At 61.7% G+C, this 115343-nt stretch carries 102 protein-coding genes, 2 tRNA genes, 1 pseudogene and 1 riboswitch (1 of these 106 only partly in view); of the genes and pseudogenes, 38 read left to right on the forward strand and 67 right to left on the reverse strand.

The genetic code is table 11. The features are described 5' to 3' along the window. From U9R80_RS20310 to mtnA, 16 genes are all read right to left on the reverse strand, one after another. Nucleotides 1-261 carry the 5' portion of an undecaprenyl-phosphate glucose phosphotransferase gene (locus tag U9R80_RS20310; protein ID WP_301839384.1) on the reverse strand. Its footprint begins 1125 nt before the window's first position, so the window shows 261 of its 1386 coding nt (coding positions 1-261); its start codon is at nucleotides 259-261; the stop codon falls past the left edge of the window. Between the two features lie 110 nt (nucleotides 262-371). Then, nucleotides 372-1484 carry a DUF1972 domain-containing protein gene (locus tag U9R80_RS20315; RefSeq protein ID WP_301839383.1) on the reverse strand — a complete coding sequence of 371 codons (1113 nt, stop codon included), beginning with the start codon at nucleotides 1482-1484 and terminating at the stop codon, nucleotides 372-374. Next, nucleotides 1484-2596 (reverse strand): glycosyltransferase family 4 protein, encoded by a 1113-nt coding sequence (locus U9R80_RS20320; protein WP_301839382.1) that lies wholly within the window; start codon nucleotides 2594-2596, stop codon nucleotides 1484-1486. Before U9R80_RS20320 ends, U9R80_RS20315 begins: the two co-directional genes overlap by 1 nt. 10 nt (nucleotides 2597-2606) lie before the next feature. Further along, nucleotides 2607-3734, reverse strand: coding sequence for a hypothetical protein (locus U9R80_RS20325; RefSeq protein WP_301839381.1), 1128 nt, complete (start codon nucleotides 3732-3734; stop codon nucleotides 2607-2609). After that, nucleotides 3731-4990, reverse strand: coding sequence for an oligosaccharide flippase family protein (locus tag U9R80_RS20330; RefSeq protein ID WP_301839380.1), 1260 nt, complete (start codon nucleotides 4988-4990; stop codon nucleotides 3731-3733). Before U9R80_RS20330 ends, U9R80_RS20325 begins: the two co-directional genes overlap by 4 nt. After that, complete coding sequence (gene wecB / locus U9R80_RS20335) at nucleotides 4977-6065, reverse strand: non-hydrolyzing UDP-N-acetylglucosamine 2-epimerase (protein WP_324805252.1); 1089 nt, start codon at nucleotides 6063-6065, stop codon at nucleotides 4977-4979. Before wecB ends, U9R80_RS20330 begins: the two co-directional genes overlap by 14 nt. Before the next feature lie 663 nt (nucleotides 6066-6728). Beyond that, complete coding sequence (locus U9R80_RS20340; protein ID WP_301839376.1) at nucleotides 6729-7784, reverse strand: LPS O-antigen chain length determinant protein WzzB; 1056 nt, start codon at nucleotides 7782-7784, stop codon at nucleotides 6729-6731. Between the two features lie 324 nt (nucleotides 7785-8108). Continuing rightward, entirely contained in the window at nucleotides 8109-8342 is a 234-nt protein-coding gene (locus U9R80_RS20345; RefSeq protein ID WP_301839374.1) for a lipopolysaccharide assembly protein LapA domain-containing protein, read from the reverse strand. A gap of 23 nt (nucleotides 8343-8365) precedes the next feature. Next, nucleotides 8366-8662, reverse strand: coding sequence for an integration host factor subunit beta (gene ihfB, locus U9R80_RS20350; RefSeq protein ID WP_105641724.1), 297 nt, complete (start codon nucleotides 8660-8662; stop codon nucleotides 8366-8368). Between the two features lie 258 nt (nucleotides 8663-8920). Continuing rightward, complete coding sequence (rpsA, locus tag U9R80_RS20355; RefSeq protein ID WP_028943677.1) at nucleotides 8921-10600, reverse strand: 30S ribosomal protein S1; 1680 nt, start codon at nucleotides 10598-10600, stop codon at nucleotides 8921-8923. A 126-nt stretch (nucleotides 10601-10726) separates the two neighbouring features. Beyond that, a complete protein-coding gene (gene cmk / locus U9R80_RS20360) occupies nucleotides 10727-11413 on the reverse strand; it encodes a (d)CMP kinase (protein WP_028943676.1) in 687 nt (228 codons plus the stop codon). Then, on the reverse strand, nucleotides 11410-13617 hold the full coding sequence (locus tag U9R80_RS20365; RefSeq protein WP_301839554.1) for a bifunctional prephenate dehydrogenase/3-phosphoshikimate 1-carboxyvinyltransferase: 2208 nt from the start codon (nucleotides 13615-13617) through the stop codon (nucleotides 11410-11412). Before U9R80_RS20365 ends, cmk begins: the two co-directional genes overlap by 4 nt. 77 nt (nucleotides 13618-13694) lie before the next feature. Beyond that, nucleotides 13695-14789 carry a prephenate dehydratase gene (gene pheA / locus U9R80_RS20370; protein WP_301839370.1) on the reverse strand — a complete coding sequence of 365 codons (1095 nt, stop codon included), beginning with the start codon at nucleotides 14787-14789 and terminating at the stop codon, nucleotides 13695-13697. After that, complete coding sequence (gene serC / locus U9R80_RS20375) at nucleotides 14789-15874, reverse strand: 3-phosphoserine/phosphohydroxythreonine transaminase (RefSeq protein ID WP_301839369.1); 1086 nt, start codon at nucleotides 15872-15874, stop codon at nucleotides 14789-14791. Before serC ends, pheA begins: the two co-directional genes overlap by 1 nt. A gap of 99 nt (nucleotides 15875-15973) precedes the next feature. After that, nucleotides 15974-18601: a DNA gyrase subunit A gene (gene gyrA, locus U9R80_RS20380; protein WP_301839368.1), complete on the reverse strand. Its 2628-nt coding sequence runs from the start codon at nucleotides 18599-18601 to the stop codon at nucleotides 15974-15976. Between the two features lie 278 nt (nucleotides 18602-18879). Next, nucleotides 18880-19956 carry an S-methyl-5-thioribose-1-phosphate isomerase gene (gene mtnA, locus U9R80_RS20385; protein WP_301839367.1) on the reverse strand — a complete coding sequence of 359 codons (1077 nt, stop codon included), beginning with the start codon at nucleotides 19954-19956 and terminating at the stop codon, nucleotides 18880-18882. 109 nt (nucleotides 19957-20065) lie between these two features. On the opposite strand from mtnA, the gene U9R80_RS20390 reads away from it, so the two are divergent. The 4 genes from U9R80_RS20390 (at nucleotide 20066) to U9R80_RS20405 (ending at nucleotide 23667) form a co-directional block, all read left to right on the forward strand. Beyond that, entirely contained in the window at nucleotides 20066-21397 is a 1332-nt protein-coding gene (locus U9R80_RS20390; protein ID WP_301839366.1) for a TRZ/ATZ family hydrolase, read from the forward strand. Nucleotides 21398-21459: 62 nt separating this feature from the next. Further along, a complete protein-coding gene (gene ubiG / locus U9R80_RS20395) occupies nucleotides 21460-22158 on the forward strand; it encodes a bifunctional 2-polyprenyl-6-hydroxyphenol methylase/3-demethylubiquinol 3-O-methyltransferase UbiG (RefSeq protein WP_301839365.1) in 699 nt (232 codons plus the stop codon). A 2-nt stretch (nucleotides 22159-22160) separates the two neighbouring features. Then, entirely contained in the window at nucleotides 22161-22832 is a 672-nt protein-coding gene (gene mupP, locus U9R80_RS20400; RefSeq protein WP_301839363.1) for an N-acetylmuramic acid 6-phosphate phosphatase MupP, read from the forward strand. A gap of 94 nt (nucleotides 22833-22926) precedes the next feature. Beyond that, nucleotides 22927-23667: a YciK family oxidoreductase gene (locus U9R80_RS20405; RefSeq protein ID WP_301839362.1), complete on the forward strand. Its 741-nt coding sequence runs from the start codon at nucleotides 22927-22929 to the stop codon at nucleotides 23665-23667. 2 nt (nucleotides 23668-23669) lie between these two features. Here the strand turns inward: U9R80_RS20405 and U9R80_RS20410 are convergent, their stop codons facing one another. The 7 genes from U9R80_RS20410 to U9R80_RS20440 form a co-directional block, all read right to left on the reverse strand. Then, nucleotides 23670-24422, reverse strand: a complete 753-nt coding sequence (locus U9R80_RS20410; RefSeq protein WP_442964986.1) for a TenA family transcriptional regulator — start codon at nucleotides 24420-24422, stop codon at nucleotides 23670-23672. 73 nt (nucleotides 24423-24495) lie between these two features. Beyond that, nucleotides 24496-26952, reverse strand: a complete 2457-nt coding sequence (locus tag U9R80_RS20415; protein ID WP_301839360.1) for an EAL domain-containing protein — start codon at nucleotides 26950-26952, stop codon at nucleotides 24496-24498. A gap of 107 nt (nucleotides 26953-27059) precedes the next feature. After that, a complete protein-coding gene (locus tag U9R80_RS20420) occupies nucleotides 27060-28892 on the reverse strand; it encodes an ABC transporter ATP-binding protein (protein WP_301839359.1) in 1833 nt (610 codons plus the stop codon). Continuing rightward, complete coding sequence (locus U9R80_RS20425; RefSeq protein WP_301839358.1) at nucleotides 28885-29517, reverse strand: DsbA family protein; 633 nt, start codon at nucleotides 29515-29517, stop codon at nucleotides 28885-28887. Before U9R80_RS20425 ends, U9R80_RS20420 begins: the two co-directional genes overlap by 8 nt. 3 nt (nucleotides 29518-29520) lie before the next feature. Then, nucleotides 29521-30459 (reverse strand): oxygen-dependent tRNA uridine(34) hydroxylase TrhO, encoded by a 939-nt coding sequence (gene trhO / locus U9R80_RS20430; protein WP_301839357.1) that lies wholly within the window; start codon nucleotides 30457-30459, stop codon nucleotides 29521-29523. Nucleotides 30460-30566: 107 nt separating this feature from the next. After that, on the reverse strand, nucleotides 30567-30866 hold the full coding sequence (locus tag U9R80_RS20435) for a BolA family protein (RefSeq protein ID WP_038608283.1): 300 nt from the start codon (nucleotides 30864-30866) through the stop codon (nucleotides 30567-30569). 15 nt (nucleotides 30867-30881) lie between these two features. Then, complete coding sequence (locus U9R80_RS20440; RefSeq protein ID WP_274112644.1) at nucleotides 30882-31406, reverse strand: DUF2059 domain-containing protein; 525 nt, start codon at nucleotides 31404-31406, stop codon at nucleotides 30882-30884. Between the two features lie 156 nt (nucleotides 31407-31562). Between U9R80_RS20440 and U9R80_RS20445 the strand changes: the two genes are divergently transcribed. Then, a complete protein-coding gene (locus U9R80_RS20445; RefSeq protein ID WP_301839355.1) occupies nucleotides 31563-32957 on the forward strand; it encodes a class II fumarate hydratase in 1395 nt (464 codons plus the stop codon). Nucleotide 32958: 1 nt separating this feature from the next. Here U9R80_RS20445 and U9R80_RS20450 read toward each other — a convergent pair whose 3' ends face one another. Together U9R80_RS20450 and pap are read right to left on the reverse strand one after the other, a co-directional pair. Continuing rightward, nucleotides 32959-33915, reverse strand: a complete 957-nt coding sequence (locus tag U9R80_RS20450; protein ID WP_301839354.1) for a DMT family transporter — start codon at nucleotides 33913-33915, stop codon at nucleotides 32959-32961. A 261-nt stretch (nucleotides 33916-34176) separates the two neighbouring features. Beyond that, complete coding sequence (gene pap, locus U9R80_RS20455; protein ID WP_301839353.1) at nucleotides 34177-35670, reverse strand: polyphosphate:AMP phosphotransferase; 1494 nt, start codon at nucleotides 35668-35670, stop codon at nucleotides 34177-34179. A 138-nt stretch (nucleotides 35671-35808) separates the two neighbouring features. Between pap and mnmC the strand changes: the two genes are divergently transcribed. From mnmC to U9R80_RS20480, 5 genes are all read left to right on the forward strand, one after another. Next, complete coding sequence (mnmC, locus tag U9R80_RS20460; RefSeq protein WP_301839351.1) at nucleotides 35809-37809, forward strand: bifunctional tRNA (5-methylaminomethyl-2-thiouridine)(34)-methyltransferase MnmD/FAD-dependent 5-carboxymethylaminomethyl-2-thiouridine(34) oxidoreductase MnmC; 2001 nt, start codon at nucleotides 35809-35811, stop codon at nucleotides 37807-37809. A 161-nt stretch (nucleotides 37810-37970) separates the two neighbouring features. Next, nucleotides 37971-39758, forward strand: coding sequence for an N-acetylglutaminylglutamine amidotransferase (locus tag U9R80_RS20465; RefSeq protein WP_301839350.1), 1788 nt, complete (start codon nucleotides 37971-37973; stop codon nucleotides 39756-39758). A 3-nt stretch (nucleotides 39759-39761) separates the two neighbouring features. Continuing rightward, nucleotides 39762-41507, forward strand: a complete 1746-nt coding sequence (gene ngg / locus U9R80_RS20470) for an N-acetylglutaminylglutamine synthetase (RefSeq protein WP_301839349.1) — start codon at nucleotides 39762-39764, stop codon at nucleotides 41505-41507. A 14-nt stretch (nucleotides 41508-41521) separates the two neighbouring features. Beyond that, nucleotides 41522-42706 carry an osmoprotectant NAGGN system M42 family peptidase gene (locus U9R80_RS20475; RefSeq protein ID WP_301839348.1) on the forward strand — a complete coding sequence of 395 codons (1185 nt, stop codon included), beginning with the start codon at nucleotides 41522-41524 and terminating at the stop codon, nucleotides 42704-42706. 65 nt (nucleotides 42707-42771) lie between these two features. Then, nucleotides 42772-42999, forward strand: coding sequence for a YheU family protein (locus U9R80_RS20480; RefSeq protein WP_028943652.1), 228 nt, complete (start codon nucleotides 42772-42774; stop codon nucleotides 42997-42999). Here the strand turns inward: U9R80_RS20480 and csrA are convergent, their stop codons facing one another. From csrA to U9R80_RS20495, 3 genes are all read right to left on the reverse strand, one after another. Then, nucleotides 43000-43182, reverse strand: a complete 183-nt coding sequence (gene csrA, locus U9R80_RS20485) for a carbon storage regulator CsrA (protein WP_301839347.1) — start codon at nucleotides 43180-43182, stop codon at nucleotides 43000-43002. 135 nt (nucleotides 43183-43317) lie between these two features. Continuing rightward, entirely contained in the window at nucleotides 43318-43650 is a 333-nt protein-coding gene (locus U9R80_RS20490) for a YnfA family protein (RefSeq protein ID WP_301839346.1), read from the reverse strand. Nucleotides 43651-44382: 732 nt separating this feature from the next. Next, complete coding sequence (locus U9R80_RS20495) at nucleotides 44383-45198, reverse strand: SDR family oxidoreductase (protein WP_301839345.1); 816 nt, start codon at nucleotides 45196-45198, stop codon at nucleotides 44383-44385. A 232-nt stretch (nucleotides 45199-45430) separates the two neighbouring features. Between U9R80_RS20495 and U9R80_RS20500 the strand changes: the two genes are divergently transcribed. Then, nucleotides 45431-45583, forward strand: a complete 153-nt coding sequence (locus U9R80_RS20500) for a DUF3309 family protein (RefSeq protein ID WP_010224169.1) — start codon at nucleotides 45431-45433, stop codon at nucleotides 45581-45583. Between the two features lie 51 nt (nucleotides 45584-45634). Here the strand turns inward: U9R80_RS20500 and U9R80_RS20505 are convergent, their stop codons facing one another. The 3 genes from U9R80_RS20505 to U9R80_RS20515 form a co-directional block, all read right to left on the reverse strand. Next, nucleotides 45635-47293, reverse strand: coding sequence for a cation acetate symporter (locus U9R80_RS20505; protein WP_301839344.1), 1659 nt, complete (start codon nucleotides 47291-47293; stop codon nucleotides 45635-45637). Further along, entirely contained in the window at nucleotides 47290-47601 is a 312-nt protein-coding gene (locus U9R80_RS20510) for a DUF485 domain-containing protein (RefSeq protein ID WP_301839343.1), read from the reverse strand. Before U9R80_RS20510 ends, U9R80_RS20505 begins: the two co-directional genes overlap by 4 nt. A gap of 192 nt (nucleotides 47602-47793) precedes the next feature. Continuing rightward, complete coding sequence (locus tag U9R80_RS20515; RefSeq protein WP_301839342.1) at nucleotides 47794-48642, reverse strand: glycine betaine ABC transporter substrate-binding protein; 849 nt, start codon at nucleotides 48640-48642, stop codon at nucleotides 47794-47796. A 222-nt stretch (nucleotides 48643-48864) separates the two neighbouring features. Between U9R80_RS20515 and U9R80_RS20520 the strand changes: the two genes are divergently transcribed. Further along, complete coding sequence (locus tag U9R80_RS20520) at nucleotides 48865-50436, forward strand: glycoside hydrolase family 17 protein (protein ID WP_301839341.1); 1572 nt, start codon at nucleotides 48865-48867, stop codon at nucleotides 50434-50436. A 27-nt stretch (nucleotides 50437-50463) separates the two neighbouring features. Here the strand turns inward: U9R80_RS20520 and U9R80_RS20525 are convergent, their stop codons facing one another. Next, nucleotides 50464-50820 carry a hypothetical protein gene (locus U9R80_RS20525; protein ID WP_301839340.1) on the reverse strand — a complete coding sequence of 119 codons (357 nt, stop codon included), beginning with the start codon at nucleotides 50818-50820 and terminating at the stop codon, nucleotides 50464-50466. Nucleotides 50821-51062: 242 nt separating this feature from the next. Between U9R80_RS20525 and U9R80_RS20530 the strand changes: the two genes are divergently transcribed. Both U9R80_RS20530 and U9R80_RS20535 read left to right on the forward strand, forming a co-directional pair. Next, nucleotides 51063-52361, forward strand: a complete 1299-nt coding sequence (locus U9R80_RS20530; RefSeq protein WP_324803772.1) for a serine/threonine protein kinase — start codon at nucleotides 51063-51065, stop codon at nucleotides 52359-52361. Further along, nucleotides 52354-53139 (forward strand): MlaA family lipoprotein, encoded by a 786-nt coding sequence (locus U9R80_RS20535; RefSeq protein ID WP_301839338.1) that lies wholly within the window; start codon nucleotides 52354-52356, stop codon nucleotides 53137-53139. Before U9R80_RS20530 ends, U9R80_RS20535 begins: the two co-directional genes overlap by 8 nt. Nucleotides 53140-53197: 58 nt before the next feature. Here U9R80_RS20535 and U9R80_RS20540 read toward each other — a convergent pair whose 3' ends face one another. Continuing rightward, nucleotides 53198-54343, reverse strand: coding sequence for a patatin-like phospholipase family protein (locus U9R80_RS20540; RefSeq protein WP_301839337.1), 1146 nt, complete (start codon nucleotides 54341-54343; stop codon nucleotides 53198-53200). A 37-nt stretch (nucleotides 54344-54380) separates the two neighbouring features. Continuing rightward, nucleotides 54381-55313 carry a lipid A biosynthesis lauroyl acyltransferase gene (locus U9R80_RS20545; RefSeq protein ID WP_301839336.1) on the reverse strand — a complete coding sequence of 311 codons (933 nt, stop codon included), beginning with the start codon at nucleotides 55311-55313 and terminating at the stop codon, nucleotides 54381-54383. A gap of 111 nt (nucleotides 55314-55424) precedes the next feature. Here U9R80_RS20545 and minC point away from each other — a divergent pair, with 111 nt between their 5' ends. From minC to U9R80_RS20580, 7 genes are all read left to right on the forward strand, one after another. Continuing rightward, entirely contained in the window at nucleotides 55425-56192 is a 768-nt protein-coding gene (gene minC / locus U9R80_RS20550) for a septum site-determining protein MinC (protein WP_301839335.1), read from the forward strand. 95 nt (nucleotides 56193-56287) lie between these two features. Beyond that, the gene (gene minD / locus U9R80_RS20555) at nucleotides 56288-57100 is read left to right on the forward strand and encodes a septum site-determining protein MinD (RefSeq protein WP_028943638.1); all 813 of its coding nucleotides are present in this window, start codon (nucleotides 56288-56290) and stop codon (nucleotides 57098-57100) included. 3 nt (nucleotides 57101-57103) lie between these two features. Then, nucleotides 57104-57358: a cell division topological specificity factor MinE gene (gene minE / locus U9R80_RS20560; protein ID WP_010224188.1), complete on the forward strand. Its 255-nt coding sequence runs from the start codon at nucleotides 57104-57106 to the stop codon at nucleotides 57356-57358. Nucleotides 57359-57488: 130 nt separating this feature from the next. After that, on the forward strand, nucleotides 57489-58124 hold the full coding sequence (locus U9R80_RS20565; RefSeq protein WP_301839334.1) for an RluA family pseudouridine synthase: 636 nt from the start codon (nucleotides 57489-57491) through the stop codon (nucleotides 58122-58124). Between the two features lie 112 nt (nucleotides 58125-58236). After that, nucleotides 58237-59526: a M18 family aminopeptidase gene (locus tag U9R80_RS20570; protein WP_301839333.1), complete on the forward strand. Its 1290-nt coding sequence runs from the start codon at nucleotides 58237-58239 to the stop codon at nucleotides 59524-59526. Between the two features lie 131 nt (nucleotides 59527-59657). Continuing rightward, a complete protein-coding gene (locus U9R80_RS20575) occupies nucleotides 59658-59822 on the forward strand; it encodes a hypothetical protein (RefSeq protein WP_167332108.1) in 165 nt (54 codons plus the stop codon). A 48-nt stretch (nucleotides 59823-59870) separates the two neighbouring features. Next, nucleotides 59871-62027: a mechanosensitive ion channel family protein gene (locus U9R80_RS20580; protein WP_442964917.1), complete on the forward strand. Its 2157-nt coding sequence runs from the start codon at nucleotides 59871-59873 to the stop codon at nucleotides 62025-62027. On the opposite strand, the gene phnR is transcribed toward U9R80_RS20580, so the two are convergent. Further along, nucleotides 62024-62737: a phosphonate utilization transcriptional regulator PhnR gene (gene phnR, locus U9R80_RS20585; protein ID WP_301839332.1), complete on the reverse strand. Its 714-nt coding sequence runs from the start codon at nucleotides 62735-62737 to the stop codon at nucleotides 62024-62026. The two genes, U9R80_RS20580 and phnR, sit on opposite strands and share 4 nt — an antisense overlap. Nucleotides 62738-63029: 292 nt before the next feature. Between phnR and U9R80_RS20590 the strand changes: the two genes are divergently transcribed. The 6 genes from U9R80_RS20590 to U9R80_RS20615 all read left to right on the forward strand — a co-directional run bounded on the left by U9R80_RS20590 (nucleotide 63030) and on the right by U9R80_RS20615 (nucleotide 68272). Beyond that, entirely contained in the window at nucleotides 63030-64094 is a 1065-nt protein-coding gene (locus U9R80_RS20590; protein WP_301839331.1) for an ABC transporter substrate-binding protein, read from the forward strand. A 78-nt stretch (nucleotides 64095-64172) separates the two neighbouring features. Then, on the forward strand, nucleotides 64173-64979 hold the full coding sequence (locus U9R80_RS20595; protein WP_301839330.1) for an alkaline phosphatase family protein: 807 nt from the start codon (nucleotides 64173-64175) through the stop codon (nucleotides 64977-64979). Beyond that, on the forward strand, nucleotides 64958-65818 hold the full coding sequence (locus U9R80_RS20600) for an ABC transporter permease (RefSeq protein ID WP_442964918.1): 861 nt from the start codon (nucleotides 64958-64960) through the stop codon (nucleotides 65816-65818). The genes U9R80_RS20595 and U9R80_RS20600 overlap by 22 nt, the downstream gene beginning before the upstream one ends. Beyond that, nucleotides 65805-66602 (forward strand): ABC transporter permease, encoded by a 798-nt coding sequence (locus U9R80_RS20605; RefSeq protein WP_301839327.1) that lies wholly within the window; start codon nucleotides 65805-65807, stop codon nucleotides 66600-66602. The genes U9R80_RS20600 and U9R80_RS20605 overlap by 14 nt, the downstream gene beginning before the upstream one ends. 1 nt (nucleotide 66603) lies before the next feature. Then, a complete protein-coding gene (locus U9R80_RS20610) occupies nucleotides 66604-67593 on the forward strand; it encodes an ABC transporter ATP-binding protein (protein WP_301839326.1) in 990 nt (329 codons plus the stop codon). A 25-nt stretch (nucleotides 67594-67618) separates the two neighbouring features. Then, a complete protein-coding gene (locus U9R80_RS20615) occupies nucleotides 67619-68272 on the forward strand; it encodes an HAD family hydrolase (protein ID WP_301839325.1) in 654 nt (217 codons plus the stop codon). A 67-nt stretch (nucleotides 68273-68339) separates the two neighbouring features. On the opposite strand, the gene U9R80_RS20620 is transcribed toward U9R80_RS20615, so the two are convergent. Next, nucleotides 68340-69302, reverse strand: coding sequence for an NAD(P)H-quinone oxidoreductase (locus U9R80_RS20620; protein WP_301839324.1), 963 nt, complete (start codon nucleotides 69300-69302; stop codon nucleotides 68340-68342). Nucleotides 69303-69442: 140 nt separating this feature from the next. Here U9R80_RS20620 and U9R80_RS20625 point away from each other — a divergent pair, with 140 nt between their 5' ends. Next, the gene (locus tag U9R80_RS20625) at nucleotides 69443-71530 is read left to right on the forward strand and encodes a carboxy terminal-processing peptidase (protein WP_301839323.1); all 2088 of its coding nucleotides are present in this window, start codon (nucleotides 69443-69445) and stop codon (nucleotides 71528-71530) included. Nucleotides 71531-71654: 124 nt separating this feature from the next. Then, on the forward strand, nucleotides 71655-73427 hold the full coding sequence (locus tag U9R80_RS20630) for a bifunctional diguanylate cyclase/phosphodiesterase (RefSeq protein WP_301839321.1): 1773 nt from the start codon (nucleotides 71655-71657) through the stop codon (nucleotides 73425-73427). On the opposite strand, the gene U9R80_RS20635 is transcribed toward U9R80_RS20630, so the two are convergent. The 10 genes from U9R80_RS20635 to U9R80_RS20680 all read right to left on the reverse strand — a co-directional run bounded on the left by U9R80_RS20635 (nucleotide 73409) and on the right by U9R80_RS20680 (nucleotide 84523). Next, nucleotides 73409-73777 (reverse strand): hypothetical protein, encoded by a 369-nt coding sequence (locus tag U9R80_RS20635; RefSeq protein WP_324803788.1) that lies wholly within the window; start codon nucleotides 73775-73777, stop codon nucleotides 73409-73411. The two genes, U9R80_RS20630 and U9R80_RS20635, sit on opposite strands and share 19 nt — an antisense overlap. Beyond that, nucleotides 73774-74112, reverse strand: a complete 339-nt coding sequence (locus tag U9R80_RS20640; protein ID WP_028943623.1) for a helix-turn-helix domain-containing protein — start codon at nucleotides 74110-74112, stop codon at nucleotides 73774-73776. Before U9R80_RS20640 ends, U9R80_RS20635 begins: the two co-directional genes overlap by 4 nt. A gap of 99 nt (nucleotides 74113-74211) precedes the next feature. Beyond that, nucleotides 74212-74652, reverse strand: coding sequence for a YkvA family protein (locus U9R80_RS20645; RefSeq protein WP_301839319.1), 441 nt, complete (start codon nucleotides 74650-74652; stop codon nucleotides 74212-74214). Between the two features lie 282 nt (nucleotides 74653-74934). Continuing rightward, entirely contained in the window at nucleotides 74935-75657 is a 723-nt protein-coding gene (locus U9R80_RS20650; RefSeq protein ID WP_301839318.1) for an FKBP-type peptidyl-prolyl cis-trans isomerase, read from the reverse strand. 226 nt (nucleotides 75658-75883) lie between these two features. Continuing rightward, nucleotides 75884-76816: a pca operon transcription factor PcaQ gene (gene pcaQ, locus U9R80_RS20655; protein ID WP_301839317.1), complete on the reverse strand. Its 933-nt coding sequence runs from the start codon at nucleotides 76814-76816 to the stop codon at nucleotides 75884-75886. Nucleotides 76817-77025: 209 nt separating this feature from the next. Beyond that, nucleotides 77026-77391, reverse strand: a complete 366-nt coding sequence (gene nirD / locus U9R80_RS20660) for a nitrite reductase small subunit NirD (RefSeq protein ID WP_301839316.1) — start codon at nucleotides 77389-77391, stop codon at nucleotides 77026-77028. After that, entirely contained in the window at nucleotides 77391-79949 is a 2559-nt protein-coding gene (gene nirB / locus U9R80_RS20665) for a nitrite reductase large subunit NirB (protein ID WP_301839315.1), read from the reverse strand. Before nirB ends, nirD begins: the two co-directional genes overlap by 1 nt. A 275-nt stretch (nucleotides 79950-80224) precedes the next feature. Beyond that, the gene (locus U9R80_RS20670; protein ID WP_301839314.1) at nucleotides 80225-84016 is read right to left on the reverse strand and encodes a bifunctional nitrate reductase/sulfite reductase flavoprotein subunit alpha; all 3792 of its coding nucleotides are present in this window, start codon (nucleotides 84014-84016) and stop codon (nucleotides 80225-80227) included. 335 nt (nucleotides 84017-84351) lie between these two features. Then, nucleotides 84352-84428 (reverse strand) — tRNA-Asp (locus U9R80_RS20675). A gap of 19 nt (nucleotides 84429-84447) precedes the next feature. Next, nucleotides 84448-84523: transfer RNA gene (locus U9R80_RS20680), tRNA-Val, on the reverse strand. Nucleotides 84524-84682: 159 nt separating this feature from the next. Here U9R80_RS20680 and rdgC point away from each other — a divergent pair. Together rdgC and sugE are read left to right on the forward strand one after the other, a co-directional pair. Further along, a complete protein-coding gene (gene rdgC / locus U9R80_RS20685) occupies nucleotides 84683-85603 on the forward strand; it encodes a recombination-associated protein RdgC (RefSeq protein ID WP_028943616.1) in 921 nt (306 codons plus the stop codon). 90 nt (nucleotides 85604-85693) lie between these two features. Then, nucleotides 85694-86011, forward strand: a complete 318-nt coding sequence (gene sugE / locus U9R80_RS20690) for a quaternary ammonium compound efflux SMR transporter SugE (protein WP_301839313.1) — start codon at nucleotides 85694-85696, stop codon at nucleotides 86009-86011. Nucleotides 86012-86026: 15 nt separating this feature from the next. On the opposite strand, the gene U9R80_RS20695 is transcribed toward sugE, so the two are convergent. Both U9R80_RS20695 and U9R80_RS20700 read right to left on the reverse strand, forming a co-directional pair. Continuing rightward, complete coding sequence (locus U9R80_RS20695) at nucleotides 86027-87901, reverse strand: MFS transporter (RefSeq protein ID WP_301839312.1); 1875 nt, start codon at nucleotides 87899-87901, stop codon at nucleotides 86027-86029. 79 nt (nucleotides 87902-87980) lie between these two features. Next, nucleotides 87981-89130 (reverse strand): annotated as a pseudogene (locus tag U9R80_RS20700) (TDT family transporter). A 182-nt stretch (nucleotides 89131-89312) separates the two neighbouring features. Here U9R80_RS20700 and U9R80_RS20705 point away from each other — a divergent pair. Continuing rightward, complete coding sequence (locus U9R80_RS20705; RefSeq protein ID WP_301839311.1) at nucleotides 89313-90524, forward strand: MFS transporter; 1212 nt, start codon at nucleotides 89313-89315, stop codon at nucleotides 90522-90524. Between the two features lie 242 nt (nucleotides 90525-90766). Continuing rightward, the gene (locus tag U9R80_RS20710) at nucleotides 90767-94243 is read left to right on the forward strand and encodes a hybrid sensor histidine kinase/response regulator (RefSeq protein WP_301839310.1); all 3477 of its coding nucleotides are present in this window, start codon (nucleotides 90767-90769) and stop codon (nucleotides 94241-94243) included. On the opposite strand, the gene rmuC is transcribed toward U9R80_RS20710, so the two are convergent. Further along, nucleotides 94215-95603: a DNA recombination protein RmuC gene (gene rmuC / locus U9R80_RS20715; RefSeq protein ID WP_301839551.1), complete on the reverse strand. Its 1389-nt coding sequence runs from the start codon at nucleotides 95601-95603 to the stop codon at nucleotides 94215-94217. The genes U9R80_RS20710 and rmuC overlap by 29 nt on opposite strands. A 178-nt stretch (nucleotides 95604-95781) precedes the next feature. Further along, nucleotides 95782-96210 (reverse strand): tetratricopeptide repeat protein, encoded by a 429-nt coding sequence (locus tag U9R80_RS20720; RefSeq protein WP_301839309.1) that lies wholly within the window; start codon nucleotides 96208-96210, stop codon nucleotides 95782-95784. Nucleotides 96211-97167: 957 nt separating this feature from the next. Here U9R80_RS20720 and U9R80_RS20725 point away from each other — a divergent pair. From U9R80_RS20725 to U9R80_RS20735, 3 genes are all read left to right on the forward strand, one after another. Beyond that, nucleotides 97168-97392: a hypothetical protein gene (locus U9R80_RS20725; RefSeq protein WP_301839308.1), complete on the forward strand. Its 225-nt coding sequence runs from the start codon at nucleotides 97168-97170 to the stop codon at nucleotides 97390-97392. Between the two features lie 325 nt (nucleotides 97393-97717). After that, nucleotides 97718-98200 (forward strand): hypothetical protein, encoded by a 483-nt coding sequence (locus U9R80_RS20730; protein ID WP_301839306.1) that lies wholly within the window; start codon nucleotides 97718-97720, stop codon nucleotides 98198-98200. A gap of 146 nt (nucleotides 98201-98346) precedes the next feature. Continuing rightward, the gene (locus tag U9R80_RS20735; protein ID WP_301839304.1) at nucleotides 98347-99606 is read left to right on the forward strand and encodes an OmpP1/FadL family transporter; all 1260 of its coding nucleotides are present in this window, start codon (nucleotides 98347-98349) and stop codon (nucleotides 99604-99606) included. Between the two features lie 45 nt (nucleotides 99607-99651). On the opposite strand, the gene U9R80_RS20740 is transcribed toward U9R80_RS20735, so the two are convergent. Beyond that, complete coding sequence (locus tag U9R80_RS20740) at nucleotides 99652-100584, reverse strand: LysR family transcriptional regulator (RefSeq protein WP_301839302.1); 933 nt, start codon at nucleotides 100582-100584, stop codon at nucleotides 99652-99654. A gap of 117 nt (nucleotides 100585-100701) precedes the next feature. Here U9R80_RS20740 and U9R80_RS20745 point away from each other — a divergent pair, with 117 nt between their 5' ends. Beyond that, entirely contained in the window at nucleotides 100702-100959 is a 258-nt protein-coding gene (locus U9R80_RS20745; protein WP_301839300.1) for a DUF2798 domain-containing protein, read from the forward strand. Nucleotides 100960-100968: 9 nt separating this feature from the next. On the opposite strand, the gene U9R80_RS20750 is transcribed toward U9R80_RS20745, so the two are convergent. The 14 genes from U9R80_RS20750 to cobO all read right to left on the reverse strand — a co-directional run bounded on the left by U9R80_RS20750 (nucleotide 100969) and on the right by cobO (nucleotide 112168). Beyond that, nucleotides 100969-101520 carry a glutathione peroxidase gene (locus tag U9R80_RS20750; protein ID WP_301839299.1) on the reverse strand — a complete coding sequence of 184 codons (552 nt, stop codon included), beginning with the start codon at nucleotides 101518-101520 and terminating at the stop codon, nucleotides 100969-100971. Between the two features lie 43 nt (nucleotides 101521-101563). Next, entirely contained in the window at nucleotides 101564-101686 is a 123-nt protein-coding gene (locus tag U9R80_RS20755; RefSeq protein WP_301839297.1) for a hypothetical protein, read from the reverse strand. Continuing rightward, on the reverse strand, nucleotides 101683-102885 hold the full coding sequence (locus U9R80_RS20760) for an MFS transporter (RefSeq protein ID WP_301839295.1): 1203 nt from the start codon (nucleotides 102883-102885) through the stop codon (nucleotides 101683-101685). The genes U9R80_RS20755 and U9R80_RS20760 overlap by 4 nt, the downstream gene beginning before the upstream one ends. Before the next feature lie 65 nt (nucleotides 102886-102950). Further along, a complete protein-coding gene (locus U9R80_RS20765) occupies nucleotides 102951-103355 on the reverse strand; it encodes a MarR family winged helix-turn-helix transcriptional regulator (RefSeq protein WP_301839293.1) in 405 nt (134 codons plus the stop codon). Between the two features lie 50 nt (nucleotides 103356-103405). After that, on the reverse strand, nucleotides 103406-104134 hold the full coding sequence (locus tag U9R80_RS20770) for an adenosylcobinamide-GDP ribazoletransferase (protein ID WP_301839291.1): 729 nt from the start codon (nucleotides 104132-104134) through the stop codon (nucleotides 103406-103408). A 1-nt stretch (nucleotide 104135) separates the two neighbouring features. Next, entirely contained in the window at nucleotides 104136-104705 is a 570-nt protein-coding gene (gene cobC / locus U9R80_RS20775; RefSeq protein WP_301839290.1) for an alpha-ribazole phosphatase family protein, read from the reverse strand. Then, the gene (gene cobT, locus U9R80_RS20780) at nucleotides 104702-105757 is read right to left on the reverse strand and encodes a nicotinate-nucleotide--dimethylbenzimidazole phosphoribosyltransferase (protein ID WP_301839289.1); all 1056 of its coding nucleotides are present in this window, start codon (nucleotides 105755-105757) and stop codon (nucleotides 104702-104704) included. The genes cobC and cobT overlap by 4 nt, the downstream gene beginning before the upstream one ends. Continuing rightward, nucleotides 105754-106275, reverse strand: coding sequence for a bifunctional adenosylcobinamide kinase/adenosylcobinamide-phosphate guanylyltransferase (gene cobU, locus U9R80_RS20785; protein WP_301839287.1), 522 nt, complete (start codon nucleotides 106273-106275; stop codon nucleotides 105754-105756). The genes cobT and cobU overlap by 4 nt, the downstream gene beginning before the upstream one ends. A 1-nt stretch (nucleotide 106276) precedes the next feature. Beyond that, nucleotides 106277-107731, reverse strand: coding sequence for a cobyric acid synthase (locus U9R80_RS20790; RefSeq protein WP_301839285.1), 1455 nt, complete (start codon nucleotides 107729-107731; stop codon nucleotides 106277-106279). After that, nucleotides 107728-108720, reverse strand: coding sequence for a threonine-phosphate decarboxylase CobD (cobD, locus tag U9R80_RS20795; protein WP_301839284.1), 993 nt, complete (start codon nucleotides 108718-108720; stop codon nucleotides 107728-107730). The genes U9R80_RS20790 and cobD overlap by 4 nt, the downstream gene beginning before the upstream one ends. Further along, on the reverse strand, nucleotides 108713-109621 hold the full coding sequence (cbiB, locus tag U9R80_RS20800) for an adenosylcobinamide-phosphate synthase CbiB (RefSeq protein WP_301839283.1): 909 nt from the start codon (nucleotides 109619-109621) through the stop codon (nucleotides 108713-108715). The genes cobD and cbiB overlap by 8 nt, the downstream gene beginning before the upstream one ends. After that, nucleotides 109621-110268, reverse strand: coding sequence for a 5,6-dimethylbenzimidazole synthase (bluB, locus tag U9R80_RS20805; RefSeq protein WP_301839282.1), 648 nt, complete (start codon nucleotides 110266-110268; stop codon nucleotides 109621-109623). Before bluB ends, cbiB begins: the two co-directional genes overlap by 1 nt. Next, nucleotides 110265-111560 carry a cobyrinate a,c-diamide synthase gene (locus U9R80_RS20810; protein WP_301839281.1) on the reverse strand — a complete coding sequence of 432 codons (1296 nt, stop codon included), beginning with the start codon at nucleotides 111558-111560 and terminating at the stop codon, nucleotides 110265-110267. The genes bluB and U9R80_RS20810 overlap by 4 nt, the downstream gene beginning before the upstream one ends. After that, nucleotides 111557-112168, reverse strand: coding sequence for a cob(I)yrinic acid a,c-diamide adenosyltransferase (gene cobO / locus U9R80_RS20815; RefSeq protein WP_301839280.1), 612 nt, complete (start codon nucleotides 112166-112168; stop codon nucleotides 111557-111559). Before cobO ends, U9R80_RS20810 begins: the two co-directional genes overlap by 4 nt. Before the next feature lie 163 nt (nucleotides 112169-112331). Beyond that, a riboswitch (cobalamin riboswitch) is annotated at nucleotides 112332-112556 on the reverse strand. A 101-nt stretch (nucleotides 112557-112657) separates the two neighbouring features. On the opposite strand from cobO, the gene U9R80_RS20820 reads away from it, so the two are divergent. Further along, nucleotides 112658-113974: a PQQ-dependent sugar dehydrogenase gene (locus U9R80_RS20820; protein ID WP_301839279.1), complete on the forward strand. Its 1317-nt coding sequence runs from the start codon at nucleotides 112658-112660 to the stop codon at nucleotides 113972-113974. 39 nt (nucleotides 113975-114013) lie between these two features. On the opposite strand, the gene U9R80_RS20825 is transcribed toward U9R80_RS20820, so the two are convergent. Next, on the reverse strand, nucleotides 114014-114544 hold the full coding sequence (locus U9R80_RS20825) for a C40 family peptidase (protein WP_301839278.1): 531 nt from the start codon (nucleotides 114542-114544) through the stop codon (nucleotides 114014-114016). Nucleotides 114545-114678: 134 nt separating this feature from the next. Further along, entirely contained in the window at nucleotides 114679-115311 is a 633-nt protein-coding gene (locus tag U9R80_RS20830) for a C40 family peptidase (RefSeq protein WP_301839549.1), read from the reverse strand. Nucleotides 115312-115343: the final 32 nt, after the last annotated feature.

The raw sequence follows: 115343 nt of genomic DNA on the forward strand, positions 1-115343 counted from the left end.
GTACATCCTGCCCAGTTGGCTGCCAATCGACTTACCACGCCAAGACCCGTACAAGCCACTGCCCCACAGGCTGATCATCACCACCAATGCGCTGATCATAACGGCAAATGGGTAACTGCTGGAGAGCTGCCAGACGTCGAATCGCCACCAGTGCGCCAGATGAGCTGCACTGACTACCAGTAGAAAATCTGCAATCGCGGCAACCATTGCCACTGGATAGCGTTCGGCAAAGGTAGGCTGGTAACGCGTTGTGTTAAGCATGACTTAGTCACGGTTCCCTGTAATGTGAAGTCTTATGATACTGCGGTTCTGCAGACCGCTTTATGCCCCTGGAAGCCAGTGGGTATTTACGATGCTCGTGGCACAAACCGCTATTTGCTTGGATGCCAGTCGATTAACAAGCTCTCATACTCTTGCAGAATACGCCCCCAGGTGAACCGCTCAAGGAAGCGGTTGCGACTTGCGGACTTCATCGCCGCTACGGCCTCTTCATCGACCAGCAATCGATCAAATAGCGCCTCGCAGGCACCTTCATTGGCAAAATATGCGGCTTCAGGTCCTGCCACCCAACGATTGAAATGGTTGTCGTGCGCGATCACTGCGCAACCTGCCCCCAACCCTTCGACCAACGAAGGGTTCGTGCCGCCAACACGGTGACCATGCAAATAAAAACGACTGAAATAACGCAACGCCTGGACGACCGGCGCTTCGTAGATCGCGCCTGGAAATAACACCTCGCTACTAGCTGCGTCCATCACCTGGCGGTGGTAGGCATTTAACTGGGGGTTGAAGTTGCCCAACACCACCAGACGGTGATTACGGGTCTTGGCACTGAACGCTCGAACCATTTCCAAGAAAGAGTTCTCGGGCTCTGGCCGTGCAATGATGACGGAGAACTGACCGGGTTGTAGAACAAAACGATCCAGCAGACCGGCATCTGCTGCAAGCACTTCATCACCACCATAGGGAATCATGGTGATTTTCTCGGCCGATACACGGGTAGCAAGGTGATCCTTGATCTTGGGATGATCGGCGACCAGATGGTTACCAATCCAGCACCCTGCTCGCTCATTCAGCCAAAACCAGGTTTTGGCGACTATTCCCCACTTCTCTCGGCGCCACTCAATGCCATCCATGTTGATAACGTTGACTTGACCTTTGAGCCGTTGTAGCAAGTTAAAAATTGCAGTATTGTAACCCAATGTCAAAAATAGTCCACGCTGGGAAAGCGCATGACATGTAGCCTTCCAGTCAAATACGATAGTGCCTGTGGCACCCGCTTGACGAACAGGAATGTGAATGCGCCGCACCCCCTCCCAGTAACTTTCCCAAATGGCGCCCTCGCCATCTTCCTGGCAATAGACAGTAACTTGCCACCCCTGAGCGACAAGGTAGGGGGCTAGTTTTTCAGCAAAAGTTTCAAAACCGCCATGCTGGGCGGGCACACCCCTGATCCCCAGGACAGTGAGGCTACGAGTACTCATCAATTCGATCCGTTCAAAACTGAATGGTAGGCATGCAATGTCTGCTTTGCTGCATATTCCCAACTATATTCCGAGCTTATAAGTTCACGTATTTGCGGATTATAGTCATTGCTCAGCGCCAGGTTAACGGCCGAACGCATTGATACTTCATCAGCAGGGTCGCAATAGTATGCATAACCCCTGAAATAATCTTTAACCGAGCCCTTGGCCGAGACGACAATATTACAACCGGCGTAGGCTGCTTCCAAGCTGACCAAGCCAGGGGTCTCAATCCAGCTGGTCAACACATTTGCCTTGGCTTCGAGCATATGCCGGAAGACTTCTTCCTGTGACAGGTGAGAGAAAAACTCGACATTGCCTCGACGTTTAGCCAAGGCCTTGAGTTTCTCGAAATACCCTTCGCTGTTCGGCCCAGGATTACCAATAAAGCGAATGGTAAACGTTTCGTTCATCACCGAACGCAGGAATCCCAATTGGTTCTTTCGAGCGTCAATGCGCGCAACGAACGTGACTAGGTCATTGCGTCGGTTAATTTTTGCAGCAGCAACTGCGTCGAAAACATTTGTGTCTACTGCGTTATTGATAACTCTGTAACTCGGCTTCTTGACGTTCAACCTCGATGCAAGCGCCTCGAACTCTAACTCGGAGTTAGGCAACAACATGTCCACCGACTGGACAATCTTGCGCTGTGTATCAATGTAGTTATTAAAAACACCCTTCAGGTAAATTTTTTCCCGCCGCAGCAAAAATTTTGCAGCTGCCTTGGCACGTTCAAAACCACCAACACCGAAGAGGCGATAGACCAATGATTGAAGGGGGGGCGCGCCGTTGGCCGCATAGTCGTCAAAAGGCCAATAGATGGTAGATAGCACCCTTTTGGTTGAGCACCCGCTCCGCTGAATCTCTTGAAGGTATTCGAGGATATCGTAGATCCAAGTCAAATCAGTCAAGTGCAAAATGTCATAGGCTGCATAGTCAACACCATAGGGTGTTGTAGTCAAATCGCAGTGAACACCAAGCTTCTCCAAGCCCGCTTTGGTTTTCAATATCTGTATCTGTGCCCCGCCTGGCGAACTGTGAAAATTATGACGAACACAAAAAAGCACTTTCATCCCTACACCTCTAATTAGCCATGTCCGTCTTAGCCCGCCGACTCCGCAGATGCCGAACAATCAATATCGATACAATCCAATACAACCAGAACGAAATAGACAAAAACTCGTGCGTCGCCACCTGAACAAAAAGGAGGTAATAGGCCGAGAAGAAAAATAAAAATCTCGAATGCGGTAGCAGATAAAAAAGCCACGCAACGAAAAAGCCATAGACAACCAGCAACCCGACCAAACCAAAATTTAGCGCAACAAAGAAAGGTCCGGACTCTACATAATAAAAATCAGTCCCATGCAGTTGAAAGTAAACCCCCTCATAAAATGGGTCTCCGAACAGCATAGCGATTGTATTCTGCCGATCGAAAAAATCTATTAACAGCTCCATCATTTCAAATCGTGAAGAAATCGTTCCTGAAAATACCAGCACATCAGAAAACGCAATGACAAACAGGGCTACTGCAACCACAGCCAGCGGAAAAGTCACCACGTTCCTGATAACTCGCCCCCCTACCAGCAAGGTCAAGAACAACATCCAGACCCTATTGAGCGACGTAAAGATCGCCAGCGTATTAGCCAGTCCAATCAGTAGCTTCATCCCTCCACGAATTGTCGAGCCGAAATACAGCAGCATGATAAGTGCAAGGGACGACAGGGTCGAGTAGGTTTGAGGAGTCGTCGCAAAACCTTTAGCGGCGTATACATCCGGCATTCCCTTACCCCACAGCGGCTCCACCCATTCATTCAATCCCAGAGTATAGGAAGCACCCAGTAAGGCCACACCAGCGAGTGCGTGAGTCGTTAGCGGATAGATAAAACACACCGACAAGTCTGAACGCTGATTGGGGATAAACAAAACCACCAGTGAGGTAACTGCGAAGAAAAATAGAACTAGGTAAAAATCAGATTTCGTCGACAACTTTCCGGCAGACATCAAAAACACCAGAAACCAAAGCGCAGAAAACAGCGCGATTACTAGAAACCGTCTGCTGTAGAAACTGGCAGTGCGGAATCCTCCCAGCGCAACGACCAGGCCGAACAGCAGAAAACTCAGCTTGTCCCCACCAAACGGAACAAAGGTGTTTCCCAATGAGAAAAAAACCAAAAGAGATAGTAGAAAAACTTCTGCACTTCGCCGCTTCATCTAAAGCCTTCTCGCCTGAAAACCATGACACTCGATAGCAGCAAGAGCATCGACAATACGGCTTCTGCGACCAGAAGCGAATAGACCGCACCCAACCCGGCATAGGCACCAATCATCACGTAGGCCGCTGCGACAAAAACCAGCGCCGTTACATAAAAGCATTTTGCGTAGACACGAGGATGACCACCCGCAGTCAACAACTGAGTGCCCAACACGTTGTTGATAACCCCCATCACAATCCAAGCTGAAAACAGCTTGAAATATGTAAAGCTTTGCTCAGGATAATTAAAAAAATCCAAGAAGAACGAGTATGACAGCAGAAAAGCAAGCGCAACAAAAACGCCCACTGTCGTAAAGGCACCTCCCGTGAGCAGCACCGAGCGAAGCCCGACCTTGACCCCTGCTCCGAACGCACGGCTATTGATTGGATAAATTGCCTGACTCAATGGAACAAACAGACTGCTGACGGCCTTGACGATACGCTCGACGCTGGCGTACACCCCAACTACCGAGCTGGGATAGTTTGCCCCCAACCACAACGTACCCCCATTGGTAATCACCATCGATGACAGTGTTGCCGAGAAAATATGCCAGCCCTCTCGCAACTGCCGCCCGACATTCAAGTCCGCCAGCGGCAACTTGAGCACAAGCCCAGCCTGAAAAGTATGAAAATATACTACCAGCATCACAAGAAACGCAAAAAACGCTTGCGAATAAAATACAACATACAAATCTCCCGGCCCCTTCACCAACAGCACAACCGGAATACAAGAAAGCACTTTACCCGTCACATTGAAAAATGTGACTCCACGAAACGACTCAAGTCCCTGAAAGAACCAAACTGGAGTTAACGACACAAAAACGGCGGATAAAACTGCTGGCAGGAAGATATTCTGATCCAATCCAATCAACCAGAAACATAACACGCAGACCAATAAGACCAGACTGGCAACCAGGAGCTTGGAAAGCAAAACCTCCCAAAATACGCCCGAGACAAAGCGCAGGTCTCCTTTATTCTGCGCCACCGCCCGGCATCCGGTTAGAGAAAAACCATAATCAATAATCACTTGAACATAGGCGGCAACAGCAGCACAAATTGCGTAGACACCAAAAGACTCGACCCCCAGAATCTTGACGAGATAAAAGAGGACTACCAAGGGAACAACGTAATTTCCGCCATGCACACATAGCAAATAGGAAGAGTTACGCACAACCCTTCCCAAATCACTTTCCAGCCAGCGGCTAACGAGCGGCATTTTTAAAACCGTATAGTGCCTCGGCGATACGTGCACACGCCTTGCCGTCACCGTAGGGATTATGCGCATAACTCATTTCGTTGTAGTACGCTGAATCAGTCAGTAGATGATCGAGCTCGCGAACGATATTTTCCGAATCCGTGCCTACTAGTTTCACCGTACCCGCAGCAACCGCCTCAGGACGCTCAGTGGTGTCGCGCATAACCAACACCGGTTTCCCGAGAGACGGAGCCTCCTCCTGAATACCACCAGAGTCAGTCAAAATAATGTGGGAACGACTCATCAAATAAACAAAGGGTAAGTAATCCAACGGTGCTATCAAGTGGATATTGTCGATACCGGAAAGCAGCCGATTGACCGGCTCTCGTACATTCGGATTCAGGTGTACTGGATAAACAATATCAACATCCGGGTGTTGACACGCTACTGCCCTAAGAGCCTCGCAAATTCTTTCAAAACCACCACCAAAACTCTCACGACGGTGCCCAGTGACCAAAATCACCTTTCGCTCAGCTTCAACGAACGCAGAAGGTGCAGCCGCCTCGACCCGCAGCTCTACATCCTCTTCCAAACGTTCGACCACATCCAGCAGCGCATCGATGACTGTATTACCGGTAACCAAAATACTTTGCGGATCAATGCCTTCACGCAACAGATTAGCCCGAGAGGTCTCGGTAGGCGCGAAATGCAAGTTGGCCAAGGCACCGGTCAGTTTGCGATTTGCTTCTTCTGGCCATGGAGAATAAATATTTCCTGTACGTAGACCTGCTTCCACATGAGCGACAGGGATCTGCTCGTAGTAAGCCGCTAAACTTGCTGCAAACGTAGTGGCCGTATCACCATGTACCAGCACCACATCAGGTTTGAACTGGCTAAATACCGTCTTCATACCCTGCAAAATTGCCGCGGTCACGTCGGTGAGATCTTGACCTGGCTTCATGATGCTCAAGTCGAAATCTGGCTCGATGGAAAATAAGTCCAGAACCTGATCGAGCATTTCCCTGTGCTGCCCTGTGACGCAAACCTTTGCCTCGAAACGCTTATCGCTCGCGAGCGCAAGAACCAAAGGCGCCATCTTTATTGCTTCAGGTCGAGTGCCAAATACACACAGGGTCTTCACGTAAAATGCTCCTTGAGTCGGCTTCTGACTCAACAATAAATTCTATTTTACTATCGTAATTCGGTGATCATGCTCGATAACTGTAAGCGTTGCTCGCATATGATCTGCTTGAGCAGAACGCAGTAGACGAGACTGTTAGGGCTGCTGACGCAGTCAAAGCCAAATTTTCAGGTAGCTCATCGGCGGATTCGACACAGGAATAGGGTTCCGAGTGCCCTCCCAGGATCGCGAAGCGGCCAGCCGCCAAGGCGCAGCGGAGCACATCAACTGAAGAAGGCACATACCCAACACAAGCATCGGCTTGATCTTGATTTGCACATTTTTCGTCGAGGCATGCACGCGCCATCGCGGGCCATTGCTGCCCCCACAAATTCGCCACCACTGAGAAAAAGTCGACTTTAGAGAGATCAAAACCGAAATACTTAATGCTCACCACAACGAAGCCCGATCGTATGAGTTTGAGCGGCTCAATCAGCAGCAATGATGATGCACTGACTCATCGCCACTGACTAGCGCCCACCATTCCGGGCAGATACCGAGGAAAGGATTGTGACATTTTCAGCACCACGAAGCCACCCTGAAGGTGAAGCCGCATTCTTTCAACCTGCCACGAAATCGTTACGACGAACGCAGAGAAACAGGCGTCTTGAGCAACAAGTTGCGAACAAAACCCAGCACCAACCCCAGCATGCTCCCTATCACCAGCGCCAACACCACTACCAACAACTTCTTAGGCTTAACAGGCTGATCCGACAGCTCTACGACACCATCCTGCCGGTAAACTTCGATCACTTTCGGGTCAACACTCAAGCCACGGTAGAAGGCCAAGGCAGCCTCTTTTGGTCTGATTTTTTCGATGAAAGGGTCATCAGACTTCCGGCTTTTCAGGTTATTGATTTCCGCTTCCAGCGCCTTGCTGCCCCGCATATAAGCCATCGAGCCCTCGGTCATAGCAGGTGAGCTCGTGGAAAAACTACTGGAAATAATCAACGGCCTTTCTAAACCAATCGACCTGGCCACGACCAGCGCTTCCTGCAACTGCACAACCTCATCCTCACGCTGTTTACGCATACTTTCCTGGGCGATCGTGACTTGCTGTTGCAGGTTATTAGCCTTGACCGTCGCGTCACTCTTGACATTAGTAAGCACTTCTTTTTTAGCCAAGTCTCCGGCTTTTCTAGCGTAATCCACGACCCACTCAGCTGCACGCTGCGGAAGTTCAGCATTAGCGCTCACAACGAAGCGGTCAGGAGTGTCCTTGGCCGCAACAGCCACAGTCAGCACCTTGTTAAAATCGTTATACAGCTTATCCTGCGACCCCTTTCGCTTCTCTTCAGGCAGCGAAGGCAAGTAGACTTTCTGAAAAAAACTACGACGCAAAGACTCAGACTGCAGGCGCCTCAGATAAACGTCGTAGACATTCTTGATCGTAATAACCTCAAGCCCAGTATCCGCGCCGCGCCCACTATTTAAGTGCGCGATATCGTTTTGCGTGGGCGGCTCGATAAACACCTTTGACTCGTAAACAGGTGTAGCCAACAACACATACACAACTGCAGAAAGAGTAATAACAGCAGCCACAGTAAAAATAACAATCCTTTGCTGCCACAAACCTTTGAGCAACTCGACCAAATCATTTTCGTCTTCAATCAAACGTTCTTTAGCGTTTGTCATTTATTTAACTTTCCCTTCCGTTTCATCGACTATTCACGACCTATACAGCAATGCGCCCAACAAAAACCAATCTTTCAAATAGAGAAACAAAAATCAGCTATACCGACAGATATTACCTTGCTTATTTTTGCACCCTGAAAATTAATCATTATTAATGATCGTCACCAGCCTAACTGACTCGACCAGCCAAAGATGCAGGTGATTTTGACTTTCCTTCGATCTTCAAGGTTCCCCCTGCCCGCCGCCAACCATCGGAAAACTGCAGTAGAAATTGAATGATTGACCAATGGTGGACACCAGCAATTCAGCTTGTGTAGCTGAGGCTCACGCGCCGACGCGACGCCTTTTTCGCAAAGCGAGAAACGCACCTATCAGTGGACCTATCAGCAAACCAACCAACAACACCAGCACAACCAGCACCGCCACTGGCATTTCAGGTGCAGTCCAACCGAACAGCGTCAAAGCAACAGTTTGCTGATTTTCAAGCACAAACAATAAAATGACGGTAGCCACTACAACCACGAACAAAACCGACAGCAAACGCTTAAGGTTGTGCATAATAATTCCTATTTCAGACAGCCTTAAACCTGCGACCCTTCATCTTCATTCACCCGATCCCGCAACTCTTTCCCCGGCTTGAAGTGCGGTACAAATTTACCGTCCAGGCTCACCGATTGACCAGTCTTCGGGTTACGCCCCACTCGCGGCGCGCGGTAATGCAGGGAAAAGCTACCGAAGCCCCGGATCTCGATCCGATCACCAGTAGCCAAGCACTGCGACATTTGCTCAAGCATGGTCTTGATGGCCAGCTCCACATCCTTGGATGAGAGCAGCCCTTGATGGGTGACAATACGTTCGATCAGCTCCGACTTCGTCATATTTTTCCCTTCTTTATCAAGCAGCTAGATCATTGCTTCATTGTTTTTAGCATGGCCTGATGGATTTGAACAGGCCGGCTGTTGACTTAATCGAGGATTCTTGCATCGACCTCCAAGCAGTACATTTTGCCCACACCGCAGCGTCAACCGCCAAACCCAGCCAGCACACGGGTTACAGCCATGAACGCGGGCAGAACGAGCAAACGCCAGACACAAAAAAGGGCGACCGAAGTCGCCCTTTTTTTATCCAAGCAGAACTTAGTTCTGTTTGGCCATTGCCTGACGCAGCAGCGCAGCCATGGTGGTGTCAGCAGCAGCTTCCGGAGCAGTTTCTTTCAGGCTCTGGATAGCTTCACGCTCTTCAGCATCGTCTTTCGACTTGATGGAGAGGCTGATCACGCGGCTCTTACGATCAACGCTGATGATCTTGGCTTCGATCTCTTCGCCTTCCTTCAGGACGTTACGCGCGTCTTCAACGCGGTCACGGCTGATTTCGGAAGCTTTCAGAGTGGCTTCGATGTCGTCGGCCAGGGTGATGATGGCGCCTTTGGCGTCAACTTCTTTTACAACACCCTTAACGATTGCACCCTTGTCGTTCGCTTGAACGTACTCGGAGAACGGATCGCTTTCCAGCTGCTTGATGCCCAGCGAGATGCGCTCACGCTCTGGATCAACAGACAGGATGACGGTGTCCAGCTCGTCGCCCTTCTTGAAGCGACGTACGGCTTCTTCGCCGACTTCGTTCCAGGAAATGTCCGACAGGTGAACCAGGCCGTCGATGCCACCGTCCAGACCAATGAAGATACCGAAATCGGTGATCGACTTGATCGTGCCGGAGATCTTGTCGCCCTTGTTGAACTGGCCAGAGAAGTCTTCCCATGGGTTCGACTTGCACTGCTTGATGCCCAGGGAGATACGACGACGCTCTTCGTCGATGTCTAGAACCATGACTTCCACTTCGTCGCCGACTTGTACGACTTTCGAAGGGTGGATGTTCTTGTTGGTCCAGTCCATTTCGGAAACGTGCACCAGACCTTCCACGCCTTCTTCCAGCTCTGCGAAGCAGCCGTAGTCGGTCAGGTTGGTTACACGCGCCATTACGCGAGTGCTTTCTGGGTAACGAGCTTTGATAGCAACCCATGGATCTTCACCCAGTTGCTTCAGGCCCAGGGATACACGGTTACGCTCGCGATCGTACTTCAGAACCTTGACATCGATCTCATCGCCAACGTTGACGATTTCCGATGGGTGCTTGATACGCTTCCAAGCCATGTCGGTGATGTGCAGCAGGCCATCGACGCCGCCCAGGTCCACGAATGCGCCGTAGTCGGTGAGGTTCTTGACGATACCCTTGACCTGTTGGCCTTCCTGCAGCGATTCCAGCAGAGCTTCGCGCTCGGCGCTGTTTTCGGCTTCCAGGACACTGCGACGGGAAACGACAACGTTGTTGCGCTTCTGGTCCAGCTTGATGACCTTGAATTCCAGCTCTTTGCCTTCCAGGTGGGTGGTGTCGCGCACTGGGCGGACATCAACCAGGGAGCCCGGCAGGAACGCACGGATACCGTTAACGTCGACAGTGAAGCCGCCCTTAACCTTACCGTTGATAACGCCCTTGACCACTTCTTCGGCGGCGAAAGCTGCTTCCAGAACAATCCAGCACTCGGCGCGCTTGGCTTTTTCACGGGACAGTTTGGTTTCGCCAAAGCCGTCTTCGACCGCGTCCAGCGCAACGTGAACTTCGTCACCGACCTTGATGGTCAGCTCGCCAGCTTCGTTGTAGAACTGCTCGAGCGGGATGACGCCCTCGGACTTCAGGCCAGCGTGTACGGTAACCCAGTCGCCGTCGATGTCGACAACGATACCGGTGATGATCGCACCCGGCTGAAGATTGAGGGTTTTCAGGCTTTCTTCAAAGAGTTCTGCAAAGCTTTCGCTCATTTTAATTCCTGTAGATTAGGGCGAGACATACGCCCATCAGCCACATTCCAGACAATGTGGGTTTCGTTCATATAAAAGGAAAGCCAGCAGGACGTTGACTGGTGCCCCTGCTTGCCTCCCTGGTTATCAGGCGATATCGCGCAGGGCGATCTCGCTCTTGATACGTTCCAGCACCTGCTCGATGGACAACTCCGTGGAATCCAACTGGATCGCATCGGCCGCCGGCTTGAGCGGGGCCACTGCGCGCTGGGTGTCGCGCTCATCACGCGCACGAATCTCATCTAGCAGACTCGACAGACTAACATCTTCACCCTTGGCCTTCAACTGCAAGTAACGTCGACGAGCACGCTCTTCGGCACTGGCAGTCAGAAAAACCTTCAGCGGCGCATCAGGAAACACTACGGTCCCCATGTCACGACCGTCGGCAATCAGCCCTGGCGCTTCCTGAAATGCCCGCTGGCGCTGGAGCAAGGCATCCCGTACCGCTGGCAACGAAGCCACCATCGACGCGCCGGCACCAACGGTTTCGGTACGAATGACATTACTGACATCCTCACCCTCGAGGATGATCTGCTGCAATTTGCCAGGCTCTGCGGCGATGAACTGCACATCCAGGTGCGCAGCCAGCGTCACCAGCAGTTCTTCGTTGGTCAGGTCAACGCCATGATTGCTCGCGGCAAAGGCCAGCAAGCGATACAGAGCCCCCGAATCAAGCAAACGCCAGTCCAGCTCACGCGCCAAAAGGCCAGCAACGGTACCTTTACCCGAACCACTTGGACCGTCGATGGTAATGACTGGCGCTTTCAGGTTCACGACTTGCCCTCTTCTGCAACACGAATCCCGACTTCGGCGCACAAGGCCAGGAAGTTCGGGAAGGAAGTAGCGACGTTGGCGCAATCGTGGATGCGAATCGGTGCAGTGGCGCGCAGCGATGCCACGCTGAAAGCCATGGCAATACGATGGTCGCCATGGCCGTGCACTTCGCCGCCACCAATCGGGCCGCCGTCAATGATAATACCGTCCGGAGTCGGCTCGCATTTTACACCCAGGGTCAACAGGCCATCGGCCATCACCTGAATCCGGTCAGACTCTTTGACCCGCAGCTCTTCAGCGCCACGCAGCACGGTACGGCCTTCAGCGCAGGCAGCAGCAACGAACAATACCGGGAACTCGTCGATGGCCAGTGGCACCAGGTGCTCCGGAATCTCGATCCCTTTGAGCTGGGCGCCCCGCACCCGCAGGTCAGCAACCGGCTCGCCGCCGACTTCGCGCTGGTTCTCCAGGGTGATATCGCCCCCCATCAGACGCAGGATATCAATCACCCCCGTACGCGTCGGGTTGATACCCACATGCTCAAGGACCAGTTCCGACCCCTGGGCAATCGACGCTGCAACAAGGAAAAACGCCGCAGAGGAGATATCTGCCGGCACTTCAATGTGAGTTGCAGTCAACGTGCCGCCCGACTCGAGAGAAGCAGTAGGACCATCAACCTTCACGCTGTAACCGAAGCCACGCAGCATGCGCTCGGTGTGATCGCGGGTCGGGGCCGGCTCGGTGACGGTGGTCTTGCCTTCAGCGTACAGGCCTGCCAACAGCAGGCAGGATTTCACCTGGGCACTGGCCATTGGCAGCGTATAAGTCAGCGCCTTGAGCGTGTGACCGCCACGAATGGTCATCGGCGGACGCCCTTCCGCTGCAGTCTCGATCACCGCACCCATTTCCCTCAGAGGGTTGGCGACACGGTTCATGGGACGCTTGGAGAGCGAGGCATCGCCGGTCAGCACGGTATCGAACGGCTGAGCGGCCAGCAAACCGGACAGCAGGCGCATCGAAGTACCGGAGTTACCCAGATAAATCGGGCCTGGTGGCGGCTTGAGGCCATTGAGGCCCACACCATGGATCGTCACACGACCATGGTGCGGACCCTCGATGACCACACCCATGTCGCGGAACGCTTGCAGGGTCGCCAGGGCGTCTTCACCTTCAAGGAAACCTTCGACTTCGGTGGTGCCTTCAGCCAGAGAGCCCAGCATGATCGAGCGATGGGAAATCGATTTGTCGCCTGGTACGCGAATACGGCCAGACAATTGGCCACCAGGATTTGCCAGGAAAATCAGGTCGTTGGAGTTCATAGCGTCCACATAGGCCCGACGGGCCAGGATTTTGCTGAAATGCTCGCGGGCAACCCGGGCGCGCGTGAAAACGCCCAGCAATTGGTGCCCATCCCCTGCATCGACCGCGTCGCGCAAGGCGTCGAGGTCGCTGCGAAATGTATCCAATGTGCGCAGGACAGCTTCGCGGTTGGCGAGAAAGATGTCGTGCCACATGACCGGGTCGCTTCCAGCGATTCTTGTAAAATCGCGGAACCCCCCGGCAGCGTAACGGAAGATATCCAGGTTTTCATTGCGCTTGGCCAGGGAGTCAACCAGGCCAAAAGCCAGCAGATGCGGCAGGTGACTGGTCGCCGCCAGCACTTCGTCGTGGCGCTCGACCTGCATGTGCTCGACATCCGCATCCAGTGCACGCCACAGACGATCGACCAGGCCCAGTGCGGCCGGGTCGGTTTCTGCCAACGGGGTAAGAATGACCTTATGGCGACGGAACAGCGCGGCATTGGAGGCCTCCACCCCGCTCTGTTCGGAGCCGGCAATCGGATGGCCGGGCACGAAGTATGCCAGCCGCTCGGCAAAGGCCTCGCGAGCCGCTCGCACTACATTGCCCTTGGCGCTTCCGACATCGGTCAGCACCGCACGCCCGAGATCAAGCTGGGCCAGGCGAGCCAGGAGTTTCTCCATGGCCAGGATCGGCACCGCCAACTGAATGACATCGGCTCCGATGCAGGCAGAGGCAAGGTCCTCTTCGCAGCGATCGACCACCCCCAGTTCCACAGCCGCCTTGCGCGACTGCGGATCCAGGTCGACACCGACCACTTCGCGGCACAAGCCGCTTTCTCGCAGCCCCTTGGCAAAGGAACCACCGATGAGCCCCAGCCCGACCACAACCAGCCTGCCAATGATCGGCTCGACCTTGCTTACCACATGTTCAACCACGGAGCTGGACCCTGTTCAATACTGCTTGCTCGCCATTCATTACCTCAAAGCACCGCTTTGGGATACGAACCCAACACCTTGAGGGCCACGGCTTCCTGGCTGATTTGCTCCAGCACGGCCTTGATCAGCGGATCACGGTGATGCCCCATGAAGTCGATGAAGAACACATAGGTCCATTTGCCGCTGCGCGATGGGCGGGTTTCGATACGCGTCAGGTCGATACCGTTCTGGTGAAACGGCACCAGCAATTCGTGCAGCGCACCCGGCTTGTTGCTCATCGAAACGATGATCGACGTTTTGTCGTCACCGGTCGGCGGCACTTCCTGGTTACCGATCATCAGGAAGCGCGTGGAGTTGTCCGGGCGGTCTTCGATCTTCTCGGCAAGACGCGTCAAACCATACAGGCCTGCGGCCATGTCGCCGGCGATCGCTGCCGAGTTCCACTCACCCTTGACGCGCTTGGCCGCCTCGGCATTGCTTGAAACAGCAACACGCTCGACGTTCGGGTAATGTGCGTCCAGCCACTTGCGGCACTGGGCCAGCGATTGGGCGTGAGAGTAGATGCGGCTGATGCTGTCGGTCTTGGTGTTTTCGCCCACCAGCAAGTGGTGGTGAATACGCAGCTCGACTTCGCCACAAATGACCATGTCATGCTCAAGGAAACTGTCCAGGGTGTGGTTGACCGCACCTTCAGTAGAGTTCTCTACCGGGACCACGCCGAAGTTGACGGCACCGGCCGCCACTTCACGGAACACTTCGTCGATAGCGGCCATCGGCTTGCTGATCACTGCGTGACCGAAGTGCTTCATGGCCGCAGCCTGGGTGAAGGTGCCTTCAGGCCCGAGGTAGGCGACCTTGAGCGGCTGCTCAAGGGCCAGGCACGAGGACATGATTTCACGGAACAACCGCGCCATCTCTTCGTTGCCCAGCGGCCCCTGGTTGCGCTGCATGACACGCTTGAGCACCTGAGCTTCACGCTCGGGACGATAGAAAATCGGCTCTTCACCGGCCGGCAACTCAGCCATCTTGACCCGCGCGACTTCCTGGGCGCAGCGAGCACGGTCACTGATCAGCTCGAGAATCTTCTCGTCGAGGCTGTCAATGCGCACCCGCAGCGCCTTGAGTTCCTGCTCCGACATCAGCCGTGCTCCTTCTCGAATTCAGCCATGTAGGCGACCAGCGCTTCCACGGCATCCAGGCCCAGGGCGTTGTAGATCGAAGCACGCATGCCGCCCACCGAGCGATGGCCCTTGAGGTTCAGCAGACCACGCGCATCCGCACCGGCAAGGAAGGCCTTGTCCAGGCGCTCATCGACCAGGCGGAAAGGTACGTTCATCCACGAACGGGCGTTGACGCTGATCGGGTTGCTGTAGAAATCGCTGCTGTCGATGAAACCGTACAGGCGGTCTTTCTTGGCGCGGTTGCGCTGCTCCATCGCCTCGACGCCGCCCTGCTCCTTCAGCCACTCGAACACGAGGCCCGAGAGGTACCAGGAATAAGTGGCAGGCGTGTTGTACATCGAAGCGTTGTCGGCAGCGACCTTGTAGTCGAGCATGGTCGGGCAACTGCTGCGGGCGCGACCCAGAAGGTCTTCGCGAACAATGACCACCACCAGGCCGCTCGGGCCGATGTTCTTCTGCGCACCGGCATAGATCAGACCGAAATCGGAGACATCGATCGGACGCGAGAGGATGTCCGAAGACATGTCGACCACCAGCGGTACGTCACCGGTCTGCGGCACCCAGTCGAACTCCAGGCCACCGATGGTTTCGTTCGAGGCGTAGTGAACGTAGGCGGCGTTGGGCGTGAGGTTCCACTCGTTCTGACCCGGAATGGCCAGGTAGTCGTAAGGCTTGGCACTGGCGGCGACGTTGATGTTGCCGAAACGACGAGCTTCCTCGATGGCTTTTTTCGACCAGATACCGGTTTCGATATAGTCGGCAGTGCCATTCTCAGGCAGCAGGTTCAAAGGGATTTCAGCGAACTGCTGGCTCGCACCGCCCTGCAGGAACAGTACTTTGTAATTGGCGGGAACGGACAGCAGGTCACGCAGGTCCTGCTCGGCCTTCTCGGCGATCGCCACGTAGTCGTCGCTACGGTGGCTCATCTCCATCACGGACAAGCCCTTGCCACGCCAGTCCAGCATTTCGGCCTGGGCGCGCTGCAGTACAGCGTCAGGGAGCGCAGCAGGGCCTGCGCAGAAGTTAAAGGCTCGTTTGCTCACATCCACTCTCGCTCTGCTCTTGATGTCCGTGGAGCAGGCCGGACGGCGCAGGGGCTGCACCATCACGACCACCCCACCAGGGTTGCGCTACTGCGTTGTTTATTCCTGCGGCGCCTCTTCGTCGCCAGCGGCCTGGGCCTCTGGTGCCTCGACGGTGTCGGTATCGCCTTCGTAATCTTCGTCACCTTCCTCTTCGGACGGCTCCTGGACACGCTCCAGACCCACCAGGGTCTCGTCGCTGGCCAGCTTGATCAGGGTCACGCCCTGGGTGTTACGACCCAGGCTGGAGACCTCGCCGACACGGGTACGGACCAGAGTGCCCTGGTCGGAAATCAGCATGATCTCCTCACCTTCCTGCACCTGTACCGCACCTACCAGACGACCGTTACGCTCGTTGCTGACCATGGCGATAACGCCCTGGCCGCCACGCTTGTACTCGGGGAACTCGCCGATTTCGGTACGTTTGCCGTAGCCACGCTCGGAGGCGGTGAGGATCTGGCTGCCCTCCTCCGGAATGATCATGGAGATCAGCTTCTGGCCTTCGCCCAGGCGCATGCCGCGCACACCGCGTGCGGTACGGCCCATGGCACGAACGTCGGACTCCTTGAAGCGGGTGACCTTGCCAGCATCGGAGAACAGCATGACCTCACGCTCGCCATCGGTGATGGCAGCGGAAATCAGCACGTCGCCTTCATCCAACTCCAGCGCGATCAGACCGACGCTACGCTGGCGGCTGAAGGACTCCAGCGGAGTCTTCTTCACGGTACCGTTGGCGGTGGCCATAAAGATGAAGTGACCTTCGGTGTATTCCTCGACCGGCAACATGGTCGAGATGTACTCGCCTTCGTCCAGCGGTAACAGGTTGACCAGCGGTCGACCACGCGCGGCACGGGAGGCTTCGGGAATTTCGTAGGTCTTGAGCCAGTACACCTTGCCCTTGCTGGAGAACAGCAGCAGCGTGGTGTGGCTGTTGGCGACCAGCAGGTGCGAGATGTAGTCCTCGTCCTTGACGCCAGTGGCCGACTTGCCTTTGCCACCGCGACGCTGGGCCTGGTAGGCGGCGAGCGGCTGGGTCTTGGCATAACCGCCATGGGAGATGGTCACAACCCGGTCTTCTTCCGGAATCATGTCACCCAGGGTCAGGTCCAGGCGGGCATCGAGAATCTCGGTGCGGCGCACATCGCCATACTCGGCGCGAATCAGTTCCAGCTCTTCGCGGATCACTTCCATCAGGCGCTCGGCGCTGCTCAGGATGCGGATCAGCTCGCCAATCTGATTGAGGATCTCCTGGTACTCGGCCAGCAGCTTCTCGTGCTCCAGGCCGGTCAGGCGGTGCAAGCGCAGGTCAAGGATGGCCTGAGCCTGTTCCGGGGAGAGGAAGTACTTGCCGTCGCGCAGACCATACTGCTCGTCAAGGTTCTCCGGACGGCAGGAGTCGGCACCGGCGCGCTCGACCATCACTTGCACGGCGCTGGATTCCCAAGGCGTGCTGATCAACGCTTCCTTGGCCTCGGACGGCGTCGGCGAAGCCTTGATCAGGGCGATGACCGGATCGATGTTGGACAGGGCAACGGCCTGGCCTTCAAGGATATGGCCGCGCTCGCGGGCCTTGCGCAGCTCGAACACGGTACGGCGGGTGACCACTTCACGACGGTGACGGACGAACGCCTCGAGCAGGTCCTTGAGGTTCAGTACCCGTGGGCGACCATCGATCAGGGCAACGATGTTGATGCCGAAGACGCTCTGCAGCTGGGTCTGGGCGTAGAGGTTGTTGAGGATGACCTCTGGAACCTCGCCGCGACGCAGCTCGATGACGATGCGCATACCGTCCTTGTCGGACTCGTCGCGCAGCTCGGTGATACCTTCGAGTTTCTTTTCCTTGACCAGCTCGGCGATCTTCTCGATCAAGCGCGCCTTATTCAGTTGGTAAGGCAGCTCGGTAACGACGATCTGCTGGCGGCCACCGACCTTGTCGATGTCTTCGACAGTGGAGCGGGCACGCATGTAGATACGGCCGCGACCGGTGCGGTAGGCCTCGATAATGCCCTGGCGACCGTTGATGATGGCGGCGGTCGGGAAGTCCGGCCCCGGGATGAACTGCATCAGTTCATCGACCGTGATGTCGGCGTTGTCGATCAGCGCCAGGCAGCCATCAATGACTTCACCGAGGTTGTGCGGCGGAATGTTGGTCGCCATGCCCACGGCAATACCGCTGGAGCCGTTGACCAGCAGGTTGGGGATCTTGGTCGGCATGACCGCCGGAATCTGCTCGGTGCCATCGTAGTTGGGCACCCAGTCGACGGTTTCCTTGTGCAGATCGGCCAGCAGTTCATGAGCCAGCTTGGTCATGCGCACTTCGGTGTATCGCATGGCCGCGGCGTTATCGCCGTCCACCGAACCGAAGTTGCCCTGGCCGTCGACCAGCAAATAGCGCAGCGAAAACGGCTGCGCCATACGGACGATTGTGTCGTAGACCGCGGTATCACCGTGCGGGTGGTACTTACCGATCACATCACCGACCACACGGGCGGATTTCTTGTACGGTTTGTTCCAGTCGTTACCCAGTTCACTCATCGCATACAGAACGCGGCGATGCACGGGCTTCAAGCCATCACGCGCATCGGGCAGTGCACGCCCGACAATGACGCTCATCGCGTAGTCGAGGTAGGACTGTCTCAGTTCGTCTTCGATATTGACCGGGAGGATTTCTTTGGCCAGTTCGCCCATGAGAAGCCTGATTCCTTTTTCTGGTGAAACCTCGTCACATCCATATGGGACGAACGAAGCTCGCCGCTGCAAAGTGTCTCCTTGCAACGACTTACGACAAATCAACGAGTTAAGCCATGGATCTGCGCAGTAAAGACGGCCCCACGGGGCCACCTTGGAAACCGTCGGATGTTACCACAATCGCCCAGGCGGTGGGAGTGGGGTGCGGCACTACTACCCTACTGCTCGTCAGTAACGCCCGCTAGCCGCCGCAGCAGGCCGCAAGCGGGGGAAAAGACTCAATGCAATCGCTTGCGGCACATCAGTTGCGCCATTTTTACCGTGTCCGGGCGCTCGACAATGCCCTTCTCGGTCACGATTACATCAATCAGGTCTGCCGGCGTCACATCAAATACTGGATTGAACGCCTCTACATCGGCGCCTACCCGCTTGCCAGCGAACTCCAGCAGCTCACTGGCGCTACGCTCTTCGAGCAGGATGTCTTCGCCACTTTCCAGATTCATGTCGATGCTCGAACTCGACGCGACGACCATGAAGCGCACACCGTGGTGCATGGCATTGACCGCCAGTTGATAAGTCCCGATCTTGTTGGCCACATCGCCATTGGCGGCGATGCGATCGGCACCGACAACGACCCAGGTGATGCCCTTGGTCTTCATCAGGTGAGCAGCAGCGGAGTCGGCATTGACCGTCAGCGCAATGCCTTCCTCGGCCAGCTCCCAGGCGGTCAGGCGCGAGCCTTGCAACCAGGGCCGGGTTTCGTTGACGTAGACCCGCTCCACCATGCCCTCCATAGAGGCGGCACGAATCACGCCGAGCGCGGTACCAAAGCCACCGGTTGCCAGCGCCCCGGTATTGCAATGGGTCATCAAGGCCTGCTCATTACCCTGGTGCTTGCGAATCAGATCGACGCCCATTTGCGCCATGGTCAGGTTGGCCTCGCGATCGCTGTCATGGATAGCAACGGCTTCAGCGGCCATGATCGCCGCCACGTCCTCACCCGCCTTGACGCGCAACAGGCGCTCGCGCATGCGATTGAGGGCCCAGAACAGGTTGGCGCCGGTGGGCCGCGCGTGAACAAGCAGCTCGAAATCTTCTTCCAGGGCCATTTCCCAGTCATCGCCTTCAGCCAGGCGCTGGCGCACGGCCATGGCAAGCCCATAGGCCGCGCTGATGCCAATGGCTGGGGCTCCGCGCACCGTCATCGAGCGGATGGCCTGGGCCACCTCGGCGGCATTCGAGCAGGCCTGCCAGGTCTGCTCGAAAGGCAACACGCGCTGATCAAGCAAGTACAGGACGCCATCACGCCAATCGATGGCGCTCACCTTCTCTGCTGCCAGTAGTCGATCGCGCATGCCTCACCCCGTCATTCGGACATCAAAAGCCGGCGATTATAGCGAGCCCCAGGCGCGGACGCTCGGGTATACTTCGCCTCCAGCCCAAGTACCCCAGGGAAATCCTGCCATGCCCAAACCCGCTACGCCGCTCGACCTGCTGCTCCTGCCTACCTGGCTGGTGCCTGTCGAACCTGCCGGGGTGGTATTGAAGGATCATGGCCTGGGGATTCGCGACGGACAGATCGTGTTCATCGGCCCCAGGGCCGAGGCTGAACGCCTGATTGCCAGCGAAACACGCGAACTGCCCGGCTGCCTGCTGAGCCCGGGCCTGATCAACGCTCACGGCCATGCGGCCATGACCCTGTTCCGCGGCCTGGCCGATGACCTGCCATTGATGACCTGGCTCGAAGAGCACATCTGGCCGGCCGAAGGTCGCTGGGTCGACGAGGCGTTCGTTCGTGACGGCACCGACCTGGCCATCGCCGAGCAGATCAAAGGCGGCATCACCTGTTTCTCCGACATGTATTTCTTCCCCAAGATCGCCAGCGAGTGCGCGCATAAAAGCGGCATCCGTGCGCAGATTGCCGTGCCGTTGCTGGATTTTCCGATACCTGGCGCGCGCAGTACCGAAGAAGCCCTGCACCTGGGTGTAGAACTGTTCGGCGACCTGCGCCACCACCCACGCATCACCGTCGCCCTTGGCCCGCATGCACCTTATACGGTGAGTGACGAGAACCTGGAGAAGATCCGGGTGATCGCCGAAGAGCTGGACGCGCCGATCCACATGCACATTCATGAAACCGCCTTTGAAGTGGAGCAATCCCTGACCACCCGCGGCGAGCGTCCACTGGCGCGCCTCGCCCGCCTGGGCCTGCTGGGGCCGCGCCTGCAGGCCGTGCACATGACCCAGGTCAGCGACGAAGACCTGGCCCTGCTGGTAGAAAGCAACACCAGCGTGGTGCATTGCCCGGAATCCAATCTCAAGCTGGCCAGCGGTTTTTGCCCGGTCGAGCGCCTGTGGCAAGCTGGGGTGAATGTCGCGGTGGGCACCGATGGCGCCGCCAGCAACAATGACCTCGACCTGCTTGGCGAAACGCGCACCGCAGCCTTGCTGGCCAAGGCAGTGGCCGGCTCGGCGAGCGCCCTGGACGCCCACAGGGCGTTGCGCATGGCCACCCTCAACGGCGCCCGCGCACTGGGCCTGGAAGAAGTCACCGGGTCACTGGAAACCGGCAAGGCCGCCGACCTGGTTGCCTTCGACCTGTCGGGCCTGGCCCAACAGCCGATCTATGATCCGGTTTCACAACTGATTTATGCCAGTGGCCGCGACTGCGTGAAGCATGTCTGGGTCGCTGGCAAGCAACTGCTTGACGAGCGCCGCCTGACCCGCCTGGACGAACAGGCCCTGCATGCCACAGCGTGCGCCTGGGGCCAGCGGATCGGCGAACGCACCGAATAACCGGCTGGCAGCGAAGACTGCCGGCCCGTAGCACCTTTATCAGAGTTTCAGAGGACTGTTCCATGAGCAACGTCGACCACGCCGAAATCGCCAAGTTCGAGGCCCTTGCCCACCGCTGGTGGGACCGCGAGAGCGAGTTCAAGCCGCTGCACGACATTAACCCGCTGCGGGTCAACTGGATCGACGAGCGGGTCAAGCTGGCCGGCAAGAAGGTTCTCGACGTCGGTTGCGGCGGCGGCATCCTCAGTGAAGCCATGGCCCTGCGCGGCGCCACCGTCACCGGTATCGACATGGGTGAAGCGCCCCTGGCCGTGGCCCAACTGCACCAGCTCGAATCCGGGGTGCAGGTCGAGTACCGCCAGACCACCGCCGAAGCCCTGGCCGAAGAAATGCCCGAGCAGTTCGATGTGGTCACCTGCCTTGAGATGCTTGAGCACGTACCGGACCCGTCCTCGGTCATCCGCGCCTGCTACCGCATGGTCAAACCCGGCGGCCAGGTATTCTTCTCGACCATCAACCGCAACCCCAAGGCCTACCTGTTCGCGATCATCGGCGCCGAATACATCATGAAGCTGCTGCCGCGCGGCACCCACGACTTCAAGAAGTTCATCCGTCCTTCGGAGCTGGGTGCCTGGAGCCGCGAGGCCGGCCTGAACGTCAAAGACATCATCGGCCTGACCTACAACCCGCTGACCAAGCACTACAAGCTGGCCAACGACGTTGACGTCAACTACATGATCCAGACCCTGCGCGAGGAATAAACATGCGTTTGCGAGCAGTACTTTTCGACATGGACGGCACCCTGCTCGACACGGCGCCGGACTTCATCGCCATTTGCCAGGCCATGCTTGCCGATCGCGGCCTGCCTGCCATTGACGACCAACGGATCCGCGACGTGATTTCCGGCGGCGCCCGGGCCATGGTCGAAGTCACCTTCGGCATCAAGCCTGAAGCTGCAGAATTTGAAGCCTTGCGCCTTGAATTCCTTGAGCGTTACCAGCGCGACTGCGCAGTCCACAGCAAACTGTTCGACGGCATGGCCGAGCTGCTGGCCGACATCGAGAAAGGCAACCTGCTATGGGGCGTGGTCACCAACAAGCCGGTGCGTTTCGCCGAACCCATCATGCAGCGCCTGGGCCTGGCTGAGCGCTCGGCCCTGCTGATCTGCCCGGATCACGTGAAGAACAGCAAGCCGGACCCCGAGCCGCTGATCCTTGCCTGCAAGACCCTGAACCTGGACCCGGCCAGCGTCCTGTTCGTCGGCGACGACCTGCGCGATATCGAGTCGGGCCGCGATGCCGGCACCCGCACCGCAGCGGTGCGCTACGGCTATATTCATCCAGAAGACAACCCCAACAACTGGGGCGCGGATGTGGTGGTCGATCATCCGCTGGAGCTGCGCAAGGTGCTCGATGGCGCGCTTTGCGGCTGCTGACGCTTAAATGCATCGCGGGGCAAGCCCGCTCCTACAAGGATGTGTAGGAGCGGGCTTGCCCCGCGATGGGCATCACAATTGAAGAGGTAACCCCATGTTCGATTACTCCGCCCGCCCCGACCTGCTCAAGGGCCGGACCATTCTGGTCACCGGCGCAGGTCGCGGAATCGGCGCAGCTGCTGCCAAGACCTATGCCGCACATGGCGCCACCGTCCTGCTGCTGGGCAAGACCGAAGGCAACCTGACCGAGGTCTACGACCAGATCGAAGCCGCCGGACACCCGAAGCCTGCCGTCATTCCCTTCAACCTGGAGACGGCGCTGCCGCACCAGTACGACGAACTGGCGGCCATGATCGAAAGCGAGTTCGGCCATATTGACGGCCTGCTGCACAATGCCTCGATCATCGGTCCGCGCACGCCGCTGGAGCAGCTCTCGGGCGACAACTTCATGCGCGTCATGCAGATCAACGTCAATGCCATGTTCATGCTGACCAGCACCCTGCTACCGCTGCTGAAGCTGTCCCAGGATGCCTCGGTGATCTTCACCTCCAGCAGCGTCGGGCGCAAAGGCCGAGCCTACTGGGGTGCCTATGGGGTGTCGAAGTTCGCCACCGAAGGCCTGATGCAGACCCTCGCCGACGAACTTGAAGGTGTAGCGCCCGTGCGGGCCAACAGCGTGAACCCGGGCGCCACCCGTACCAGCATGCGCGCCCAGGCCTATCCTGGCGAAAATCCGGAGAACAATCCGCTGCCAGAGCAGATCATGCCGGTCTACCTGTACCTGATGGGCCCGGATAGCACGGGCATCAACGGCCAGGCATTCAACGCCCAGTAAGCTCAGCCCTCCGCCAGTTCCGCCTGAAGCCGGGCGGGCTGGCGCTGTTCCTGCTGCATGCAGCGCTCAAGGAACAGGAACATATAGTCGTAGCTCTTGCAGATCGCCCGACGCAGCTCGACCTGCAAGGCCCGTGACGGGTTGTTGCCCGCCAGGGTGCAGACGATTTCCAGCGCTTCCCACGGGTGCGAATCATCGTACTGGGCATGCATCTTCAGCCATTTCATTGCGCGCTTGCGCCCCTCTTCCGGGAAGCCCTGGGCATAGACGCCGGTCGAACAGACCACCGCCGACCACTCGCCGGTCGCGCCTTCGATTGCATAGTTGGTCGCCGCAATGGCGACAACCAATGAATCGGCAGCACAGGTGTGCCAACACCAATCGCTCAAGGCATTGAGTTCGGCAGGCACTTCCTGGGCTTGCAGATCCTCAAGGCTGACACCATGGGCCTGGCTCCAGTAAACCCAGTAATCGGCATGATTGAGCTCGACGCGAATGTTGCGCATCAGCCAACGCCGCGCCATGTCTTCCCCTGGATGACGGGCGTAGCGGGTCTTGGTCAGGTTCTTGGCCATGTACAGGGAAAACTGCTCGACCACGGGCCAGCCACCGATCAGGTACTGGCGCATGGTCCGGCCACTGAGCCGACCGTCCCGCATGCGTTGATAAAGCTCGTGCTCCACTACCCGACGCTTGCTCTCATGACAGTCCTTGATCAACTGCTGAGCCCAGAGCGGATAACTGCTGGCGTCCATCAATGGACCGGTCCGAATAAACGTATCAATCACTGTCAGCTCCTTGTTCCTTGTGATTATTTGCAGGCTTTTTTCAACGAAAGACCCCAGGCGCTTGTGACAGAAGCGGCCGCGCAGCAATGCGCTGGCGTCGCAGGCTGTCACAGGTGAACACCTGTGGCCGCTCGATCAGGTATCCCTGGGCGTAATCAACGCCTACTTCCCGCAGGGCCTGTTCGATCAACGGTGTTTCGACAAACTCGGCGATAGTGCGCTTGCCCATGACATGACCGATATGATTGATCACCTCAACCATTGCCCGGTTGACCGGGTCATCCAGCATGTCCTTGACGAAACTTCCGTCGATCTTCAGGAAGTCTACAGGCAAGTGCTTCAAATACGCGAACGACGACATCCCTGCGCAAAAGTCATCCAGCGAGAAGCGACATCCCAATCCCTTGAGTTCATTGATAAAGCGAATGGCGCTGCCCAAGTTGGCAATTGCGCTGGTTTCGGTGATCTCAAAGCAGATCAGATGAGGCGGAATGGCGAATTCGCCGAACAGACGCTGCAGGTACTCCAGGAACTTGTCATCCCCAATACTGCTGCCCGACAAGTTGATTGCACACATCGCCACCGGGCCTCCCGGGTGCTCGTCCAGGCACTGACGAATGACCTGGAAGACGCTGCGCACCACCCAGCGATCCAGCGCGGTCATCAACCCATAGCGTTCGGCAGCGGGAATGAAACTGTCTGGCAGAACGATCCGTCCACTTTCATCGTGCAGACGCAAGAGGATTTCCAGATGACCTGCATCGTCATGAGGGCCTAATGCAGCAATTTCCTGGGCGTACAGGCAAAAACGGTTTTCCTCCAGGGCCACATGCAGGCGCTGGATCCAGGCCATTTCACCGAAACGCATGGACAGCTCGCTGTCATCGGGATGATAGACCTGCACCCGATTGCGGCCTTTCTCCTTGGCCATATAGCAGGCCATGTCGGCCGCCCGCAGGGAAGCCTCCAAGGTTGTCGGCGCCTGGGAGATATGCACCAGCCCCAGGCTCACGGTGGTCATGAACGGGCGCCCCTTCCAGACGAAATGCAGACTCTGGACAGCCAGGCGCAGGCTTTCGGCGATGCGTTCGGCCTGCTCTTGCGGGCAGTTTTCAAGGAGGATGCCAAACTCGTCGCCACCCAGCCTGGCCAAGGTATCGCCCACTCGTAACCCGGCCTGCAGCACCGCGCAGATGTGACGCAGCAACTCGTCACCTGCCGCGTGCCCACAGGTATCGTTCACCAGCTTGAACTGATCCAGATCGAGGAATATCAGTGCATGGTGCCCGGGCTTGCGGGCCAAGGCATTAAGCGCCTGCTCCAGGCGATACTCGAACTCCCGGCGGTTTGCCAGACCGGTCAACGCGTCATGGGTCGCCTGCCAGGAAAGATTGGCAATGTATTCACGCTCCTGGGTCATGTCATGCAACACCAGTACAACGCCGCTGACCTTGCCTTCGGCCATGATGGGCGCACCTACCAAGGTCACCGATACCGTGCTGCCATCAAGCCGCTGGATCAGTTTGACGTGCTCGCTGCCGCCTTTGAGTCCACCACTGAGGATGTTTTCAACCAGGGTCTGGCCCTCTGCTTCAGCATTTTCATCCAGCAGGCTGAACAGCGCAGACAGGGGTAACCCCTGGGCCTGGGCGGCGTGCCAGTGAGTCAGTTGCTCGGCCGCAGGGTTCATGTAGTCGATACAGCCCTCGACATCCGTGGTGATCACACCGTCGCCGATCGACTCCAGGGTAATCTGCGCCCGCTCCTTCTCCACTTCCAGGGCGCGGGCGAAGGCCTGCCGCTGGGCCAGCAGCTTGCTCGATCGCATCCAGGCCAGGACTATCAGCCCCAGCGCGGTTGCAAAATTGGTCATTATCAGAACCCGCGAGAGCATTCGCGAACCCTCGCCCAGCGCGTCGCTGAACGCTCGGGCAGCCGGTGTCACACCCTCGTTGATCTCGGCGATGCGCGCCTTGCAGGCAGCCACCGCGCGGGCATCTACCCGGCCTGAACGGAAGCCTTCATGCAGTTGCCGGGCGACGTCGTCCAGCTGATTGAGAAAGCCGTCCCCCACCGACCACAGCTCGCTGGCCTTTTTCAGGTAACTGATCTGACCAAAGTTCAGATACAGCCAGATCAGGCTGGAAACATCGTCGGGGTGGTTGCCCCCTTGCAGAATGCCGCGGCGTGCGGCTTCCAGATCGGGTGTCGGCAATTCCAGGGCAACGCGCAACTCATGCCCACCTTGGGGTATGGCAATCGCTCTGCGGTATTTGCGAAAGTCAGATTCCTCACCGCTGTCGGCATACAGCATGAGGTAATAGATGGCGTCCTTCTGGCCCTTGGACCAGAGGCTCTCCCCCGCCACATAGCCACGCACCGCCGACAAGGCGTAGAGGCTGATGCTCCCCAGCAAAGCCTGAAACAGCACCACGGCAACAAATGGCCAGATAATGCCCAACAACCGCGGCGCTTCGAGAGTCCGTTTTCGCTTCATGAGGTCCCTTGCACATAGAGCTGAATGAATCTCTACCTACAACCTCACAGCCTAGGCTATTTGCCATTGAATCTGGAGAGCTTTTCTCATTTACCTACCGGGCACGCTCAACTCTGTTGCAAATGCCCATACAGCTTGGCGTATAAGCCACCACCGGCGATCAACTGCTGGTGATCGCCATCCTCGGCCACGTGTCCACCATCGAACACCAGCACGCGGTCGGCCTGTTTCACCGCCGACAATCGGTGGGCAATGATCAGCGTGGTGCGCGCACTGAGGAAACGCGTCAGTGCCAGGTGCAGGTTGTACTCGGTGGCGGCATCCAGGGCCGACGTCGCCTCGTCGAGAATCACCACCTTGGGCTCGGCCAGCACCATCCGCGCAATGGCCAGGCGCTGGCGCTGGCCACCGGACAGGCGTACGCCCGAGCGTCCGACCACGGTATCCAGCCCGTGGGGCAAGGCGGCGATAGTGGTGTCGAGCTGGGCGATATTGAGTGCCTGCCAGCAGGCCTCGTCGCTGCTGTCTCGCCCCATGGTGAGGTTGGCGCGAACGGTGTCGTTGAACAGCGACGGATGCTGCAGCACCACGGCCACATGCTCACGCAGGGTTTCCAGGCCAATGTCCTGCAAGGTCGAGCCACCAAAGCGAATGGTGCCCGCCTGGGCGCTGTAGAGCCCGAGCAGCAACTGCACCAGGGTGCTCTTGCCGCCACCACTGGCGCCGACAATCGCCACCTTCTCGCCGGGAGCGATCGACAGATTCAACTGGTCAAGTACCGGCTCATCGGCGTAGGCAAAGCGCAAGCCCTGAACCTCGATACCCACCGTGTCGCGCCCCTTGAACGGGTCGACACCCCCTGGATACTGTGGCTCGTCGGCACGCGCCAGCAGCTCGTTGAGACGGCTCAAGGCACCGCCTGCAGCGTAATAGGCGTATTGCAGATTGAGCAGTTGCTCGACCGGGCCAATCATGAACCACAGGTAGCTGAACACCGCCAGCATCTGGCCGATGGACAGGTCGGAAAACAACACGGTAAGCATCGCCGCCGCGCGGAAGATGTCGATACCGAACTGGAAGAGCAAACCGCTGGCCCGGCCACTGGCATCGCTTTTCCACTGCGAGGCCACCGCATAATTGCGGACCTCCTGGGCACGCATGCCCAGGCGCCCCAGGAAGTAGCCCTGGCGGTTGCTGGCACGGATTTCCTGAATGGCGTCCAGGGTTTCCGTCAGGGCCTGGGTGAAGCGCGAGGTGCTGTCGTTTTCCAGCTTCTTCAGATGCTTGACCCGCTTGCCCAACTGCACAGTGGCGAAGATCACCAGGGGGTTGAACAACAGGATCAGCATCGCCAGTTGCCAGTGCATCCAGATCAGGATGGCGGCGGTGCCGGTCAGGGTCAGCATGGCCACCAGGAAGCGGCTCAAGGTTTCGCCGACAAACTTGTCGAGGGTATCCAGGTCGGTAACCAGGTGCGTCGTTACCGTACCGCTGCCCAGGCTTTCATACTCTTTGAGCGAAATTCGCTTGAGCCGCTCAATCAGACGAATGCGCAGGCGATAGACGATATCTTTGGCCAGGCCCGCGAACAACTTGGCCTGAACCACGTTGAAAGCCAACGCGGCGCACCGCAGTCCCAGGGTTACCACCAGCATCAGGCCGATATAGCCGGCCGCTACCTGCCAGTTGGCGGGGAGGAACTGATTCATCCACTTGAGCGCGGCATCACCGTGGCCTAGCAGGACTTCGTCCACCAGCAGGGGCAACAGCAACGGAATGGGCACACTGCACAACGCCGCCAACACAGCAACGCCATTGGCAATCCACAAGGCTTTTTTATGATGCAGGGCCAGGCGGCGGATTTCCGCCCAGCTCAAACGATCGGCAACGGCGGGGGCAGGCCCCGGCACAGGGTCGGGCGACCCTGGCAGGTCAAGCACAGGCGGCCTGCTGTAGCCAGCGCCCGAGCAGCGGGCTCAGGGATTCCAGTGGCTGATAGCCATTGGTGAGCAACGCCAGTTGCCCATTGCGCTCGGCGAGCAAGGTCGGAAAGCCGGCGATTCCCAAGTCCTGCACCCAGGTGAAATCAGCAGCCGTGGAAACCCGTATGTCGGTGCTGGCAAAACGCTCGGCAAACACCGAGCGCTCAAAACCGGCCTGCTCGGCCAGGTCCACCAGCTTGGGGGCCAGGGTGACGTCTTCGCCACCTTGGTAGAACGCCTGCTGGATCGCCTCGAGCAACACCCAGGCACGTTGCGGATCAAGGCCACGGGCCGCCACCAGGGCGCGGCAGGCAGGTTCGGTGTCGTAGACAAAACCGTCCGGCATCGCGCCTTCAAGGGTAAAGGGTTGGCCCGTTGCCTCGTTGACCGCCTGCCAATGCTCCAGGATGTAGCCCCGGGTGGATGCATCCAGCGCACTACTGCCCGTACGCAACCCGCCGGGCACCAGGTGGGTGTCGATCCCGGCGTCCCTGGCCTGGGCGATCAGCGCCTGGGCCACGGGGGCAAATCCCCAGCACCAGGAGCACATCGGGTCCATTACATAGAGCAGGCGTGCAGACATCGATCAGGCCTCGGCAGCTTTGCGGTAATTGTGGCCAATCGGGTGCGGCATGTTGCGGGCTTTGGCCAACTCGATCTGCTTCTGCCGGTCAACGGCACTGCGTCGGGTCTTTTCGCTCAGGCTGTCCCAGCAATGCGGGCAGCTGATACCTGGCGAGTAGTGCTCGGACGCACGGTCTTCCACGCTGATCGGGGTACGGCAGGCATGGCACTGGTCGTAATCGCCTTCGGTCAGGTCGTGGCGCACAGTGACCCGGTTGTCGAACACGAAGCAATCGCCCTGCCAGCGGCTCTCATCCTGCGGCACCTCTTCGAGGTATTTCAGGATCCCGCCCTTAAGATGATAGACCTCTTCAAAACCTTCACCGAGCATGTAGCTGGAGGCTTTTTCACAACGGATGCCGCCGGTGCAGAACATCGCTACTTTCTTGTGCCGGGTCGGATCGAAGTTGGCCTTGATGTACTCGGGAAACTCACGGAAGGTGGTGGTCTTTGGGTCGATCGCGCCGTCAAAAGTGCCGATGGCCACTTCGTAGTCGTTGCGGGTATCGATCAGCAGCACTTCCGGATCGCTGATCAGCGCGTTCCAGTCCTTGGGCTCAACGTAGGTGCCGACCTTGTGGTTCGGGTCCACCCCTTCTACGCCCAGGGTGACGATTTCTTTCTTGAGCTTGACCTTGGTGCGATAGAACGGCTGTTCGTCGCAGTAGGATTCCTTGTGATCGATATCCACCAGGCGGGCATCGCTGCGCAGCCAGGCCAGCAGGCCATCAATACCCTCGCGAGTACCGGACACAGTGCCGTTGATCCCTTCTTCGGCCAGCAACAAGGTGCCCTTGATGCCATTGGCGGTCATGCTTTCGAGCAGCGGCTCGCGCAGCTCGACGTAATCTTTCAGGGTGACGAATTTATACAACGCCGCCACGACGATAGTTTGGGTCATGCAAGAACTCTCCAGGTGGTCACCCTCGCAAAGGGCGGACCGGATGACAAAAAAAACGCGCCGACAAGCGGCGCGTTGCACATTCTAGCAAAAACCTGATGAGAAAATCAGTGTTTGCTGCCACCTGCACAGGTGGGTGAAGCAGGGGCTGCGCCCACCTTCTGCCACTCTTCAGGGGTGTAGGTGTGCAGAGCCAGGGCATGGAACTGCCCCATCAACTCACCCAGGGTGGCGTAGACCTTCTGGTGGCGCTTGACGCTGTTCAGGCCTTCAAACTGCTCGCTGACCAGCACAGCCTTGTAGTGGGTTTCTTGCCCACGGCTGTGCATGTGGCTTTCGTCCAGCACCGAAAGGTGCTGGGGCGCCAGCGCGGCCAGGCTCTGTTCAATCTTCTGTTGCATCGACATGGACGGCTCCGCGACTTACTTCTTTGCCGGAGCGGCGGCCTTGCCGGCGTTCGGGTCGAGTTCTTTGGTCATGTCAGCCAGCAGCTTGTTGACCACCGGCACAGCGCTTTCCAGCTTCTGCTGGGTCAGCTGGGCCGACTGCTGGGTAACCTGCGGCATTTTCTCCAGCACTTTCTTGCCCAGTGGCGACTGGTAGAAGGCAACCAGGTCCTTGAGCTCGCTTTCAGTGAAGGTGTTGGTGTACAGCTTGACCATGTCCGGCTTCAGTTTGTTCCAGCCGATAGCCTGGTCCAGGGCGGCGTTGGCCTTGGCCTGGTAGCTGTCGAGCACGGCTTTTTTCGAGGCTGGGGCCTTGGTCTGTTCAAAACGCTGGGCAAACATCTGTTGCACCTGCATGTAGACAGGAGTGCCGAGCTTGTCAGCGTGCGCCATCATGAGGAATTTTTCGGCACTGGCGTTGTGGCTGGCGGTATCGGCAAGCACCTGGCCGCTGGCGCAGACCAGCGCAACAGCGGTGCAAAGGGCGCGAAGACGGGTCATCGGAATTCCTTCATTAGACAGAGGAGGTAGTACCCCAGAGTAGAGCATTCTGCGCCGACTCGGGCACGTCGCTCAAGTGGGTCGACGAGCAATGGAACCGCTGCGACGAAAAGGGACCTAAACTGCGAATTCAGACCACAAGGGAGTGAGCGCAGCATGAGCCGTATCGAAACTGACAGCCTGGGTCAGGTCGAAGTTCCTGACCAGGCCTATTGGGGTGCCCAGACGCAACGCTCGCTGATCAACTTCGCCATTGGCAAGGAACGCATGCCGCTGGCCGTCCTGCATGCCCTGGCATTGATCAAGAAAGCCGCCGCACGGGTCAACGACCGCAACGGAGACCTGCCGGCCGACATAGCCCGGCTGATCGAACAGGCCGCCGACGAAGTGCTCGACGGCCAGCTCGACGACCAGTTCCCGCTCGTCGTCTGGCAGACCGGCAGCGGCACCCAGAGCAACATGAACGTCAACGAAGTGATCGCCGGCCGCGCCAACGAACTGGCCGGCAAGGGTCGCGGCGGCAAGATTCCGGTACACCCCAACGATCATGTCAATCGCTCCCAGAGCTCCAACGACTGCTTCCCCACCGCCATGCACATCGCTGCCGCCCAGGCGGTCCAGCACAAGCTGCTGCCGGCGATCGCCGAGCTGTCTTCGGGGCTGGCGGAACTGGCGGCACGTCACCAGCACCTGGTGAAGACCGGCCGCACCCACATGATGGATGCCACGCCGATCACCTTCGGCCAGGAAGTCTCTGCTTATGTAGCCCAGCTCGACTATGCCCAGCGGGCCATCCGCTCGTCCTTGCCGGCCGTGTGCGAGCTGGCCCAGGGCGGCACCGCAGTGGGCACCGGGCTCAATGCCCCACACGGTTTCGCCGAAGCCATTGCCGCCGAGCTCGCCGCCCTCTCCGGCCTGCCCTTCGTCACCGCACCGAACAAGTTTGCAGCGCTGTCGGGCCATGAACCGCTGACGACCCTGGCGGGCGGCCTGAAAACCCTGGCGGTGGCCTTGATGAAGCTTGCCAACGATTTGCGCCTGCTCGGCTCCGGCCCCCGCGCCGGTATCGCCGAAGTGCGCCTGCCCGCCAACGAGCCGGGCAGTTCGATCATGCCGGGCAAGGTCAACCCGACCCAGTGCGAGGCCTTGTCGATGCTGGCCTGCCAGGTACTGGGCAACGACACCGCCATCGGCTTTGCTGCCAGCCAGGGGCACCTGCAATTGAACGTGTTCAAGCCGGTGATCATCCATAACCTGCTGCAATCGATCGAATTGCTGGCCGATGGCTGCAGCAACTTCCAGCAGCACTGCGTGGCCGGCATCGAGCCGGATGCCGAGCAGATGGCCGCGCACCTGGAGCGCGGACTGATGCTGGTCACCGCCCTCAACCCGCATATCGGCTACGACAAAGCCGCAGAGATCGCCAAGAAGGCCTACAGCGAAGGCACCACGTTGCGCGAGGCAGCCCTGACCCTGGGCTACCTGACCAACCAGCAATTCGACCAGTGGGTACGTCCGCAAGACATGCTCGAACCCGGCAAGAAAGGCTGAATCAGCGGGCCAGGCGCACGCGTCTGGCTCGCCACCCGGCCACCATCGAAGGCCCCAGCGCCGTCAGCGCCGAACCCAGCACCACCACCAGCGCACCGATATAGCCCAGGGTATTGATCTGCTCGGCCTGCACGTAATCAGGCCAGAACCAGGCTGCCAGCGCCACGGCGACAAAGGTCACCAGCGGCGTGAGTGCCAGGGTTGCACTGACCTTTGAGGCTTCCCAGTGCGCCAGCGCCTCGGCGAACGCGCCGTAGGCGATCAGAGTGTTGAGGCAGCAGGCGAGCAACAACCAGCCTTGCAGCGGGCTCAACTGCAGTGCTTCGAGGGGGTGTACCCACGGTGTCAGCAAGGCGGCGCAGCAGAGGTAGATCACCATCATGACCTGCAGCGAATTCCACACCGTCAGCAACTGCTTCTGGCTCAGGGCGTAGAACACCCAGATCGTGGTTGCCAGCACAATGGTCAGTACACCGGTGGTGTAGACACTCAATGAGGTCAGCAGCTCTTCAAGGCGCTGATTGAAAAACAGGCCAAAACCCGTGAGCAGGATGGCAAGGCCCATGCCTTGACCGACGGTGAAGCGCTCCTTGAACAGGAACACACTGGCCACCAGCAACATCACCGGCCCCAGTTGCACCACCAATTGCGCGGTGCCGGGGCTGAGCAGGTTCAGCCCCATCAGGTACAGCACATAGTTGCCGACCAGCCCACCGGTCGCCAACGCGACCAGCCCCCAGCCCTTGCGCCCCAATGCGCTGAACGAAGGCAAGCGTCGGCTTGCGGCCAGCCAGGCAAACAACAAACCACCGGAAACCAGCAGGCGAAACCAGGTCACGGTGACCGGGTCCATCACCTGCAGTACCTGTTTGAGCTTGATGGGCAGGATGCCCCAGAGCAAGGCCGTCAATAGCGATAACGAAAGGCCATAGACCCAGCGTCCGGAAGAAATGTGCATACCAGCCTCGATTGCCCTGTGGTGGGGGGAGACTGAATTCTACGGGGAGGGTGTGGAGGGCCGACAGGTACAATTGCGGAAAAGATTTCAGTACTTCATTCCTTGAGCTCTCTTGACCGCGATCATCCCGGGTGGCGACTGCTGTGCAGTCGATCGCAGCCTCGTTCCTCGGCAGCGGCTACAAGCCTGGTCCTTGTAGCCGCTGGCGTCAGCCGGCGATCGAGCCCGCAGCGTTCGTGATTCTGAGCAAAACCGCAGCGTCTACTTCTTGTCTTTCTTGAACGCAGCCTCGAGGGCATCGTTGATGGTGCGCAGCACCTTCACCCGCGCCCAGCGCTTGTCATTGGCTTCAACCAGGGTCCAGGGTGCGATCTCGGTGCTGGTCCGATCGACCATGTCGCCCACCGCCTCGGCATACTGATCCCACTTGTCGCGGTTACGCCAGTCTTCCTCGGTGATCTTGAAGCGCTTGAACGGAATCTGCTCACGCTCCTGGAAGCGCTCCAGCTGGGTCTGCTCATCAATCGACAGCCAGAACTTGACCACCACTACACCGGCGTTGACCATCTGCTCTTCAAAATCGTTGATCTCGCCGTAGGCTCGCATCCAGTCCGCCTGGGTGCAGAAACCCTCGACCCGCTCCACCAGCACCCGGCCGTACCAGGAGCGGTCGAACACAGTGAATTTGCCCCGGGCCGGAAGGTGTCGCCAGAAGCGCCACAAGTAAGGTTGCGCACGCTCCTCTTCGGTCGGCGCGGCGATGGGCACGATGCGGTACTGGCGCGGGTCCAGCGCGTCCGCCACACGGCGGATGGCGCCGCCCTTGCCCGCCGCGTCATTGCCCTCGAATACCGCTATCAGTGCGTGACGGCGCATCCGCTTGTCACGCAGCAGGCCCGCCAGGCGAGCCTGCTCGGTGATGAGCTGTTCCTGGTAGTCGTCCTTGCTCAGGTGCAGGGTCAGGTCCAGGCTGTCGAGCAGGCTGAGCTGGTCGATGGCGCGGCCCAGCGGGGTAATGTTGGCCAGGTGGACCGGTGCATGCTGGGCCTTGAGTGCGGCCTGCAGCCCTTCCAGCAGGAGGCGGCCGACCGCCAGGCTGCGGTAGTGAGGGCAGACCCCCTCGATCACATGCCAGGGAGCGTAGTCACGACTGGTCTGGCGCAGCACCCGCTCCCCAAAGCGCACGAAGCGATCGTAGGTTTCCGATTGCTGCCAATCCAGCGGGCTGATGCGCCAACTGTGCAGCGGATCGTCCCGCAGCGCCTTGAGCCGGGCCTTCATCTGCTTTTTGGACAGGTGGAACCAGAACTTGAAGATCAGCGCGCCTTCATCGCAAAGCATTTCTTCCAGGCGCTCGGCGCCGCGGATGGCCTGGTCGAGCACGGCGTCCTTGAAGTGGCCATGCACGCGCCCCTGGAGCATCTGGCTGTACCAATTGCCGAAGAAAATCCCCATGCGCCCCTTCGCCGGCAGCGCTCGCCAGTAGCGCCAGGCCGGTGGCCGGGCCAGTTCCTCATCGGTCTGCTGGTCAAAGGTGCGCACTTCAATCAGGCGCGGGTCCATCCATTCGTTGAGCAGTTTTACGGTTTCGCCCTTGCCGGCGCCTTCAATGCCGTTGATCAGTACGATCACCGGAAATCGCGCCTGCTGCTTGAGCTCGTACTGCGCTTCGAGCAAGGCCTCGCGCAGCGCCGGCACCTCGGCCTCGTATGTCTCTTTGTCGATGGAATGACCAATTTCAGCGGATTCAAACATACCAGGCTCCCTACTTGGATAAGCAAGGTTAGCGGATCTGTGCCTGCTTTGTCGGTGGACGCAAAGATTGCCCCGGGTCAAATCAACAGGGGGCTGCCGATCAGCTAAAATGCCGCTCTCGCCTGACCTGAGCCGACCATGACCGATGTAATCCACTACGCCCAGATCGACTGGGACGACCAGGGCCGCCCCCATTCGCGCCAGTTCGATGACATCTACTTTTCCAAGGACCAGAGCCTGGAAGAGACGCGCCATGTGTTCATCGACCAGAACGACCTGCGCCAGCGCTTCAGCGCACTGACGCCGGGCCAGCGCCTGGTGATCGGTGAAACCGGGTTCGGCACCGGGCTCAATTTCTTCTGCGCCTGGCAGTTGTTTGCCGACTGCGCCGCCCCCGACGCCCGCCTGCACTTCATCAGTGTGGAGAAGTACCCCTTGAGCCGCGCCGACCTGACCCGCGCCCTGGCCCTGTGGCCGGACCTGGCGCCCTTCAGCGCTCAACTGCTGGCCCAATACGTAGCGGTCCACGAGGGTTTCCAGACTTTCAGCTTTGAGCAGGGCCGGGTGCACCTGACGCTGATGATCGGCGATGCCCTGGAGCAACTGCCGCAACTCGATGCCCAAATCGATGCCTGGTTCCTCGACGGTTTCGCCCCGGCGAAAAACCCGCAGATGTGGACGCCGGAACTGTTCACCCAGGTCGGACGCCTGTCGGCCGCCAATGCCACCCTGGGCACCTTCACCAGCACCGGCTGGGTACGCCGCGGCCTGATCGCGGTGGGCTTCGAGATGAAGCGCATTCCGGGCATCGGCAAGAAATGGGAGATTCTGCGCGGCGCGTTTCGCGGCCACCCGGCAGACCTCCAAGTGCCCACGCCCGCCCCCTGGTTCAGTCGCCCAGCGCCCCTGCCCGGCCCACGCCATGCCCTGGTCGTCGGTGCCGGCCTTGCAGGATGCGCAACAGCGGCGAGCCTGGCGCGTCGGGGCTGGAAGGTAACGGTGCTGGAGCGCCACGCCACGCCCGCGGCCGAAGCCTCCGGCAACCCACAAGGGGTGCTCTACCTCAAGCTCTCGGCTCATGGCACCGCGTTGTCACGGCTCATCCTCAGCGGTTTCGGCTACACCCGGCGCCTGCTTGAATCCCTGCAACGCGGCCGTGACTGGGACGATTGCGGCGTCTTGCAACTGGCCTTCGACGCCAAGGAAGACCAGCGCCAGGCCCTGCTGGCCGAAGCCTTCGACCCGCAACTGCTGCAGCGCCTGGACCGTGAGCAGGCCGAAGCAACGGCAGGCGTAACCCTGGCCAGCGGCGGTCTTTTCTACCCCGAAGGTGGCTGGGTCCACCCGCCAGCCTTGTGCCAGGCCCAACTGCAGCACCCGAACATCACCTTGCTGCCCCACCACCAGGTGCTGCAGCTGCGCAAGGTCGACGGCCTCTGGCAAGCCTGGGAGAGCGAGAAACTGCTGGCCAGCGCCCCCTTGGTGGTGCTGGCAACCGCCGCCGACATCCACCGCTTCGAGCCTTGCACCACGCTGCCGCTCAAGCGTATTCGCGGCCAGATCACCCGCCTGCCCGCCTCGGCACAAAGCCAGGCACTGGCAACCGTGGTGTGCGCCGAAGGCTATGTCGCGCCACCTCGCGAGGGCGAACATACCCTGGGGGCCAGCTTCGACTTCCACAACACCGACCTGACCCCCACTGCAGGCGAGCACATCGGCAACCTGGCCTTGCTGGAAGAAATCTCCAGCGACCTGGCCGAACGCCTCGGCGCCCATCACCTGGACCCACACACCCTGCAAGGCCGTGCCGCGTTCCGCTGCACCAGCCCCGACTACCTGCCCATCGTCGGACCGCTGGCCGACCGCCAAGCTTTCGACCAGCACTACGCGGTGCTGGCCAAGGACGCCCGCCAAACACCAGACACCCCCTGCCCCTGGCTCGAAGGCCTGTACGTCAACAGCGGCCACGGCTCACGCGGCCTGATCACCGCCCCCCTGTCAGGCGAACTGATCGCCGCCTGGGCCGACAACGCGCCACTGCCCGTCCCCCGCAGCGTCGCCGAAGCCTGCCACCCCAACCGCTTCATGCTCCGCGACCTGATTAGGGGGAAAAGAGCAGCGGCAAGCGGCAAGCCGTAAGCTGCAATCAAGGGCAAAAGCGGTCGGCTTGCAGCTTGCCGCTTACAGCTTGTCGCTGCCACTTATAACTTATTGTTCTAAAACTCTCGGTAGTCACATGGGTCAGTTTCCATGTGTCTGGGTTCAGGCACCTTCCCCAACGGCAAAACCGGTAAGGACTTATGTGCGGATTAGCTGGAGAGTTTCGTTTCACCCCTGTTGCCCACCCACCACGCCCGGCGGACCTCGCCGCGGTCGAGCGGATCACCCATCACCTGGCCCCTCGCGGCCCCGACGCCTGGGGCTTTCATAGTCAGGGGCCCATCGCCCTGGGCCATCGCCGCCTGAAGATCATGGACCTGTCCGACGGCTCGGCCCAACCCATGGTCGATGGCCAGTTGGGCCTGTCGCTGGCCTTCAACGGCGCCATCTACAACTTCCCGGAACTGCGCAGCGAGCTGGAAAGCCTGGGCTATGCCTTCTATTCCGAGGGCGACACCGAGGTGCTGCTCAAGGGCTACCACGCCTGGGGCGCCGAGCTGCTGCCGCGCCTGAACGGCATGTTCGCCCTGGCGATCTGGGAACGCGACACCCAGCAGCTGTTCCTGGCCCGTGACCGACTGGGCGTCAAGCCGCTGTACCTGTCGCGCAATGGCGAGCGACTGCGCTTCGCCTCAAGCCTGCCGGCCCTGTTGCAAGGCGGCGACATCGACCCGGTGCTCGATCCCGTGGCCCTGAACCACTACCTCAATTTCCACGCCGTGGTGCCAGCTCCGCGCACGCTGCTGGCCAATGTCGAGAAACTGCCGCCGGCCACCTGGATGCGTATCGACGCCCAGGGCCGGGTCGAGCAGCAGGTGTGGTGGCAACTGCACTATGGCCCGCACACCGATGAGCAACATCTCAGCCTGGAAGACTGGCGCGACCGGGTGCTCGACAGCACCCGTGAAGCCGTGGCGATTCGCCAGCGGGCGGCCGTGGATGTGGGCGTGCTGCTCTCGGGCGGTGTCGATTCGAGCCTGCTGGTGGGGTTGTTGCGCGAAGTGGGCGTCGACGATCTATCGACCTTTTCCATCGGCTTCGAGGATGCCGGCGGCGAGCGTGGCGACGAGTTCCAGTACTCCGACCTGATCGCGCGCCACTACGGCACCCGCCATCACCAACTGCGTATCGACGAGCGGGAGATCATCCAGCAATTGCCTGCGGCCTTTCGCGCCATGAGCGAGCCCATGGTGAGTCACGATTGCATTGCCTTCTACCTGCTCTCGCGGGAAGTGGCCAAGCACTGCAAGGTGGTGCAAAGCGGCCAGGGTGCCGATGAGCTGTTCGCGGGCTATCACTGGTACCCGCAAGTCGACGGCGCAGCGGACCCTCATACGGCCTACCGCAGTGCCTTCTTCGACCGCAGCTACGACGACTACGCCGCCACCGTGCAGCAACCCTGGCGGCTCGACCACGACGCCGCCGGCGACTTCGTCCGCCAGCACTTCGCCCAGCCTGGGGCGAGTGATGCGGTAGACAAGGCCCTTCGCCTGGACAGCACGGTGATGCTGGTCGATGACCCGGTCAAGCGGGTCGACAACTTGACCATGGCCTGGGGCCTGGAGGCCCGCACACCGTTCCTCGACTATCGCCTGGTGGAGCTGTCGGCGCGCATTCCGGCGCGTTTCAAGCTCCCCGACGGTGGCAAGCAGGTGCTCAAGGAAGCGGCGCGTCTGGTCATTCCCGGCGAGGTCACCGACCGCAAGAAAGGTTACTTCCCCGTGCCCGGGCTCAAGCACCTGCAAGGGGCGACCCTGGACTGGGTGCGCGAGTTGCTGCTGGACCCGAGCCAGGACCGCGGTCTGTTCGAGCCCGCCGCACTGGACCGCCTGCTCAGCGACCCGCACGGCCAGCTGACACCGCTGCGCGGGTCGAAACTCTGGCAATTGGCAGCCTTGAACCTGTGGCTCAGCGAACAAGGAATCTGACCGATGAAAGCCCACGCCTCACCCTATGGCCAGCGCCTGGTGCGCGGTCAGGCGCCGACCTATGAGCGTTTGCAGGCGCAGTTGGCCGGCGATGGCAGCGACCCCCACGAACAACCGCGCTCGCTGCATTGCGGTTGGGGTCGCCTGCTGATCGGTCACACCTACCCGGACCCCGCCAGCCTTGCCAGTGCGCTGCAAGACGAGCGCCCCGGCGAACGCGATATCGCCCTCTACGTGGCAGCGCCGCAACAAGTGTTGGCCCAGGCGCCTCATCAACTGTTCCTCGACCCTTCCGACACCCTGCGCCTGTGGTTCAGCGACTACCGCCAGGCCCAGCGCGTGTTTCGCGGCTTTCGTATCCGGCGCGCGCAGAGCGACAGCGACTGGCAGGCGATCAACGCCTTGTACCTGGCCCGCGGCATGCTGCCCATTGATCCTGCGCTCCTCACCCCGCGTCACCTGGGAGGGCCGGTGTACTGGCTGGCCGAAGATGAAGACAGCGGCGCGGTGATCGGCAGTGTCATGGGCTTGAACCATGAGAAAGCCTTTGCCGACCCCGAGCACGGCAGCAGCTTGTGGTGCCTGGCGGTAGACCCGCAGTGCACCCGACCCGGTGTCGGCGAAGTACTGGTGCGCCACCTGATCGAGCACTTCATGAGCCGCGGCTTGAGCTGCCTGGACCTCTCGGTGCTGCACGACAACCGCCAGGCCAAGCGCCTGTACGCCAAACTGGGGTTTCGCACCCTGCCCACCTTCGCGGTCAAGCGCAAGAACGGCATCAACCAGCCGCTGTTCCTGGGCCCAGGCCCGGAAGTAGGTCTCAATCCGTATGCCCGGATCATTGTCGAGGAGGCTTACCGACGCGGCATTGATGTGCAGGTCGATGATGCCGATGCCGGGCTGTTCACCCTCAGCCTGGGCGGCCGGCGAATACGCTGCCGCGAATCACTGAGCGACTTGACCAGTGCCGTGAGCATGACCCTGTGCCAGGACAAGAGCCTCACCCACCGAACCCTCAAGCAGGCAGGCCTGCGATTGCCGGCCCAGCAATTGGCGGGCAACGCCGACGATAACCTGGCCTTTCTGGAAGACCACGGCGCGGTGGTGGTCAAGCCGCTGGATGGCGAACAGGGCCAGGGGGTGGCCGTCAACCTGACCACCCTTGAAGAAATCAATCGGGCAGTGGAAAACGCCCGGCGCTTCGACAGCCGCGTGTTGCTCGAAAGCTTCCACCCGGGCCTGGACCTGCGCATCGTGGTCATCGGCTTTGACGTCGTGGCCGCCGCCATTCGCCACCCGGCGCAGGTGGTCGGTGACGGCCAGCTGGCGGTGGGGGCGTTGATCGAAGCGCAAAGCCGCCGGCGCCAGGCCGCCACCGGCGGTGAGAGCCGCATCCCGCTGGACGACGAAACCCAGCGCACCGTGCGCGCCGCCGGCGTCGACTACGACACGGTACTGCCCGCAGGCCAGCGCCTGGCCGTGCGCCGTACTGCCAACCTGCACACCGGCGGCTGCCTGGAAGACGTCACCGAACGCCTGCACCCGGTCCTGGCCGACGCCGCTGTACGGGCTGCCCGTGCCCTGGATATCCCGGTGGTCGGCCTGGACCTGATGGTCGAGGCGGCCGACCAGCCTGAACACGTCTTCATCGAAGCCAACGAACGGGTCGGCCTGGCCAACCATGAACCGCAACCCACCGCCGAACGCTTCGTCGACCTGCTGTTTCCCCACAGCCGGCCGGCCCCATGATCACAGGAGGCCGCATGACTGAAAAAATCCCGGAACCTGACCTCACCTACCTGCAAAAAGTGCTGCTGGAGATGCTCGCCATCCCCAGCCCCACAGGCTTTACCGACACCATCGTGCGCTACGTCGCCGAACGCCTGGAAGAGCTCGGCATTCCCTTTGAACTGACCCGCCGCGGCACCATTCGCGCCACCCTCAAGGGGCGTAAAAGCTCGCCGGACAGGGCCGTTTCCGCCCACCTGGATACCATTGGCGCCAGTGTGCGCGCCATCCAGGACAACGGTCGTCTGTCGCTGGCGCCGGTGGGCTGCTGGTCCAGCCGGTTTGCCGAAGGCAGCCGGGTCAGCGTGTTTACCGACAATGGCGTGCTGCGCGGGAGCGTCCTGCCCTTGATGGCCAGCGGGCATGCCTACAACACCGCCATCGACCAGATGCCGGTGAGCTGGGAACATATTGAATTGCGCCTGGACGCCTACTGCGCCACCCGGGCTGATTGCCAGTCGCTGGGGATAGAGATCGGTGACTTCGTGGCGTTCGACCCGCTGCCGGAGTTCACCGAAAGCGGTCATATCAGCGCCCGTCACCTGGACGACAAGGCGGGCGTGGCCGCGTTGCTGGCCTCGCTCAAGGCGGTGGTCGACAGCGGTGCGCAACCCTTGATCGACTGCCATCCGCTGTTCACCATCACCGAGGAAACCGGCTCCGGTGCCGCAGCCGCCCTGCCCTGGGATGTGAGTGAGTTCGTCGGTATCGACATCGCCCCGGTCGCCCCGGGCCAGCACTCCAGCGAGCATGCGGTCAGTGTGGCAATGCAGGACTCGGCCGGCCCCTATGACTATCACCTGTCCCGCCACTTGCTGAAGCTGGCCCGCGAACATGAGCTACCGGCGCGCCGTGACGTGTTTCGCTATTACTTCAGTGATGCCCATTCAGCGATCACGGCCGGCCACGACATTCGCACCGCGTTGCTGGCCTTCGGTTGCGATGCCACCCACGGCTACGAGCGTACCCACATCGACAGCCTGGCCGCCTTGAGCCGGTTGTTGACCGCCTACCTGCTGAGCCCGCCGGTCTTTGCCAGCGACTCGCACGCTACCGGCAGTTCACTGGAAAGCTTCAGCCACCAGCTGGAACATGACACACAGATGGAAAGCGAAACCCGGGTGCCTGCAGTCGACAGCCTGATTGGCAACAAGCACTAGCGCCTACACAGTCAGGGCAGCTTTGGCGTAGCATACCGCCACATTTCGCCAAACCTGCCCTGCCCATGCTGATCCCCTACGAACAACTGGAAGCCGAAACCCTCACCCGCCTGATCGAGGATTTCGTCACCCGCGACGGCACCGACAACGGTGACGACACCCCACTGGAAACCCGCGTGCTGCGGGTGCGTCAGGCCCTGGCGAAAAAACAGGCATTCATCCTGTTCGACCTCGAAAGCCAGCAATGCCAGCTATTGGCCAAGCACGACGTGCCCAAGGAACTGTTCGACTGACTACTGCTCGGCCTTGGCCTTCTGCGCGGCGATCTGGTGGTAGATTTCCGCCCGGTGTACTTCGACTTGACGGGGTGCGCTGATACCAAAGCGCACCACATTGCCGTCGACCGACAACACCTTGACCTTGATGTGATCGTCTATGGCGATCACTTCGCCTATTTCCCGGCCTATTACCAACATGCTCCGAACCTCCTCTGTGCTGAGAGCTCGGAGACTGCACGGGGTAACTACGCCCTTCAATACTCTGATGAATAATTAGCCTATTCCCACCAAAGCCAGAGATTTTACCTACACATAGCCGGTTTTTTTACACACTCATGCGCTCTGCAGGCGTGGCCCCAACACAATAATGCTGGCACCCAGCACACAGAGCAGCGCGCCGATCCAGTCGCTGCCCAGTGGCCGCCCGCGCTCGATAAAAGCCACCCACAGCAGCGAGGTGACGATGTAGATGCCGCCATAGGCGGCATAGGCCCGCCCGGCATAAGCAGCCTCGACGCGAGTAAGGATCAGCGCGAACAGCGTCAGACTGACCAGCGCAGGGGCGATCCACCAGGCACTCTTGCCCAGCCGCAGCCACAGGTAAAAGCCATAGCAACCGGCGATCTCGAAGATCGCCGCGAGGAAAAACCACAGGTAATTGATCACTTCAGCAATCCAGGCCACTTCAATGCGGCCTAGGGTAACTGATTCCGAAGCCGCAACCGGCTCAAATCACCACCCCAAGGTAGGAGCGGGCTTGCCCCGCGAGACGCCGGTACAGCCAACAAAATGGGTGTTGCCTGAACTGATGATCGCGGGGCAAGCCCGCTTCTACCGGTCCAATCGGCGGGAGGGAACCGCGCTTCGTGCGTGCGGAAGAAAGTGACAAGGCGACTGCTACGCAGCCGATCGCAGCCTCGTTCCTCGGCAGCGGCTACTGCTTGCAGGCCAGGATGGTGTAGCCGCTGGCGACAGCCTGCGATCGGCCGCGAAGCGGTCGCAACCGGCTCAAACCACCACCTCCGGGTAGGAGCGGGCTTGCCCCGCGAGACGCCGGTACAGCCAACAAAATGGGTGTTGCCTGAACTGATGATCGCGGGGCAAGCCCGCTTCTACCGGTCCAATCGGCGGGAGTGAACCGCGCTTCGTGCGTGCGGAAGGAAGTGACAAGGCGACTGCTACGCAGCCTGGAGGCAGCGGCATATCAGGCTAGGCCCTTGTAGCCGCTGGCGATAGCCTGCGATCGGCCGCGAAGCGGTCGCAACCGGCTCAAACCACCACCCCCGGGTAGGAGCGGGCTTGCCCCGCGAAACGCCTCTACAGCCAACAAAATGGGGGGGGGTTGCCTGAACCGATGATCGCGGGGCAAGCCCGCTCCCACCGGTCCAATCGGCGGCTTCAGCCCTGGTTGGGCTTCGCCTTGGCGCGCATCTTCTCGGCCATCACCGCCATCTCGTCATAGAGCCGTTGCGGGTCGCGCTGCTTGAGTTTCCAGGCTTCGCGGCCAAGCTCGTGAGGCAGGATCATGAACGCGCCGGCGGCAACTTGCTGGTAGATGTAATCGGCGATATCGGCAGCCGTGATCGGCGAGCTTTCCAGCAACTTGCCCACCTGGGCCTTCATGGCCGGGGTCGGACCGCGGAATGAGTCGAGCAGGTTGGTCTGGAAGAACGACGGGCACACCACGTGCACCGCCACTTCCTGCTGGCGCAATTCGATCAGCAGGCTTTCAGAGAGGGCCAACACCCCCGCCTTGGCCACGTTGTAGTTGCTCATGGCCGGCCCCTGCATCAGCGCCGCCATCGAGGCGATGTTGATGATCCGCCCCTTGCTGCGTTCCAACAGCGGCAGGAAGGCCTTGCAGCCCTTGACTACACCCATGAGGTTGATCGCGATCTGCCAGTCCCAATCCTCCAGGGACAACTCCGAGAAAAACCCGCCAGCGGCCACCCCGGCGTTGTTGACGATCACGTCGATGCCGCCGAGCTTCTCTTCGCAGGCCTGGGCCAGGGCGGTCAGCTGGCTGTAGTCACGCACATCGCAGCGCTGCACGAAGCCCTGGCCGCCCGCTTCCCTGACCAGCGCCAGGGTTTCTTTCAGGCCTGCCTCGTTGACATCGGCCAATGCCAGTTGCCACCCCTCGCGTGCCCAGCGCAACGCGATCTCACGACCGAGCCCGGAGCCTGCGCCAGTAATCATCATGCGGTTGTGCATAGCGGGACGCCTTGTACTGTTCTGGAAAGTTAGCGCCAGTGTAGCGAAGGCAACGGCCGCACCCACGCTGTATCAGGATGCTGAATAGCCGGGGCAAACAGTGGTGATAACGGTTTATTAAACTTTTCATTGTTGGCAGGAGTCGGAATTTACAGGCGGGCATGAAACGCATGACCGAACACAAGGATTGAACCCAAACGCCTACTCTCTCAAGCCATACAAGGACACTGCCATGGGCACCATACTCATCATCATTCTGATACTGCTGTTGATCGGTGGCTTACCTGTCTTCCCGCACTCCAGAAGTTGGGGTTATGGCCCCTCAGGCATCATTGGTACGGTATTGATCATCCTCTTGATCCTGCTATTGCTCGGCAAAATCTAGGCATTAAAAAAGGCAGCCTCGCGGCTGCCTTTTTTTATTGCGCCCAACTAATCAGTGCGAGACCGCACCGCTGGCACCCAGGCCAGTCTGCGAGCGGACGAACTGCGGGAAGAACAGTGCACGTTCTTCATCAGCCGCCTTGGACTTGTCAGTGATCGAGAAGAACCAGATGCCGGCAAACGCGATGATCATCGAGAACAGCGCCGGGTACTCGTACGGGTAAATGGCTTTCTCGTGACCGAGGATCTGCACCCAGATGGTCGGGCCCAGGATCATCAGCGCCACGGCACTGATCAGACCCATCCAGCCGCCAATCATGGCGCCACGGGTGGTCAGCTTCTTCCAGTACATCGAGAGCAGCAGGACCGGGAAGTTGCAGCTGGCAGCAATCGAGAACGCCAGGCCGACCATGAAGGCGATGTTCTGGCTTTCAAACAGAATGCCCAGACCAATCGCCAGCACGCCCAGGGCGACGGTGGTGATTTTCGAGACGCGGATTTCATCCTTCTCGTTGGCCTTGCCTTTCTTGATCACGCTGGCGTACAGGTCGTGGGACACCGCCGAGGCACCGGCCAGGGTCAGGCCTGCCACTACCGCCAGGATGGTCGCAAACGCTACCGCCGAGATGAAGCCCAGGAACACACTGCCACCCACGGCATCAGCCAGGTGGACCGCCGCCATGTTGTTGCCGCCGATCAGGGCGCCTGCAGCGTCCTTGAAGTCCGGGTTGGTGCTGACCAGCAGGATCGCGCCAAAGCCGATGATGAAGGTCAGGATGTAGAAGTAGCCGATGAAACCGGTGGCATACAGAACGCTCTTGCGTGCTTCCTTGGCGTCGCTGACGGTGAAGAAGCGCATCAGGATATGCGGCAGGCCGGCGGTACCGAACATCAGGGCCAGGCCGAGGGAGAATGCCGAGATCGGATCTTTGACCAGGCCGCCCGGGCTCATGATCGCTTCACCTTTGGGGTGAACCTTGATGGCTTCGGAGAACAGGGCATTGAAGTCGAAGTTGACGTGTTTCATCACCATCAGCGCCATGAAGCTGGCACCGGAGAGCAGCAGTACAGCCTTGATGATCTGTACCCAGGTGGTTGCGAGCATGCCGCCGAACAGCACGTACATGCACATCAGGATACCCACCAGGATCACCGCAACGTGGTAGTCCAGGCCGAACAGCAGCTGGATCAGCTTGCCGGCACCGACCATCTGCGCGATCAGGTAGAACGCCACCACCACCAGCGAGCCCGAGGCCGACAGGGTGCGGATTTCTTTTTGCCCGAGGCGGTAGGAGGCCACATCGGCAAAGGTGTATTTACCCAGGTTGCGCAGGCGTTCGGCGATCAGGAAAAGAATGATCGGCCAGCCGACCAGAAAGCCGATCGAGTAGATCAGGCCGTCGTAGCCAGAGGTGAACACCAGGGCCGAAATACCCAGGAAGGACGCTGCCGACATGTAGTCACCGGCAATCGCCAGACCGTTCTGGAAACCGGTGATGCGGCCGCCAGCGGCATAGTAGTCGGACGCGGACTTGTTGCGTTTGGAAGCCCAGTAGGTGATGCACAGGGTGGCACCGACGAAGGCGACGAACATCAGGATCGCCGCAACGTTCAAGGGCTGCTTGTGCACCTCGCCGGTGAGGGCGTCGGCGGCCCAGACGGCGGGTGCAAAAATGCCGAAGGCCAGAGTTGCCAGAAGACGCCGGATCATTGCTGTGCCTCCTTGAGGATCGCTTTGTTCATCTCATCGAACTCACCGTTGGCGCGACGTACATAAATCGCAGTGAGCACAAAGGCCGAGAGAATCAAACCGACACCCAGGGGAATGCCCCAGGTCACGGAAGACTCGGGGCTGAGCTTGGTACCCAGGAGTTGCGGGCCATAGGCGATCAACAGGATGAAAGCAGAGTAGAGACCGAGCATGATCGCCGAGAGAATCCAGGCGAAACGTTCGCGCTTTGAAACCAGCTCCTTGAACCGCGGGCTGTTTTGTATCGATAGATAAATGCTGTCGTTCATTGTTTTTGTCCTCGCAGCACAGATTAGGTAGAACCCACTCCACTTTATGCTGCCTTTGGACGCGCTCCAGACGACCTTAGTCTTAGATGCAACAGTGTTTTACCAAATCGGTAACAGCCTTGAACGACAAGGGCCGCAGCATCGTTTCGGATGCTGCGGCCCTGGAAGGTGCCAGATAGAGGCTTTAAGCCATTATTTAGCCGTCCACTCGGCGACGCGATCCGGGTGCTTGGCTACCCAATCCTTGGCGGCGGCTTCGGGTTTTGCGCCCTCTTGAATGGCCAACATGACCTCACCGATTTCATCCTTGGACTGCCACTGGAACTTCTTCAGGAACTCGGCGACCTCCGGTGCCTTGGTTGCCAGTTCCTTGCTGCCGATGCTGTTGACGGTTTCGGCGGCGCCATAAACGCCTTTCGGGTCTTCGAGGAAACGCAACTTCCACTTGGCGAACATCCAGTGCGGCACCCAGCCGGTAACGGCGATGGACTGTTGCTTGGCATAGGCACGTCCCAACTCCGAGGTCATGGCCGCGCCGGAACTGGCCTGGAGCTTGTAGCCGCTGAGGTCGTAGTCCTTGATGGCCTGGTCGGTCTTGAGCATGACGCCGGAGCCGGCATCAATACCGACGATCTTCTTCTTGAAAGTGTCATCGCTCTTGAGGTCGGCCAGCGACTGCGCCTTGACGTACTCGGGGACGATCAGGCCGATCTTGGCGTCCTTGAAGTTGGGGCCATAGTCGACCACGTTGCTTTGGTTCTTGGTCCAGTACTCGCCATGTGTCACGGGCAGCCAGGCCGAGAGCATGGCATCGAGCTTGCCGGTGGCGACCCCCTGCCACATGATTCCGGTGGCCACGGCCTGCAGTTTGACGTCATAACCGAGCTTCTGTCTGATCACTTCGGCGGCTACGTTGGTGGTCGCCACACTGTCGGACCAGCCATCGACGTAGCCGATGCTAACTTCCTTGGCCATCGCCTGCCCCACACCGATCGCCATTGCCAGGGCGGTACCCACCCCCAGGAGTCGTCGCATTTTCATCAAAGCTTCCCCTCGTCACGTCACGGAAGCCCCATCATCAACCTCGGGTGGCTGCCGACCTGCTCTGACAACGACGTCGAACCAGCGAGAAACGACATCACATAGCCAGCAACGCTTATCGTTACATCAGGCAACATCCGCGCCGGGATCTTTGCACGCCGAGGCGTTGGCCGGCGCCAATTGCAGGTAGTATTGCCGGCTTTGCCCCTGACGGTCCGATCCATGTCCTCGACTGCCCGCTTCCCGCTGCTGCCCTATCTGTTTGCCTGCCTGCTAGGCCTCCTGGCACTGGCCGGGCTGTGGTACGGCCTGGGCAAACCGGTGGTGCTGGCGGATGCGGCCAGTGCCACGCACAAACTGCAATGTGCGTCCTACACCCCGTTCGACAAGGACCAATCGCCTTTCGACCAGCCTTTCCAGCTGCGTCCGGCACGCATGGATGCGGACTTCGCCCTGCTTGCCCAGCGCTTCGAGTGCGTGCGGACCTATTCGATGACAGGCCTTGAGGCGATTCCCGAGCTTGCGCGCAAGCATGGCCTGAAAGTCATGCTCGGTGCCTGGGTCAACGCCAACCCGGTCGACACCCAGAAAGAGGTCAAGGCCTTGATCGCCGCCGCCAATGCCAACCCGGATGTGGTCAAGGCGGTGATCGTCGGTAACGAAGTCCTGCTGCGCAAGGAAGTCACCGGCCCGCAACTGGCCAGCCTGATCGCCCAGGTAAAAAGCCAGGTCAACGTACCGGTGACCTACGCCGATGTCTGGGAATTCTGGTTGCAGTATCCAGAGATCGCCCCGGCCGTGGACTTCCTGACCATTCATCTGCTGCCCTACTGGGAAGATGATCCGCGGGGCATCGACGACGCCTTGCAGCATGTCGGCGAGATTCGCCAGGTGTTCGGCAACCGCTTTGCTCCCAAGGACATCGTCATCGGTGAAACCGGCTGGCCGAGTGAAGGCCGCCAGCGTGAAACCGCCCTGCCCAGCCCGGTCAACGAAGCGCGCTTTATCCGTGGTTTTGTCGCCATGGCCGAGCAGCACGGCTGGCACTACAACCTGATCGAAGCCTTCGACCAGCCCTGGAAGCGCGCCAGCGAAGGCGCCGTGGGCGGCTATTGGGGGCTGTACGACGCCGACCGCCAGGACAAGGGCATTCTCGAAGGGCCAGTGAGCAACCTGCCGCTGTGGCCGCAATGGCTGGCCGCCTGTGGCGTGCTGTTTGTCGCCACCCTGTTGCTGGCAGGGCGTGTACGCAGCACCCGGGCGGCCCTGCTCCTGCCGCTGCTGGCGGCACTGGGCGCAGCAAGCCTGGGCTTGTGGGGCGAACTGGTGCGCATCAACAGCCGCTTTGCCGGGGAATGGCTCTGGGCCGTGCTGCTGGCCGGACTGAACCTGATCGTACTGGCCCACGGTGCCCTGGCGCTGTCCGCACGTGAGGGCTGGCGTGAGCGGGCTTTCGCCTGGCTCGAAGCGCATGCGGGCTGGTGGCTGGCTGGCGCAGGCTTTGCCGCTGCGGTGAGCATGCTGGCGCTGGTGTTCGACCCGCGTTACCGCAGTTTCCCGAGTGCGGCGCTGGTGCTGCCGGCGGTGGTTTACCTGCTGCGCCCGGTGAAGGCACCACGTCCTGAAATAGGCCTGCTGACCTTCATCGTCGGTGCCGGGATTGCGCCGCAGCTGTTCCAGGAAGGGTTGAGCAACCAACAGGCGCTGGTGTGGGCGGGAGTCAGTGTCTTGATGGTCGGGGCGTTGTGGCGAGCCTGTAGGAGCGGGCTTGCCCCACGATCCCGATCGGCCTGACACACACTACGCGGGGCAAGCCCGCGCCTACCGGCGCACCAGCCGCAAGCCCGCCAGCACCACGGCAAACACCGCCAGGCTTGCGCTGTACAACACCAGTGCCGGAATCCCGAACACCAGCGCCAGCACCGCCACTCGCCGGCCGATCCGGGCGGGTATCACCTGCGCCAGCAACGCCAGGATCAATGCAGACCAGGCAATGACCCTGAAGTGAATCAACAAGCCCAGCGTCGAGCGGGCCTGGCATTGCCATAGCTGCGCCTGCTCGACACAGGTGCCGACCCACTGGGCATCTTCCATCAGCCCATAGCGCACCCCATAGCTTGCCGCCAGCCACATCGGCAGGCACAGCAGCAACAGGACCAGCGGCAAGCGGTGGGACATGACACACTCCGGAGTCGTCGAAATCGGCGCCCAGCATAATGGCCCGGGCCGTCTATGCAAGGCAAAAGCGCGAACCTCGGCTACTTTGAACTGAAGATAAATGGAACCAATTGTTGCCGTACTGCGGCCGCAAACGGCACCATCTGGGACGATAAATGCCGGAGCGCCAGGCAACTTTGCAAGGGACACGATGGTCCTAGCCTGCGTAACGCACTTTGCTGCTGCTTTTTTGGGGATTCGTGATGCTTCGATTACTGCGCCTTGCTGCCCTTTCCGGCGGCCTTTTCTTGAGTGCGTCCGCTTCGGCGCTGGATATCGACGCTGCCAGCTACGGCTACCCACTGACCAATCCCTTCGAGGCCACCATCGCCACGACACCGCCGGAATTGCGCCCGGAGCTGCCCAGCGACGATGACATCGACCAGTCCGACTACAGCCTGAACATGCGTCCGGAGCGCGGCTTCAAGCTTCCGGACAATTTCTGGGCCGTGAAGCAGCTCAAATACCGCCTGGCCGAACAGGACCACCCGGCACCGCTGATTTTCCTCATTGCCGGTACCGGTGCGCCCTACTCCAGCAGCATCAACGAATACCTCAAGAAGCTGTTCTACAAGGCCGGCTACCACGTGGTGCAGTTGTCGTCGCCCACCAGCTTCGACTTCATCATCTCGGCGTCACGCTTCGCCACACCCGGCGTGAGCCGTGAAGATGCCGAAGACCTGTACCGGGTCATGCAGGGTGTACGTGCCCAGCACCCGCGCCTGCCGGTGACCGAGTACTACCTCAGCGGCTATAGCCTCGGTGCCCTGGACGCGGCGTTTGTCAGCCACCTGGACGAAACCCGGCGCAGCTTCAACTTCAAGCGTGTGCTGCTGCTCAACCCACCGGTCAACCTCTACACCTCGGTCAGCAACCTCGACAAACTGGTGCAGACCGAGGTCAAGGGCGTCAACAGCAGCACCACCTTCTACGAGCTGGTACTGACCAAGCTGACCCGCTATTTCCAGCAGAAAGGCTACATCGACCTCAACGACGCCTTGCTCTATGACTTCCAGCAATCTCGCCAGCACCTGACCAACGAACAGATGGCCATGGTCATCGGCACCTCGTTCCGCTTCTCGGCAGCCGACATCGCCTTTACCTCCGACCTGGTCAACCGCCGCGGGCTGATCACCCCGCCCAAGTACCCGATCACCGAAAGCAGCAGCCTCACTCCGTTCTTCAAACGTGCGCTGCAATGCGACTTCGATTGCTACCTGACCGAGCAGGTGATCCCCATGTGGCGCGCCCGTACCGACGGCGGCAGCCTCTTGCAACTGGTCGACCAGGTCAGCCTGTATGCACTCAAGGATTACCTGCAGACCAGCTCGAAGATTGCCGTGATGCACAATGCCGACGACGTCATCCTCGGGCCTGGCGACCTTGGTTTCCTTCGCAGCACCTTTGGCGATCGCTTGACCGTTTACCCACACGGCGGCCATTGCGGCAACCTCAACTACCGCGTCAACAGCGACGCCATGCTGGAGTTCTTCCGTGGTTAAACGTCTTCTGCTTGTTTCTGCATTACTGGCCAGCGCACTGGCCCAGGCGGACGAAACCGCACCGCGCGCCAGTGTTGTCGAGGCCGATGGCTTCACCGAGCCGCTCAAGGAGCTCAAATTCAACCCCGGTCTCAACCAGCGTGAGTTCGAGCGCTCGACCCTGGCTGCGCTTAACGTCTACGACCCCTTCGAGCCGATGAACCGCAGGCTCTACCACTTCAACTACCGCTTCGACCAATGGGTCTTCCTGCCAGTGGTCAACGGCTACCGCTATGTCACCCCGTCGTTTGTGCGCACCGGCGTGAGTAACTTCTTCAGCAACCTCGCTGACGTACCCAACCTGCTCAACAGCCTGTTGCAGCTCAAGGGCCAGCGCTCGATGGAGATCACCGCACGGCTGTTGCTCAACACCACCATCGGAGTGGGCGGCCTGTGGGATCCGGCGACCAAGATGGGGTTGCCCTACCAGGCCGAAGACTTTGGCCAGACCCTGGGCTATTACGGCGTGCCTGAAGGCCCTTACCTGATGCTGCCGATCCTGGGGCCGTCGAACCTGCGCGATACCGGGGGGTTGGCCGTGGATTTCGTCGCCGAGGACCAGATCAACTTCCTCAATGTGGCCGAAGTCAGCCGCGACCATCCGGAAATCGTTGTCCTGCGGGCGGTCGACAAGCGCTACACCACCCGCTTCCGCTATGGCCAGTTGAATTCGCCGTTCGAGTACGAAAAGGTACGTTACGTCTATACCGAGGCGCGCAAGCTGCAAATCGCGGAGTAGTGAACGATCGCGGGGCCAACCCGTTCCTACAGGAGCGGGCTGGCCCCGCGCTACGCTGTTACACCCCCAAAAAGCTGCACAACTCCCGGCGCTTGGCCAGGGCGTCCCGCCGCCCCAGCTCGATCAACTCACTGCAATAGCCCGCCTCGAACAGCAAGTAGCTCAGCACTCCGGCACCGCTGGTCTTGGTCGCCCCCGGCCCGCGCAGGAACAGGCGCAAGGCCGCAGGCAGGTCGCGGCGATGACGGGCGGCGATCTCGTCCAGCGGCTGGCTGGGCGCAACCACCAGCACGTCCACCGGCGCCAGGCCCAGGCGCCTACGCTCCAGGTGCTCGGGCATCAGGTGACTCAGGTGATTGAGCCGCTGCAGCAGCTCGATGTCGTCTTCCAGGCTGTCGATGAAAGTGCTGTTGAGCATGTGCCCGCCGATCTGTGCCAGGCTCGGTTGCTGGCCGCTGTAGATGCGCGCTCGCGGGCCGCCCTCGGTTGGCCGTTGCGGGTTGCCACTGACACCGACCACCAGCACCCGACTGGCCCCCAGGTGCAACGCCGGGCTGATCGGCGCCGACTGACGCACTGCACCGTCCCCGAAGTACTCCTCCCCCAGCTTGATCGGCGCAAACAGCAATGGAATCGCCGAACTGGCCAGCAGGTGCTCGACGCTCAAGCGAGTAGGCAGGCCGATGCGCCGGTGACGCAGCCAGGGGTCGATGGCGCCCTTGCCCTGAAAGAACGTCACCGCCTGGCCAGACTCATAGCCAAAGGCGGTCACCGCCACGGCGTGCAAGCGCTGCTGCTCGATGGCGTGGGCAATGCCGCTCAAGTCCAGGTGTTCATTGAGCAGGTGGCGCAGGGGGGAGCTGTCGAGCAGCGCTACCGGCACCGGCGCGCCCAACCCCAGCAGGCTGTGGCCGACGAAGCGACTGGCCTGGCGAATGACCCCGGGCCAGTCGCTGCGCAGCACCTGGTGGCTGCGAAAGCCCTGCCAGAAGCTGGTCAGGCGCCGGACCGCGTCGCCAAAGTGCATCGCACCGCTGGCCAGGGTCACTGCATTGATGGCGCCGGCCGAGGTGCCGACGATGACCGGAAAGGGGTTGGCAGCGCCGGGGGGCAGCAGGTCGGCAATGCCGGCCAGCACACCGACCTGGTAGGCGGCGCGGGCGCCACCGCCAGAGAGGATCAAGCCGGTGATCGGTGCTGACATAGAACGGGGCCCCTTCCTGAGAGTTGTGGCGCTAGCTTCAGCGCCGCTTGGCGTAGAGCTTCGGCGCCCCCGGCGGCCTCGATTTGAAGCGCCGGTGTGCCCACAGGTACTGCTCCGGGCACTCGCGCAGGGACACTTCGATCCACTGATTGATCCGCAGGCAGTCGGCTTCTTCGGTCTCGCCGGGGAAGTCCTGCAGCGGCGGATGAATCACCAACCGATAGCCGCTGCCATCCGCCAGGCGCTGCTGGGTGAACGGAATCACTCGGGCCTTGCCCAGGCGCGCGAATTTGGTGGTAGCGGTCACCGTGGCCGCCTGGATACCGAACAGCGGCACGAACAGGCTCTGCTTGGCGCCGTAGTCCTGGTCGGGTGCGTACCAGATGGCGCGCCCGCTGCGCAGCAGCTTGAGCATGCCGCGCACGTCTTCACGCTCCACCGCCAGCGAATCGAGGTTGTGGCGCTCGCGACCGCGGCGCTGGATGAAGTCGAACACCGGGTTGCCGTGCTCGCGGTACATGCCGTCGATGGTGTGTTCCTGCCCGAGCAGGGCCGCGCCGATTTCCAGGGTGGTGAAATGCAGGGCCATGAGGATGGCCCCCTGGCCATCACGCTGGGCGGCCTGCAGATGCTCCAGCCCTTCGATGTGCGCCAGGCGCGCCAGGCGGGCCTTTGGCCACCACCAACTCATGGCCATTTCAAAGAAGGCGATGCCGGTGGAGGCAAAATTTTCCTTGAGCAAACGCTTTCGCTCGACGGACGGTAGCTCAGGGAAGCACAGCTCCAGGTTGCGCGCGGCAATGTACCGGCGCTCACCGGCGACGCGGTACATCAAGGCACCCAAGACACGGCCGATCACCAGCAATACCCGGTACGGCAGCTGCACGATCAGCCACAGCAGCCCAAGGCCCAGCCACAGCGGCCAGAAGCGTGGGTGCAGAAAATAAGGACGAAAACGCGGGCGATCCATTAAAGATTCCGGAAAGACAAGGGCCGGGCATTCTACAACGGTTCGGCACGGGTTGCGGCTAACCGGCGTTCTCGTTATAAGTCTGGGCACTTTTTCGTAACAAGCCGCCCAATGCAGACCATGAGCCCAACTCAATCGCCAGACTCCGCCCCCGTGTTCCAGCTCAAGGGCAGCATGCTTGCCATTACTGTGCTCGAGCTGGCGCAGAACAACCTTGAAGGCCTCGACCGACAATTGGCGGCCAAGGTCGCCCAGGCGCCCAACTTCTTCAGCAATACCCCGCTGGTACTGGCCCTGGACAAGCTTCCGGCCGGCGAAGGCGCGGTTGATCTGCCCGGGCTGATGCGCATCTGCCGCCACCATGGCCTGCGTACCCTGGCCATTCGCGCCAGCCGCATCGAAGACATCGCCGCAGCCATCGCCATCGACCTGCCCGTGCTCCCGCCCTCCGGCGCCCGCGAGCGCCCGGTGGAGCCGGAACCGGAGGTGAAAAAGCCCGAGCCTGCGCCTGCGCCTGCCCCGCCGCCACCGCCGCCTGAACCTGCAATCAGGCCGACCAAGATCATTACCACCCCCGTGCGCGGTGGCCAGCAGATCTACGCCCAGGGCGGCGACCTGGTGGTGGTGTCGTCGGTCAGCCCCGGCGCGGAACTTCTCGCCGATGGCAACATCCATGTGTACGGTGCAATGCGTGGACGGGCGCTGGCCGGGATCAAGGGCAATACCCGGGCACGGATCTTCTGCCAGCAACTCACCGCCGAAATGGTCTCGATCGCCGGGCAATACAAGGTCTCCGAAGACCTGCGCCGCGATCCGCTGTGGGGGACCGGAGTGCAGATCAGCCTGTCCGGTGACGTGTTGAACATCACCCGTCTTTAACGGATACTGCCGCCATTTTCCGCGCAATTTTTTCACGATTGCCGATTTTTGTATTTTTGGGACTCGACGTCCTTTTTCATTAGGGGTGAAACACCTTGGCCAAGATTCTCGTGGTTACATCCGGCAAGGGTGGTGTGGGTAAGACCACCACCAGCGCCGCTATTGGTACCGGCCTCGCACTGCGCGGCCACAAGACTGTCATCGTCGACTTCGACGTCGGCCTGCGTAACCTCGACCTGATCATGGGCTGCGAACGCCGCGTGGTGTACGACTTCGTCAACGTGGTCAATGGCGAAGCCAACCTGCAACAGGCCCTGATCAAGGACAAGCGCCTTGAGAACCTGTACGTACTGGCCGCCAGCCAGACCCGCGACAAAGACGCGCTGACCCAGGAAGGCGTGGAAAAAGTCCTCATGCAGCTCAAGGAAGACTTCGAGTTCGTGGTCTGCGACTCCCCTGCCGGCATCGAGAAAGGTGCTCACCTGGCGATGTACTTCGCCGACGAAGCCATCGTCGTGACCAACCCGGAAGTCTCCTCGGTACGTGACTCGGACCGCATGCTGGGCCTGCTGGCGAGCAAGTCGCGCCGCGCCGAGCGCAACGAAGACCCGATCAAGGAACACCTGCTGATCACCCGCTATCATCCAGAGCGCGTGAGCCAGGGCGAAATGCTGGGCGTCGAAGACGTCAAGGAAATCCTCTCGGTCGCCCTGCTGGGCGTGATCCCTGAATCCCAGGCGGTGCTCAAGGCATCCAACCAGGGCGTTCCGGTGATCCTCGATGACCAGAGCGACGCAGGCCAGGCCTATAGCGACACCGTTGACCGCCTTCTGGGCAAAAATGTGGAACATCGGTTCCTTGATGTGAAGAAGAAGGGATTCTTCGAGCGCCTGTTTGGAGGCAACTGACCAATGAACCTTTTTGACTTCTTTCGTGCCAGCAAAAAAGTAAGCACCGCGTCGGTCGCGAAAGAGCGTCTACAGATCATCGTGGCGCACGAACGCGGCCAACGCAGTACGCCGGACTACCTGCCAGCCTTGCAGAAGGAACTGGTGGAGGTGATCCGCAAGTACGTCAACATCGGCTCCGATGATGTGCAGGTCGCTCTGGAAAACCAGGGCAGCTGCTCGATCCTGGAACTCAACATCACCCTGCCCGATCGTTGATCGGCGCCTACGGGTAACCTGCCACGGCGTGTAGGAGCGGGCTTGCCCCGCGATAGCGATGTCATTGAAGCATCGCTATCGCGGGGCAAGCCCGCTCCCACACGCCGTTGGCGTTTGCAGAGAACACGCAATGCCGCTGTCCAATGTTCATATCCTGTTCGAGGATGACGCCGTCCTCGTGGTCAACAAGCCGACCCTCCTGCTCTCGGTGCCGGGGCGCGCCGACGACAACAAGGACTGCCTGATCACCCGACTGCAGGAAAACGGCTATCCCGACGCCCTGATCGTCCATCGGCTGGATTGGGAAACCTCGGGGATCATCCTCCTGGCCCGTGATGCCGACAGTCACCGCGAGCTGTCCCGCCAGTTCCACGACCGTGAAACCGAGAAGGCCTATACCGCCTTGTGCTGGGGCCAGCCGGAACTGGACAGCGGCAGCATCGACCTGCCCCTGCGCTACGACCCGCCAACCAAGCCACGCCATGTGGTCGACCATGAGCAAGGCAAGCATGCCCTGACCTTCTGGCGCATCCTGGAGCGTTGTGGCGACCATTGCCGGGTAGAGCTGACGCCGATCACCGGCCGCTCGCACCAGTTGCGCGTGCATATGCTGTCGATCGGGCATCCGCTGCTCGGTGACCGCCTGTATGCCTACCCCGAAGCACTGGCCGCCCACGAGCGCCTGTGCCTGCATGCGAGCATGCTCAGCTTTACCCACCCGGTTTCCGGTGAGCGTCTGCGCTTTGAGTGTGCGGCGCCGTTTTGACGGCGCAGTGGCAAGCTGCAAGCTGCAGGCGTCAAGCAGTAGCGCCGTCTCTTGCAGCTTGCAGCTTGTCGCTCACCCGCTAAAATGCCGCCACTGCTGTCTGGAGTGACCTATGCGCGATGCACTGAATCAAGGCCTGATCGACTTTCTCAAGGCTTCCCCTACGCCCTTCCACGCCACCGCCGCCCTGGCCCAGCGCCTGGAAGCTGCCGGTTACCAGCGCCTGGACGAACGCGACAGTTGGGCCACCGTGTCCGGCGGTCGCTACTACCTGACCCGCAACGACTCCTCGATCATCGCTTTCAAGCTCGGCCGTCATTCGCCGCTGCTCGATGGCATCCGCCTGGTCGGCGCCCACACCGACAGCCCGTGCCTGCGGGTCAAGCCGCAGCCCGAGCTGCAGCGCCACGGTTTCTGGCAACTGGGCGTCGAAGTCTATGGCGGCGCCCTGCTGGCCCCATGGTTCGACCGCGACCTGTCCCTGGCCGGGCGTGTGACCTTCCGGCGCGACGGCAAGGTTGAAAGCCAGCTGGTCGACTTCAAGCTGCCGATTGCGGTGATCCCGAACCTTGCGATCCACCTCAACCGCACCGCCAACGAAGGCTGGGCGATCAATCCGCAGACCGAGCTGCCGCCGATCCTGGCCCAGGTGGCCGGTGACGAACGCGTCGACTTCCGCGCGCTGCTGACCGACCAACTGGCCCGCGAGCACGGCCTGAACGCCGATGTGGTACTCGATTACGAGCTGAGCTTCTACGACACCCAGAGCGCTGCCATGATCGGCCTGCACGGTGAGTTCATTGCCGGCGCACGCCTGGATAACCTGCTGTCCTGCTATGCCGGCCTGCAGGCCCTGCTCAATGCCGACAGCGACGAAACCTGCGTACTGGTGTGCAACGACCATGAAGAAGTCGGCTCCAGCTCGGCCTGCGGTGCCGATGGCCCGATGCTCGAGCAGACCCTGCGCCGCCTGCTCCCCGACGGTGACGACTTCGTCCGCGCCATCCAGCGCTCGCTGCTGGTCTCGGCCGACAACGCCCATGGCGTTCACCCCAACTATGCCGACAAGCATGACGGCAACCACGGCCCCAAGCTCAATGCCGGCCCGGTGATCAAGGTCAACAACAACCAGCGCTACGCCACCAACAGCGAAACCGCCGGTTTCTTCCGCCACCTGTGCATGGCCGAAGAAGTACCGGTGCAGAGTTTCGTGGTACGCAGCGACATGGGCTGCGGCTCGACCATCGGCCCGATCACCGCCAGCCACCTGGGTGTGCGCACCGTGGACATCGGCCTGCCGACCTTCGCCATGCACTCGATCCGCGAGCTGTGCGGCAGCCATGACCTGGCGCATCTGGTGAAGGTGCTGACGGCGTTCTATCGCAGTCGCGACCTGCCTTGACGGTGGGGTGTCATCGCTGGCTTGCCAGCGATGACGCCTGCACCGGCAAGCGACCTGACCCCGGTCAAGCCCCCTCCCACTGTTTCCCGCTATGCTTGCTCCATAACTGTCAGATCCAAGGACCTTGCCGCATGTCAGCTTTCCAATCCCTGTTCCTTCCGGTCATCGCCGGCCTGATCCTGCTGACCGTGGGTTTCAACATGCGCGACCGCAATATCGGCGTGTTCATGATGTGGATCGGTACCCTCGGGATGATCGGGATCATGTGCTGGAAGATCCTCGAGAAACTCAACTGACAAATACACTACACTCGGGCGATTGATCGTTTTGAGGTTGATTGTCCGGTGCCTGTCTTCTTCCGCGTTTTAACCCTGTTCCTGGCGTTTTTCATCGTGGCGCCCGCGCACGCCGCCGGCCTGCCGAGCCTACTCGGTGGCAGCAAGGCGCAGCCCGAGGCCACCGAACCGCTGGCACAGTCGCTGGATGAAGTGATCAAGTCGCTGGAAAACGACCAGCAGCGGGCCAAGCTGCTGGCCGACCTGAAAAAGCTGCGCGACAGCACCAAGCAGGCGCAACCCAGCGCCGAGCAGGGCGTACTCGGCCTGATCGGCTCGACCTTCGGCGAACTCGAAAAGCAGTTCAGTGGTGAGGCAAGCCCCTTCAACCGCTGGACCCGCGAGATGGAACTGGCCCGGATCGAGCTCGATGCGCGCATGGTTCCCTTGCACGAATGGCCACCCATTCTGTTCGGCTTCGCCGCCATCATTGCCATCTGGAGCCTGGTGGCCTACGCCCTGAACTGGGTCAGTCATCAGGTGCGGCTGCGCTTTGGCCTCACTGAGGAATTGCCGCAACATCCTCGCACCTGGGACCTGGTGCGTTTCGCTTTGCGCAAGCTCGGGCCGTGGCTGGTGGCACTGGTCATCACCGTTTACCTGAGCTTCGCCCTGCCCCCGTCACTGGGCAAGTCGATGGCCATGGTGCTGGCTTATGCACTAATGGTCGGCACCTGTTTCTCGGCCATCTGTGTCATTGCCTTCTCGCTGCTCGACGGCCCTCATCGCCACCGTGCCCTGCATATTCTTCGCCACCAGGCGTTTCGCCCGTTGTGGCTGATCGGCAGCTTCGCCGCCTTCGGCGAGGCGATGAACGACCCGCGCATGGCCAGCACCCTGGGCGATCACCTGGCCCATACCCTGGCGACTTTGGCCAACATTCTTGCCGGGCTGTCTTCCGGCCTGTTCATCCTGCGTTTCCGCCGCCCGATTGCCCACCTGATCCGCAACCAGCCGCTGTCCCGGCGCCTGACGCGCCGGGCCTTGAGTGACACCATCGAAATCCTCGGCACCTTCTGGTACTTGCCTGCCCTGGTACTGGTAGGGATCTCGCTCTTCGCCACCTTTGTCTCCGCCGGCGACACCAGCACCGCCTTGCGCCAGTCCTTGATGTGCACGGTGCTGCTGATCCTGTGCATGGTCATCAACGGCCTGGTGCGCCGCCACGGGCTCAAGCCCCTGCGCGCCCATCGCCGTCATGCCGTGTATGGCGAACGCTTGCGCAACTTCGGCTACACCCTGGTGCACATGGCTATCTGGCTGGTGTTCATCGAACTGGGGCTGCGGGTCTGGGGCCTGTCGCTGATCACCTTTGCAGAGGGCGAAGGCCATGAAGTGGCGGTGCGCCTGTTCGGCCTGGCCGGCACCCTGATCGCCGCCTGGCTGGTGTGGATTCTCGCCGACACGGCGGTGCACCACGCCCTGACCCGCTCACGCAAAGGCCTGGCCAACACCCGCGCACAGACCATGATGCCGCTGATCCGCAACGTGCTGTTCGTGACCATTTTCATCATTGCGGTGATTGTCGCCCTGGCCAACATGGGCATGAACGTCACCCCGCTGCTGGCCGGTGCCGGCGTGATCGGCCTGGCGATCGGCTTTGGCGCCCAGTCACTGGTGGCCGACCTGATCACCGGCCTGTTCATCATCATCGAAGACTCCCTGGCCATCGACGACTATGTCGATGTCGGCGGCCACCTGGGCACGGTCGAAGGCCTGACCATCCGCACGGTACGCCTGCGCGATATCGACGGTATCGTCCACACCATCCCGTTCAGTGAAATCAAGAGCATCAAGAACTACTCCCGCGAGTTCGGCTACGCCATCTTCCGCGTGGCCATCCCCCACAGCATGAACATCGACCAGGCCATCACCTTGATCCGCGACGTCGCGCAAAAGCTGCGCAACGATCCGTTGATGCGCCGCATTATCTGGTCGCCGCTGGAGCTGCAGGGGGTGGAGAGTTTCGAGTCAGGCTCGGCCGTTTTACGGGCCCGCTTCAAGACCGCACCTATCCGTCAATGGGAAGTGTCGCGGGCGTTCAACCTGGCCCTCAAGCGTCAGCTCGATGAAGCCGGGCTGGACTTGGCTACGCCACGCCTGAGCGTGCAAGTGATCACCGCCGGCGCCGGCACCCCGTTCAGCGAGGCCGAGGCCAAGGCCTAGCCCGCCTGGGCCTTGATACGGATCGCGTCGTGGCGCCAGTACTCCAGGTCGCAGTCGATCAACCGGCCCTGTTGATCACTGTTGACCCGGGAGATGTGCAGCCCCGGGTTGCCCGTAGAAACCTTGAGCACCGTGGCCGCTGCCAGCGGCAACGCCGTGGGCAGAATCTCGAAACGTACCCGGCCGTAGTGGATTGCATAGTGCCGTGCGTACAGCTCGGTCAACGACTGGCTCAAGTCATGGTCGAGAATGCCGGGGAAATACTCAGGGTTGAGGTAATGCTCGGCATACAGCACCGCGCGCCCGTCGATACGCCGCAGGCGGCAGATCTGGATCACGCTCGACAACGGCGATAGCTGCAAGCGCGCGCACACCGACGCCGCCGCCGGCTGCAGGCGCGCCGACACCAGCTCGGTACTGGCCTCGCGCCCCTGGGCACGCACCATCGCATGGAAATGACTGCGCTCGTTCAGGTCGTACGTGAGCCGCTCCGGCGCCACGAACCAGCCGCGCCGATCCTCCCGGTAGATCAGCCCGCGTGCCTCCAACTGCACCAGCGCCTCACGCAGGGTGATGCGCGTGGTATCGAACACCTCACTGAGTTTGCGCTCGGCTGGCAGCTTGCAGCCGGGCAGCAGAAGGCCATGCTCGATCTGCTCCTGCAGGGCATGGCAAATAGCTGTTACTGCTCGGGGGGGCAGTGGCTGCATGAAAGGTTACCTATCTGGACTAGTCCAGCACCGAAAGCGCACCCAAATGGCGCCTACAGGGCTTTGAGAATAGAGCAAGCCTAGGCACTACAGATGAATGCCAGATGACAGCCAGGGTGGTCTACGCTTGATTTTCAGGGGCGCAGCCCCTGGCCGGGGGCCCGCTTGGACATCAAATTGTCATGCACCACGCCTACCTTGGCTCAGGTATTGCTGACCTAGACCAACCGAATCGCAATTACGTTCAACACCACCATTCGCGTTTTGCAAGGCACCCACCAAGGAGCTTCGGATGAAACAGCTTTTTCTGGCGTCACTGCTAGGTTCGACCATCGCCCTGTGTACGTCGGCCATGGCCGCCGACACCGATCTCAAGGCCCTGGAGGACGCCGCCCGTAAAGAGGGTGCCGTCAACAGCGTGGGCATGCCCGATGCCTGGGCCAACTGGAAAGGTACCTGGGAGGACCTGGCGAAAAAATACGGCCTCAAGCACATGGACACCGACATGAGTTCGGCCCAGGAAGTGGCCAAGTTCGACGCCGAGAAAGACAACGCCAGTGCCGACATCGGTGACGTGGGCGCCGCCTTCGGCCCGATTGCCGTGGCCAAGGGCGTGACCCAGCCGTACAAGCCCAGCACCTGGGACCAGGTGCCTGGCTGGGCCAAGGACAAGGACGGCCACTGGGCCCTGGCCTATACCGGCACCATCGCCTTCATCATCAACAAACAGTTGGTAAAAGAAGCCGATATGCCCAAGACCTGGCATGACCTGGAAAAAGGCAAGTACAAGGTCGCCATCGGTGACGTCGGCACGGCCGCCCAGGCCGCCAACGGGGTGCTGGCCGCCGCCATCGCCTACAAGGGCGACGAGAAGAACATCGAGCCGGGGCTCCAGCTGTTCACCAAACTGGCCCAGCAAAAACGCCTGTCGCTGGCCAACCCGACCATCCAGACCCTGGAGAAGGGTGAAATCGAGGTGGGCGTAGTCTGGGACTTCAACGGCCTGAGCTACCGCCAGCAGATCGACCCGAGCCGCTTTGAAGTGCTGATTCCTTCCGATGGCTCGGTGATCTCCGGCTACACCACCATCATCAACAAATACGCCAAGCACCCCAATGCCGCCAAGCTGACCCGCGAGTACATCTTCAGCGATGCCGGGCAGACCAACCTCGCCATCGGCCACGCCCGCCCGATCCGCGCCGAGCACCTGAAACTGCCGGCCGAAGTACAGGCCAAGCTGCTGCCCAACGAGCAGTACAAAGCCGTGCAGCCGATCAAGGATGCCGCTGCCTGGGAAGCGACTTCCAAGAAGCTGCCGCAGATGTGGCAGGAGCAAGTGATCATCGAGATGGAGTAAGCCTGATCGCCGGGCCAGCCCGACCCAGGCAGGAGCGGGCTGGCCCGGCGACAGCTTCCCCCCCTGCCCGGAGTCACCATGAACCACAACGTCATCCTGGTCCTGCTCGATGGTCTCAATCATCAGGTGGCCCACCACGCCATGGGCCACCTGCATGCCTATGTCGAAGCCGACCGCGCCGCCCTGTACCGCCTGGAATGCGAGTTGCCGGCGCTTTCGCGTCCGCTCTACGAATGCATTCTCACCGGTGTCCCCCCCATCGACAGCGGCATCGTGCACAACAACGTGACCCGCCTGTCCAACCAGCGCAGCATCTTCCACTACGCCCGCGAAGCCGGCCTGGGCACGGCGGCAGCGGCCTATCACTGGGTCAGCGAGCTGTACAACCGCTCACCCTTCGACCCGCTGCGCGACCGCCACACCCATGTCCCCAAGCTGCCGATCCAGCACGGCCTGTTCTACTACGCCGACCACTACCCCGACTCACACCTGTTCGCCGATGCCGAGTACCTGCGCAGGCGTCATGCACCCAACTTTCTGCTGGTGCACCCGATGAACATCGACGACGCCGGCCACCGCCACGGCCTGGACAGCAGCCAGTACCGCAACAGCGCCCGCAGCGCCGATATCCTGCTGGCCGACTACCTGCACAGTTGGCTGCAAGAGGGTTATCAGGTGCTGGTGACCGCCGACCACGGCATGAACAACGACCGCTCGCACAATGGCCTGCTGGCCGAGGAGCGCGAAGTCCCCTTGTTCGTGTTCGGCGAGGCCTTCAGCCTCGATCCGGCCGCCAAGCCCCTGCAGACCGAACTGTGCGGGACGATCTGCGAGTTGCTCGGCGTGCCCCACGACAAACCGGTATGCCGGGAGCTGCTCAAGTGAACTCGATCAAACGCACACGATGGCTGGCATTGCTGTTCCTGCTGCCATTTGCGCTGTTTTTCATCATTTTCCAGATTGCCCCACTGGCCTGGGTGGCGATTCACAGCCTGCAGGCCGAAAGCGGCTGGGGCCTGGACAACTTCAGCAAGGTATTCAGCTCCAGGTTCTACCACCAGGCCATCCAGCACAGCCTTGAAATCAGTTTCTGGTCGAGTGTGTTCGGCATCCTGATCGCCATTCTCGGCAGCTACTCCCTGCGCAAGGTCGACTCGCGCCTGCGCGACTTCGTCAACGCCTTTGCCAACATGACCAGCAACTTCGCCGGCGTGCCGCTGGCCTTCGCCTTCATCATCCTGCTCGGCTTCAACGGCGCATTGACCCTGCTGCTGAAGCAGGCCGGGATCATCGAAGACTTCAACCTCTACTCAAAAACCGGGCTGATCATTCTCTACACCTATTTCCAGATTCCCCTGGGCGTACTGCTGCTCTACCCCGCCTTCGACGCCCTGCGCGAAGACTGGCGCGAGTCGGCTGAACTGCTCGGCGCCAATGCCTGGCATTACTGGCGGCATATCGGCCTGCCGGTGCTGGCCCCGGCCCTGCTCGGCACCTTCGTGATCCTCCTGGCCAATGCGCTGGGCGCCTATGCCACGGTGTATGCCCTGACCACGGGCAATTTCAACGTGCTACCCATCCGTATTGCCGCACTGGTAGCCGGCGACATTTCCCTGGACCCGAACCTGGCCAGCGCCATGGCAATGATCCTGGTGGGGCTGATGACCCTGGTGACCGTCATCCATCAATGGCTGTTGAAGAGGAGCTACCATGTCGCGCGCTGAAACGGGCACGGCCCACCTCTACCATCGCCTGATGGTGTACCTGCTGTTTCTGATCCTGCTGTTGCCACTGGCCGGCACCCTGCTCTATTCCCTGGCCACCAGCTGGTCGGCGAGCCTGCTGCCCAGCGGCCTGACCTTCAAGTGGTACCTGGCGCTGTGGAGCGACCCGCGCTTCCTGGCGGCCTTCGGCCAATCGCTGCTGGTGTGCGTCGGTGCACTGCTGCTCTCGGTGCTGCTGATCCTGCCGCTGCTGTTCGTGGTCCACTACCACTTTCCGCGGCTCGATGCGCTCATGAACATCCTCATCCTGCTGCCCTTTGCAGTGCCGCCGGTGGTGTCGTCGGTCGGCCTGCTGCAGTTGTATGGCTCCGGCCCGATGGCCATGGTCGGCACCCCGTGGATTCTGATCGGTTGCTACTTCACCGTGGCCCTGCCGTTCATGTACCGGGCCATCACCAACAACCTGCAGGCGATCAACCTGCGCGACCTGATGGACGCGGCCCAACTGCTGGGTGCCAGCACCTTCCAGGCTGCGTTTCTGGTGGTGCTGCCCAACCTGCGCAAGGGCTTGCTGGTGGCCTTGCTGTTGTCGTTTTCGTTTCTGTTCGGCGAGTTCGTATTCGCCAACCTGCTGGTCGGTACCCGCTACGAGACCCTGCAGGTGTACCTGAACAACATGCGCAACAGCAGCGGCCACTTCAACAGCGCCCTGGTGATTTCCTATTTCCTCTTCGTGCTGTTACTGACCTGGGCAGCCAACCGCCTGAACAAGGACAAGTCCTGATATGAGCTTTGTCAGCGTACAGAATCTGCAAAAAAGCTATGGCGCAAGCCCGGTGTTCACCGACATCAATTGCCAGATCGAGCGCGGTGAGTTCGTCACCTTGCTGGGCCCATCGGGCTGTGGCAAGTCCACCCTGCTGCGCTGTATTGCCGGCCTCACGGCCGTAGACAGCGGCAAGATCCTCCTCGACGGCAACGACCTCGTGCCCCTGAGCCCGCAAAAGCGCGGCATCGGCATGGTGTTCCAGAGCTACGCGCTGTTTCCCAACATGACCGTGGAGCAGAACGTTGCCTTTGGCCTGCGCATGCAGAAGGTCAATGCCGACGACAGTCGCAGCCGGGTCCGCGAAGTATTGCAGTTGGTCGAGCTGCAGGACTTCGCCAGCCGCTACCCTCACCAGCTCTCTGGCGGCCAGTGCCAGCGCGTGGCCCTGGCCCGCTCGCTGGTCACCCGCCCGCGCTTGTTGCTGCTCGACGAACCGCTCTCGGCACTGGATGCGCGGATCCGCAAACACCTGCGCGAACAGATCCGCCAGATCCAGCGCGAGCTGGGCCTGACCACCATCTTCGTCACCCATGACCAGGAAGAAGCGCTGACCATGTCTGATCGCATCTTCCTCATGAACCAGGGCCGCATCGTCCAGAGTGGCGATGCCGAAACCCTTTACACCGCCCCCGTGGACGTCTTCGCCGCCGGTTTTATCGGCAACTACAACCTGCTCGATGCCGACAGCGCCAGCCGCCTGCTGCAGCGCCCGGTCAGCAGCCGCCTGGCGATTCGACCGGAAGCCATTGCCCTGAGCCTGAGCGGCGAACTCGAAGGTCAGGTGCTTAGCCACAGCTTGCTGGGCAACGTGATTCGCTACCGGATCCAGGCCCGCGGGGTAGAGTTGTTGGTCGATGTCCTCAACCGCTCGTCTGCCGATCTGCATCCAGACGGCCAGCGGGTATCCTTGTCGATCGATCCCACCGCCCTCTGCGAAGTCGCCTGAGGGTTGCACAGGAGTTTTTTAGAACATGGCATTAGCGATTTTCGATCTGGACGAAACCCTGATCCACGGTGATTGCGCCTCCTTGTGGAGCGAACAGATGGCCCGCCTCGGCTGGGTCGATGGTGAATCCTTCCTGCGCCGCGACCGCGAGCTGATGGATGCCTACGGCAAGGGGCACCTGGCCATGGAAGACTACATGGCCTTCAGCCTGGAGCCGGTGGCCGGACGCACCCTGGAAGAGGTCGAGCATTTGGTCGAGCCCTGGGTCGAGGACTTCATCGAGCCGATCATCTTCAGCGATGCCTGCAAGTGCATTGCCGAACATCGCAAGAAAGGCGACCGTATCCTGGTGATTTCCGCCTCCGGCACCCACCTGGTGGGGCCGATCGCTGCGCGCCTGGGCATCGACGAATACCTGGGGATCAACCTGGAGGTGGAGAACGGTGTGTATACCGGCAAGACCAGCGGCGTGCTGACCTACCGCGAAGGCAAGATCACCCGGCTGCTGGAGTGGCTCGATCAGGAAGAGGAAAACCTGGAGGGGGCGAGCTTCTATTCAGACTCGCGTAATGACCTGCCGCTGCTGCTGAAGGTGGATTACCCGCATGTGGTCAATCCAGACCCGGTGTTGCGCGAGCATGCAGAGAAGAACGGCTGGCCGATTCATGCCTGGAGCTGATTGACGTTCATCGCGGGGCAAGCCCGCTCCTACCCGGTAGGAGCGGGCTTGCCCCGCGATCCAATCCCTAAACTAGACTTTCGTCGATCACCAACACCAGCTTGCCCGACACCTGGTTACTCGCCAGTTCGGCAAACGCGGCCTCGGCATCCTTGACCGGATAAGCCTTGGCCAGTTGCGGCTTGAGCCGACCTTCGCTGAACAGCGGCCACACCTGCTGCCCCAGGTCTCTGAGCAGATCCGCCTTGAACTGATCGTCGCGGGTACGCAGGGTCGAACCCACCACCTGCACGCGCTTGACCAGCAACTGCGCCAGGTCCAGCTCCGCCTTGCGCCCGCCCATCAAGCCAATGATCACCCAGCGACCGTCACGGGCCAGCAGCTTGAGGTTGAGCTCGGCATAGTTCGCCCCGACTGGGTCGAGGATCACATCGAACGGGCCGAAGTCGTTCAGGCTGTTCAGGTCGTCACCGCGCACCACACCGGCGCTGGCGCCCAGGGACTCGCAGTAGGCCAGGCGCTCGGCCGAGCCGACACTCACCCAGCACGGGCTGCCAAACGCCTTGCACAGCTGGATAGCCGCCGAACCCACGCCGCTGGCGCCGGCATGCAGCAGTACCTTCTCACCCGGCTTGAGCCCGGCCAGCTGGAACACATTGAGCCACGCCGTGGCATACACCTCCGGGATCGCGGCAGCCTCTGCCAGGCTCAGGCCTTCGGGCACCGGCAGCACGTGACGGCCATCAACCACCACTTCCTCGGCCATACCGCCACCCGCCAGCAGCGCGCACACCCGATCGCCCACCTGCCAGGACGAGCCCGCACCCACCTCGGTAATCACCCCGGAACACTCCAGCCCCAGAAACTCACTGGCACCTGGCGGCGGCGGGTAGAGTCCGGCGCGCTGCAGCAAGTCGGCACGATTGAGGCCGGCAGCGGCCACACGAATTCGTACTTGACCGATATCGCAAGTTGGACTTGTCGTCGCAACCCACTCCACATGTCCGTCAACGCCTTGCAATGCTTTCACAGTGCCTCCATAGTTGAGTCATGACTGAGCCCGGAAGCTGTAGCCCCGGGCTTTTTGCATTATGCGTCCGGTTTTCATGGAACCGGCGAATCCAAAGACGGCCTAATATGCGTGATCAATTGTCCCTACGTCGAATCAGCATGAAGCATTTTCTGCCAAGCACCACCCTAGCCCTGTTGATCGGCCTGGGCAGTCTGCCGCTTGCGGGCAGTGCTTGGGCCAGCAATAGCTGGGACAAACTCCAGCCCGGGCGTGACGAAGTGGTCGCCAGCCTCAATGTGGTCGAGCTGCTCAAGCGCCACCACTACAGCAAGCCGCCGCTCAACGACTCGCGCTCGGTCATCATCTACGACAGCTACATCAAGCTGCTCGACCCGGCCCGCAGCTACTTCCTGGCCAGCGACATCGCCGAGTTCGACAAGTGGAAGACCCAGTTCGACGACTTCCTCAAGAGCGGCAACCTCGATCCTGGCTTCACTATCTACAAGCGTTATCTGGACCGGGTCAAATCGCGTCTGGACTTCGCCCTGGCCGAACTGAACAAGGGTGTCGAGAACTTCGACTTCAGCACCAAGGAAACCCTGCTGATCGACCGCAAGGACGCCCCTTGGCTGAAGAACCAGGCCGAGCTCGATGACCTGTGGCGCAAACGGGTCAAGGACGAAGTGCTACGCCTGAAGATCGCCGGCAAAGAGCCCAAGGCCATCCAGGAGCTGTTGACCAAGCGCTACAAGAATCAGCTCACCCGCCTGGACCAGACCCGCGCCGAAGACATCTTCCAGGCTTACATCAACACCTTCGCCCAGTCCTACGACCCGCACACCAACTACTTGTCACCTGACAACGCGGAAAACTTCGATATCAACATGAGCCTGTCGCTCGAAGGTATCGGCGCCGTGCTGCAAAGCGACAACGACCTGGTCAAGATCGTGCGCCTGGTGCCCGCCGGCCCTGCCGCCAAGACCAAGCAAGTGGCCCCTGCCGACAAGATCATCGGCGTAGCCCAGGGCGACAAGGAAATGGTCGATGTCATCGGCTGGCGCCTGGATGAAGTGGTCAAGCTGATCCGCGGCCCGAAAGGCTCGGTGGTTCGCCTTGAAGTCATTCCGGCAACCAACGCCCCGAACGACCAGACCAGCAAGATCGTGCCGATCACCCGCGAGGCGGTGAAGCTGGAGGAGCAGGCGGCGAAAAAATCCGTGCTCAAGCTCAAGCAGGACGGCCGCGACTACAAGCTGGGCATTATCGAGATTCCCGCCTTCTACCTGGACTTCAAGGCCTTCCGTGCCGGCGATCCGGAGTACAAGAGCACCACCCGCGACGTGAAAAAACTGCTCACCGAGCTGCAGAAGGAAAAAGTCGACGGCGTGGTCATCGACCTGCGCAACAACGGCGGCGGTTCCCTGCAGGAAGCCACGGAGCTCACCAGCCTGTTCATCGACAAGGGCCCGACCGTACTGGTGCGCAACAGCGACGGCCGCGTCGACGTGCTTGAAGATGAAAACAACGGCGCCTTCTACAAAGGCCCGCTGGCCCTGGTGGTCAACCGCCTTTCGGCCTCGGCCTCGGAGATTTTCGCCGGCGCCATGCAGGACTATCACCGCGCACTGATCCTCGGCGGCCAGACCTTCGGCAAGGGCACCGTGCAGACCATCCAGCCGCTCAACCATGGCGAGCTGAAGCTGACCCTGGCCAAGTTCTACCGGGTTTCCGGGCAGAGCACCCAGCATCAGGGCGTGCTGCCGGACATCGACTACCCGTCGATCATCGACACCAAGGAAATCGGCGAAAGCGCCCTGCCTGAAGCCATGCCGTGGGACACCATCCGCCCGGCGATCAAACCTGCGGTCGATCCGTTCAAGCCGTTCCTGGCCCAGCTCAAGGCCCGTCACGACAGCCGCACCGCCAAGGACCCGGAATTTGTCTACATCCGCGACCGCCTGGCGCTGACCCAGAAGCTGATGAACGAAAAAACCGTCAGCCTCAACGAGGCCGAACGTCGTGCCCAGCATGCCGATATCGAAAGCAAGCAACTGGCTCTGGAGAACACCCGCCGCAAAGCCAAGGGCGAAGAGCCGCTCAAGGAACTGAAGAAGGAAGACGAAGACGCCCTGCCGGTGGAGCCGGACGATACCAAACCTGAAGACGACGCGTACCTGTCGGAATCCGGTCGTATCCTGCTCGACTACCTGGGTCTGAACTCGGCGGTGGCCAAGAACAACCGCTGAAACGGTAGTGGCAAAATAATGTGACCGTGCCGCCATTGCGTCATTAAACAGTCACGAATCTGTCGTGAAATAAAGGGACTGGAGCCGTTGGCTCCAGTCCCTTTTTTTCAAGGTAGTGCTGCCCATGACCGTGACCGAACAGCTCAGCGCGTTGAGCACCATTCTGGCTCAAAGCGGCTTGCACAGCCTGTTCCAGCCCATCGTCTGCCTGTCACAGCGGCGCATCCTCGGCTACGAGGCCTTGAGCCGCGGCCCCTCCAACAGCCCCTTGCATTCACCGATCAATCTGTTTGCCGTCGCCCGCCAGGCCGGGCGCCTGACCGAGCTGGAAGTGGCCTGCCGGGAAAGCGCCTGCCGACGCTTCAGCCAGCAGCAACTGGAGGGCAAGCTGTTTCTCAACGTCTCTCCCGAGTCGCTGCTGGAACCCCAGTATCAGTCCGGACGCACCCTGAAAATGCTCAACGACCTGGGGCTGTCGCCCAGCCGGGTAGTGATCGAGCTGACCGAGCAGACCCCCACCGATGATTTCCAACTGCTGTTCAATGCCCTGCACCACTACCGCGACATGGGTTTTTCGATTGCCCTGGATGACCTGGGCGCGGGGTATTCGAGCCTGCGGCTGTGGTCGGAACTGCGCCCGGACTATGTGAAGATCGACCGCCACTTCATAGATGGCATCCATCAGGATGCGGTCAAGCGCGAGTTTGTCGGCTCCATTCTGCAGATTGCTCGCGCGTCCCGGGCCCAGGTGATCGCCGAAGGCATCGAGCTTGCCGAGGAGCTCAAGGTACTGACCGACATGGGCGTCGACCTGGTCCAGGGCTATTTGCTCGGCCGTCCCCAGGAACAGGCGTCACGGGACATTCAGCAGATGCTCGGCAGCACCACCCGCGAGGTGCAGGTACTGAGTGATGACTGCGGCAACCTGGCCGCCCTGCTCAACGAGCAACCTGCGGTGGCGCAAGGCACGCCCACCGCGCAAGTGCTGGAGTTGTTCCGTCGCCAGGCCAACCTCAACTCGGTGGCGGTCCTGAATGAGCGCCGCCAGCCCTGCGGTATCGTCCACCGTCACTCGTTGTCGGATGCGCTGCTCAAGCCGTTTGCCACCGACCTGTTCGCACGCAAGCCGATCAGTCGACTGATGAGCGATGATTTCCTGGCCGTGGAGTTGGCGCAGTCGCTGCAAAAGGTCAGTCGCCTGCTGACCAGCCGCGCCCGCCAGCGTATCGAAGAAGATTTCATCATCACCCACAACGGCCGCTACCTGGGCCTGGGCCGGGTGATTGATGTACTCAAGCTGATCACCGAACAGAAGATCCAGCAGGCACGCTACGCCAACCCCCTGACCCTGTTGCCGGGCAACGTGCCGATCCAGCAGTGCCTCGCTCGCCTGCTTCAGCAGCGGCGCGAGGCGGCGATCTGTTATGTGGATATCGACAGTTTCAAGCCGTTCAACGACATCTATGGCTACGCCCGCGGCGATGAAGTGCTGCTGTGCCTGGCGCAATGCCTGAACGAACGGGTCGACCCCAACCACGACTTCGTCGGCCACATTGGCGGGGATGATTTCATGCTGGTGTTGGGCTCCGCTGACTGGGAGCGACGGTTGCAGTTGCTGCTGGAAGACTTTCAGAAACAGTGCCGACGCTTCTACCGTGCCGAACACTTGCAGGCAGGCTGCTTCATTGCCCCCAACCGCCAGGGCCAGCGGCAGGAGTTTGCACTATTGTCGTTGTCGATTGGCGTGGTGCATCTGCACCCGCACGCCTGCGCCGACCTGGATGCCGGGCAACTGGCTGAACTGGCCTCGCAGGCCAAGCACCAGGCCAAGGACCTGTCCGGGCACAGTGTCTACCGGATCGACACCGCCCCTGGCGCTCAGGCTTCTTCGGGGTAGCTGTACTCGAACACCCGCACCACTTCGGAGGCATGCCAGGAGGCGGCAGCCATGCCGTCGGAGGGCCCCGAGAAGCGTCCCAGCCGCTCGACACACTCAAAAAAGCCCGTGCGCGGCAAACGGCTGGCACCCTGGCTGATCACCAGCGAACTACGCAACGGCTGCTCGGCACGGGCGTCCAGCGCTGCCAGGTGCTCAAGGGCAGCGGTGAGGGTCTGCATGGCAGGGCTCGGTAGTTGCAGGCGCTCAAGCAAGGCGCGGTAGGTCAACAAGTGGCGCTGGCGCCGGGCCAGGTCCAGCTCGCCAATCAGGCCATCCCAATGCTGGCGGCTGATCCGTACGCTGCTCACGACGGTTCGCTCCATCCGGCCACCCCCAACTCCCAGGCAAGGCTGCGGCGAATGGCGGCATCCGGCTGGCGTTCGCCGCTCTCGATCAGGGCCAGGTAGACCGGGCTGATGCCAACGCTGCGTGCCAATTGCTCCGGCGCCAGGCCCTTGCCTTCACGCAAACGCGCCAGCTCGCTGAAACTCGGCAAGCTGGCGCTTTGGGATGGGGTGGACTCTGTGTGCTCGACGGCGACCTGCTCGGCTTGACCGGCGGCCTTGAGCAGTGCCTGGTACTGCTCCCAGGGTACGACCGCGTACTCGGGTTGACCGTCTCGGCTGATGACCTGAATACTCATTACAACCCCCTTGTAGGACTACGACATGTAATCCGTAGGCATAACCCTTATGCCAATTATATTACCAGCCACAAGGGTGTGCAGGGGAGCGCGCTTTAATCAGCTTTTTTCCTGTTCCAGCCGTAGGGATTCGGCGGTATCGGGCAGTCGCTCGACCACCCGCAGTTTCTCGGGTGCCTGCCGTGTCCGCCAGGCGTTGAAAGCCGCCAGTTCATCGGACACGGCTTTCAGCACCCAGGCCAGTACGGCGATGTCATCGAGAAAGCCCACCCCCAGCAGCCAGTCGGGGATGGCGTCCAGGGGGCTGACGAAATACAGCAGCCCTGCGACCACAGTGACCAACGCTTTGGGGCTGATGGAGCGGTACTCCCCTCGCCACCAGGCCAGGCACAGGGCCTGCAACACACCCACGTCTTCACGCAGCTTGCCAAGCCGTGGGCCTTTGCGCGCCACGGCAAAAATCAGTGCCGGCAGACGGCCACGGCTGAGCAGGCGCTCGGCCAGGGGCAGAAAGCGGGCAAAACTCCACGGTGCTTTCATACGGCCTCCAGGGACCAACCAGGGAAAGGTTATCCACAATTATTGTGGATAACCTTGTGAACAGAGCGATATTTGCCCCTCGAGGCGCCCGCCAGGCAAGGGCCGAGGTCAAATCGGGCGTTTTTTACACACCTGTTTCAATCGCGCAAACGTTTTGCCCATCGTGCGCCTTTTCTACGTTCGTTGCAGCTTTTCAGACCCGCCCTTGCCTTCAGGGTTCGATGCAATCGCCAGAAACAACAACGCCCCGTCGAGACGGGGCGTTGTCGGTCACGCGGCAGCTTACTCGGCTGCGGCGTCGGCTTCAGGCTTGGCCTGATCCTTGATGCCCAGCAGTTCAAGCTCGAAAACCAGGACCGAGTTGGCCGGGATCATCGGGCTCGGGCTCTGGGCGCCGTAGGCCAGGTCAGCCGGGATGAACAGCTTGTACTTCTCGCCAACGTGCATCAGTTGCAGGCCTTCGACCCAACCCGGGATCACGCCGCTGACTGGCAGGTCGATCGGGCTGCCACGCTCGACGGAGCTGTCGAAGACCTTGCCGTCGATCAGCTTGCCTTCGTAGTGGACGGTGACCACGTCAGTCGGCTTTGGCTGGGCGCCGTCGGCCTTCTTGATCACTTCGTACTGCAGGCCGGAAGTGGTGGTGACGACACCGGTTTTCTTGCCGTTTTCTTCAAGGAACTTCTTGCCGGCGGCAGCCGACTCTTCGCTCATCTTGACCAGGCGCTCTTCAGCGCGCTTCTGCAGGGCAGCAAAGGCTTCGACCAGTTCATCGTCCTTGATCTTCTGCTCTTTGTTGCCAACAGCATCTTCGATGCCTTGAGCAACTGCTTTCGAATCAAGGTCGTCCATGCCTTCCTGAGCCAGGCTTTTGCCCATGTTCAGGCCAATACCGTAGGAGGCTTTCTGTGCCGGAGTCTTGAGCTCGACGCTGGTCTGCGAATCGCAACCCGCCAGGACCAGACTAACCAGGGCAACCGCAGCCGCCAACCGATGCTGTTTCATGCTATTTCCTTGTTCATGCGCCGATAGGGCAATCGAGTAAAGCCGCGAGCTTATCAGGCGGCCACGACCAATGGCTACCGGCATGAGAGCAACAAAAGCCGGATAAGTTCAGCCAGTTAAAACCTTCTTCATACAAAGCTGCAGCCAGTGGCCAGTATTGACGGGACATGACGCTTGAGCAAATTTGCGCGCAGTTTTTGTAGCAGTTTGTAATAAGGGCAGGATTTCAGGGATAGCTGCCGTCGCGGTACTGCGCGGCCACTTCGCGCAGCACTTCGCACAGCCAGCGGGCCGGTAAACTCAGCGGCAAGGCGGCATTGCTGCAGATACCCACGGAGCCGCCCGGCTCTTGAACGCCCAGGTCCAGCTCGCACAACTCGCCCCGGCCAAGATCGACCCGCACGGCGTCACGCGGCGCCACCCACACGGCATCACTGCCTTGCACATAACGCCGACTCAAGGCGGGTGACAGGGTTTCCAGGCGCTGCAGCGGCTGCTCGATGGCGCACTGCACGAACAGGCTGTCGGCGTGCTTGCGGATGGTGGTGCCGGCCAGCGGCAACACCAGCGGATAGCGGCCCACCTGGTTGCGTTCGATGGGCTGGCGGGCCAGCAGCGGATGCCCGGGACGCACCACCAGCGACATCGACTCGCTGTACAGGTGCTCGAACAGCAAGCCCTGGATCTGCGGGCTATCCGTCATGCGCCCGATCACCAGGTCCAGGTCACCGACATGCAATTGCGCCAGCAGATGGGCACTGGGGCCGGTGGCGACGCTGACCACCAGGGCCTCATGCCGCTGGTGCAGGCGACAGAGCACCTCGGGCATCAGCAGGCTTTCAACCGTGGACAGCACGCCGATACGCACCTGTGGCGGTGCGTGCTCCTCTCCCCGCAAGGTACTCACGCCCTCACGCAACGCCTGCACGCTGGGCCCGGCATAACGCATGAAACGCACCCCGGCCGGCGTCAGCTCGACACCCTGCTTGCTTCGGTCGAACAGACGTGTCTGCAGCAGCTCTTCAAGCTCCTTGAGGGTCTTGGAGATGGCGGGCTGACTGATCGACATGGCGTCGGCGGCCTTGGCGAAACTGCCCTGGCGGGCGATTTCGAGAAAGCACAGGAGGTGGCGGAACTTGATACGGGTGTCGAGGTTCATCCGCGGAGTGTATCGGGGCGTTCTTTCGCGGGGCAAGCCTGCGATCAGCCGTGGTTCTGTAGGAGCGGGCTTGCCCCGCGAGAGGCCGGTACAGCCAGCACAATAGGTATTGGCTGAACCATTGATCGCGGGGCAAGCCCGCTCCTACCCGTCCATTGGGCGGGAGCTGAAATCGGGGCAAGACGATATCTACGGTCGATTGACTCCTCTCAACCCAAACCAATCTCCACCTGCTCACCCTGCAACCTTACTGGCCAAACCTGCAACGCCTGCCCCGCATCCTCAAGGCAACGCCCGTCACTCAAGCAAAAGTGCTGCTTGTACAACGGCGCCGCTACCACCAGTTCGCCCTTCAGGTGCCCTACCAATCCACGGCCGATCACATTGGCGCCCGACTTGGGGTCGACGTTATCAACGGCGTAGACCGGTGTGCTCTGCTCCGGCAGATAGAACAGCGCAACCTGGCGCCCCTCGAACCACACCACCACCCCCGACTGCGCCACCAGGTCATCCCGGCTACAGACCGTTTGCCAGTGTCGGGTTTGCAGGTTTACAGCAACGTTGGACAGGCTCATCACAGCACCTCTTCAGTGGTCGGGATCAAGTGAAGTTCAGCGGCGCCGATCGGCCGGCGCTGGCCACGCTCGCGGACAAAATGCACGCCTGGGTCCGGGCGCTGGTCGTTGACGAAGGTCCGGAAGCGTTTGAGCTTTTCCGGGTCCTTCAGGGCATTGGCCCATTCGCATTCGTAGCGGTCGACCACCAACTGCATCTGCGCCTCAAGCTCCGCGCCCAGGCCCAGGCTGTCGTCGAGAATCACCTGCTTGAGGTAGTCCAGCCCGCCTTCGAGGCTTTCTCGCCACACCGAGGTGCGCTGCAATTTGTCGGCGGTGCGGATATAGAACATCAGCACCCGGTCGATGGTGCGGATCAGCGCGGCATCGTCCAGGTCAGTCGCGAACAGCTCGGCATGCCGCGGGCGCATGCCGCCGTTGCCGCACACATAGAGGTTCCAGCCCTTCTCGGTGGCGATCACACCGATGTCCTTGCTCTGCGCCTCGGCACATTCGCGGGTGCAGCCCGATACCGCGAACTTGAGCTTGTGCGGTGAGCGCAGGCCCTTGTAGCGGTCCTCCAGGGTCAGGGCCATCTGCACGCTGTCCTGTACGCCGTAGCGGCACCAGGTGCTGCCGACACAGGATTTGACCGTGCGCGTTGACTTGCCATAAGCATGGCCGGTCTCGAATCCGGCCTCGATCAGTTCGCCCCAGATGGCCGGCAACTCGTGAAGCTGGGCGCCGAACAGGTCGATGCGCTGGCCGCCGGTGATCTTGGTGTAGAGGTCGTACTTTTTCGCCACCTGGCCGATGACAATCAGCTTGTCCGGGGTGATTTCGCCACCCGGGATGCGCGGCACCACCGAATATGTGCCGTTCTTTTGCATGTTGGCCATGAAGGTGTCGTTGGTGTCCTGCAGCGGCACCAGCGACGGGTCCATGATCGGCTGGTTCCAGCAGGAGGCCAGGATCGAGCCGACGGTAGGTTTGCAGATGTCGCAGCCAACATGACCGCGACCATGTTTGGCGAGCATCTCATCGAAGCTCAGGATGCCCTCCACCCGCACCAGGGCGTAAAGCTCCTGGCGGGTGTAGGCAAAGTGCTCGCACAGGCTCTTGTCGACGCTGACACCGCGGGCGATCAACTCATGCTCGAACACCTGCTTGAGTAGCGCCGCACAACCGCCGCAACCGGTGCAGGCCTTGGTCTGCTGCTTGAGCGCACCCAGCTCGCCGCAGCCGTTGTCGATGGCGCTGCAAATCGCGCCCTTGCTGACGTTGTGGCACGAACAGATCGTTGCGCTGTCGGGCAAGGCATCGGCGCCCAGGGTTGGCGCACCGCTCGATTGCGGCAAGATCAGCGCGGACGGATCGGCCGGCAAGGCAATGCCGTTTTGTGCGTACTGCAGCAGCGTGTCGTAGTAGCTGTTGTCGCCCACCAGCACTGCACCCAGCACCCGCTTGCCGCTGGCATCGACCACCAGGCGGCGGTACGCCGAATTGGCTTCGTCGATAAAGCGATAGCTGCGCGCCCCGGGTGTCGCACCATGGGCATCACCGATGGAGCCAACATCGACGCCCAGCAACTTGAGCTTGGTCGACATGTCGGCACCGGTGAAGCTGGCGGCCTCTTCACCGGCCAGTGCCGCGGCCACATTGCGCGCCATGGTGTAGCCCGGCGCGACTAGGCCAAACACGCTGCCATTCCATGACGCGCATTCGCCGATGGCGAAGATCTGCGCATCGCTGGTGCGGCAATTGCTATCGACCACCACGCCGCCACGGGCGGCGATTTCCAGGCCGCTGCTGCGACCCAGGGCATCCTGCGGGCGGATGCCTGCGGAGAATACGATCAGGTCGGTTTCCAGGCACTCACCGCCATCGAAATTCATCCGGTAGCGATAGTCTTCGCCGGCAACCACTGACTGGGTCGCCCGTGACAGGTGCACGCCGACACCCAGTGCCTCGATCTGCGCACGCAGGGCCGCGCCGCCTTCGGCATCGAGCTGCACCGGCATCAGGCGCGGGGCAAACTCCACCACATGGGCTTCCAGACCCAGGGACTTGAGGGCATTGGCCGCCTCCAGCCCCAACAGCCCACCCCCGACCACCACCCCGCGCCGGGCATCGGTGGCGGCGGCACGAATGGCATCAAGATCATCCAGGGTGCGGTACACCAGGCGCGAAGCGCCCTCGCAACCCTCGATGGGCGGCACGAAGGGATAGGAGCCAGTGGCCAGGATGAGCTGGTCATAGGCATAGCGTCCACGCGGGGTCACCACTTCGCGGCGCTCGCGATCAATCGCCACCACCGCCTCGTGCAGGTGCAGGCTGATACCGTGCTCGGCATACAGACCCGCTGCTCCCAGGGCCAGGGTTTCGGCATCACTGCCGCCGAAGTACTCCGACAGGTGCACCCGGTCGTAGGCACGCTGGCGCTCTTCACCGAACACCCGCACCTCGAAGCGGCCCAGGGCCCCTCGCTCGATCAGTTGCTCGACGCAGTGATGTCCCACCATGCCGTTGCCGACGATGATCAGTTTTTCTCGCTGGGCGATGGTCGTTGCTGCATTCATACCCGATCCTCACTCAAGGCCATTCACGGTGGCTGTGCTGCCGGGGCTAGCCCCGAAAAACAAAAAAAGGCGTCTGGAGCCGAAGCTCCAGGCGCCTTTGCCTGGTCGTTTTATGTAGTTCCGGTGCAGATCGCCATTGACCCGCGAGAACGTTGTACTTCGATAAAAGCAGGGAGCGTGCCAACTGCCGAACGCCCCTGAAACCGGGGCTTTGGCCGTATAACCGGCCTACTTCACCGACCCAGGCTGGTGCAGCGCTCCCCCTTATGGGGCACTCAATACACATCGCGCAGGTAGCGCTTGCTCCGGCTCAGTTCGCTGACATAGGCATCGGCCTGATCGGCACTGAGCGCGCCGTGCTCGCGAATGACCTGCTTGAGCGCCGCGTCGACATCCTTGGCCATGCGCTCGGCGTCGCCACACACATAAAAGTGGCCGCCCTCCTCCAGCCAGCGCCACAGCTCGGCGCCCTGCTCGATCATGCGTTGCTGCACATAGATCTTCGCCGACTGGTCACGGGAGAAGGCGGTGTCCAGGCGAGTGAGATGCCCCTCACGCTGCCACTGGAGGAGTTCATCGCGGTAATAAAAATCGGTGGCCGCTTTCTGCTCGCCAAAGAACAGCCAGTTGCGGCCGGTGGCGCCTTGCACCTGGCGCTCCTGAAGAAAGGCGCGAAACGGCGCAACACCGGTGCCCGGGCCGACCATGATGACCGGCGCATGGTTGTCTTTGGGCAAGAGAAAGTGCTGGGTCGGCTGGGTGAAGATTCTCGCGCTGCCCTGCCCAAGGCGATCGGCCAGGTAGGTCGAGCACACGCCTTTGCGCTGGCCGTAGCGCACCGTGGACATCGTCAAATGCACCTGGCCCGGATGGAAACCGGGGCTGGAGCTGATCGAATAAAGCCTGGGCTGCAAGGGTTTCAAGAGGCTGAGCCAGGTGTCCAGTTGCAGTTGCACGGGGTAGGCCTCAAGCAGGTCAAGCAATTGCTTGCCCCACAGCCAGTCCTTGAGCGCGAGCTTGTTGTGCGGCATCAGCAATTGGCCCAACGACGCGTCATCCGTGTGACTGGCCACAGCCTCCAGTAGGGCCGGCGTGATGCGGGCGATGTCCAGGTGGTCGGTCAACGCCTCGAACAGCGGCATGTCGGCGGCCTGGCCCTTGAGGCTGACGCCGCAGTTGCCATCCAGTCCGCTGGCCGCCAGAACCGCCTCTACCAGCGCCGGGCAGTTGCGCGGCCAGACACCCAGGGCATCGCCGGCCTGATAGCTGAAACCGCTGTCGGCCAGATCGAACACCACTTGCCGGGTTTCCTTGCCGGCACCCGGGCTGTTGAGCAGGCGATTGTCCAGCATGCGGGCCGCCAGCGGCGCCTGCTTGCTGAACCCCGCACTGGCAGCGGGAGCCATGCTGCCCAGCGCCGATGCGCCCTGATGCCCGAACTTGGCCAGCAGCGCCTGCAACCACTGACCGGCGGGTTCCAGTGGATCGCCTTCGCAATCGACCCGCGCCAGCAGACGCTGGCCGCCCAGGTCCTGCAAGCGCTGGTCGAGCTTGCGACCGAAGCCACAGAACTGATCGTAACTGGAATCCCCCAGGGCCAGCACCGCATAAGGCAGGCCCGCACACCGCCGGGAGTGCTCACCATGCAGGCCTTGCCAGAAGGCCGCGCCGCTGTCGGGTGCGTCGCCATCGCCAAAGGTGCTGGCGATCAGCAGCAGGCTGGCGGGACTGTCCAGTTGCTCGAGCGCCACGTCTTCCATGCAACTGAGCTGCACCGGCAGCCCGACCTGGCGCAGGTGCTCGGCGCAGCGTTCGGCCAGCGCCTGGCCGTTGCCTGTTTGCGAGGCCCAGAGCAGCAGGTGCTGATCGCGAACAGACACCACCGGGGCCACCTCGACAGCATCGATACGTTCACCGGCGATCCGGCTCAAGGCCACTGCGCAATATTTGAAGGCCGGCTGCAACGACACCGGGTCCACTGCATCGCTGGTGACCGCGTTGACCGCGAGGTTGTCGCCGAACGTATCGTTCCAGTGAAACGGCGCAAAGCAGTTGCCCGGCAGTACCCGCGCGGTGATCCGCGCCGGCAGCACCGCCTGACCACGGCGGGAGCGCAGCTGTACCTGATCCTTTTCGGCGATGCCCAGGCGCGCGGCGTCCTCGGGGTGGATCTCCACAAAAGGCCCGGGGTCGAGTTTGTTCAGGGCCGCCACCTTGCCGGTCTTGGTCAGGGTGTGCCATTGGTGCTGGACCCGCCCGGTGTTCAGCACCAGGGGGAAATCTTCGTTGGGCAGCTCCGCTGGCGGCAGGCAAGGCCGGGCGAAGAAGCGCGCCTTGCCGTTGGGGGTCGCGAACGCGATGGCAGGCACCTGCCCCTGCTCATCACGCAGCAGCGTCTGGCTGACGCCATTGTTGCGATAGCGCAGCGGGCTGCGCGGGTTGTCACGCTGTGGTTCGCACGGCCATTGCTGCGATGCCTCACGCAGTGCGCTGTAGCTGGCGCCGCGCAGATCGTAGCCGGTGGCCGGATTCCAGGCCTGGCGAATTTCCTCGAATACCGCTTCTGCACTGTCGTAGCTGAAGGCCTCGGCATAGCCCATGGCGCAGGCGATTCGGGCGATAAGTTGCCAGTCGGGCAGGCTCTGGCCTGGCGGCTCGACAGCCTTGTTCATCAAGGTCAAGTTGCGCTCGGAGTTGACCATCACCCCCTCGCCCTCGGCCCACAGCGCGGCCGGCAGGAGGATGTCGGCGTAGCGGTTGGTTTCGGTGTCGAGGAAGGCATCCTGGGTGATCACCAGTTGCGCCGCCTGCAAACCGGCGATGACCTGCTGGCGATTGGCGACGCTGGCCACCGGGTTGCTGCAGATGATCCAGCACGCCTTGATCGAGCCATTGGCCATGCTGTCGAACAGCGCTACGGTGCCATCACCGGCCTCACTGCGCAGGCTGCCTGCGGGGATGTTCCACAGCTGCTCGACAAAGGCGCGGTCGGCTTCCACCAACGCTGAACGCTGCCCCGGCAGGCCTGGCCCCATATAGCCCATCTCGCGCCCGCCCATGGCGTTGGGTTGGCCGGTCAACGAGAAGGGGCCGCTGCCCGGCCGGCAGATAGCCCCGGTGGCCAGGTGCAGGTTGCACAGCGCGTTGGTCTGCCAGGTGCCGTGGATGCTCTGGTTCAGGCCCATGGTCCAGCAACTCATCCACTCCGCAGCCTGGCCGATCCATTGCGCGGCCTTGCGGATGTCGGCTTCGGCAAGGCCGGTGATGGCGGCGACCCGCGCGGGGGTGTAGTCCTCAAGGAAGGCCGGCATCGCCTCCCAGCCTTCGGTATGCCGGGCCATGAAATCGGCATCGGTATGGCCATTGCTGTGCAGCAGATACAGCAGGCCATTGAGCAGGGCCAGGTCCGTGCCGGGCTTGATCTGCAGGAACAGGTCGGCCTTGTCGGCGGTGGCGCTGCGCCGGGGGTCGACGACGATCAAGCGAGCGCCGGCCTTGAGCCGGTCAAGCAGGCGCAGGAACAGAATGGGGTGACAGTCGGCCATGTTCGCGCCAATCACGAAGAACACCTCGGCGCGGTCGAAATCCTGATAGCTGCCCGGCGGGCCGTCGGCCCCCAACGACAATTTATAGCCGCTGCTGGCGCTGGCCATGCACAGGCGCGAGTTGGACTCGATATGGCGGCTGCGCACAAAGCCTTTGGCCAGTTTGTTGACCAGGTACTGGGCCTCCAGCGACATCTGCCCGGAAACATAGAATGCCAGGGCATCCGGGCCATGCTCATCAACAATTGCACGCAGGCGTCGGGCGGCCTGTTCGATGGCGGCATCGATGCCTGTCTGCACCGGGTCGCGCTCGCGCAGCGCCCGGACATAGGCGTGCTCCATGCGCCCGGATTCGCGCAGCGGCTGATGCGACGTCAGGCCCTTGGTGCATAAGCGACCAAAATTGCTGGGATGCTGTTTGTCGCCGCTGACTTTCGTCACCCGGTTGCCCTCAACCGTCATGACAATGCCGCAACCCACACCACAATACGGGCAAACACTGCGCACGCTGGTGCTGCTCATCTGCCTACCTCCTGCTTGCGCAAACAAAAAGGCGCCCTGCTGTTCTGGCTTGTGAAAACAAGTCAGAGCAGCACGGCGCCTTTGTCGTGAACGGGGCAATCTGCGTTGATTGCCGGATAGCCAGGCAGTAGCAAAGGTCGCGCCAGCTTGCGCAGCCCTTTAACGACGGGGGTTTTGAGCGTAATGAAGCGTCAGGGACGCACCGCCTTGGGGAGGCGCGCACCATGCAGAGGCACACGGATGCGAAAAACGCGAACGACAGAAACAAAAAAAGCGACCCTAAGGTCGCTTTCTTTGTTGCTTCCGGGTGTTCAGTGGGCCCTGGAAGCTAAATATGGCGCAGCGGACGGGACTCGAACCCGCGACCCCCGGCGTGACAGGCCGGTATTCTAACCGACTGAACTACCGCTGCGCGATACACTGAGAAGAAGTGGTGGGTGATGACGGGATCGAACCGCCGACCCTCTGCTTGTAAGGCAGATGCTCTCCCGGCTGAGCTAATCACCCTTCGTCTCGGTGTGGCGCGCATTCTACGGAGCACCGAACACTCTGGCAAGCACTTTTTTAAAAAAATTTTTCAGGCGTTCCAAAGACTTAGCGGACTTGGCCTGAAGCGCCCGCTCGGAGAATAATGCCCTCCTTATGTGTTGAGGAGAGATTCACCCCATGTGGTTCAAAAACCTGCTGACCTATCGCCTGACCCAGGATGTCCCGTTCGATCCCGAAGCACTGGAAACCGCTCTGGCCAGCAAGCCGGCGCGCCCTTGCGCCAGCCAGGAGTTGACCACTTACGGTTTCGTCGCGCCGTTCGGCAAAGGCGAGGATGCTCCACTGGTACATGTCAGCGGTGACTTCCTGCTGATCGCCGCACGTAAAGAAGAACGCATCCTGCCTGGCAGCGTGGTGCGTGATGCGGTCAAAGAGAAGATCGACGAGATCGAAGCCGAGCAGATGCGCAAGGTCTATAAGAAGGAGCGCGACCAGATCAAGGACGAGATCATTCAGGCCTTTCTGCCGCGCGCCTTTATTCGCCGCTCGATGATCTTCGCTGCCATCGCCCCCAAGCAAGGCCTGATCCTGGTCAACTCGGCCAGCGCCAAGCGCGCCGAAGACCTGCTCTCGACCCTGCGTGAAGTGATGGGCTCGCTGCCGGTGCGCCCGGTGACCGTGAAAATCGCCCCGAGCGCGACCATGACCGACTGGGTCAAGACCCAACAAGCCGCTCCGGACTTCTATGTACTGGACGAGTGCGAGCTGCGCGACACCCACGAAGACGGCGGCATCGTTCGCTGCAAGCGTCAGGACCTGACCAGCGACGAGATCCAGCTGCACCTGGGGACCGGCAAGGTGGTAACCCAGCTGTCCCTGGCCTGGCAGGACAAGCTGTCGTTTGTGCTCGACGACAAGATGGTGATCAAGCGTCTGCGCTTTGAAGAGCTGCTGCAGGACCAGGCCGAAGAAGACGGTGGCGACGAGGCCCTGGGCCAACTCGATGCCAGCTTCACCCTGATGATGCTGACGTTCGGCGAATTCCTGCCGGCGCTGTTTGAAGCGCTGGGCGGTGAAGAGATTCCGCAAGGCGTCTAAACAAAGGTAGGAGCGGGCTTGGCCCGCGATAGCGGTGTGACATTAAGATCGCTATCGCGGGGCAAGCCCGCTCCTACATGGAGACTGTGTATGTCCTGGATCATTCTGTTTTTCGCCGGCCTGTTTGAAGTCGGCTGGGCCGTCGGCCTCAAGTACACCGATGGCTTCACTCGCCCCCTTCCCACGGCCCTGACTATCGTTGCCATGGCCATCAGCCTCGGCCTGCTGGGCCTGGCCATGAAAGAGTTGCCCCTGGGCACGGCCTACGCCATCTGGACCGGTGTCGGTGCAGTCGGCACGGTAATCGCCGGCATCATCCTGTTCGGTGAGTCCATGGCGCTGGTGCGCCTGGTCAGTGTGGCCCTGATTATCGCCGGCCTGATCGGCCTCAAGGTCAGCGCCAGCTGACCTTGCCCTTCCCCATCAGCGCAGCTCGCCTCGCAACTGGCTGACGCGCTCTCGCAACAGTGCCGGCTGCGCTGCGTCTACCGGGACGGCTGCACCGGCCACCAGGGTCACCCGCGACCACAAGCGGCGAAACATGCCCTTGGCCGGATCGCGGCTGAAAAAGCTGCCCCACAAGCCCTGCAAAGCCAGCGGAATGACCGGCACCGGCGTCTGTTCGATGATCCGGCTTACGCCACCCTTGAACTCATCGATCTCACCGTCACTGGTCAGTTTGCCCTCTGGAAAGATACACACCAGTTCCCCCTCGGCCAGGCAGGCGGCAATGCGCTTGAACGCCTGCTCGTAGATCTCGCCATCTTCCTGGCGCCCGGCAATCGGGATGGCACCTGCGGTGCGGAAGATAAAGTTGAGCACCGGCAGCTGGAAAATCTTGTAGTACATGACAAACCGGATGGGCCGGCGCACGGCCCCGCCAATCAGCAATGCATCGACAAACGACACGTGGTTGCACACCAACAGCGCCGCGCCCTCCTCCGGAATCTGCTGCAGGTCACGGTGCTCGACCCGGTACATGGAATGGCTGAGCAGCCAGATCATGAAGCGCATGGTGAACTCGGGGACGATCCTGAAGATGTAGGTGTTGACGCCAATGTTCAGCAACGACACCACCAGGAACAGCTGGGGAATGGTCAATTCCACCAGGCTCAACAACACGATGGTGACAATGGCCGAGACCACCATGAACAACGCATTGAGAATGTTGTTGGCGGCGATGACCCGCGAACGCTCGTTAACCGCGGTGCGCGACTGGATCAAGGCATACAGCGGCACGATGTAGAAGCCTCCGAAGATGCCAAGACCGACAATCGACAGCAGAATCCACCACGCCTCGGTCATGCCCAGCAGGGTCAGCCAGTCATGGGGCGTTGCCGCCGCCGGCACATCGCCCGAATGCCACCACCACAGCAGGCCGAACAGGGTCAGGCCAAAGGAGCCGAACGGCACCAGGCCAATCTCCACCTTGTGCCCACTCAAACGCTCACACAGCAGCGAACCCAGGGCGATACCCACCGAGAACAGGGTCAGCACCAGGGTGACCACGGTCTCGTCACCGTGCAGCCAGTCCTTGGCGTAGGCCGGAATCTGCGTCAGGTAGATCGCGCCGACAAACCAGAACCAGGAGTTGCCGACAATCGAACGCGACACCGCGGGGGTCTGGCCAAGCCCCAGGCGCAAGGTGGCCCAGGATTGGGTAAAGATGTTCCAGTCCAGCTTCATCTGTGGCGACGCTGCGCTCGCCCGGGGAATCCAGCGGCTCGACAGATAACCCAGTGCGGCCACCAGCACCACGGCGCAGGCCACCACCGGCGCATAGTGGGTGCTGGACATCATGATCCCGGCGCCAATGGTTCCGGCCAGGATCGCCAGGAACGTGCCCATCTCCACCAGGCCGTTCCCACCGACCAGCTCTTGCTCGCGCAGGGCCTGGGGCAGGATCGAATACTTGACCGGCCCGAACAGTGCCGAGTGCGTCCCCATGGCAAACAACGCCAGCAGCATCAAGGCCAGGTGGTTGGTCAGAAAGCCGATGGCGCCGACCGCCATGATGCCGATCTCGGCCAGCTTGATCAGGCGGATCAGCGCGTCCTTGGCGTACTTTTCGCCAAACTGTCCGGCCAGGGCAGAAAACAGGAAGAACGGCAGAATAAACAGCAACGCACAGAGGTTGATCCAGATCGAACGGTCACCGTCGATCGCCAGCTTGTAGAGAATGGCGAGGATCAACGACTGCTTGAACAGGTTGTCGTTGAAGGCACCCAGCGACTGGGTAATAAAGAAGGGCAAAAATCGCCGCTTGCCAAGAAGGCTGAATTGCGAGGTTTCACTCATCGTCCGTGTACCTGAGTAGGGCTTTGTCATTGGAGGCGTGCAGGCCGAACAAAGCCACAATCACTCTGGTAAATGCAATCTACTTGTGGAGCCCTGCAATGCACGGTGACACAAACAACTCACCCCGCCAGGCGCCGCGCAAGGTCAGGCTGCTGACCAGCAGCCACAGGCCAGCCAGGGCCACTACCAGCACCAGCCCCAGGGTGTGGAAGAAGGCCAGCCCCAGCCAGGCGCCCAGCTTCAGCGTTGCCAGGGTGTACACCCCGAGCGGGAAGGTAAAACCCCACCAGCCCAGGTTGAAGGGCATGCCGTGGCGGATGTAGCGCAGGGTGATCAGTACAGCGGTGAGCAACCACCACAGCCCGGCGCCCCACAACACAATACCGGCGACCAGTCCCAGGCCACGGGCAATCTCACCCAGGCCACCCAGGCCGTTGGCAGCAAACACCGCCGGTGCATCGGCGCCCAGCACCAGCATGCCCAGTGCCCCGGTACCGATCGGGCCCAGTGCCAGCCAGCTCGACGCCGCCATATTGGCGTGGGGCAACTTGTGCAGGGCCATGCGCAGCATGAGGATGGTCAGGATGCTGAAGGCCACCGGCAGCGACACCGCCCACATCACATAGCTGGTGATCAATACCAGGAACTGGCTGTGCCCATCGACCAGGTGCGGCGCCAACAGCCCCCCCGCTGGCGGCTGCCACTTCGGCAGCGACCACAGGCAACAGCCATACAGCCGTCATCTGGTCGATGCTGTGCTCCTGGCGGGTGAACATCAGGTACGGAATGGCCACCCCGCACAACAGGGCCAGGCCCACATCGAACCACCACAGTGCTTCGATCCACGGCACGATGCCCTCACCCCAGCGATTGATACCGAACAACAAGGCACCATTGAGGATCGTGGCCAGGCCCATGGGAATGGTGCCGAAGAACATCGACACGGTGGAGTGGGCGAAAATCCGCCGCGCCTCATCGAAAAACATCACCCAGCGTGCGGTGTACAGCACGCTGAACAGCACGAACAGGGCTATGGTCAGCCACCACAGCGCTTCGGCCAGGCCGTGCAGGCTTTCGATTCCCACCTGCATCAGCGCCAGCGCGAGCACCCCGGTGCCCATGGTCGCGGCGAACCAGTTGGGGGTGAATTGACGGATCACGTCACGCGGGTGAGCCAGGTGGCTCAAGGGGCGCAACGCTGAAGTGGCGGGTTGTTGCAGGCAAGTCATGGTCGGTTCTCCTGTCCTCCGGTGAGGTCAACCAATCTTATGTCCGCCAACAATATCTATGAAACGGGTATTTTCTCTATCTGTTATCTAATTCATAGATATAGAACATCCTGTTACACCTCTCCTGCGCCGAGGTATGCTGGGCCCTGGCGGCTCCACGCAATAACAACAAGGACGTGACAATGCTCGACGCCATACAACGCTATACACCCCAGGTTCGCCTGCTGCTGGCCACAACCTTCACCCTTACCCTGGCGCGGGCGATCACCCTGCCCTACCTGGTGGTTTACCTCTCGGAAAATTTCGCCCTGGATGTCAGCGGCATCGGCCTGATGATTGGTGGCGCCTTGATCGTCGCCTCATTGCTGAGCCTGTACGGCGGCTACCTGATCGACACCCTGCGCAGCTACACGGTGATCATCGCCTCGACCCTGACCTTCACCCTGGCGTTCATCGGCGCGGTGGTCAGCCGCGAGCTGAGCCTGTTTTTCATCTGCCTGGTGCTGATCAACCTGGCCCTGGCAGTGGTCACCATTGCCGCCAAGGCCGGCTTCTGTGCGCTGTTGCCGCTGGAGCAACGCGCCGAAGTGTTCGCGATCAAGTACACCCTGAACAACGTGGCCTATGCGGTGGGGCCGTTTATCGGCGTGGCGCTGGTGATGTTCGACTATCACTGGCCCTTCTTGCTCTCGGCCCTCCTGGGCCTGGCGATGTGCCTGAGCTACCGGCGCTGGGGCGAACGCGCGGCACGGGCGCAGCTCGATGGCAGTCCCCAGGCCGGCTTCCTCAGTGTGGGCGTGCAAATGATCAGGGATCGACGACTGATCTGCTTCACCCTGGGCGGTGCGCTCAGCGCCGTGGTGTTCGGCCAGTTCACCGCCTACCTGTCGCAGTACCTGGTGGTGACCAGCAACGCCAGCGAGGCTGCCCGCTACATCAGCTACCTGGTGGCCACCAACGCCCTGACCGTCATTGCCCTGCAGTACGTCATCGGCCGACGTATCAGTACCCGCCGCCTGATTCCCTGGCTGATGGCCGGCATGGCGCTGTTCCTGGTCGGGCTGCTGGGGTTTTCCGTGGCTCAGTCCCTGCTGGTCTGGTGCCTGGCCATGGTGGTCTTCACCTTGGGCGAGATCATCGTGATCCCGGCCGAGTACATGTTCATCGACAGCATTGCCCCGGAACACCTGCGCGGGGTGTATTACGGCGCGCAGAACCTGTCCAACCTCGGCGCGGCGCTGGGCCCGGTGATCTGCGGCTTCGCCCTGGCCCACCTGGTACCGGTGGCTACCTTCTATCTGTTGATTGGCGCGGTGTTGCTGGCAGCACTGTTCTATTACCTGGGCGCTCGCACCCGCCCCCTTCAGGTTGAACAAGCCGCCACCGAAGGCTGACCGGTCCGGCGCAGCCAGTTGCAGGTCATAATGGCGCGGGCCGACCGCCGCCGCGGCCCACTGCCGGACCTTGACGGGCGGGTCGACCCCGCCCTGGCCTGAGCCGCCCTGCGACGCTCTGCCACTGCGACCATGGTCGGCGCTGACGAAGCGCCAACGGCGTGCCAGACTGATTGATCGAGGTTCGCCGTTATGCCTGCGTTGCGCAGACGGCTGTTCCACCTTTTCGCTTCGGAGTAGTCATGTCGCTGTCCAGTGGGCTGATCGCCGTGGTCGCCCTGGCCTATATGGCCATCATGTTCGCTATCGCATTCTATGGCGACCGCCGCAGTACGCCGCTGCCCCCGCGCCTGCGCGCCTGGGTGTACAGCCTGTCGCTGGCGGTGTACTGCACCAGCTGGACCTTCTTTGGCGCGGTCGGCCAGGCCGCCGAACAACTCTGGGCATTCCTGCCGATCTACCTGGGCCCGGTGCTGCTGTTGCTGTTCGCACCCTGGGTGCTGCAGAAGATGGTGCTGATCAGCAAGCAGGAAAACATCACCTCGATTGCCGACTTCATCGCCGCCCGCTACGGCAAATCCCAGACATTGGCCGTGGTGGTGGCGCTGATCTGCCTGGTCGGGGTGTTGCCCTATATTGCCCTGCAGCTCAAAGGCATCGTCCTGGGCGTCAACCTGCTCATCGGCGCCAGTGCCGATGCCACCGGCAGCCGGGTGCAAGACACCGCGCTGGTGATCTCGCTGGTCCTGGCCTTGTTCACCATCGTCTTCGGTACCCGCAGCCTGGACGTTACCGAGCACCACCGTGGCATGGTCCTGGCTATTGCCTTTGAGTCGCTGGTCAAGCTGCTGGCCTTCCTGGCCGTCGGTGCCTTCGTGACCTTCAACCTCTATGACGGCTTCGACGACCTGTTCACCCAGGCCAGGCTTGCGCCGCGCCTGGAAACCTACTGGCAGGAAACCATCAATTGGCCGTCCATGGTGGTGCAGACCGGGGTGGCGATGATGGCGATCATCTGCCTGCCGCGGCAGTTCCACGTCACCGTGGTCGAGAACATCGAGCCCCAGGACCTGCGCCTGGCCCGCTGGGTGTTCCCCGCTTACCTGATCCTCGCCGCACTGTTCGTGGTGCCGATTGCCCTGGCCGGGCAGATGCTGCTGCCGGCTTCGGTGATCCCGGACTCCTTCGTCATCAGCCTGCCCCTGGCCGAAGCCCACCCGGCATTGGCGCTGCTGGCCTTTATCGGCGGCGCCTCGGCGGCCACCGGCATGGTGATCGTGGCCAGCGTGGCGTTGTCGACCATGGTGTCCAACGACATGCTGTTGCCCTGGCTGTTGCGCCGCAACAATGCCGAGCGACCGTTTGAGGTGTTCCGCCACTGGATGCTCTCGGTACGCCGGGTGACCATCGTCGCCATCCTCCTGCTGGCCTATGTGAGCTATCGCCTGCTGGGCTCCACCGCGAGCCTGGCCACCATCGGCCAGATCGCCTTTGCCGCCGTGACCCAACTGACGCCGGCCATGCTCGGCGCCCTGTACTGGAAACAGGCCAACCGTCGCGGCGTGTTTGCCGGCCTGGCCGCCGGGATCTTCCTCTGGTTCTACACCCTGGTGCTGCCGATTGCCGCCCATAGCGTGGGCTGGTCGCTGGACCTGTTCCCAGGCCTTGCCTGGCTGCATGGCAACCCGCTGGACCTGCCGATCACACCGCTGACCCAAGGTGTGGTGTTGTCGCTGGCCGGTAACTTCACCCTGTTTGCCTGGGTCTCGATCCTGTCCCGCACGCGGGTTTCCGAACACTGGCAGGCCGGCCGCTTCATCGGCCAGCAAACCAGCGCCCGGCCCAACAGCCGTTCGCTGCTGGCGGTGCAGATCGACGACCTGCTCCACCTCGCCGCACGCTTTGTCGGTGAAGAGCGCGCACGCCAGAGTTTCATCCGCTTTGCCTACCGCCAGGGCAAGGGCTTCAACCCCAACCAGAACGCCGACGGCGACTGGATCGAACACACCGAACGCTTGCTTGCCGGCGTCCTGGGCGCCTCTTCGACCCGCGCCGTGGTCAAGGCGGCCATCGAAGGCCGCGACATGCAGCTTGAGGATGTGGTTCGCATCGCCGACGAAGCCTCGGAGGTGCTGCAGTTCAACCGCGCCCTGTTGCAAGGCGCAATCGAGAACATCAGCCAGGGCATCAGCGTGGTCGACCAGAACCTGCGCCTGGTGGCCTGGAACCGCCGCTACCTGGAGCTGTTCAACTACCCCGACGGCCTGATCAGCGTAGGGCGGCCCATCGCCGACATCATTCGCTACAACGCCGAACGCGGCCTGTGCGGCCCGGGCGAGGCCCAGGTCCACGTTGCCCGGCGCCTGCACTGGATGCGCCAGGGCCGCGCGCACACCTCCGAGCGCCTGTTCCCCAACGGCCGGGTTATCGAGCTGATCGGCAATCCCATGCCCGGCGGCGGCTTCGTCATGAGCTTCACCGACATCACCCCCTTCCGCGAAGCCGAGCAGGCGCTCAAGGAGGCCAACGAGGGCCTGGAGCAACGGGTGACCGAACGCACCCACGAGCTCTCCCAACTGAACCAGGCCTTGACCGAAGCCAAGAGCCACGCCGAGGCCGCCAACCAGTCCAAGACTCGCTTTCTGGCTGCCGTCAGCCATGACCTAATGCAACCGCTGAACGCCGCGCGACTGTTCTCCGCCGCCCTTTCCCATCAGGGCGAAGGCTTGTCGGCAGACGCCCAGCAACTGGTCCAGCACATGGACAGCTCGCTGCGTTCGGCCGAAGAACTGATCAGCGACCTGCTGGACATCTCGCGCCTGGAAAACGGCAAGATCACCCCCGATCCCAAGCCATTCGCCCTCAACGAGCTGTTCGACACCCTGGGCGCCGAGTTCAAGGTGTTGGCCCAGCAACAGGGCCTGGATTTCCGCCTGCGCGGCAGCCGCCTGCGGGTGCAGAGCGACATGAAACTGCTACGGCGGATTCTGCAGAACTTCCTGACCAACGCCTTTCGTTACGGCAAAAGCCCGATTCTGCTGGGCGTGCGTCGCCAGGGCGACAAGCTCTGGCTTGAGGTCTGGGACCGCGGCCCCGGCATTGCCGATGACAAGCTGCAGGTGATCTTCGAGGAGTTCAAACGCCTGGACAGCCATCAGACCCGCGCCGAAAAAGGCCTGGGCCTGGGCCTGGCGATTGCCGATGGCTTGTGCCGGGTGCTCGGCCACCCGCTGGAAGTGCGCTCCTGGCCCGGCAAAGGCAGCGTATTCCGGGTCAGCGTGCCCCTGGCCACCGCCCCTGCCACGGCGGTGGTTACCCCGACCGAACAGGCCGGCCAACCGCTGGCGGGCCTGCAGGTGCTGTGTGTCGACAACGAAGACAGCATCCTCATCGGCATGAGCAGCCTGCTCAGCCGCTGGGGCTGCAAGGTGCACACCGCCCGCAACCGCCAGGAATGCGACGCCCTGCTTGAAGAAGGGCTGCGCCCGCACCTGGCGCTGGTCGACTATCACCTCGATGACGGCGACACCGGCACCGAACTGATGGCCTGGCTACGCACCCGCCTGGGTGAGCCGGTACCGGGGGTGGTGATCAGCGCCGACGGGCGCCGCGAGATGATTGCCCAGGTCCACGCCGCCGGCCTCGACTACCTGGCCAAGCCAGTCAAGCCGGCCGCCTTGCGCGCCCTGCTCAATCGGCATCTGAGCCTGGTCCAGTAAGGGCGCTGGCGGTCAGTGGGTCGCCTTCGCTCATGGCCCGTTCCAGCAGATCGGCCGGCAGGCTCTTGCTGGCCCGGGCGCCGAGCAGCTTGAGCTGCTCGCTGCGGCTGATCAGGTTGCCACGCCCTTCGCAGAGCTTGTTGCGCGCCGCGCTGTAGGCCTTGTCGACCTGCTGCAGGCGGTTGCCCAGCTCGTCCAGGTCCTGGATGAACAGCACAAACTTGTCGTAGAGCCAGCCGGCACGCTCGGCGATTTCCCGGGCATTCTGGCTCTGGCGCTCCTGCTTCCACAGGCTGTCGATCACTCGCAGGGTGGCCAGCAAGGTGGTCGGGCTGACAATCACGATTTGGCGGTCGAAGGCTTCCTGGAACAGGTTCGGCTCGGCTTGCAGCGCAGCGGAAAACGCCGCTTCGATCGGCACGAAGAGCAGCACGAAGTCCAGGCTGTGCAGCCCTTCCAGGCGGTTGTAGTCCTTGCCCGACAATCCTTTGACGTGGTTGCGCAACGACAGCACATGTTGCTTGAGCGCCGCCTGGGCAATCTCGCTGTCGTCGGCGGCGACATACTGCTGATAAGCGGTCAGGCTGACCTTGGAATCGACCACCACCTGCTTGTCGCCCGGCAGCATGATCAGCACATCGGGCTGGAAGCGCTCGCCGTCGGCACTCTTGAGGCTGACCTGGGTCTGGTATTCACGCCCCTTCTCCAGGCCCGCGTGCTCCAGCACCCGCTCAAGGATCAGCTCGCCCCAGTTGCCCTGGGTCTTCTGGCCCTTGAGGGCCTGGGTCAGGTTGGTGGCTTCATCGCTCAGGCGCAGGTTCAGTTGCTGCAGGCGCTCCAGCTCCTTGGCCAGGGAGAAGCGCTCGCGGGCTTCCTGCTGGTAGCTGTCTTCGACACGCTTTTCAAAGGCCTGGATGCGCTCCTTGAGCGGATCGAGCAGTTGCCCCAGGTGCTGCTGGCTGGTCTGGGCGAAGCGTTGCTCGCGCTCATCGAAGATCTTGGTGGCCATTTCGGCGAACTGGGCGCGCAACTCATCGCGTGAGCCCTGCAGGTCAGCCAGGCGCTGCTGATGGCTGTCCTGCTGTTCGCGCAACTCGGCGCTCAGGGCCGCACTGTGGGCATCCAGGCGCCGCAGCTCGGCTTCACGGGCGGTGCGCTCGAGCTGCCAGGCATGGGCGGCATCGCGGGCGTTGTCACGATCGATCTGCAGCAATTCCAGCTCACGGGCCTGGGCGGCGAGGGTCGCTTGCTTGGCAGCATTGGCCTGGCTCAGGTCGCTGATTTCGTCGCGGCTGGCGTCGAGTTGAGCAAGCAAGCCTTCCTGGGCCATCTGGGCACTGCTCAACCGCTCCTCCAGCAAGGCCGCCTGCGCTTCACGGGCGGCGAAGCGGCGCTGCTGCTGAAACACCCACCCCAGGCACGGCACGGCGGCCGCCACGATACCCAGCACGATACTGGTCAGATCCAACGCCATTGCCACCTGCACACCCCCAACTGAAATCAACGGTTGAGCTTATCAGCCTTGTCGCTCACCTGTGTCAGGCGTCTGGCAGTTGCTTGAGCAGGCGTCGGGCTTCCTGGGAGCCCTGTGTAGCGGCCAGTTCAAGCCAGTAACGGGCCTGCTCGGGTTCGTTGACCTGGGGTTGGGCGCACAGCCGGCCGTATTCGAGCTGGGCACGGCGGTCACCGGCGCGGGCGGCCTGGCGCAGCAAGTCGTGGCCGATACGCCGGTCACGGGCGTTGCCGCAGTCTCGGCAGAGCATTTGCCCCAGCCGGCTCTGCGCCACCACCACGCCTTGGCGCGCCGGCTGCTTGAGCAGTCGACCGGCAAAATGCTTGACGTTGGGGTTGTCTCCCAGGCGCGGGTTGTCGAGCAGCCACAAGGCGACCTTCAAAGAGAAGCGCTTGGGCTCTGGCAAGGGCGGTTGAACAGGAGAAATTGCAGGAATTTTGGCGCGAAACTTCATGACCAACAGCGAAGGCAACTCGAGAGGCGCGCCACTCTACTCCATTTTTCAGACAATGACTGGGCGTTTCCAAAACTTTTTTCAAAATATTTCTGTGTTTATTTATTGACGCCGAAGTGGGATTTTTCACCCCATCAGAAACCGACCTGAAGATTGTAGGACACGTCGGAAAAAGCTGGCACGCCCGTCCTAGAGCAAGCGCTCGGGACAATCCACAGAAGCTGTGGATAACTCGGTGGACAACCCCCTTATGGACCCCTCAAACCCCTATGGAATGGGGCTTTGGCTCAAACTGTCGATTTTTTCACCAGCTCAAATAAGTGTTTTTTTTCATTGACTTAAGTTCCCAGCCAAGTCATTGGCAGCCCCAGGCGATGCTGTTGCAGGGCTGTAACATCGAATGCTCCATGTGTGTACAAGCGACCCAGAGAAAGGCAGTTCCCTGCACGAATTTGGCACGTTCACAGCGCCAACCCCCTGGAAACAGCTCTTCACAGACGCCCTGAAACGCGACATACTGGCCGGCTCCCCGAAAGAAAAGCCCCAACGGCTTGCCAAGTCTCGGCCCTTGCTGTAGTCTTGCCGCCGTTAGTACCAAGCTGAAAGTCAATTCTGGCCAAAGCAGTCCTTGCAGTGCCCTACCCACCCCGGGATAGCGCCTGTTGAAACCAGGACCGGCCCACTTGATGGTTCCCAGGTAAATCACTTCTTACTCTGACCGAACCACCCTGCAGATTGATCAGGATCTTCACCCGCGGAATCAGAACCTCGACCCGGTGTGTTGCCTGCCCTCTGACGTACCTACCAGTCAGCCCCAGCGCCACATGATAAATGCGCCCAAAACTGGCTGCCCTGTTCCGGACAGGTTCATCGCCCAGGCCTAAATGCCAGCGTTACTGGAACGTTTTAAGTGTGCACGGATCGAAACCGTGTCTATTGCAGGAACATCTAATAACTATGACTCATACACACCACACTCAGGCTGCGATTCGCACCCTCTCCCAGGCATTTGCCCCACTGAACTGCTTGATCCTGGCGTCGCGCAAAGGCGGCTTCAGCTTCACCCTGGTCAATGAGCACGGCATTGCCCGTCACAGCGAGCGCCTGTACCCCGAGCAGTACAGCGAAGCCGAGCCGCTTCAAGCGGTCATCGAGCGCACTCGCCAGGCCCTGGTTGCCTGATCCGCGCTTCGCTGCAACAGCTCAAGCCCCGCCCTCTCGCGGGGCTTTTTTATGCCCGCCCGTAGGAGCGGGCTTGCCCCGCGAGCGGTGTCGGCTTTGAGCGCGCAATCGCGGGGCAAGCTCGCTCCTACCAGGGTTTTGTTAATTGCTGCAGGGCATATGATTTATAACTAAAAGCCGCAAATGTTTTAAAAACAGACCTTTACGGCACGAATATGACACTACACTTCAACTCAAGCGGCATAGGCCGCTTCCGGCGGGCCTGACCGACTCACCAGCTGCCAAGCTCCAGCGTCCGCCGGCCAAATTCCAGTTCGAGGGCATTATGGGTATCGCCGCGAGCGAGTTGAGCCAGTTTGTGATCCGCCCAACCCTGATCTACCTGGGCCGTCACTGCGCAAGCGCCGAAGCATTGTTACTCGGTGTTGCCGCCAGCCAGTCCGCACTTGGCTCTGCCCTGCATGATCGACGTGGCCACGGCTTGTACCGCATTGGCGAGCTGCGCCATCAATCGCTGTGGGACCAATTCCTGGCCCGCGACCCGGACCTCGCCAGCCTGGTCCGGGGCCTTGCCAGCCAGCACGCCTTCCTCAGCGGCCCGCACCTCGAACTCACGGTAAACCTGCGCTACGCCACCGCCATTGCCTGGATGTTGATCGAAGAACAGGCGCCAGAACTTCCTCCTGCCGATGACTTGCTCGGGCTTGCGCGCATCTGGCGCCAGACCTTTCACCCCCAGGGTCGCCTGCGCGATTTCACCAGCGCATGGCAAACCTGCATCGCTCCTGTGACTCTTCAGGCCTGCTGATAGTCACTGCACACCTCAATCAGAAAATACCTGCCATTTTGGTCGGATTGTCCTACAAAACCGCTCTATCTCCTGCGATACAGCCTATAGCGCTGTGGGCGAAATGTTGGTAATTTCCGCCCCGGAGATCCCAAGGAGTTCTAATAATGAAAAAAGTAATGCTCAAAACCTCTCTCAGCCTCGCCGTCACACTCGCCTCGACTCAACTGTTCGCCAGCGGCTTTGCCCTCAACGAACAAAGCGTCAGCGGCATGGGCACAGGTTTCGCGGGTCGTTCTTCTTCTGCCGATGATGCCAGCACCGTATTCGGCAACCCTGCCGGTATGTCGCGCCTCAAACGTGAACAAGTGACTGTCGGCGCCGCCGCCGTCATCGCCAAGTCCGACATCTCGGGCAGCGGCTCCTTCCCAGGCAGCAACGATGGCGACATGGTGCCTTTCGTTGGCGTGCCCATGGGCTACTACGTCAAGCCAATCGATGATCATTGGACCGTCGGTTTCGGCGTCTATGCCCCGTTCGGCCTGATGACCGAATACGAAGACGAAGCACAGAGCCGCTACTGGGCCAAGAAGAGCTACGTCGAAGTCATCACCTTCCAGCCTACTGTCAGCTACGCCTTCAACGACAAGGTCTCGATCGGTTTCGGCCCGACCTTCAACCGTATCAAGGGCGAACTGAGCTCGAACATCCTCAATCCACGTTCGCTGGGCTCCAACGACGGCGAAGTGAAGATCAAGGGTGACGACACCGCCGTCGGTTACAACATCGGCGTGCTGGTACAAGCGACCGACAGCACTCGCCTGGGCCTGACCTACCACTCGATGGTCGACTACAAGCTCGAGGGCAACACCAAGGTCAACTCGGCCCTGATCGGCCCGTTCAGCGGCAGCAAGTTCGACGCCGAACTGAAGATCAAAACCCCGGAATCGGTAGACTTCTCGGTTACCCACGAGCTGGATGACCAGTGGACCCTCTACGCGGGCAGCACCTGGACCCGTTGGAGCCGCCTGGAAGCGATCACCGTCAACAACGAAGTACCTGCTCCGCTGGCCGGCCAGTTCGGCACCATCAGCGAAGAGCAGAACTGGCACGACACCTGGGCCCACGCCATCGGTGCTTCGTACAAGCTGAACAAAGAGTGGGTACTGCGCACCGGCTTCACCGTTGACCAGTCGCCGACCAACAACCACGACCGCTCGCCACGCATCCCGACGGGCGACCGCAGTGTGTTCAGCCTGGGCGCCGGCTACAGCCCGACCGAAGACATGACCATCGACCTGGCCTACTCCTACCTGTGGGAAGAAGACACCAAGGTCGACCTGGCAAGCCCGAGCAAGGGTGCCTACAAGGCCAAGTACGAGAACAGCGCTCACGGTATCGGTGCTTCGCTCACCTACCGCTTCTGATTCAACGCTGGCAACACAAAAGAACCGCCGTTATCGGCGGTTTTTTCATGCCTGCTCACACGGCCAGCTTTGCGCAAGATTGCTCTGCAGATAGTCCATGAACACCCGCACCTTGGGGGTCATGGCAAAGCGGTCGGCCACGCACAGGTAGATGTCCATCGGTTCGGTATGCGCATAGGGTCGCGTCGGCTGGGAGTATTCAAACAGCGGCACCAACTGCCCGCGCTCGATGAAGGGACGCGCGACGAACTCGGCCAGGCGTGCGATACCGCCATGGTTGACCGCCATCTGGGTCAGCACGTCGATGTCGTCACTGATCAGCACATTGCCAAACTCGGCATCAAAGCGCAGGCCATCGCGAACAAAGCCCCAGCGCAAGAAACGTCCGTCGACCGGGTAGCGGAACACCAGGCAGCGATGTTCCGCCAGTTGCTCGGGCGCCGCGGGCCATCCCGCTTGGGCGAGGTATTCGTTCGAGGCGCAACAAATGAAGGGCACCCGGGCGATCCGCCGTGCCAGCAGCCCGTCTTCAAGCTGGGGCTTGATACGAATACTGACGTCCACGCCTTCCTGGACATGATTGACCCGCCGATCATTCGTAATCAGCTCAATCGAAAGCTGCGGATAGCGGGTGCTGAAAGCAGGAATCAGCGGGGCCAGTACATGGCGCCCGAAGGCCGACGACGAAGCGATGCACAAGCGGCCCTTGGGTTCGCACTCAGGCGTGGTCACCGCCAGCTGTGCCAGCTCAAGGTCGCGTTCGATATGCTTGACCTTCTCGTAATAGAGCGTGCCACTGGGGGTAAGCGCCATGCTGCGCGTGGTGCGCGACAGTAGCCGGACATCCAGGTGCGCTTCCAGGCGGGCGATATTCTGGCTCACGGCGGCCGCGCTCAAGCCCAGGCTCCGGGCACCACCGGCAATGCTGCCGGCTTCCACCACCTTGATGAAACTCTTGATCGAGCCCAGCAGATTCATGCAGTCCGGTCCGGTATTCGTAAGAATCCCTTTATAAAGACCTAAGCCTGCCTCGTCTACCCTAGCGCTCGGCAGGCTTGTTAGGCTTCGCAGCCCACCGCCTCACAAGGAGCCAGCATGACCACACAGACCCGCAGCCGCCGCAAGCTTGGCGTTCGCGCCACCCCGTATGTGTTTGCCTTTTACATGTCAGCGATCATGGCCCTGCTGATGTGCTTCGTGATCACTGCCGCCAACGGCGGTATCGACGATCACTACCTGGGCAATGTGCTCAAGGCCTACCAACTGGCCATGCCGGTCGCCTTTGCCTGTGTGCTGGTGGTGCGCCCGATCGTGCTCAAGCTGGTCGCCTGGACCGTTCATCCGCACCACTGACACCGCGCTTCACGGCTGCGAAGCGATGGCTTTCTCGATAGCGGCCGTGAACTCCGGATCATCCGGCCTGGTCAGGCTTGAGAAGTTGGCGATCACCTTGCCCTGGCGATCGACCACGTATTTGTAGAAATTCCACTTCGGCGCAACGCTCTGCTCGGCCAGCGCCTTGAACAGTGGCGTAGCGTCTTTGCCGCGTACCGGCTGGGCCTTGGTCATGGTGAAGGTAACGCCGTAGTTGGCATAGCAGACCTTGGCGGTCTTCTCGGCGTCGGCGTCCTCCTGCTTGAAGTCGTTGGACGGTACGCCCAGCATTTCCAGGCCCTGTTCGTGGTAGGTCTTGTAGACCCCTTCCAGGCCCTCGAACTGCGGGGCGAAACCACAGTAGCTGGCCGTATTGACCACCACCAGCGGCTTGCCGGCAAAGCGTTGGCACAGGTCGATCTGCTCCTTGCCACGCAACTCCGGCAGGCTGCCCTTGAGCAGCGCCGGGCAGTCGGCGGCCTGCGCAGAGGCTGCGGCCATCAGAGTGAACAGTGGAACCAACATCCAGCGTGCGCGCATCGTCTTCTCTCCCTTGAACCGGCGTGGAAACCCCAGATTACTCCTAGCACACGCCCATGCCCAACTGCATCAATGCCAGGCCGCCCTCATGCCAGCCCCACCAGACCAGCGCCAACAGCAGCAGCGCTGCCAGGGCGAGCAGCCCGCGCAGGGCAAACCGGCTCATGCCGCTTGCGCCTGCAGGCGCGCGACAGGGCGCTCGCGCACCGGCCAGTTAAGCGCCGCAGCCAGCAAGCTGAGCAAGATCGAGATCTGCCAGACCAGGTCGTAATTGCCGGTCTTGTCGTACACCACACCGCCCAGCCATCCTCCCAGGAATGCGCCCAGCTGATGGAAGAGGAACACGATGCCACCGAGCATCGACAGGTTACGCACACCGAACAGGGTCGCCACCGTGCCGTTGGTCAACGGCACCGTCGACAGCCACAACAGGCCCATGGCAATGCCGAACAGGTAGGCGCTGTACTGGGTCACCGGCGCCCAGAGGAACAGCACGATCACCACGGCGCGCAGCAGGTACAACGCCGTCAGCAGACGCGGCTTGGACATGCGCCCACCCAGCCAGCCGGCGGTGTAGGTGCCAACGATATTGAACAGGCCGACCAGCGCCAACACCGTGGTACCGATGGTGGCCGGCAGGTGCTGGTCGACCAGATAGGCCGGCAGGTGCACACCAATGAACACCACCTGGAAGCCGCAGACAAAAAAGCCCAGGGACAGCAGCCAGAAGCCTGAATGCGAACACGCCTCGCGCAGGGCCTGGCCGAGGGTCTGCTCGGCACCATGGCTGGGCAGCGGTCGATCCTTCAACAGGCCCACCAACGGCACGATGAACGCCACCAGCAAGCCCAGCACCAGCAAGGCCGCCGACCAGCCCAGCCAGCCGATCAGGCCCAGGGTGCCCGGCAGCATGGCGAACTGGCCGAAGGAGCCGGCAGCACTGGCGATGCCCATGGCCATGCTGCGCTTTTCAGCAGGCACGGCACGACCGACCACACCGAGAATCACCGAGAACGAGGTCCCGGACAGGCCGATACCGATCAACAGGCCCGCACTCAACGACAGGGTCAACGCCGAGTCGGACATCCCCATCAACACCAGCCCAGTGGCATAGAGGATACCGCCGACGATCACCACCTTCGCCGCGCCCAGGCGATCGGCCAGGGCCCCGGCAAACGGCTGGGCCAGGCCCCAGATCAGGTTTTGCAAGGCAATGGCAAAGGCGAATACCTCACGGCCCCAGCCAAAGTCGGCGCTCATCGGCGCCAGGAACAGGCCGAAGCCATGCCGCACCCCCAGGGAGAGCGCCAGGATCAACGCAGCCCCCAGGAGAATCCAACCACTGGTTCGCCATACCGATGTCATTATTGTTCTCTCCAGAAAGCAGCAAGGGTTTTACGGGTATATACCCGCTTATAGTCGTAAAAAGCTCAGGACAACAGCTCCAGCAGGCGTACCAGTTCATCGCGCTGGCCTTCACCCAGGGTCTCGACCAGGCATTCCTGGGCCTGCTCCCAGGCAGGTTCTGCCGCCTGCAAGCGCGCCGCGCCCTGCTCGGTCAGCAGTACCAGGCGATTGCGCAGGTCCCGTCCTTCAGCCAGCGCCACCAGGCCTTCGGCTTCCAGCACCTTGAGGTTGCGGCCCAAGGTGCTGCGGTCCAGCCCCATGGCCTCGGCCAGGGTCGAGATGCTGGGCTGATCGAGCCGGCGCAGGTGCCGCAGCAGGGAAAACTGCGCGACATTGATCCCGAAGCCTTCAAGGGCTTCGTCATAGTGTCGGCTGACCCCACGGGCCGCACGACGCAGATGGGTGCAGATGCATTCACTGGTCAACATAATGCGTGTATATACCCGCAACGCCTGGACGGCAAGCTTTTCCTGTCCGGCTACAGCGCCAGAGTGATCAGCACCACCAGCTCTAGCAGCTCCACCAACGCCCCGGCCGTGTCGCCGGTGGTACCGCCCAGGCGGCGGATCAGCAGCTGGCGCACGGCGAAAAACGCCAGCGCCGCTGCCACCAAGACCCACACGCCCTTGAGCCCCGCCACCAGCACACACGCGCCTGCGCTGGCGAGCAGCACCCACCCGGCACTGCGGCGTGGCAGGTGATCGGCCAGCGCCTGCCCCAGGCCACCGGCACGCACATAAGGGGTGGTGAGAAACAGCCCAAGCAACGCCGCCCGACCGATCAACGGCGCCAGCAGCAACAGGATCCCCTCCCCGTGCTCGATCAACGCCAGCAAGGCGCAGAACTTGAGCAGCAGCACCAGCACCAGGGTGACCACGGCTATCGGCCCGCTACGCGGGTCCTTCATGATCAGCAAGGTGCGCTCGCGATCCCCAAAGCCGCCCAGCCAGGCATCGGCGCTGTCGGCCAGGCCATCCAGGTGCAACGCGCCACTGAGCAACACCCAGGCGCCGAGCAGCAGCGCGGCATGCAGCAACAGGGGGCTGCCATTGAGCAAGGTGTTAAGCCCCCACAGCAGCCCACCGAACAGCACGCCTACCAGCGGGTAGCAGAGCAGCGAACGGCCCATCTGCTCGGGCGCGGGCATCCCCGGCAGGCGCACCGGCACGCTGCTGAGAAACTGCAGGGCAATCCAGAAGGGCAGCATGTCAGTGCGCCTCGCGCAGGGTGCCGTCGGCATCCACGTGCAACCGGCACAAGGCACCATGGCCGACTTCGACCTGCAACAGCTGCTCGCGCGGCAGGCCACGGGCCTGGGCCAGCAACAGCCGCATCACCCCGCCATGGGTGACCAGCAACACATGCTGGTCGGCATAGGCACGCTGCAGCTGGGCGACGGCTGCCTGTACGCGCTGGGCAAATGCGCTGACCGGCTCGCCTCCAGGTGGCGTGTAGCTGTACGGATCAGCCCAGAACTGCCCCAGTTGTTGCTCATGGGTCAGCATCAGGTCAGCGGCGCTGCGCCCTTCCCACTCGCCGAAATGCAGCTCCTGCAACCCCGGCGCCCACTGCACCGGCAACTGCCATTGCCCACCCAGGGTGTCGGCAAACCGCGCACAGCGCTGCAAGGGCGAGCTGACCAGGGCATCCCACGGCCCTTTGCCGGCAACGGCCGCGTGCATCTGCTCCCAGCCTTTGGCGGTCAGTGCGTCGTCCAGGCTGCCGCGCAGGCCGCCGCCCAGCTCGGTTTCGCCGTGTCGCAACAGGTCAATGATCATGCCGGGCGGTCCGCCACGGCGGCTTCGGCGAAGGTTGCCATTTGCCCGTGCAGGTCACAGGCCAGGCGCAACACCGGCACCGCCAACGCTGCGCCGCTGCCTTCACCCAGGCGCAAGCCCAGCTCCAGCACGGGCTCGGCGTCCAGTTCAGCGAGCACACGCCGATGGCCGGGTTCAGCGCCGCGATGACCAAAAAACAGCCAGTCACGGGACGCAGGGTTCAGCCTCACCGCCACCAGCGCGGCAACCGTGCAGATAAAGCCATCGACCAGCACCACGACACCCGCCTGGGCACAGCCCAGGTAGGCACCGACCAGGGCTGCGATCTCAAAACCGCCCAAGCGCAGCAATGCCTCGAATGGATCATTCGCCAGGGCGCCATGCAGCAACAGCGCCTGTTCGATGACCTCGGCCTTGTGCCGTACACCCGCGGCATCCAGCCCGGTGCCCGGCCCACTCAGCTCGATGGCCGGACAGCCGAGCAAGGCGCAGGCCAGGGCGCTGGCCGCGGTGGTGTTGCCGATGCCCATCTCACCGCCAATGAACAATTGCGCGCCCGCAGCCGCGGCGCGCTGGGCACTCTCGCGCCCGCCCTGCAACGCTTGCACAGCTTGCTCGCGGGTCATGGCCGGGGCCTTGGCGAAGTTCGCCGTACCCGGCCCGACCCGCAAGTGCAGCACGCCCGGCAGCGTCAGCGCCGGGTCGATGGTGCCCAGGTCCACCACCTCCAGCCGGGCATCGAGCTGGCGGGCCAACACGCTGATGGCCGCGCCTCCGCCGACGAAGTTCTGCAGCATCTGCCCGGTCACTGCCTGGGGATAGGCCGAGATACCTTCGGCGACCACCCCATGGTCACCGGCGAAGATCGCGATGTGCACCTTGCCCAGGCTCGGCTTGAGCTGGCCCTGCAAACCGGCCAGTTGCACGGCGATCTGCTCCAGGCGCCCCAACGAGCCGGCTGGCTTGGTCAGCTGTTGCTGGCGTGCCAGCGCCTGCTCGCGAGCGGCTTGATCGACGGGACGGCAGGCTTCAAGCCACCAGGTCTGACTCATAGTGCATTTCCTTTGAGGGTAAGGGGCAAGCCGGCAACCGTAAGCACCACGCGCTGGCAGCGCTCGGCGATGGCCTGGTGCAACCAGCCGGCTTCGTCGACGTAGCGGCGGGTCAGCTCGCCCAGCGGCACAACGCCCAGGCCACTCTCGTTACTGACCAGAATGATCTCCCCCGGCAGTTCAGCCAGGCATTCGAGCAGCGCTGCACGTTCCCGGGCCAGGCGCTCGGGGTTGTCCAGCATCAGCAGATTGGTCAGCCACAGGGTCAGGCAGTCCACCAGCAGGCAGCGGTCGGCGCGGGCATTGCTTCGCAGCACGTCAGCCAGGGCCAGGGGTTCCTCGATCAGGCCCCAGCTGGCGGGCCGGCGTTCCCGGTGCAGCTGGACCCGGGCATTCATTTCGCCATCCAGCGGCTCGCTGGTGGCGATGTAGGTCACCGGCAAACCACTGCGCTCGGCCAGTTGTTCGGCCAAGCGGCTCTTGCCCGAGCGAGCGCCACCGAGGATCAGGTTGAGCATGTCAGTTCAGTCCGCAGAGTTGACGTAGGTGCGTGGTATCCAAATGCTGCTCCACGAGGTCAGCCAGGCGCTCGATATCGCGTTCGCGCAGGGCCTGATAGTCGACGTGCTCCACCTCGTGCAGCCCGGCCCAGCGCAGCAGCGCCGCGCACGACTGCGGGTCCTCGAACAGACCGTGCAGGTAAGTCGCCAGAACCTGCCCGTCGGCACTGATGGCGCCATCGCTGCGACCGTCGGCCAACTGCACGGCAGACCGCTCCAGGGCCGCGCCCCGGGTGACACCCGCATGAATTTCATAGCCGCTGATGGGCACCTGCTCCAGCTGCAAAGTGCCGGAAACGTTGCGCAGCTGCTTTTCGGCTTCCAGCACCGTGACGAAGTCGAGCAGGCCCAGGCCTTCACTGCTGCCTGCCGGCCCTTCGAGGCCCAGCGGATCTTCCACGCGCCTGCCCAGCATCTGCAGGCCACCACAAATGCCCAGCACCTTGCCGCCGTAGCGCAGGTGACGGCTGATCGCCTGGTCCCAGCCACGGGCACGCAACTGCGCCAGGTCACCGCGCACACTCTTGGAGCCGGGGAGGATGATCAGGTCGGCCGGCGGGATCGAATCACCCGGGCCGATGAACTGAAGGTCCACTTGCGGGTGCAGGCGCAGGGGGTCGAAATCGGTGTGGTTACTGATGCGCGGCAGCACCGGCACGATCACCTTGAGCGCACGGGCGACCTTGTCACCCTGGCGCTGGTCGATACCGTCCTCGGCTTCCAGGTGCAGGTCCATCACATAGGGCAGCACGCCCAGCACCGGCTTGCCGGTGCGCGCCTCAAGCCAGTCCAGGCCCGGCTGCAACAGGGCGATATCGCCGCGAAAGCGATTGATGACGAAGCCTTTGACCCGGGCCTGTTCGCTGGGCGAAAGCAGTTCAAGGGTGCCGACCAGGTGCGCGAAGACGCCGCCACGGTTGATGTCGGCAATCAGGATCACCGGGCAATCCACCGCCTCGGCAAAGCCCATGTTGGCGATGTCGCCAGCGCGCAGGTTGATCTCTGCCGGCGAGCCCGCCCCTTCGACCATCACCACCGGGTACTGGGCGCTCAGGCGCTGATGGGAATCGAGCACCGCCTGCATGGCGATGACCTTGTAGTCGTGGTAGGCCACCGCATTCATGCTGGTGACTGCCCGGCCGTGGACAATCACCTGGGCACCGGTGTCGCTGTTGGGCTTGAGCAACACCGGGTTCATGTCAGTGTGCGGCGCAAGCCTGGCGGCCTGGGCCTGCACGGCCTGGGCCCGGCCAATCTCGCCACCGTCGGCGGTCACGGCACTGTTGAGCGCCATGTTCTGGGGTTTGAACGGCACCACTGCCACGCCCTGGCGTAACAGCCAGCGGCACAGCGCGGTCACCAGGGTGCTTTTGCCGGCATCGGAGGTGGTGCCCTGCACCATCAGGGTACTCATGGATGTTCCTTGCTGTAGTCGTTGAAGGCCTGAAGCAGACGCTGGAAGTCTTCGTCCGTGGCCGGCAGGCCAAAGCGCAGGCTGGCCGGGGTGGTGAACAGCCGCAGCAGAATGCCGCGCCGGGCCATGAACTCATGCAGGCGGGCGGCGTGTTCGGTGACCCGGTACTGAAACAGATCGCAGCCGCCCGTGGGGGCAAAGCCTGCGGCGCTCATCACACTGGCCAGGCGCCGGCTGGCGTCGGCACAGCGCGCGATCTGGCTGCGGTGCGCGGCGTTGTCGAGCAGGCAGGCCTGCCCCAGCATGCGGGTCGGCCCGCTGACGGTCCAGGGCCCGAGCAGCTCGGCAAGCCGCCGCAGCAACGGCGCCTCGGCCAGCACAAAGCCCAGGCGCACACCGGCCAGGCCAAAGAATTTGCCGAACGACCGCAGCACGATCAGCCCGGGCCGCCCGGTGTGGGCAGCGATGCTGTGCGGCGGGGTGTTGTCCATGAAGGCTTCATCCACCAGCAACCAGCCGCCGCGCCGGGCCAGGCGCTCATGCCAGGCCAGCAGTTGCTCGGCGGGCACCAGGCGGCCGGTGGGGTTGTTCGGGTTGACCACCACCAGCACATCGAGGCTGTCGAGTGCCTGCTCGATCTGCTCCTCTTGCAGCTCGAGCAAGCGATGCCCGGCACGACGCCAGCCTTCGGCATGCTCGGCGTAACACGGCGACAACACACCGACCGTGCCCAGCGCACGCAACTGCGGCAAGGCCTGGATCGCCGCCTGGGAGCCGGCGACCGGCAACACCGGCGCCGCACCGTAGTAGGCCGCCGCAGCCTGCTCCAGCCCATCGTCGGTTTCAGGCAGGCGCGCCCAGGCGCGCAACGGAATATCGGGAATAGTGAATGCCCAGGGCGCGATACCGCTGGAGAGGTCCAGCCACTCTTCCCGGGCAATGCCGTAGTGCTGGATGGCGCGCTGCAGGCGCCCGCCGTGTTCAAGCATAGAATTCTGCCCCCAGGCACAACAGCAACAACCACAACCACACGCCCTGGCACACCAGGCGCCAGCCGCGCTCGATGGCATCGGCATCGGCCACCGGGCCTTCACCCAGTTGCGGGCGCTCGTGCAACTCGCCGTGGTACACCGCCGGGCCACCCAGCTCCACCCCCAACGCCCCTGCCCCGGCCGCCATCACCGGGCCCGCGTTGGGGCTGTCCCACAAGGGCGCCTGGCGCCGCCAGCATGTGAGCGCCAGGCGGGTCTTGCCCAACAGCGCATACGTCAGCGCCACCAGCCGTGCCGGCACATAGTTCAACACATCATCGATACGCGCCGCGGCCCAGCCAAAGCGCTCGAATCGTTCATTGCGATAGCCCCACATGGCATCCAGGGTGTTACTCAGGCGATAGAGCACCACGCCCGGCGCACCGGCCACCACAAACCAGAACAAGGCGGCGAACACCGCATCGCTGCCGTTCTCCAGCACCGACTCGGTGGCGGCGCGGGCCACGGCAGGCTCGTCCAGCTCGCGGGTTTCGCGACTGACCAGAAACCCCACGCGCCGCCGTGCTTCCTCCAGGTCGCCACGGCGCAAGGCATCGGCCACCGGCGTCACATGCTCACCCAGGCTGCGCAGGCCCAAGGCGCAATACAGTGCCAATACCTCCACCAGCCAGCCGATATAGGGCAGCCAGGACAGCAAGGTAGCCAGCAGCGTCAGCGGAATCACCGCCAGGAACCAGGCCGTTACACCATGGCTGCGCCAGCCACGGCCACCGGCATTGAAGCGCTGCTCCAGGCGCCCGGCCAGCCGCCCGAAGGCCACCAGCGGATGTCGACGCTGGGGTTCCCCCAACAGCGCATCCAGCGCCACGCCGGCAACGGTCAGCAACGCCACACTCATCAAGACTCTCCCCACTGGTTTTCAAACAGCATGTCGCTCAACGGCCGCGCCGTGGTCCAGCCTTCGAGCACCAGCATCGGCGCCGGATAGAACGCCTCGACCGGTCCCAGGCACAGAATCGCCAGCGGCTTGGCGCCACGTGGCATGCCCAGCAGCTCGGCGAGCGCCTGCGGCTCGAACAGCGATACCCAGCCCATGCCCAGGCCTTCGGCACGCGCGGCCAGCCAGAGGTTCTGGATGGCGCACGACAGCGAAGCCAGGTCCATTTCCGGCAAGGTCCGCCGGCCGAAGATGTGTTTCTCGCGGTCATCCATCAACGCCGCCACCAGCACCTCGGCGCAGTCGTTGATGCCTTCGACCTTGAGCTTCATGAAATCGTCGGAGCGCTCCCCCAGTGCCTGGGCGGTACGCACCCGTTCTGCCTCCACTTGCTGCTGGATGCGCTGGCGCAGGCTGCGGTCGGTGATGCGAATGAAGCGCCACGGCTGCATCAGGCCGACACTGGGGGCCTGGTGCGCGGCTTCAAGCAAGCGCGCGAGCAGCTCGGGCGCCACTTCACCCTTGATGAAGTGGCGCATGTCGCGGCGCTCACCGATGGCGCGGTACACCGCGGCGCGTTCAGCGTCGGTAAAGGCATGCTCGCTCATGGTGCCAACAGCGCCGCCGACGCCTGGGGGTTGGAGGCAAAGTAAAAGTGCACATAGGAGGCCGTCAGCCGCCCACAGCGGTACACCGCCTCGGCGCCGCGCCCGCCGTTGGGGCTCTGGCCCCGGGCAATCGGCTCAAGCGCGGTGCTGGTCAGGGAGTGGTGATAGGTGTGCCCGCGCAGGGTGCCTTCCGGCAGTTCGACCGCCTGCAGGGCCAGTGCCGCCAGGCGCTTTTGCATCACCGCCTCGCCGGCCAGCAGGCCCAGCAACTCGGCGCGCTCGCCAGCGACATCGGTCAGGGCATCCAGGAGGTAGAGCATGCCACCGCACTCGGCGAGCAAGGGCTTGCCCTGCTGATGATGGGCGCGGAGGGAGGCCAGCATTGATGTATTGGCGGCCAGCGCCTGGTGGTGCAGTTCCGGATAGCCGCCAGGCAGGTACAGGCTGTCGGCAGGCGGCAGCTCGCGGTCATGCAGGGGCGAAAAAAACACCAGCTCCGCGCCCATGGCCCGCAGCAGATCGAGGTTGGCACCATAGGTGAAGGCGAATGCCTCGTCGCGGGCCACGGCAATCGTCACGCCGTCGAGCAACGGCTCGATCACCTGCTCGGTGGGCCCGGCAAATGCCACGGCGGGCGGCAGCGCCGACTCGCAACTGGCACCCAGGGCCGCTGCCGCAGCGTCGAGGCGTGCATCCAGGTCATTGAGTTCGCTGGCCTGGACCAGGCCAAGGTGACGGCTCGGCAGCTCGATGCCGGTCTCCCGCGACAGGCCACCGTACCAACGCAGCCCCTCGGTCAGGCTGCCTTCCAGCAACTGGGCATGGCGCAGGGTGCCGACCCGGTTGGCCAGCACCCCGGCAAAGGGCAGGTCCGGCTGGTAACGCGCCAGCCCCAGGGCCAGGGCGCCGAAGGTCTGGGCCATGGCCGTGCCATCGATCACCGCCAGCACCGGCACGCCGAAGTGGCGGGCCAGGTCGGCGCTGGACGGCGTACCGTCGAACAGGCCCATGACCCCTTCGATCAGGATCAGGTCGGCCTCGCCCGCAGCTTCCCACAGCAGGCGCCGGCTTTCCTGTTCGCCGACCATCCACAGATCGAGCTGGTACACCGGGGCACCGCTGGCCCGCTCCAGAATCATCGGATCGAGAAAATCCGGGCCGCACTTGAACACCCGGACCCTGCGCCCCTGGTTACGGTGCAAGCGCGCCAGGGCGGCGGTCACGGTGGTCTTGCCCTGCCCCGAGGCAGGCGCTGCGATCAGGACCGCCGGGCAGTGCCGGGTGTCGGTCATAGCTCGACGCCCTTCTGGGCACGGATGCCGGACTGGAACGCATGCTTGATCATGCCCATCTCGGTCACGGTGTCGGCCAGTTCGATCATTTCATCCTTGGCGCCACGGCCGGTGACGATCACGTGCTGCATGGGCGGGCGCGCCTGCAGGTCACTGAGCACCTGGTCCAGGTCCAGGTAGCCATGCTTGAGGGCGATGTTCAGCTCATCGAGCACCACGAAGGCAACGCCGGGGTCCTGCAGCAACTGGCGCGACACGGCCCAGGCCGCTTCGGCGGCGGCGATATCCCGCTGACGGTCCTGAGTCTCCCAGGTAAAACCCTCGCCCATGACGTGGTAGCGCACCTGTTCGGGAAAGCGTCGGAAGAACAGCTCTTCGCCGGTACTGTTGCGGCCCTTGATGAACTGCACCACGCCGCACTGCATGCCGTGGCCCATGGCCCGGGCGAGCATGCCGAAGGCTGAACTGCTCTTGCCCTTGCCGTTGCCGGTGAGCACCAGCAGCAGGCCGCATTCATTGGGGGCGTTGGCGATACGCTCGTCGATTACCGCCTTTTTGCGCAGCATGCGCGCCAGGTGGCGTTCGTCACGCTCGGTGGATTCAGTCATCGAAGTCTCCGCAAACCACTGTCGGCCCGTTCGCAACGAGCGTAGCAGCACGTGGCTGCAAGGTTCGCGGCAAACAGAGGACGACAGATGTATGGAAATGGCAGACGAAGAAAGGCGCAGGGCTGCGGCGCAAGCCGAAGAAACCGCGCATCACCCTCCGTGATGCCGTTGACTGTTTCAGGCCGGTCTCCGGGCTTGTGAGCGGGGCCATGAACACCCGGGACCGCGCGCCTTCCCGGGTGGACTCACCCAGTGGCCATGCGCGGCCTTGACTCACTTACCGTTGCGGGGGCAGCGCCGGACTCGCACGCAATTGCGTACCCACCGGCTTCCCTGTTTCACCCTGCCAGGCCTTGGCCCGCAGAGCACCTGAAACAAGTCGCGAAGGTTAGAGGGTTGCACCCGGAGCGTCAATCGAAGGCGCCGGGGGAACCTCCATCGCCTGGGTGCCTCTACCTTCAACAGAGGTCAACTTTCGAGGCACACGACATGACCACGACCCGGATTGCATGGCTGCTGGCGGTGACTGCCGCGCTGGGCGGCTGCGGCGAGACCGCCCGACTGGACGTCAGTGACGGGTTCGGCCCGTCGCCGCAACTGCCCGAGCCGAACAAAACCCTGATCCCCACGGTCAACGTGGCGCCGGCGATCGGCTGGCCCGAGGGCGCGAAGCCTGCCAGCGCACCGGGCACGCAAGTGGCGGCCTTTGCCGAAGGCCTGGACCATCCACGCTGGCTCTATGTGTTGCCCAATGGCGATGTACTGGTTGCAGAGACGAACGCGCCACCCAAGCCAGAGGACGGCAAGGGCATTCGCGGCTGGGTGATGAAGAAGGCAATGAGCCGCGCCGGTGCCGGTGTGCCCAGCGCCAACCGCATCAGCCTGCTGCGCGACAGCGATCATGACGGGGTCGCCGAGACCCGCACCACATTCATCGAGAACCTCAACTCACCGTTTGGCATGACCCTGGTCGGCAACCATTTATATGTGGCAGCCACTGACCGCTTGCTGCGCTTTGACTACCAGCCCGGGGCCACCTCGATCAACGGCCCCGGAACGCCGGTCACCGACTTGCCTGGGGGGCCGCTGAACCATCACTGGACCAAGAACGTGATTGCCAGCCGCGACGGTAAAAAGCTGTACGTGACCGTGGGTTCCAATAGCAACGTCGGTGAAAACGGCATGGATCAGGAAGAAGGCCGCGCCGCCATCTGGGAAGTCGACCCGGCCAGCGGCCACAAGCGCATCTTCGCCTCCGGCCTGCGCAACCCCAATGGCATGGCCTGGGAGCCACACAGCGGGCAACTGTGGACGGCGGTCAACGAACGAGACGAAATCGGCAGCGACCTGGTGCCCGACTACATCACCTCGGTCAAGGACGGCGGTTTTTATGGCTGGCCCTACAGCTACTACGGCCAGCACCTCGACCAGCGAGTGAACCCGCAGGACCCACAATTGGTCGCCAAGGCCATCGCCCCGGACTACGCCGTGGGGCCGCACACTGCCTCGCTGGGCCTGACCTTCGCCGAACCCGGTGTGCTGCCACCGCCGTTCGACCAGGGTGCATTCATTGGCCAGCACGGTTCCTGGAACCGTAAGCCACACAGTGGCTACAAAGTGCTCTTCGTGCCCTTCAGCACCGCAGGCACACCGGCGGGCAAGCCGATTGATCTGCTGACCGGGTTCTTGAACGATGAAGGCAAGGCCATGGGGCGGCCGGTGGGGGTGATCAATGATCAGCGTGGCGGGTTGTTGGTGGCGGATGATGTGGGGAACAAGATCTGGCGGGTGAGCAAGGCCAAGTAAGCGTCGCGGGCCAAGCCCGCGACTACAAGGGGGATGCCGTCAGGGGTTACGCGCCAATGCCTGCGGCAACACCCGCTTGGCATTGAGGTAGGCCTTCTGCCAATAGCTGTTGGACAGGTAGTCCAGCCGCACCGTACCGCCTGCCGACGGGGCATGAACGAAGCGCCCCTCCCCCACATAGATGCCGGCATGGCTCACCTGTGAACCGCCGCTGGTGGCAAAGAACACCAGGTCACCCGACTGCAGGGCATTGCGCTCGACTGCGGGCGCGCGGATGCCGATCATTTCGCGGGTGGAGCGAGGCAGCGAAATGCCGGCTGCATCGCGATAGACGTAGCCGATCAGGCCACTGCAATCAAACCCCGAAGCCGGTGTATTGCCGCCCCAGCGATAGGGCGTGCCCACCAGGCCCAGTGCGCGAAACAGCACGTCTTCTGCGACCGGAGAGAAATAGACTTGAGGCGCCATGACGACGGGCTCCACCACCTTGGGCGGGGTCGGGGCATGACTTGAGCAGGCACCGAGCAGTGCCAGCAGGGAAATTAAAGCGAAGCGCGCCTTCATCGCCATGGTCAGAACATCCTGTCTGAAGCCGTCCGGCGGGAGGGCCGGAAATAGTTGAGAATTTAGATTAGACGCTTTCTGTAAACACGCACGGCGACGCGCTTTTCAGCTACGTCGCCGTGAGTAGTACACGAGCTTGATCAGTTACGCGAAATAGTGGTCGCGGTCGGTGCCATCGCCAGTGCGCGTTTTGCTTCGATGAAGGTCTTGCTCCAGTAGCGATCACCGAGCTTGTCGATGCGCACGCCACCGCTGCGGCGGCTGCTGGAGTGGATGAACTGGTCATCGCCCAGGTAGATACCGGCGTGGCTGACACGGCCACGGCCGTTGGTGCTGAAGAACAGCAGGTCACCCGGCTTGAGGTTGTTGCGCGAGACCAGCGGGGCTTTGACGTTGATCATTTCGCGGGTGGAGCGCGGCAGGTTCATGCCGGCCTCTTCGCGAAACAGATAACCGATGAAACCGCTGCAATCGAAACCGGTGTTCTCGGAGGTGCCGCCGAAACGGTAACGGGTACCGATCAGGGACATGCCGCGTTCGAGAATGTTGTCAGCCAGGGCGGGCAGCTGGTACGGCTTGCTGCTGGCGAAGTCCTGGAGTTCTTCTTCGGTAGCCAGCTCTTCCTCGAACACCGATGCGGTGGAGGATTTGGACAGAACCTGAGCGGATACCGGTTGTTGAACCTGCTGCTGCGATGTTGGACCTTGGGTCGCGCAGCCAAAAAGCAGGGTCACGAGTGCGAGGGGCACGAGGGGTGCGAAGCGATTTAGCATGGGCACGACCGTGTCTTGGGTTTGATAGAGGG

This window comes from Pseudomonas sp. JQ170C, from assembly GCF_035581345.1.
In the GTDB taxonomy this organism is placed as follows: domain Bacteria; phylum Pseudomonadota; class Gammaproteobacteria; order Pseudomonadales; family Pseudomonadaceae; genus Aquipseudomonas.

Excerpts from the sequence above, each read along its gene's own strand:
- U9R80_RS20600 (WP_442964918.1), top strand. The coding sequence starts at position 64,958 with ATGCCGGGAGCTGCTCAAGTGAACTCGATCAAACGCACACGATGGCTG.
- U9R80_RS20630 (WP_301839321.1), top strand. The coding sequence starts at position 71,655 with ATGACCGTGACCGAACAGCTCAGCGCGTTGAGCACCATTCTGGCTCAA.
- U9R80_RS20530 (WP_324803772.1), top strand. The coding sequence starts at position 51,063 with ATGCTTCGATTACTGCGCCTTGCTGCCCTTTCCGGCGGCCTTTTCTTG.
- U9R80_RS20515 (WP_301839342.1), bottom strand. The coding sequence starts at position 48,642 with ATGAAAATGCGACGACTCCTGGGGGTGGGTACCGCCCTGGCAATGGCG.
- csrA (WP_301839347.1), bottom strand. The coding sequence starts at position 43,182 with ATGTTGGTAATAGGCCGGGAAATAGGCGAAGTGATCGCCATAGACGAT.
- nirB (WP_301839315.1), bottom strand. The coding sequence starts at position 79,949 with ATGAATGCAGCAACGACCATCGCCCAGCGAGAAAAACTGATCATCGTC.
- U9R80_RS20745 (WP_301839300.1), top strand. The coding sequence starts at position 100,702 with ATGACCACACAGACCCGCAGCCGCCGCAAGCTTGGCGTTCGCGCCACC.
- U9R80_RS20475 (WP_301839348.1), top strand. The coding sequence starts at position 41,522 with ATGACTGAAAAAATCCCGGAACCTGACCTCACCTACCTGCAAAAAGTG.
- cbiB (WP_301839283.1), bottom strand. The coding sequence starts at position 109,621 with ATGAGTGTGGCGTTGCTGACCGTTGCCGGCGTGGCGCTGGATGCGCTG.
- cobC (WP_301839290.1), bottom strand. The coding sequence starts at position 104,705 with ATGATCATTGACCTGTTGCGACACGGCGAAACCGAGCTGGGCGGCGGC.
- U9R80_RS20720 (WP_301839309.1), bottom strand. The coding sequence starts at position 96,210 with ATGAAGTTTCGCGCCAAAATTCCTGCAATTTCTCCTGTTCAACCGCCC.
- U9R80_RS20435 (WP_038608283.1), bottom strand. The coding sequence starts at position 30,866 with ATGTCGATGCAACAGAAGATTGAACAGAGCCTGGCCGCGCTGGCGCCC.
- U9R80_RS20325 (WP_301839381.1), bottom strand. The coding sequence starts at position 3,734 with ATGAAGCGGCGAAGTGCAGAAGTTTTTCTACTATCTCTTTTGGTTTTT.
- sugE (WP_301839313.1), top strand. The coding sequence starts at position 85,694 with ATGTCCTGGATCATTCTGTTTTTCGCCGGCCTGTTTGAAGTCGGCTGG.
- mupP (WP_301839363.1), top strand. The coding sequence starts at position 22,161 with ATGCGTTTGCGAGCAGTACTTTTCGACATGGACGGCACCCTGCTCGAC.
- pap (WP_301839353.1), bottom strand. The coding sequence starts at position 35,670 with ATGTTTGAATCCGCTGAAATTGGTCATTCCATCGACAAAGAGACATAC.
- rpsA (WP_028943677.1), bottom strand. The coding sequence starts at position 10,600 with ATGAGCGAAAGCTTTGCAGAACTCTTTGAAGAAAGCCTGAAAACCCTC.
- U9R80_RS20830 (WP_301839549.1), bottom strand. The coding sequence starts at position 115,311 with ATGCTAAATCGCTTCGCACCCCTCGTGCCCCTCGCACTCGTGACCCTG.
- U9R80_RS20520 (WP_301839341.1), top strand. The coding sequence starts at position 48,865 with ATGTCCTCGACTGCCCGCTTCCCGCTGCTGCCCTATCTGTTTGCCTGC.
- U9R80_RS20480 (WP_028943652.1), top strand. The coding sequence starts at position 42,772 with ATGCTGATCCCCTACGAACAACTGGAAGCCGAAACCCTCACCCGCCTG.
- U9R80_RS20650 (WP_301839318.1), bottom strand. The coding sequence starts at position 75,657 with ATGAAACAGCATCGGTTGGCGGCTGCGGTTGCCCTGGTTAGTCTGGTC.
- U9R80_RS20500 (WP_010224169.1), top strand. The coding sequence starts at position 45,431 with ATGGGCACCATACTCATCATCATTCTGATACTGCTGTTGATCGGTGGC.
- U9R80_RS20345 (WP_301839374.1), bottom strand. The coding sequence starts at position 8,342 with ATGCACAACCTTAAGCGTTTGCTGTCGGTTTTGTTCGTGGTTGTAGTG.
- pheA (WP_301839370.1), bottom strand. The coding sequence starts at position 14,789 with ATGTCGGAGCAGGAACTCAAGGCGCTGCGGGTGCGCATTGACAGCCTC.
- bluB (WP_301839282.1), bottom strand. The coding sequence starts at position 110,268 with ATGAGCGAGCATGCCTTTACCGACGCTGAACGCGCCGCGGTGTACCGC.
- U9R80_RS20540 (WP_301839337.1), bottom strand. The coding sequence starts at position 54,343 with ATGTCAGCACCGATCACCGGCTTGATCCTCTCTGGCGGTGGCGCCCGC.
- phnR (WP_301839332.1), bottom strand. The coding sequence starts at position 62,737 with ATGCAGCCACTGCCCCCCCGAGCAGTAACAGCTATTTGCCATGCCCTG.
- U9R80_RS20545 (WP_301839336.1), bottom strand. The coding sequence starts at position 55,313 with ATGGATCGCCCGCGTTTTCGTCCTTATTTTCTGCACCCACGCTTCTGG.
- U9R80_RS20495 (WP_301839345.1), bottom strand. The coding sequence starts at position 45,198 with ATGCACAACCGCATGATGATTACTGGCGCAGGCTCCGGGCTCGGTCGT.
- U9R80_RS20575 (WP_167332108.1), top strand. The coding sequence starts at position 59,658 with ATGTCAGCTTTCCAATCCCTGTTCCTTCCGGTCATCGCCGGCCTGATC.
- U9R80_RS20730 (WP_301839306.1), top strand. The coding sequence starts at position 97,718 with ATGGGTATCGCCGCGAGCGAGTTGAGCCAGTTTGTGATCCGCCCAACC.
- U9R80_RS20590 (WP_301839331.1), top strand. The coding sequence starts at position 63,030 with ATGAAACAGCTTTTTCTGGCGTCACTGCTAGGTTCGACCATCGCCCTG.
- U9R80_RS20760 (WP_301839295.1), bottom strand. The coding sequence starts at position 102,885 with ATGACATCGGTATGGCGAACCAGTGGTTGGATTCTCCTGGGGGCTGCG.
- U9R80_RS20670 (WP_301839314.1), bottom strand. The coding sequence starts at position 84,016 with ATGAGCAGCACCAGCGTGCGCAGTGTTTGCCCGTATTGTGGTGTGGGT.
- U9R80_RS20640 (WP_028943623.1), bottom strand. The coding sequence starts at position 74,112 with ATGAGTATTCAGGTCATCAGCCGAGACGGTCAACCCGAGTACGCGGTC.
- U9R80_RS20615 (WP_301839325.1), top strand. The coding sequence starts at position 67,619 with ATGGCATTAGCGATTTTCGATCTGGACGAAACCCTGATCCACGGTGAT.
- U9R80_RS20445 (WP_301839355.1), top strand. The coding sequence starts at position 31,563 with ATGAGCCGTATCGAAACTGACAGCCTGGGTCAGGTCGAAGTTCCTGAC.
- nirD (WP_301839316.1), bottom strand. The coding sequence starts at position 77,391 with ATGAGCCTGTCCAACGTTGCTGTAAACCTGCAAACCCGACACTGGCAA.
- U9R80_RS20505 (WP_301839344.1), bottom strand. The coding sequence starts at position 47,293 with ATGATCCGGCGTCTTCTGGCAACTCTGGCCTTCGGCATTTTTGCACCC.
- U9R80_RS20725 (WP_301839308.1), top strand. The coding sequence starts at position 97,168 with ATGACTCATACACACCACACTCAGGCTGCGATTCGCACCCTCTCCCAG.
- ngg (WP_301839349.1), top strand. The coding sequence starts at position 39,762 with ATGAAAGCCCACGCCTCACCCTATGGCCAGCGCCTGGTGCGCGGTCAG.
- U9R80_RS20330 (WP_301839380.1), bottom strand. The coding sequence starts at position 4,990 with ATGCCGCTCGTTAGCCGCTGGCTGGAAAGTGATTTGGGAAGGGTTGTG.
- U9R80_RS20605 (WP_301839327.1), top strand. The coding sequence starts at position 65,805 with ATGTCGCGCGCTGAAACGGGCACGGCCCACCTCTACCATCGCCTGATG.
- trhO (WP_301839357.1), bottom strand. The coding sequence starts at position 30,459 with ATGACCCAAACTATCGTCGTGGCGGCGTTGTATAAATTCGTCACCCTG.
- U9R80_RS20595 (WP_301839330.1), top strand. The coding sequence starts at position 64,173 with ATGAACCACAACGTCATCCTGGTCCTGCTCGATGGTCTCAATCATCAG.
- minE (WP_010224188.1), top strand. The coding sequence starts at position 57,104 with ATGAACCTTTTTGACTTCTTTCGTGCCAGCAAAAAAGTAAGCACCGCG.
- U9R80_RS20735 (WP_301839304.1), top strand. The coding sequence starts at position 98,347 with ATGAAAAAAGTAATGCTCAAAACCTCTCTCAGCCTCGCCGTCACACTC.
- U9R80_RS20765 (WP_301839293.1), bottom strand. The coding sequence starts at position 103,355 with ATGTTGACCAGTGAATGCATCTGCACCCATCTGCGTCGTGCGGCCCGT.
- wecB (WP_324805252.1), bottom strand. The coding sequence starts at position 6,065 with ATGGCGCCTTTGGTTCTTGCGCTCGCGAGCGATAAGCGTTTCGAGGCA.
- U9R80_RS20645 (WP_301839319.1), bottom strand. The coding sequence starts at position 74,652 with ATGAAAGCACCGTGGAGTTTTGCCCGCTTTCTGCCCCTGGCCGAGCGC.
- U9R80_RS20625 (WP_301839323.1), top strand. The coding sequence starts at position 69,443 with ATGAAGCATTTTCTGCCAAGCACCACCCTAGCCCTGTTGATCGGCCTG.
- U9R80_RS20405 (WP_301839362.1), top strand. The coding sequence starts at position 22,927 with ATGTTCGATTACTCCGCCCGCCCCGACCTGCTCAAGGGCCGGACCATT.
- U9R80_RS20320 (WP_301839382.1), bottom strand. The coding sequence starts at position 2,596 with ATGAAAGTGCTTTTTTGTGTTCGTCATAATTTTCACAGTTCGCCAGGC.
- pcaQ (WP_301839317.1), bottom strand. The coding sequence starts at position 76,816 with ATGAACCTCGACACCCGTATCAAGTTCCGCCACCTCCTGTGCTTTCTC.
- U9R80_RS20790 (WP_301839285.1), bottom strand. The coding sequence starts at position 107,731 with ATGAGTACCCTGATGGTGCAGGGCACCACCTCCGATGCCGGCAAAAGC.
- U9R80_RS20410 (WP_442964986.1), bottom strand. The coding sequence starts at position 24,422 with ATGGACGCCAGCAGTTATCCGCTCTGGGCTCAGCAGTTGATCAAGGAC.
- ubiG (WP_301839365.1), top strand. The coding sequence starts at position 21,460 with ATGAGCAACGTCGACCACGCCGAAATCGCCAAGTTCGAGGCCCTTGCC.
- U9R80_RS20525 (WP_301839340.1), bottom strand. The coding sequence starts at position 50,820 with ATGTCCCACCGCTTGCCGCTGGTCCTGTTGCTGCTGTGCCTGCCGATG.
- U9R80_RS20710 (WP_301839310.1), top strand. The coding sequence starts at position 90,767 with ATGTCGCTGTCCAGTGGGCTGATCGCCGTGGTCGCCCTGGCCTATATG.
- U9R80_RS20450 (WP_301839354.1), bottom strand. The coding sequence starts at position 33,915 with ATGCACATTTCTTCCGGACGCTGGGTCTATGGCCTTTCGTTATCGCTA.
- U9R80_RS20390 (WP_301839366.1), top strand. The coding sequence starts at position 20,066 with ATGCCCAAACCCGCTACGCCGCTCGACCTGCTGCTCCTGCCTACCTGG.
- U9R80_RS20415 (WP_301839360.1), bottom strand. The coding sequence starts at position 26,952 with ATGAAGCGAAAACGGACTCTCGAAGCGCCGCGGTTGTTGGGCATTATC.
- mtnA (WP_301839367.1), bottom strand. The coding sequence starts at position 19,956 with ATGCGCGATCGACTACTGGCAGCAGAGAAGGTGAGCGCCATCGATTGG.
- U9R80_RS20705 (WP_301839311.1), top strand. The coding sequence starts at position 89,313 with ATGCTCGACGCCATACAACGCTATACACCCCAGGTTCGCCTGCTGCTG.
- U9R80_RS20740 (WP_301839302.1), bottom strand. The coding sequence starts at position 100,584 with ATGAATCTGCTGGGCTCGATCAAGAGTTTCATCAAGGTGGTGGAAGCC.
- ihfB (WP_105641724.1), bottom strand. The coding sequence starts at position 8,662 with ATGACGAAGTCGGAGCTGATCGAACGTATTGTCACCCATCAAGGGCTG.
- U9R80_RS20465 (WP_301839350.1), top strand. The coding sequence starts at position 37,971 with ATGTGCGGATTAGCTGGAGAGTTTCGTTTCACCCCTGTTGCCCACCCA.
- U9R80_RS20570 (WP_301839333.1), top strand. The coding sequence starts at position 58,237 with ATGCGCGATGCACTGAATCAAGGCCTGATCGACTTTCTCAAGGCTTCC.
- U9R80_RS20825 (WP_301839278.1), bottom strand. The coding sequence starts at position 114,544 with ATGGCGATGAAGGCGCGCTTCGCTTTAATTTCCCTGCTGGCACTGCTC.
- U9R80_RS20770 (WP_301839291.1), bottom strand. The coding sequence starts at position 104,134 with ATGCTGCCCTTCTGGATTGCCCTGCAGTTTCTCAGCAGCGTGCCGGTG.
- minC (WP_301839335.1), top strand. The coding sequence starts at position 55,425 with ATGCAGACCATGAGCCCAACTCAATCGCCAGACTCCGCCCCCGTGTTC.
- U9R80_RS20695 (WP_301839312.1), bottom strand. The coding sequence starts at position 87,901 with ATGAGTGAAACCTCGCAATTCAGCCTTCTTGGCAAGCGGCGATTTTTG.
- U9R80_RS20340 (WP_301839376.1), bottom strand. The coding sequence starts at position 7,784 with ATGACAAACGCTAAAGAACGTTTGATTGAAGACGAAAATGATTTGGTC.
- cobD (WP_301839284.1), bottom strand. The coding sequence starts at position 108,720 with ATGCTTGAACACGGCGGGCGCCTGCAGCGCGCCATCCAGCACTACGGC.
- U9R80_RS20810 (WP_301839281.1), bottom strand. The coding sequence starts at position 111,560 with ATGACCGACACCCGGCACTGCCCGGCGGTCCTGATCGCAGCGCCTGCC.
- U9R80_RS20820 (WP_301839279.1), top strand. The coding sequence starts at position 112,658 with ATGACCACGACCCGGATTGCATGGCTGCTGGCGGTGACTGCCGCGCTG.
- gyrA (WP_301839368.1), bottom strand. The coding sequence starts at position 18,601 with ATGGGCGAACTGGCCAAAGAAATCCTCCCGGTCAATATCGAAGACGAA.
- cobT (WP_301839289.1), bottom strand. The coding sequence starts at position 105,757 with ATGAGTCAGACCTGGTGGCTTGAAGCCTGCCGTCCCGTCGATCAAGCC.
- U9R80_RS20440 (WP_274112644.1), bottom strand. The coding sequence starts at position 31,406 with ATGACCCGTCTTCGCGCCCTTTGCACCGCTGTTGCGCTGGTCTGCGCC.
- rdgC (WP_028943616.1), top strand. The coding sequence starts at position 84,683 with ATGTGGTTCAAAAACCTGCTGACCTATCGCCTGACCCAGGATGTCCCG.
- U9R80_RS20610 (WP_301839326.1), top strand. The coding sequence starts at position 66,604 with ATGAGCTTTGTCAGCGTACAGAATCTGCAAAAAAGCTATGGCGCAAGC.
- U9R80_RS20750 (WP_301839299.1), bottom strand. The coding sequence starts at position 101,520 with ATGCGCGCACGCTGGATGTTGGTTCCACTGTTCACTCTGATGGCCGCA.
- U9R80_RS20510 (WP_301839343.1), bottom strand. The coding sequence starts at position 47,601 with ATGAACGACAGCATTTATCTATCGATACAAAACAGCCCGCGGTTCAAG.
- U9R80_RS20315 (WP_301839383.1), bottom strand. The coding sequence starts at position 1,484 with ATGAGTACTCGTAGCCTCACTGTCCTGGGGATCAGGGGTGTGCCCGCC.
- mnmC (WP_301839351.1), top strand. The coding sequence starts at position 35,809 with ATGACCGATGTAATCCACTACGCCCAGATCGACTGGGACGACCAGGGC.
- U9R80_RS20425 (WP_301839358.1), bottom strand. The coding sequence starts at position 29,517 with ATGTCTGCACGCCTGCTCTATGTAATGGACCCGATGTGCTCCTGGTGC.
- U9R80_RS20755 (WP_301839297.1), bottom strand. The coding sequence starts at position 101,686 with ATGAGCCGGTTTGCCCTGCGCGGGCTGCTCGCCCTGGCAGCGCTGCTG.
- cobU (WP_301839287.1), bottom strand. The coding sequence starts at position 106,275 with ATGCTCAACCTGATCCTCGGTGGCGCTCGCTCGGGCAAGAGCCGCTTG.
- cobO (WP_301839280.1), bottom strand. The coding sequence starts at position 112,168 with ATGACTGAATCCACCGAGCGTGACGAACGCCACCTGGCGCGCATGCTG.
- U9R80_RS20565 (WP_301839334.1), top strand. The coding sequence starts at position 57,489 with ATGCCGCTGTCCAATGTTCATATCCTGTTCGAGGATGACGCCGTCCTC.